The following is a 93,619-nucleotide window of genomic DNA, read 5'->3' on the forward strand; positions in this document are numbered from 1 at the left end:
GTGCCCAGGCATGCCGCCGGATCGGTTATCGTGGGGCCGGTACGTTCGAGTTCCTGTATGAAGATGGCGTTTTTGCGTTTATCGAAATGAATACCCGCGTGCAGGTCGAACATCCGATTACGGAGGAGACGACGGGTATCGATATCGTGGCGGCCCAGCTTCGCATCGCGCAGGGCGAAGCGCTGGCGATCCGGCAGGAAGATATCCAGCAGCGTGGCCACGCCATCGAATGCAGGCTGAATGCCGAGGACCCGTTCACCTTCATCCCGTCGCCCGGCACCATTACGCGCTGGGATCTGCCCGGTGGTCCCGGTGTGCGGGTCGATACGCATGTTGTCAGCGGCTATACGGTGCCGCCTTATTATGACTCGCTGATTGGCAAGGTCATAAGCCATGGTGGATCGCGTGACGAGGCTATTGCGCGGCTGCGGGTGGCGCTGGCGGAAATGCGGGTGGAAGGCGTATCGACCAATATCGCCCTGCATCAGGATCTGCTGGCCGATCCACATTTTCACGAAGGCGGGGTAGATATTCACTACCTTGAACGGTGGCTTGCGGAAAGGACGGCATCATGAGCAATCCGTCAGAACTGCTTCCTGACTTCAATACTCTCCCGGAACCCGAAGAAATCAGCCAGATTGCGACGTGGCTGTCCGAGGCCGGTCTGGAATCCCTGGAACTGTCCAATGATACGGGAACAAGGCTGCGTATCAGGGTAGCGCAGGCTGCCGCCGACACTGCTGAAATTTCATCCGTTCCTGCCTGCCCTGCCGAACCCATAGCAGGAGTGGGCACGGTCGCGGTCAGCGCACCGTATTTTGGCCACCTCTGTCTTGACCGTCCGATGGGTGACGGAGTCTTCGCCCCGGTGGGGAGCACGGTAAGGCAGGATGATGTTGTTGCCCTGCTGACACTGGATACCCTGCAGGTTCCCGTCAGGGCGCCCGTTGATGGCGAGGTTGTGGAAATTGTGGCCGCGCCCGGTGCATTGCTGGGCTATGGCACGGAAATCATGACAATCCGCCCCAGTTAAAGACAGACCGGTGCATGGCTTTCTCGCCCTGTGTCTGGAAGTAGATAAAGAAAAGCCGGGGCTGCCATGATGGTGGCCCCGGCTTTCTGTTTTCCTGATCGGTGTTTGGGCGACACCGATCAGGAAAATTGCTGGAATGAAAAGGAAGTTCTGTCGCTGCCCTTTTGAAAAAAGGCGGCGACAGGCTATTTTGAATGCCTTCTTACTTCAGACCCGATACGAACGCGGCGATCCGGCGGCAGCCTTCGCGCAGCGTTGCGGTATCTGTTGCATAGGAGATGCGGAAGAAGGGGCTCATGCCATATGCGGCGCCCTGAACCGACGCCACCTGCTGTTCTTCCAGCAGCGCCATGACGAAGTCGGTATCGTTACCGATATGGCGCCCTTCGGCGGAGGTCTTGCCGATGCATGCGCTGATGTCCGGATAGACGTAGAACGCACCCTGCGGGGTGTGGCACTGGATGCCCGGAATGGCGTTAAGCAGGCTGACAACAAGATCACGGCGTGCCTGATATTCTGCCGCACGCTCCTTGAGGAAATCCTGCGGACCTTCAAGGGCTGCGACGGCGGCCGCCTGCGCAATGGTGTTGATGCCGCTGGTGGATTGACCCTGCATGTTGTTCATGGCTGCGATCAGGTTGCGCGGCCCACCGCAGAAACCGACGCGCCAGCCGGTCATGGCATAGCTTTTGGAAACGCCGTTGACCGTCAGCACACGGTCCTTCAGGCGTGGTTCAACTTCGGCCAGCGTGCAGAACTGGAAGTCATCGTAGATGAGATGTTCGTAAATATCGTCCGTCAGGATCCAGACATGGGGGTGCTTGAGCAGAACGGCGGCAATTTCTTCCATGTCCTTGCGCGGGCAGCAGGCCCCGGTCGGGTTGCTGGGGAAGTTCAGCACCAGCCACTTGGTCCTGGGCGTGATGGCTGCATCCAGATCCGCTGCCGACAGCTTGAAGTTATTGGCGGCAAGGCAGGGTACCTGCACGATACTGGCCCCGCCCAGACGGGCGATATCGGCATAGCTGATCCAGTAAGGGGTGGGCAGCACCACCTCATCACCCGGATTGATGGTCGCCATCATCGCGTCATAAATGATCTGCTTCGCGCCATTGGCCACCAGAATTTCATCCAGTGCGTAATCAAGATGATTTTCGCGCTGGAATTTGCCCTGAACAGCCCGTTTCAGGGCTGGCTTGCCATCCTGCGGCGGGTATTTGGTATCGCCACCACGCGCCGCCGCAATGGCGGCGTCCACTACATGGGTCGGGGTCGGGAAATCCGGCTCCCCCGACGACAGGCTAACAATTTTCAGCCCCTCCGCCTTAAGGGCGGTGGCCTTGTCCGTCATGGCGGCAGAGGCCGAAATCCCTATTCCATTCAGTCGATCTGCAAAGCCGGGCATTAACCATCTCTCCAATCAGCATATGTAAGAAGGCAGGCGTGTATATTGGGACACACCGTAAATCGTTTCGACTGCCATTAGATACCGCCGAAAATTGTCTGGCCCCATATAACAATCCTATGGGGTCACGGTGCATCGGCCACCATAGGCTTCCGGGACGAAGGAGCGTGGCGCACAACCATGCCGATGGTGCCATTCCGTTACGTCAGCCAGTATCGTTCTGGCATTATTTTAGCCCCGGATAGACTGAAATGACCGATATGCTTCCTGATACGGCGAACCCTGCCGATCTTCCTTCCACAACGGAAGTGAAGACAGCGCCGGTCGGGGTAGAGGGCGCGCGTCCCGCCAGCCGCATTGAGCGCGACCTGCTTGGCGCAGCCGAGATCCCGGCCGGTGCGTTGTGGGGCATTCATACCATGCGCGCGCTGGAGAACTTTCCCATAAGCGGTACGCCCATCGGGACGTTTGGCGAACTGGTTCAGGGGCTGGTTACGGTCAAGCAGGCAGCAGCGCGCGCCAACCATACGCTGGGTTATCTGGATGCCGGGCGGGCAAACGCCATTGATGCCGCCTGCAACGCGATCCTGCGCGACACCCGTTACTGCGATCAGTTTGTGGTGGATGCCATGCAGGGTGGGGCAGGCACATCCACCAACATGAACGCCAACGAGGTGATAGCGAACGTAGCTCTTAGGTTGATGGGGGAAAAGCCGGGCACATACGCGCTCATTCACCCCAATGACCATGTGAACATGGCGCAGTCCACCAACGATGTGTATCCGAGCGCGCTCCGGTTGGGGATGCTGCTGGCAGTGGAGCCATTGCTGGCTTCACTCGCACGGCTGGAAAACGCTTTTGACGCTAAAGCGCAGGCTTTCAGTGAGATACTCAAGGTCGGGCGCACGCAGTTGCGCGATGCGGTTCCCATGACATTGGGGCAGGAATTCCATGCGTTCCGTACCACGATACAGACGGAAATCAGAAGCCTGAAGCAGCATGCCACTGCGTTTGAGCAGGTCAATCTGGGCGGCACAGCCATCGGAACGGGGCTGAACACTGATCCCCGTTACGCGCATGCCGTCATGGCGGAACTGCGCGGGCTGAGTGGACGACCAATGGTCAGTGCGCCGGACCTGATCGAGGCGACATCCGATGTCGGGGCTTTTGTCCTGTTTTCCGGTGTCTTGAAACGGCTGGCCCTGAAACTTTCCAAAATCGCCAGCGATCTGCGCCTGCTGTCCAGCGGGCCGCGGGCAGGACTGGGCGAAATTGTTTTGCCGCCGGTACAGGCGGGTTCTTCCATCATGCCGGGCAAGGTCAATCCGGTCATACCGGAGGCCGTCAATCAGGTAGCCTATCTTGTCGCCGGGCATGACCTGACCATCACCATGTGCGCGGATGGCGGGCAGCTGCAGCTTAATCCGTTTGAGCCGATGATCGGCTACTGCCTGTTTTCGTCCCTGAAAATCCTGCGTGCGGCTGTCGATACCCTGACGACACGGTGCGTCAGCGGGATTTCGGCAGATGGCAGCCGGTGTCAGTATCTGTCCGAACTGAATATCGGCATTATTACAGCCCTCGTCCCCGTGCTGGGATACGATACCTGCTCGGCAGTCGCCAGACGTGCCCTTGTCGAAAACCGGAAGGTTACGGACCTGATTATTGAGGAAAACCTGCTCTCTTCCGACAGACTGGCCGAACTCCTGCGGCCTGATGCGCTGACACGGCCCAACATCGGCAGGGAAGCAGGCTAGCCCATCATGTCGATGCCTGCGTGCCCGGCCAGTTCCGGGACGCAGCCATCGTTTTGGCCAGATCGATCAGCAGTTCCCGCACCGCGACCGATGCTTCCGTTTCAGGAATGATTTCGGGAATGCACAGCGATACATCTTCCTGTATGACGGGGTTGCGCAGCGGATAGATGCGGGACTTTTCGGGCACGACAATGCGGCTTGCGACCGACCATGGCAGGATGGTGCTGCCGATGCCTTCGACAATGGCGCCCTGCAGGGTAATCAGCGCCTCTATTTCCGCGACAATCCGCGGTTCAAGCTGCTTGCGCATGAAGGCCATATCGACGCTTTTGCGTACGAAGTTATGTTTGGGCGGCAGCAGCAGGGGGATGTCGGCAATATCGGCCAGTTGCACCGCGCCTGTTTCATCTTGCGGAAATTCCAGTGCCTGCGGTGCGAGGAGGAAGAACTCCTCCTTCATCAGGGGGGTGAAGACCACGCCCTTGATCGGTCCCGCACCGTGGATGACGGCCATGTCCAGGCGGCCCGTCATGATCAGTTCGCTGTATATATCATCAAAACTTTCGGTCAGATGCAGCGTAATGTTCGGCAGCCGTTCGCGCACCAGCCGCAGCAGTTCGACAGACAGTGTCGATCCTGCGCTGTAGGGGGACAGCCCGACCGATACCTTGCCCACAAGTGGCCCGGCGCCCTGACTGATTTCGACCATGGCGCGATCGAACTGCTTGGTTAGCGTCTGTGCATGACGGTAGAGTTCCGAGCCTGCTGTTGTCGGTGTAACACCGCTTTTGCTTCGGATGACCAGCTTCTGCTTGAAAACATTCTCAAGCGTTGCCAGTTGCTGGCTTAGCGCAGGCTGGGCGATGTTCAGCAGGTCCGCAGCGCGTGAAATGCTGCCCAGATCGATTATTTTCACAAAAGCCTGCAGTCGCCGTATATCCAACTGGAACTCCATTATACGTAAGTGGCTTTATCACATTGATAATAGGCATATTTATTCGATCAGTCAACGAACTGAACGGGGTATGTTTCTACGTTTCGAAAATTTAACATCATTCCCGGTGGTTAGTCGCCGCCCGGCACGGAGGGTAGATTTCCGGCAGATTCTTTCGATTCCAGAACGAAAAAATATATGAAATAAAAAAGACACACATTTTCAATTATATAGTCTTGTTCGAACAATTGCGCGGCGTATGGGAAGGCAAGATATTAATAATCCATATGACGCCAAATCATAACGGACACGCATCATATCCTTGCACATAGTCGTTACGGAACGTCCGGCGGTATTCAGGGGGGATGCAATGGTAGGCCTATCAAAACGGAAGTTATATTTGGTGGCTGGGGTGGCTTTGGGCACATTCGTACCAGCCATCGGCGAGGCCGCTACCGCACCTTCTGCTGCACCTGAAAAGCATTACAGGACGGATGCCAAAAAGAAGGTACAGCCGTCCCCGTCCCATACCGTCACGTCGTCGGTGCGCGCTTCGGCCAATCCGGAAATCATCCATGTCGGCGGCCATTCGACCAACTCCGTGTTCTCCCCCGGCACGGCGCGTCACAGCACGACGCAGGTGACGGTTGTAACGGGTGCGGAACTTCTGAAAACCGGTCAGAGCAATGTGCTGTCCGCGCTGGCGCAGGCCAATCCCGCCATCACAACCGCAGCCCTGCCCGGTGGTGGCGCAAGTTCCTTTGTGCAGACAATGCAGTTGCGTGGCCAGTCGCCTGATGACACCTTGATCCTGATCAACGGCCATCGCCGCCATATCGGGGCCAACTTCAATTCCAACTCCGGCACCAACTGGGGCAGTGAACCTGCCGACATCTCGCTTATCCCCATTACCGCGATCGACCATATCGAAGTCATTACGGAAGGGGCTTCGGCGCTGTATGGGCAGGATGCGATTGCGGGCGCCGTCAACATCGTGCTGAAGCGCGATACGCATGGTGGCAGCATCAATTTCAAAAACAGCGGCTATTACGCGGGCGACGGACAGGGGCTGGACGGTTCCGCCAACTACGCCATGGCGCTTGGGCACAAGGGCGGCTATCTGGATCTGGCAGCGCAGGTGACCCATCAGTTGCCGACGACGCGCGGCGGGGATTTCTACGGCACCCTGTTTAGTGATTCCCGTAACGAAACCGCAAACCGCAACGTCCAGCGCGGGCTGGGTATTCCCAAGTCCACGCTTGAGACCCTGAGTGAGAACATGTCCGTGCCGCTGGGCCACGGGTTCAGTGTCTACAGCACGTCCACCTTCTCGCACCGTCGTGCCAATGTGCCCGAAACCTATCGTAGCGCGGCCGATACGGATAGCTGGATCAATACATCCCTGTATCCGAATGGCGACCAGCCCTACATCACCATGGATCAGTACGACTTCGAGACGGACAATGGCATCCGCACCCGCAAGTTCGGTTTTGCGTGGGACGCCTATGTCACCTACGGCCGTGATGCGCAGCAGTATGGCACGAAGGATTCTGAAAACGTCTCGCTGCCGGGCAGCACCCAGACTTCCTTCTATGATGGTTCGTCCATTTCGTCGGAACTGACAACGGGTCTGCGCGGATCGCGTTCCTTCAGGACGGGCCTGCTACCCAGGGACATCAACCTGAAATTCGGCGCTGAATACCGTCACGATACATTCCAGATGACGCAGGGTGAAACCGCGTCATGGGAAGGGCTGGGCGCTACCGACCATCCGGGTAACGTGCCGATGGCCGTAACCAATCAGAACCGTGATGTGTACGAAGGTTTTGCCAATCTCGACTTCTACGTAACCAAGAAGTGGGAATGGACACTGGGCGGTCGTGTCGCCAGCTACAACAACCTGGCGACTGTTGAAACGGGATCGGTAGGCACGCGGTACAACTTCAACAAACGCTGGGCCATCCGGGCGAATATCAATACCGGTTACCGTCCGCCCACGCTTGGCGAAATGTCCTATTTCTATTCTGCGCCCTATCCGGGATATACGGTCGATCAGGTTCCGGCGAACAGTGCGATCGCCAAATATCTGGGTTCCGGTAACATGAAGGGCGAGTATTCCCGCAGCTACACGATCGGTGTCGATGCGACGCCGGTTGATGATTTCCATATCACGGGTAACCTGTATTACATCGCCATCAACGACCGGCTTGGCAGCACCCAGTCCTACAGTGTCAATACAAACGACACGACCCTGATGAACCTGCTGAAGGCCGCCAATCTGGAAAGCGCGACATCCCTTTCCTATTACGCCAACCTGTATAACACGCAGACATTCGGCGGCGACCTGAACGCCGATTATACGCTGCGCACAAGTCGCTATGGTAAATTCCGGTTCGCCATGGGGATCAACTTCTCGGATAACGAGATCCGGTCTGCCAAGAATAACCTGGTGAATGAATATACCAAGGAAATGGTACTGCATTCAGCGCCCAAGAACCGCGAACAGATCAGCGTTAACTGGCAGTACGGTAAATGGTCCGTATTCGCACAGGAAATGCGGTATGGTTCCATCATTTACATGGCCGCGCCGACCGGTCCGGGTGGGGTGCCGTTTGAACAGAACCCGGCCTTCATCACCAATCTGGAAGTTGACTACAAGGTCATGCCCAAATGGACCATCGGTGTTGGGGCAAATAATCTGGGCAATAAATACCCGACCCGTGTCTCCAGAACCATTTCCAACACCCAGCAGGGGCTGACCAAATATCCTTCCTATTCGCCTTACGGCTTCAGTGGCGGGATGTATTACGTCAAGACATCTCTGGATTTCTAAACAACATTCCCCTCCAGCCTTGCGATTGCATGCTTCCGGGCTGGAGGGCCAGAATGTCGGTATGACGCCGATAGACGGACAGGCCGCCTGTAGTCCCCGTAACCATTTTTCATGGTACGGGGATTTCGTATTTTATGGCCTGCCTGCGATATGGATGGCTTTGCACCCTTTCGATTATTTCGGTAAATATTCCCGATGCTGATAGGATAGACCGGCATGCTGAAATCAGTATCCGATGCCGGGGAACACGCCAGATCCGTTGTAGGGCAGTAAACGATATAAAAAATAGTCAGCCGTGATGACGGGAACCGTTTTCAGATACCGGAGACCGGGCCTGCGTGAGATAAAAAACATCCGGTGACTTTATTCTGATTACAGCGTAATACCCGTTTCAAAATCCAGAACCAGTGGATTTTTATACCGGTTATTGCCACCTGTGCTCCAGATATACTGGGCACCCGGCCTGATCAGGAGCCATGGGGTGGGACGCCATCCATAGTTCAGTTCAATCGCGGGTTCGCCGGATGGCTTGTACACATCGGTTACGCCAGTACCCTGTAGTTCCCGCACCCAGTTTGTCAGTTTCGGATTGACCCAGAGCATCTTCATGCCAAAGCTGACCGTGTCATTGGGACGGTTCCAGAACGTTCCCTTACGCGTTATGCCCGCGTCCACAAAATAGGGTGCAACGGATGTCCTTGGATCGCCCCATGTGAAGGAGGCAAAAAACGATGTCCCCCGTTTGGCGTCCTTTCTGTCACGTTCCAGCATCCGGTCAAACTGGAACCATCCGCCAAAACGGCCACGGACGTTGGCGACAGGGGCGGCAGCAAGATACTGGGATGCAATCCCGAAGGTTCCCAGATGGGAATACACATCCTTGACTTCCGACGTGTCCCAGTAACCACCAACCTTGACGTTGGTCTGAAGCGGGCCGGAATAATCATCCTTGCCGCCACGGTGCCATACCAGTTGGAACGGCAGGAAGGTTCCTGTCGCGCCGTGCAGGTTCATTTTCCAGCCATTATGGGTATTGGCGATTGTCGGATCGACCGAATAGACGCCGAACTGAATGGAATAATGATTGTTGCCCGCCGGGTAAAACTTGACCCATGCACCGGGATGGGCGGTGGGATAGTAGCTGTAGCCGGAGTTGAAAGCGATTGACTGGGGCATACCGCAGATTGCGTTGCTCTGGAACTGACAGTAGTTGTTCATGCCCCAGTAGATCGACCAGGTTTCAAAATCCGTTTCAGCATTGATTTCACCCACATTTGTGGCCACGTAGCGGTTCCATGGCATTTCCCATGCCAGCAGTGTCAGCCGCACGGTCGGTGAACCATAGATTTCCTGCGGGCTGTCTAGGGCCGGAAGCGTTGCCCCAAGGCCCTTGCCCGCGCGGGATGTGACCGTGAAATGGAACAGGCCGAGCTGGTATCCCGTCAGTTTCTTGAGGTTGAAATCGACATTGATCCCGACTTCATGGGCATACCGTACGTCCTTGGACTTGCCGCCCGTGGGGTTGCCGGCACTATCCTGAAAATAGTGTCCGGTAATGGTTATGCCCTTGTCATTCAGATGTGTGCGCCAGCCGGCCCAGTTACCGGTCATCGTGTCCTGTGTCAGCCAGTCATGGAAACTGGCAGGGAAAAAACTGTGTTCCGTCGTATCGGAAGGAAGGGTGACAATCGGTGTCGTGTCGTGGGGCACGACGGTGCGTACGGGGGCGGGCTGGATGGTTTTTGTCGGGTTGGGGGCGTAATTTTTACGGCGAGCATCCACCGAAACCGTTGCACTCGTTCCTGTTTCGGAAATATTGACCGGCGTGACCTGCGCATGGGCATTGTGGGGGCACCCGATAAATATTGATATGCCGGAGCAGATCAGTCCCGTTATTCCGACACACCGACCTGTAACAAAAATTCTGTTCAGGACAGTTTTTGCAGGGATGGGATTGTCAGTATTGGCCCATTCCTCCGTTCTTGGACAGACAGCCTTATGGCTGGGTCGCAGTTGTTCCGGGGGAAGGCACGTTTCCTGTATGAATTTTTGAAAAGGGGGACTGTCCCCGACAGTTTTGGGGAAACGGAATTTCCATTCGTTTTCCGGGTATATCTGGCGCATCTGGTATGCCATTTTTATCTCCACCATTATTGTTTTTCTGTGGGATAGGGATTTAGGCGAGACGGGAGATGCCGAAAGTTGCAAGGGCGGCGCATACAGTAGTGCGGCATTGATATGCCCCGCTACAGATGGCCTGCCCCGGAATTCAGTTACGGAAATTTTGTTATTTAATTAAGGGGTGGAACCTTTTTTAGTTCCTTCTATATTTAAAATGAAAACGGTTTTATTTTTAGCGGCGTCGATCGTATTTTATTTTGTCGATGCCTGCTACGTAAGTAATAACGGAGTGGTTTCTAAAGTGGTATAAGACCGTCAGGCATTGCCACGGATAAGATCCGCAGCGCGCTCCGCAATCATAACTGTCGGCGCATTTGTGTTGGACCCGATAAGGGAAGGCATGACCGAACTGTCACAGATACGGATGCCATCCAGACCATGAATGCGTAACTCCGGGTCAACAACGGACATGGTATCCCGTCCCATCTTGCACGTGCAGGTCGGGTGATATGATGTCCGCCCGTGCTGTCGTGCATAAGCCTGAAACGTCTCTGGCGTTTCAGTGTTTGCATCGAAGAAATTTATTTTCTGGATGTATTTACTTAGTGAATGCTGCCTGAATATATCAAGGCTGATCTTCACGCCTTCACATGAAATACGCAGGTCATCGGGATCGGCAAGGAAATTCGGGTCAACAACAGGCGCATCGGCAGGGTCGGATGATTGCAGTTTCACCGTGCCGCGTGATTTCGGGCGCAGCGTATAACTGTTCAGCGTAATGCCGGATGTGCCTTTGGATACGGAACTGACACCGGCCTCTGCCCCGGCGCCGGCAAGGAAATGGAATTGCAGGTCGGGGCAGGGAGCATTCCGGTCCGCATACCAGAAGGCACCAGCTTCAACCACGTTGGATGTTACCGGTCCGGAATTGAACATGGCATATTGTAGTCCCGCCCAGAACATCCAGTGCATTTGGTTGTATTTGTTGAAACTGTCGTGCCTTTTCAGTTCAGCGACAATATCAATGCCGAAATGATCCTGCAGATTCTGTCCCACCCCCGGCAGATCACGCACCACGCGGATATTGTGCTGCCGTAGATGTTCCCCCGGACCAATGCCAGACAGCATCAGCAGTTTGGGCGTGCCAATCGCGCCAGATGTGACGATGACTTCCTGATCCGCCTGCACAATATGCCTGTCACCCCGTACCGCATATTCCACGCCCGTCGCGCGGGAACCACTGAACACGATACGCAGGACCTGCGCGCCGGTAACGACATGCAGGTTGCTGCGCTTCAGGGCCGGGCGCAGATAACCCTGCGCGGTTGAACAGCGGCGGTTGTTGCGGATCGTCATCTGGTAGATACCGGCCCCTTCCTGTACGGGGCCGTTGAAATCGGGGTTGTAGGGTATTCCCATCTCCTGACAGCTCTGCACGAAAGCGCGGCTGACCGGGCTGGGTGTGGACAGGTTGGATACGCCAAGCGGGCCATCCGTACCGTGCCACGGACCGGCAAGCATCGTATTGCCTTCGGAACGCAGCAGGTATTTCTGGATATCCCGGAACCCCCAGCCTTCGGCACCTTCCTCGACCCAGCGGTCGTAATCGGAAGGGTGGCCACGGGTATAGACCTCGGCATTGATTGAAGACCCACCGCCCAGCACCTTGGCCTGAACATAGGGTATCTGGCGGTTGTTGGCGTGTTTCTGCGGTGTGGTCATCAGCCCCCATGTCAGCGGGCCGGTCGTCATTTTGGCAAAGCCGATCGGCATGTGGATGAGGGGATTGGTATCACGCTTTCCTGCTTCCAGAAGACATACACGCGCACTGGAATTTTCCGACAGGTGTGCCGCCAGAACACATCCGGCCGAACCGCCACCAATAATGATGTAATCAAAACCCTGGTTCATGATGCAATCCAGTGCGAACGGTCGCCAATTTCGATATGGACGGATTTGGCCTGTGTGTATTCCTCCACACCCAGAAGACCCGTTTCCCGGCCCCATCCTGACTGTTTGAAACCACCCGTCGGTGTTTCAGGGCCACCGGCCATGATGGTGTTGACCCAGAAACGCCCGGCCCGTACGCGCCGCGTTACACTCAGCGCCTGATCGATGTTCTTGGACCACACCGATGCGGCCAGTCCGTAGACCGTGTCATTCGCGATCGCTATGGCTTCTTCCAGCGTATCGAAATGGAAGGAAGACAGGACAGGCCCGAATATTTCTTCGCGCGCAATGGTCATGGAAGGGGTCACGCCCGAAAACAGCGTAGGTTCGATATAACGCCCATGCCCGCATTGCAGCGCCTCGCCGCCAACCAGTACCTTGGCGCCTTCGGATTTGCCCGCAGCGATGTATTTCAGGATGGTTTCGTTCTGGCCTGCCGTGGTGATGGCGCCCACCTGTGTTTGCGGGTCGAACGGGTCGCCAACACGGATCTTCTTCATCTTTTCGGCCAGAATTCGTTCAAACCTGTCAGCGACCGAGCGTTCCACGATCAGACGGCTGGAGGAAACGCAGCACTGCCCTGTATTGAAGCTTATGCCGAATGCCGCGCCATCCGCCGCATCTTCCAGATTGGCATCGGCGAACACGATGATGGGGTTTTTCCCACCCAGTTCAAGCCCGAGCTTCTTGAGGTTGCTGTCGGCTGAAGCATGCACGCATGAACGCCCCACGGCGGTCGAGCCGGTGAAGGATAGCATGTCCACGTCGGGATGTTCCGTCAGCGTCTGACCAATACTGCGCCCCGTACCGGTCACGACATTATAGACACCTGCGGGCAGGCCCGCATCGGCAAGAATATCCGCAAGGATCAACGTCGTCGCACTCGTAACCTCGGCAGGTTTGACTACCAGTGTGCAGCCGGATGCCAGAATGAACGGCACGCGTTCACACAGGATCAGGAAAGGGAAGTTCCACGGCGTGATGAGGCCAACGACGCCTACGGGTTCGCGCAGCACCATGCCAAACAGGCCATCGCCCAGATTGTTGAAGCTTTCGCCATGCAGAAGCCGCGCGGCACCGGCTGCGGTCTCGAAACAGGCGATGCAGTGATCAATTTCGCCACGGGCCTGACTGATGGGCTTGCCGTTTTCCAGCACTTCCCATGTGGCAATTTCCTCGCGGCGCTGGCGGATGCCTTCTGCCGCGCGCAAAAGTACTGCTGCGCGCGCACCACCGGGCAGGCCCGCCCAGCGGCGGTCTTCAAATGCCTGCCGGGCGGCTGCGACGGCATCGTTCACATCATCAGGTGTGCAGCGGGACGTACGCGTTACCGGCACATCATGACTGGGGGAATTGCGTTCAAACAGTTCCCGGCCCCTGCGCCATTCGCCATTGATAAAGAAACCGAATTCGCGCGGGGTTTTCGGTAACGCCACCCCGTGTGTCATCTCGTGCATTGACTGCCTCTCCGTGATTCTGACCCGCCGTTCGTCGTCATGGCGGATGGGTAACCGACCGCCTGAAAAGGACGTGCCTTTCAGCGGTTCTACGGATACCGAAACCTAAGGAACGAAATAAAAATACAGTCGTTTCATGAAATAAATCATGTAACAGTATGGGTAACGCGCTGCCGTTTCAGGTTCAGGCGGGAATTACGCTGTGACGTTAATACGTCCGGTCCCCATTTGCGGGACAGCCCCCTGAACAGTTCTGGACTTGCGCGGAACAGCAGGCAGGTTATGGAAATTACCCATTGGTCGATGTCCTGTATTTTTAATTTATGCCTGTCTGATTTTTTTACGACGGCACTTATTTTTGGAACGACATCACCCAGACGCACCATCTGGTTACGTATGTGATAGAGCGTCGTGCCCGCACGGTTAACTCATATTTCTGTGATATATGCAGGGACAAAGAAAAACAGGGGGCGTATCCGCCAGCGTGCATGCAGCAGACCGTTTCGAGACCGGGATACGAAGCTGCGGAAATCATGCGGTTTTGCAAAAGTCCTGTACTGTAAATGCACGCGTCCGTGACCATAATTCCTGAAAAATAAAAGAACATTGAAAATATCCGTCTTTCTTTGTCCTTGCTCTTCTCAAGTGGAAAATGTATGTAACCAGTTAGTTCATATAAGAGCAGGAATTGCCGGAATGTATCTGAACGAGACTCAGGAACAGGTGCGCGACACGGCCCGGGCCTTTGCGGATGAGGTCATCCGCCCCGTAGCCGAGACGCTGGACCGTGAAGAATGCTTCCCTTCTGAAATCTATGAAGAAATGGCGAAGGTTGGACTGTTCGGAATCGGCGTTCCGGAAGAACTGGGCGGCCCCGGATTCGATACGCTGACCTATGCCGTGGTGATGGAGGAACTGTCGCGTGGTTACGCCAGTGTCGCGGATCAGTGCGGACTGGTTGAACTTATTTCCACATTGCTGGTCCGCCACGGAACGGAAGTGCAGCAGGCCATGCTGCCTGAAGTCATCGGCATGCAGCGTAAGGTGGCGTACTGCATTACCGAAGCGGAAGCGGGCACCGATGTCTCCGGTATCCGTACAACGGCACAAAAGGACGGGGACGGCTGGGTCCTGAACGGGGGCAAGCTGTGGATTCATAACGCCCCGGTAGCCGATACCGGTTTTGTGCTGGCGCGGACGGATAAGGAAGCCGGAAATCGCGGCATGTCGATCTTCATTGTCGATCTGCATGACCGGGGGGTCGAGCGGGGACCGAAGGAGCACAAGATGGGGCAGCGGGCCAGTCAGGTCGGCGGCCTCAATTTTACCGATGTGCGCCTTGGCCCCGATGCCCTGCTAGGTCAGGCCGGGCGTGGTTTCCACATGATGATGAGCGTGCTGGACAAGGGGCGGGTAGGCATAGCCGCGCTGGCGGTCGGTATCGCGCAGGCGGGGCTGGAAGCCGCCGTGGATTATGCGGGCACGCGCAAACAGTTCGGCAGGCAGATATCCGAATTTCAGGGCGTGCAGTGGCTGCTGGCGGATATGGCGAAAGATATTGAAGCCGCGCGTCTGCTGGTGCATTCGGCCGCGGTCAAGATCGATCGGGGGCTTGATGCCACGCGTGCCTGCTCCATGGCCAAGTGTTTCGCGGGTGACATGGCGGTGGCGCGGACGGCCGATGCCGTGCAGGTATTTGGTGGTTCGGGCTACATTCGCGGCTTCGAGGTGGAACGCCTTTATCGTGATGCCAAGATCACGCAGATCTATGAAGGCACCAACCAGATCCAGCGTATGATCATTGCGCGTGAACTGCTGAAAAAAGGTGCCCGCGCATGAGACAGGTGGCGCTCGTAACCGGGTCCACGCGCGGAATCGGCCTTGCCGCGGCACAGGCGCTGGCGCAGGCTGGTTTTGCGGTGGCCATCAATGGCCCGGTGGAAGATGAGGAACTGCACGCGGCGATAGGGCATATGCAGGCGCTGGGCGCGCCGGTGATGGCGGCGGCATTTGACGTAAGTGATGTCAGCGCGCACGCAGCCAGTCTTGCATTGATAGAAGACCAGCTTGGACCACTGACCACGCTGGTCAACAATGCCGGTGTCGGCGTGCTGCAACGGGGTGATCTGCTTGATGTGACCGAAGCAAGCTGGGACCGTTGCGTGGGGATCAATGCCCGCGCACTGTTCTTTCTGTCGCAGGCTTTTGCGCGCCGCCTGCTGGCACGCCAACGCGATGCGGACCTGTTCCATTCCATTGTCAATGTCACATCGTCCAATGCCATGGCCGTTGCGGTGCAGCGATCGGAATACTGTGCATCAAAGGCCGCTGCGGCCATGGTGTCCAAGACGCTGGCGGTCCGGCTGGGTTCTGAAAACATTGCCGTCTATGACGTGCAGCCCGGCCTGATCGCGACCGATATGACTGCCCCGGTGATCGAGATGTATCGCCAGCGCGCGCGCGACGGCCTGACACTGTTTCCGCGCGTGGGTACGCCCGATGATATGGGCGCCATTATCGCGGCCCTGGCCAGTGGCAGGCTTCCCTACACGACCGGGCAGGTCATTTCGGCGGATGCCGGAATGCTTGTGCCCCGTTTTTGAGAACAGCCATGAAAATCGCACTCCCTGACGAGACCGGCCGGAAGGAGGATTACTTCCTGACCGGCAAACCGCTTCCCCATACTGTCCTGCCCCCCGATCCGGTACGCGTTGTCTATTCGGCAGCGCATGTGGTGGCTGATCCCTTTGCCGCCACTGACCCGTCGGGGCAGGCCGCGATAGACTGGGACAGGACGCTTGCTTTCCGCCACTACCTCGCCGGAATGGGACTAGGCATTGCGGAGGCGATGGATACCGCGCAGCGCGGCATGGGACTTGACTGGTCGCGTTCCCTCGAACTGATCCGCCGCACAAAGGCCGACCTGCCCGATGCGCTGGTGGGCAATGGCTGCGGTACCGACCAGCTTGATCCGCGCGATGTCACGTCCATCGATCAGGTGGAAGATGCCTATCTTGAACAGGCCGAAGCCATTCAGGCGGTCGGCGGGCGTATCATCCTTATGGCCAGCCGTGCCCTCGTGCAGGTTGCGAAAACGCCGCAGGACTATCAGCGGGTTTATCGCACCGTGCTGGCTGCATGCGATCAGCCCGTCATCCTGCACTGGCTGGGTGAAATGTTTGACCCTGCGCTGAAGGGATACTGGGGCGCTGATGACTTCACTACCGCGCTGGAAACGGTGCTGGCCATTATTGAGGAAAACAGGCCCCGCATAGACGGGATCAAGATATCCCTTCTGGACAAGGAAAAGGAAATCCTCCTGCGTCGCCGCCTGCCTGCGGGCGTGCGGATGTATACCGGCGATGATTTCAACTACCCCGAACTCATACAGGGGGATGCGCAGGGGTTCAGTCATGCCCTTCTGGGTATCTTTGACCCGCTGGCCGTTGCCGCCGCCCATGCCGTAAACAGGCTGGGGGAAGGGGACGTCACGGCGTTTCGTGCGATACTTGATCCCACCGTGCCGCTGGCCCGGATGATATTTCGGGCACCCACCCAGTATTACAAGACAGGCGTGGTTTTTCTTGCGTGGCTGAATGGCTTTCAGGAACATTTCATTATGCTCAACGGCGCGCAGGCCATGCGACCGCTGCCATATTTTTCCGGAATATTCCGGCTGGCGGATGGCTGCGGTCTGCTGCGTGAACCGGAACTGGCCATAAGCCGCATGAAAACCCTTCTGGCGCTTTACGGGGCATGACATGCGTGATTTCCAGCGCGATCACTCAGCCCTTGCCCTGAATACCGCAACACTGGGCCATAATGTCGCGGGGGGCGGGGCAGGCTGGTCGCCCGAACGAACTGTGGATGCCTGTGCCGCACGCGGCATCGGCGGCATCGTATTCTGGCGCAGGGAAATTGAGGGGCGGGCCGCAGCGGTGGGAGCCTACGCACGGGCTGCGGGCATCCGCGTGGTGGGGCTGTGCCGGGCACCGTTTCTGGTCGGTCCCCTTGCTTCGCAACAGCCGGAGGAGGTAGCCGACGATTTTCGCAGGGCGATAGACCAGACCGCCGAACTGGGGGCGGATGTGCTGACCATCGTGACCGGCGGCGTGCAGGTGGGCACGAAAGGCGTAACCCGCAGCCTGGAAACCGTGGCACGTTACGTGGCCGCCGCCGCTTCATACGCCGCCGGGGCTAATGTCCGGCTGGCGCTGGAGCCGCTGCATCCTGTCTATGGTGGCGACCGGTCCTGTCTTGTCACGACACGCGATGCGCTGGACATATGTGATCTTATCAATGCCGATAATGTGGGCGTTGCGATCGATATCTATCATGTCTGGTGGGATACCGACCTTGCGCGCCAGCTTGTGCGGGCGGGAGAACGTGTCTTCGGGTTTCATCTGTGTGACTGGCTGCCCCATACGACGGATGTTCTGCTGGATCGTGGCATGATGGGCGATGGTGTCGCCGATATCAGGGCGATCCGCGCCAGCGTTGAGGGGGCCGGGTATGACGGTCCGTGTGAAGTGGAAATCTTTTCGGCAAACAACTGGTGGAAGCGCGATCCGGCGGAGGTTCTCGACATAATGGTCGAACGCTTCCGCACGGTGTGCTGAACTTCAGAGGGAACCATGAAAATTCTCGTCCCTGTAAAGCGCGTGATTGATTACAACGTAAAGGTCCGTGTCAAAACGGACGGATCGGGTGTTGATCTGTCAAACGTGAAAATGTCCATCAACCCCTTTGACGAAATTGCGGTGGAAGAAGCGGTCCGGCTGAAGGAAAAGGGGATCGCATCCGAAATTGTCGTGGTCTCCATCGGTGTGCCACAGGCGAAGGACATACTGCGCACCGCACTGGCAATGGGGGCTGACCGGGCCATCCTGATTGATGCGACAGCGGATGTGAATCAGGATATCGAACCGCTTGCCGTGGCAAAGATACTTGCCACCATAGCCGAACAGGAACGTCCGGACCTGATTCTGGCGGGCAAGCAGGCCATTGATAACGACATGAATGCGACCGGGCAGATGCTTGCCGGGCTGCTGGGATGGGGGCAGGCGACTTTTGCATCCCGTATCGAGGTGACGGAAGGCGGTGCGCTTGTCACGCGTGAGGTGGATGGCGGGCTGCAGACCATCCGTGTCAGGTTGCCCGCAGTCGTAACGGCTGATCTGCGCCTGAACGAACCACGCTATGTTTCCTTGCCCAACATCATGAAAGCAAAGAAAAAACCTCTCGACGAGCGCACACTTGCAAGCCTTGGTATCGATATCACGCCCCGGCTCAGGGCAACACGCACGATGGAACCGCCCCAGCGGAATGCTGGCGCACGCGTGGCATCGGTCGATGAACTGATAGACAGGCTGAAAAACGAAGCGGGGGTCATCTGATGTCTGTTCTGCTGCTTGGCGAAGTCCATAATGGACATCTGGCGACCGACGCGGTTGCAAGGGCGCTGTCCGCGCTGGCGTCCCTTGATACGCGGGTTGATGTGCTGATTATGGCGGGGGATGGCGCAACCGCAGCGCAGGAAGCGTCCCGCCTGAATGGTGTTGCGCGCGTATTGGTGGCGCAGGATGACGCACTGGCCCATGGGCTGGCGGAACCTGCCGCAGCGCTTGTTGTCTCGCTTGCGCCCGGCTACACGCATATTGCTGCAGCCTCCACCGCGTTTTCCAAAAATATCCTGCCGCGTGTCGCCGCCCTGCTGGATGTGATGGTGATAACCGACGTTACAGCCATTCGGGATGCCGAAACATTCGATCGCCCCGTTTATGCAGGCAACGCCATACAGACCGTAACGTCCACCGATCCGATCAGGGTTCTGACCATAAGAACATCTGTCTTCCTGGCTGTGGGACAGGGTGAACCCGCGCCGGTTGAAACGGTCCCGCCCGTTGCCGACCCAGTGCTGTCATCATGGGTGGAAGACATGGCGGTGATTTCCGAACGGCCGGAACTGACGGCGGCCCGTGTGGTTGTGTCGGGCGGACGTGGTGTCGGATCGAAGGAGCATTTTGAAACCATTGTCAGGCTTGCCGACCGGATGGGCGCAGCCGTCGGTGCAAGCCGTGCAGCGGTGGATCTGGGCTACGCGCCCAATGACTGGCAGGTAGGGCAGACAGGCAAGGTTGTGGCGCCAGATCTCTATCTCGCGGTGGGAATCTCGGGCGCGATCCAGCACCTTGCAGGCATGAAGGATTCCCGGGTCATTGTCGCCATCAACAAGGATGCGGACGCACCCATATTCAGGATTGCCGATTACGCGCTGGTGGGTGACCTTTTTACGGTTGTGCCTGAACTGACGGCAAAGCTGTAGGACGGATTGCAAGCGGTATACTTGGAGGGAGGTAAAATATACGAAATAATTAAGAACATCTTGCCGCACGCATGAAACGTAAGCATGGGGTGCGGGGTTTATACAGGAATGACGGCCGTCCAGAAAAACAAGCCGCGCGGGAATGACGCGGCGCAAGAACAGGATGACAGGCTATGAACCCTGATGAAAAACGAAAATTCGGCAGAAGTAATATTGATGTAACCGCGTTTGCTTTCGGAACGGCGCCACTTGGCAATTTCATGCGGGAAGTCGATGAAGCCGTTGCCGGGGACATGATACAGCACGCATGGGATGCCGGTATCCGTTTCTACGATACGGCGCCCATGTATGGTCATGGGCTGGCGGAACTCCGGCTGGGGCAGGCATTGCGCTGGAAAAAGCGCGATGACTTCGTGGTGGCCTCCAAGGTCGGGCGCGTCCTGCATGCGGGGAGGCGCTCGGACATCGATTTTACACCCTGGGCCAACGCGGCACCCAACACCATGGAATTCGACTACAGTTATGACGGCACGATGCGTGCGTTTGAAGATTCGCTGCAACGTCTTGCGCTGGAACGGATCGATATCCTTTTCATCCACGACATTGACCGTTTCACTCACGGGGACAGCCAGCCCGAAATATTCAGGCAGGCCATGGATGGATGCTGGCGCGCGCTGGAACGGTTGCGCCGGGAAGGGGCTGTCAGTGCGATTGGCGTGGGGGTGAATGAATGGGAAGTCTGTTACGACGCCATCCGCCAGCATGATTTTGACTGCTGCCTTCTGGCCGGACGCTACACATTGCTGGAACAGGAGGCGCTGGATCAGTTCCTGCCCCTGTGTGAAAAGCAGGGTGTGGCGGTCGTGGTCGGCGGGGGCTTCAATTCCGGCATTCTGGCAACCGGCGCGGTCGCGGGGGCAAAGTATAATTATGCCCCGGCACCTGACGCCATCATGCAGCGTGTCGCGCGGATCGAGGCCGTCTGCCGCGAATATAATGTCCCGCTTCCAGCCGCCGCCCTGCAGTTTGTGGTGGCTCATCCCGCCATCCCGACATTCTGCGCGGGTACACGCAATGTCGCGCAACTGGAAGAAAACCTTAAATGGTTCCGTCACCCCATTCCCGCCGCGTTCTGGGGCGAACTGAAAAAACGCGGCCTGTTGCGCGATGATGCGCCTGTTCCGCAATACGGGCGCGACCTTGCCCCCAATTTTGCCTGACAGTTCCCGGCGGGTGCGCGGGCCCTTTCTGAAAACAGCAATCCCGGTTCGATAACAAGAACGTCGGAATGTCGTAAACATGCCGGAACATAACGGCATTACCCATAACAGGCGTCCCGGAGACAGATATGTCGTTCATCAAGGATTATATCGAGCAGCAGACGCTCAACCGCCGCAACCTGCTGCTGCTTTCGGCCTACGGCCTGTGTGGCGCGGCGGCGGCTACCGCACTCAGGCCGACCGGGGCACGCGCGGTTACCCCCAGCCCCAAGATTGCATGGAGTTACCGGGACCGGACAAATCCGTACTGGAATGCCATCGTTTCGGGTGGCGATGCCTTTGTCCGCAGTCTTGGCCTGCCGGAAAGTGCGTTGATCAACCTGATAAACGGGGGCTCCAGTGAAAAGTCGCTGGCGGATATCCAGTCGCTGCTTGCACGCTATGGCAGCAGTCTGGCACTTGCGGCGGACCCGAACGACATGCCCAACTGCCGCCCGGTAGTCGAGGCCGTAAGCAGGGCCGGTGCCTATGTTTCCACAATATGGAACAAGACCGATGACCTGCATCCATGGGATTTTGGCGATAATTATGTATCGCACATGACATGGTCCGATATCGGTCCATCGGAACAGACCGCGCGCGTGCTGTTCGATGCCATGGGGGGCAAGGGCGGGGTCGTGCATCTGGGTGGTATTGCATCCAACAATCCGGCGATCGAGCGTCTTGCGGGTTTCCGTAACGCCCTGAAGGCCTATCCCAATATCCAGCTTCTTGCCGTGCAGGCCGCCGACTGGGATACGCAGAAAGCCAATCAGGTCATGTCCGGCTTCCTCACCCGCTATGGCGATGCGATCAAGGGCGTGCATTGCGCCAGCGATACCATGGCCTATGGCGTGATCGAGGCGTTGCGGGCCGAAGGGATCGAGGACATGCCGGTCGTATCGTATGACGGCAACCCGCAGGCGGTCGAACTGGTGACCAAAGGGAAGATATTGGCCACGGTTTTCACCAATCCCTACTGGGCGGGGGGGATTACGGCGTCACTTGCCTATTACGCGGCCACCGGTGCCTTCAAACCCTCTGCCGAGCCGCATGAACATCGTGAATTCTATGGGCCGACCACGCTGGTCACCACAAAGGACGCACAGGACTTCAAGGCAAAATATATCGACACCAACCCCCAGTATGACTGGAAGAACTTCTGGTCCATGACCAGGGGGCAGATACAGTACGGCAAGACCATATGAACATGACCGGCTGTATCGGGGAATTACTGCCCGGTTACGGGGTTTTACCTTTCTGCTGAAAAAAAGAGGCTGGATCGATGAACAGGTTCCTGGCCATGGACAGACTCAGGAAATGGGTGCCGCTTCTCGTACTTGTGGGGTTATGCCTGTTTTTTACACTGGTTAATCCCAATTTCCTGTCGTTACGCAATTTTGCCCGTATTGCCATTTCTTCCTCTCCCGCACTGATGGTTGCGACAGGGGTGACCTTTGTCATCCTCATGGGCTCCATCGACCTGTCGATGGAGGGGACCATCGCCGTCTGCGCGGTGCTGTTCGCGCTGATCCTCAACGCACTTGGCGGGTCGGTTGCGGGATGGGGATGGGTGGCCATTCCCGGTGCGCTGCTTGTCGGGGCCGTGCTGGGGGCGATCAATGGCGCAGTGCACGTACAGCTCAGGATACCGTCATTCATGGCCAGCCTTTCGCTGGGTTTTGTGGGGATCGGGCTGTCACTGCTGATTACCGGCGGTGACCGTATACTGATTGACGATCCGGTGTTCCGTTCCCTGCTGACGGTGCGCGTGGGCGGCTTTCCGCTTATGGCCTATGCGGCGCTGGCCTGCCTGCTGGCGGCATGGTTCATTCAGGATAACACCACCACCGGTCGCAACTTCTACGCCGTGGGCGGGGGAGAGGATCTTGCGCGCGCATCGGGGCTGAATGTCGGGCGGTTGCGGATTATCGGTTTCGTGCTCGCGGGGGTGTTCTACGCGCTTGGCGCCATCTTCGCCGTGGCGCGGCTTGGTATTGCCGAGACCGAGACCGGACGCAACTTCATGTTCATGTCCATTACATCCGTCGTGGTGGGTGGAACCGCGTTGCGTGGTGGCGCGGGCGGTGTGTGGAATACGCTGGTGGGCGTGCTGATCGTGAATGTCATCGCCAATGGAATGGTGGTGATCGGTCTGGCTGATTACTTTCAGGATGGTGTTCTTGGACTGCTGGTTATTGCTGCGGTTTACCTGTCCACCGACCGGCGTTCCCTTTCATTTGTAAAGTAGGGTGCCATGTTCGAACTGCAGAATGTCGAAAAACGCTATATGGGCGTGCATGTGCTCAAGGGCGTGGATTTCCGCATTGAGGATGGGGAGATCATCGGCCTGGTGGGGGAAAACGGGGCGGGCAAGTCCACCCTGATGAAAGTGATATACGGCGCGGTCCAGCATGATGGCGGCACCGTCCTTGTTGACGGAAACGCCGTGCATTTCCGCAGCCCCCGCGATGCGATGAAAATGGGCGTGGGCATGGTGTATCAGGAACAGTCCCTGATTCCGAACCTGACGGTCATGGAAAACATCTTTCTGGGTTTTGAAAAACCCTTTGTCCGCTTTGGCGCGATCAACTGGAAAAAGATGGCCGCAGCGGCGCGCAGGCAACTGGCGAAGGTCAAGCTGGACATTGATCCCGCGACCATTACCGATCACCTGACTTTCGCGCAGCGCCAGCTTGTCGAACTGGCCAAGGTTCTTGCGCTGGAGGAGCGTGTGGAGGGCAAGCTGGTCATCCTGCTGGATGAACCGACATCCGTGCTGTCGCGTGAGGAGATCGACCTTCTTTTCACTGTAGTGCGGGCGCTGCGCAGGCGTGCGTCGTTCATATTCGTCTCACACAGGCTCGATGAAATCATTGCCCTTTCGGATCGCATCTACGTGCTGAAGGACGGCGTGGTGGTTGATGTCATGAGTGCAAGGGGGGCGGAGATTGGCGATATCCAGAAGAAAATGGTCGGGCGCGACATAAACAGCGAATATTACCGCGAGGACCGGCAGCGCCCGTATGACCCGGACAGGGTGCTGCTTGAACTGGACCATGTCACGATCACGGGGCGCGGGAACGATGTTTCCCTGAAGCTGCATGCGGGTGAAGTGCTGGCCCTTGTGGGTGTGGAAGGATCGGGGCGTGAGCCGATCCTGCGCACGATATTCGGCATGCAGAAGCCCGAAAAAGGCACGCTGCGCATCCGGGGCGAGCCGGTACATACGTTCAGCCCATCGCGCAGTGTCGCCCATGGAATAGGCTACATCCCGCGCGAGCGTAAGGTCGAGGGGATCGCGGGCGGCATGAACGTATATGAAAACATGACGCTGTCGCAGATGCGGAACTATTCCCGTGGCGGGGTCCTCGATATCGCGGCGGAGCGGGCGCTGGCGCGGGAGTGGATACATAAACTGTCCATCAAGGTGCCATCCGAACTGGCCGATTGCGGCAACCTGTCGGGCGGTAACCAGCAGAAAGTCGTGCTGGCGAAATGGCGCAGCGGTGGTTCGGAAATCATCATGCTCGACCATCCCACGCGGGGCCTCGATATCGGGGCGAAGGAAGATGTCTATGGAATGATCCGCGATATGTCAGCCGATGGCGTGGGGATCATTCTGGTTGCGGATACGCTGGAGGAGGCAATCGGCCTCAGTCACACCATCGCGGTCATCAAGGACGGAGAGATCAGGAAATGGTTCAACTGTCAGCCGGGCGCAAAGCCTTCACTCTACGACCTCATCCAGTACATGGTGTAAGCGGTGACCTGACGCTGACCGAAAGGATGCGGCGTCATTTCCCGTGGATCACGCTGGTCAGTCTGCTGGTACTGGTGGGGATGAAGGACATCACCTTCCTCAGCCCCGAAAACCTGGTCAGTCTGGCATCCGATGTCGTGCCGCTGCTCATCATGGCGGTGGGCATGACGCTGGTGATCCATATCGGCAGCATAGACCTGTCTTCCCAGTCCATCGCGAACATGGCGACGGTCCTGACAACGATCGCGCTGCCGTCCTGCGGGGTGGCGGCCGGTCTGCTGGTTATTGCCGTGGGGCTTGTATTCGGCGCGGTTTCCGGGGTGGTGACGACACGGCTGAAGGTGCCCTCCTTCATCTCGACACTGGCTGTGGGGGGGATTGCGCTGTCTGTCGGGCAGTACACATCTGGCCAGCAGGCGCTGCATATGGATACGGCCCAGCGCAGGCACGCATTCGGCTGGATGGTGGGCCAGACGGCGGGTATTCCGCATGAACTGGTGCTGGCGCTGCTGATCGTGGCGGTGGCATGGTTCATCCAGACCCGTATGGTGCCGGGCCGGACCTTCAAGGCCATCGGGGCGGGGGAGCCGGTCGTGGTGGCTTCGGGCATCAGGGTGGAACGCTACAAGATCCTTGCTTTCGCCCTGTCGGGCATGTTCGCAGCCATTGCGGGGCTGGTCTTTTCAGTCAGGCTGTCAGGTGGTTCGCCCACACTGGCCGAAGGGTTCCTGCTGCCCGCAATCGTTGCCGTTCTGGTGGGCGGCACGCCGCTGACCGGCGGCGTGGGCGGCGTGCTTAATACGCTGGTGGGAACCATGATTGTCGCGGTTGTGCGCGCCAGCATGCTTTATTTCAGTATTCCCGCGACGGGGCAGCAGATTTTCTTTGGTCTGGTCCTGATCATCGCCATCGCAACAACAATAGACCGTTCAAAAATGCGGATCGTCAAATAAGCGGCGAGGAGAATGATAATGGAGACCATGCAGGCAGCCGTGCTGGTAACCCCCGGACATTTCGAGGTACGCGATGTGCCCATACCCGAAACCGGACCGGATGATGTACTGGTGAAGGTGGATCGCTGCGGGATATGTGGGACTGATGTGTATATATTCCAGGGCCATTACGTAGCCGACAGGCTGCCGTTCATTCCGGGGCACGAGTTTACCGGAACGCTAGCCCGCATAGGCGGCCGCGTCAGCGGTCTGCACGTGGGGCAAAGGGTGGTGGCGGATATCAATATCGGCTGCGGTCACTGCTACTTCTGCCGCCGCAATGAAATCCTGAACTGCCCTGAAATGCGCCAGATCGGCATTCACCGTGATGGCGGGTTCGCGCAATATGTTTCGGTCCCCGGGCGGCAGATCATTCCCGCATCGGAGGACACCCCGGCGGAGGTGCTGGCCCTGACGGAACCCGTGGCCTGCGTGGTCCGGGCCGCGCGCAAGGCTGGTGTGGGTTTTGGGCAATCGGTTGTCGTGCTGGGGGCGGGACCTGTCGGCAACCTGCATATCCAGATGATGCGGCTTGTCGGCGCGGCCCCGGTCATTGCCGTTGAACTCTCCCCCGAACGCGCCCGGCTGGCTGCCCGCGCGGGAGCCGATGTGGTGATTACCGACCCGGAGCGGGTAGTCGATACCGTCAGGGCGCATACAGGCGGCCGCGGTGCGGACGTGGTGATAGAAAGCATCGGCCTGCCAGCCCTTTATGCCCGCGCGTTCGATCTGATCCGTCCCGGTGGGCATGTCGCGGCCTTTGGCATTACCGGTCCCGATGATACCATTGCGCTAGGGATACTCGACATGATCCTGAAGGAAACCTCGATCAAAGGTTCCGTTGCCGGCATGGGGCAGGACATGCACGATGCCCTGACCCTGTTGCAGCATGGTCGATTTATGGTTGAACCCTTTACGCAGGCGGTAGTCCCGCTGGAGCAGATCCAGTCCGCATTCGATACGCTGAAGGACAGGCCGGAGATACTGAAAGTCCAGATCGCGCCGCCAGTGTAACGGGGGATCAGCAGGCTGGAAACCAGACGACTGTTATCGGATGTCCGGCGGCAAAATCTCCATCTGTTCCGGTCTCATGATGATCTGGCATGATGCGGTGAACGGTTTCCGCATGGGTAAATGCCTTGTTACTTATGGTGCGAATGGGGTACAGGGGGCGCCGTCCGGTTGCATACCCGGTCGCCGCAATCGACCCACTGTCAGTTTAAGGGGATACCATGCCGAAAGTATCGAATGTAGCCAGACAGTCCGGGTTGCATGAAAAGAAGAATTCCGGCTCCCCCACACGGGCACCGCGCGCCAGGGATGCGGAGGCAACGCAGAAACGCATTCTGGCTGCCGCCAAGAAGGAATTCGCCATGAGTGGTCTGGCTGGCGCGCGGGTTGATATCATTGCCGAGCGGGCCGAAGCCAACAAACGCATGATCTACCATTACTTCGGCAGCAAGGAAGCCCTGTTTGAACGGGTGCTGGAAGATGCCTATGCCGATATATGCATTGCGGAACAGTCCCTGAAACTGGATCATCTGGACCCGAAGGAAGCACTTGAAACCCTTGTCCGCTTTACATGGAAATACTATCTGGAAAACCCGGAATTCCTGACGCTGGTGAATAATGAAAACCTGCAGAAGGCCGTACACCTTCAGGCATCGGAAGTGCTGCCGGTCATCAGTCGCAACCGGCTGGACATGGTCGAATCCCTGCTGGCGCGCGGGGTGAAGGCAGGTATATTCCGCCGTGGCATCGACGCCATGCAATTGAACATAACGATCGCGGCTGTCGGGTATTATTATATTACGAACCGATTTACGGGTTCCATTATTTTTGACTGTGATTTCATGGCGCCGGACCTGCTGCGCAAACGGCTGGAATTCAATATTGAAACGATTATCCGCACTGTATGCAAATAAACCGTCTGAAAAAACGGCATACTGGTTCACGCCGCCTGATTCGACAGGCGCGCACCACAGGTCCCCTGCTGTCAGGGGTTGTGCAGACAGGGCATGTAAACTTTCATAACGCGCTGTCCGTTTACGGCACGCGTCGCGCCGACAGGGCGCGTAGTCGGCTGGTGGCGATAGCACTTTAATACTGACTTCACATGCGCGTGGGACATCATCCTACCTTTGGGATTGCCCTTGATCGGGTCAAACCGAATATATAAATAACCAGATAGTTACATGTGGTAAAAGAGGTTCCGGTATGTCAAAAACAAAAAGCGCCGCGGACGTTGCCGCGTTGATCCGTGATGGCGCGATCGTCGCCGTAAATTCGTCAAGCGGCCTGTGCTGTCCCGATGCGGTTCTGGCCGCCATTGGCGAGCGGTTCCGTACCGAAGGCGCGCCACGCAACATCACCACAATCCACCCCATTGCCGCAGGCGATATGTTCGGCACGCGCGGCGTGGATCATCTGGCGCAGCCGGGGCTGATTTCCACCATTATCGGTGGATCCTATCCGTCCGGCCCGTCCTCGGCGGAACCACCGCTGATCCGCCAGATGCTGGGCCGTAATGAAATTGCGGCCTATAACGTGCCAAGCGGCATCATATTCGACATCCTGCGCGAAGGGGCGGCCATGCGGCCAGGCGTGCTGACAAAGGTGGGGTTGGATACCTTCGTTGATCCCGCGCAGGAAGGCTGCGCCATGAATGAGGCCGCACGGGACAGACCCCTTGTCAGCAAGGTGGAATTCCAGGGGGAGGAATGGCTGTATTTCCCCGCCATTCGGCCTGATGTGGCCATTATCCGCGCCAGCACGGCCGATGAGCGCGGCAACCTGACATTCGAGAATGAAGGGGCCTATCTTGGCGCGATGGAACTGGCGCTGGCGGCGCATAATAGTGGCGGCATCGTAATCGCGCAGGTGCGGCAGGTCGCGCAGGCGGGCACGCTTCGCCCCCATGATGTGCGCGTGCCCGGTATTCTGGTGGATTACGTTGTGGAAGCGCCCAACCAGTTGCAGACCACCGCCACCCCGTATGACCCCGCCATATCGGGTGAAGTATTCCGGCCACTGGACAGTTTTGCACTGCCCCCGTTCGATGCGGCCAAGGTGATCGCGCGCCGTGTCGCACGGGAACTGCAACCCGGATGGGCGGTGAATATCGGTTTTGGCATATCGGCCAACGTTCCGCGCATCCTGCTGGAAGAAGGACGCCATGGCGAGGTGACATGGGTGATCGAGCAGGGGGCGGTCGGTGGCATTCCGCTTCTTGATTTCAAATTCGGCTGCTCCTCCAATGCCGAAGCATTTGTCGCATCGCCGCACCAGTTCACCTATTTTCAGGCGGGCGGTTTTGACCTGTCGCTTCTGTCCTTTCTCCAGATTGATGGCAACGGATCGGTCAATGTGTCCCGACTGTCGGCGCGCCCGCATGTAACGGCGGGTTCGGGCGGGTTTGTCGATATTACTTCCCGCGCACGCAGGATCGTTTTTTCCGGGTATTTCAATGCCGGGGCCAAATTCGACATTGTGGATGGCAGGCTGGTGATTACGCGCGAAGGAAAAATTGCCAAAATCGTCAATCAGCTTGAACAGGTTTCCTTCTCCGGCCCGCGCGCCATCGCGCAGGGGCAGCAGGTGCTGTACGTAACGGAACGCTGCGTCATGCAACTGACCCCGGACGGGTTGATGGTAACGGAAATCGCGCCGGGCGTGGACCTGCAGACGCAGGTGCTCGATCAGGCGGAAGCGCCTCTGCTGGTTTCCCCGTCGCTCCGCGTGATGGATGCAGCGCTGTTCCAGCCCGATGGCAAAATCGCGCCGCAGGGTTCCCGCGTGGCGGCATAGGTTCACGCCTGCCTGTTCCGTCATATGTCACGCATATGGCGGGGCAGGGACGACCAAAAGATTGTTTGAAAATAAATCTTCACCAAAAACGTCCTTATGCTTTCCGGATATTTCCTGACAGACTTTGCAAACAGCCTTTAAGGAGAGTTGATCCCATGGCGGGTGAACGCGCGTTTCTGACGCGTCTTTTCAGGGCCGCAGTCGCGGCGGCAGATCCTGAAATTGTGCTGGGTCCGTTTCTTCCTCCGCGCCCCAAAGGGAAAACGGTTGTCGTGGGGGCGGGTAAGGGCGTAGCCCAGCTTGCCCATGCGCTGGAACGTTTATGGGATGGTCCCCTGTCTGGCGTTGTGGTGACACGGTATGGTTATGGCATCCCGTGCAGACGCATCCGTGTTGTCGAGGCCGGGCACCCGGTTCCCGATCAGGCGGGACTGGATGCGACGGGCCTGCTGTTTGCGGCTGTTCAGGGGCTGGAGGCGGACGATCTGGTGATCGCCCTTGTCTGCGGTGGCGGTTCGGCATTGCTGCCAGCCCCGGCGGCGGGATTGGGCCTGCAGGATGAAATTGCCCTTAACGAAATCCTGCTGGCCTCAGGTGCCCCGATTTCCGTCATGAACATGATCCGCAAGCAGGTTTCCCGCATCAAGGGGGGCAGGCTGGCGGCTGCGGCATGGCCTGCGCGGGTTGTCAGTCTTGTTGTATCCGATATCCCGGGGGACAATCCCGCACTGGTGGCATCAGGGCCAACAGTGCCGGATGCGGCGGGCGTGCAGGATGCGCTGGCCGCAGTCAGGCGCTACGGCATGACGCTCCCCCCTGCAATCATGCACTCTCTCAATACGGCAACAGTCGAAGCCCCCAGCCCGGACGACCCCCGCTTTCAGCGCAATACGGTGCATGTCATTGCCTCGGCCTCCCTGTCGCTGGAAGCTGCGGCACGGACTGCGGAGCGCGAGGGCATACCGGCTGCCATCCTGTCTGACTCCGTGGAAGGGGAGGCGCGTGACGTTGCACAGGTTCATGCAGCGATTGCCCGCGAAATCGTGCAGCGCAACCGGCCCTTTCCCCGCCCTGTCCTGCTTCTTTCCGGTGGGGAGACAACGGTCACCCTCAAAGGACATGGGAAGGGAGGACGAAACAGCGAATTTGCCCTGTCCCTTGCAATCGGCATCAGTGGCGTGGAAGGCATCCATGCGCTGGCAGCCGATACGGATGGCATTGACGGGAGCGAGGATAATGCCGGGGCTTTCGTCGATACGTTTACGGCCACCCGGCTTTATCAGCGCGGGATGGACCCGGCGTCCCTGTTACGACGCAATGACGCATGGACGGCTTTTTCCGCGTTGGGGGACCTGTTTGTAACCGGCCCGACAGGGACGAATGTAAATGACTTCCGGGCCATTCTGATTGCACGGCATCCGATGTGATGCCCTGCCGGGCGCCATGCTGTCGGCTTCCTTAAAGCTCAGGACCGACAGGGTGCGTGATCGGGGCGTTATGCAACGAACGCTGGCATCCGGCGTTAAACTGATGGTCCTAGGGCCTGCAAAGAGGTTCTGGAGCGGCCTGTTTGGCTATTTTTAATGATTGTTGTGTTTGATCGCGCGTCGTGCGGAACGGCAAATGTTGTCCGTTCTGCTGCGGCACAGGATCATCGACACAAGGAGTAGTGACATGGACAAGGATCGTATGGCAGGCATGGCAAAGCAGGCCAAGGGCGCCATCAAGGAAGCCGCAGGCAAGGTCCTCGGCGATACAAAAATGACTGCCGAAGGCAAGGGCGAAAAGGCCGCAGGCAAGGTCCAGAACGCCGTTGGCGGCGTGAAGGATAAAGTGAAGGAATAATACCGCTCGGGTCTGTTACGGGGCGACCGGGTATCACGGCTGCTGGCAGTCTGTATTCGGTCCACCCTGCAATAAAAGACAGAATAATAACAGGCTCGCAGTATAATCGGGTCCGTTTGTGAACGGTGTATCGTGCATGTCCTGTGCCGATCTGAAAAATCATAGGGCATGCACTCCTGTCCGTGGCATGACGGATATCCGGATACAGGATGACATCACCGTTTCCGCGATCCATGTTTCGGGCGACATGGTGCCTGTATAAATATCTTGCCCCACAGGATTGCCTGCCTTGTGCATAAGGTAGCAGGATCATCCCATCCGGTTTCCTGCAGAACAGGCAGACAGCGCACCGTGCTTGCAACAGCAGGGTGCTGAATACCCTTTCCAGATTCAGACATTCGTAACCGACCCAATGCAGCGATACGGCTCTGTCGCGCTTCTGACATGCGAGGTTTACGACCGGCTCCGATGCGAGGGTTGAGACCTAACGGAGTAAAGCGATGAGTACAATTCTTATCATCATTGTGGTGATTCTGCTGCTTGGTGGCGGTGGGGGGTATTATGCGCATGATCGCTATGGCGGTGCGGGACTTGGGGGTGTTCTCGGTCTCGTTGTCCTGATCCTGCTGCTGCTATGGCTGTTCGGGGGGCTTGGCGGTGTCAGCAGGGTATAGCCGGGCCGGGGCAGGGAACTGACGGATATATAAGAAATGGAAATGGTGCGTTTCCATGCTTGTTGTTCATGTCGGTTGGTTATCCCGGTATGCACGGATGACGGCAGGACTGTAGCCGGGAACGGATGGAAGAAATCATGAAAATCTTCCGTCCCGTTTTCTGTCTTCTGATTGCCAGTATATCCCGTTCCTTTCCGGAGAGTTTTTATGAAATATAACCCCCTGTTCCTGCCCCTCGCAGCGGTTGGTATCGCTCTTGCCTGCGTCCGGCCTGTTGCGGCGCAGGTCGTGACCAATCCGGCACAGGTGCAGTCCGGGCATTACGACGTTGAAGCCGCCCATACACAGGTCGGTTTTTCCGTTCTGCATTTCGGTTTTACCAATTATGGGGGCGTGTTTTCACAGGTTTCCGGCACACTTGACCTGAACGCCCACGCGCCTTCCGCATCGAAACTGTCGGTCACCATTCCCCTTGCATCAGTCCAGACCACCAGTTCCCGCCTTACGGAAGAACTGAAGGGCGATCAGTGGTTTGACGCGACCAAATTCCCGAACGCCACCTTTGTTTCCCGCAGTGTTCAGGTAACGGGAGCCAGTGACGCGACGGTAGAAGGGGATCTGACCCTGCATGGCGTGACGCGGCCCGAGACCCTGAAAATCCACTTCATCGGGGCGGGCGTGAATGCGATGGACAAGAAATATACGGCCGGTTTCGAGGCTACGGCGACAATAAAACGGAGCGATTTTGGCGTAAAAATGTACGTTCCGTATGTTAGCGACGAAGTGCGCCTGTTTATCAACGGTGCTTTTGAAAAGCAGGGCTGACACACTGCTGTTCCCGCATGCAGCATGCCGGCGGGAACAGATCAGGCGCAGGAACAAAAGGATCGGTCCATAAGACCCTTTTCGTAATCGCATGAAAGTTTTTGGTGAGGCTTTTTTAAAAAAGCTTTGGAAGACGCCGCCTTTTTGAAACAAGGCGGCACCCCAAAACTTTCCTGTTTTTTATTAAAGATTTCTTTTCAAACAATCTTTTACAGGCGGGGTAAGGCGATGCCATCCAGCACCGTCTGTACCAGCGTATCCATCCACTTTATATCAAGCGGGCCAACCGGCACCAGCATGCGGTAATAAATCGGACCGTATAACGCATCAAGCACCACTTCCGGGTCCAGATCCGGGCGCAGTTCGCCCTGTGTGATGGCGGCCTGCAATATGGTGCGGGCCTCGTCCCGGCGGGGACGGGCATATCCTTCCACAAATGCCGTAATGGTATGCGGGTCACGCTGTCCTTCGGCAAGGATGGCGGCCATAACGCGCCCCGTTGGCCCGGCATAGACCTCCGCCACGCGCAGTAACTGCCGGCGCAGGGCATCCAGCGCGCTGTCACCATCCTTTGGATAGCTGATCTTGGGTTCCGTCGCGGCAAGGAAACCCGCCATCGCCAGCGCGCCCTTGCTGGGCCACCAGCGGTAGATCGTACTCTTGCCGACACCGGCGCGGGCGGCCACGGCCTCCATCCCGAAACCGGCTATCCCGTTTTCTTCAAGCAGGGCGTTGGCAGCCTGCAGGATTGCCGCGCGCGCGGCACGGTCGCGCGGTCGGCCCGCGCGGGTATGGGAATGGTCAGTGCGCTCCAGAGCAGGGAGGGATGGGTCCATATTGCGCGTCTCCTTGAGCATTCACTGCCCGGCATGACGAAAATGAGCAAGTTATTTTACTATATGCGTCTCTGAATCCTGATTAAGTCCCTTTCACTTTATAATTGACAATGAACGACAGGTCTACTTACGATACAAGTAGTATCGAAATAGGAAAACTGTCATGTCCATGGCATTGACTCCGCAGCAGGTCGCGTTTTTCCGTACGCATGGATACCTTTCCCCGCTTCAGGCTTTTTCCCCCGATCAGGCCCGGCATTACCGTGCCCGCCTTGAAGCCTATGAACGCCAGACGGGCGAGGAAATGAACGCGCGCCTCAAGATCAAGGCGCATCTTGCCTTTCCCTGGCTGTGCGACATGGCGCGCAACCCCGCCATCGTGGCGGCGGTCCGGTCGCTGCTGGGGCCGGATGTGCTGCTGTTTGGTGCATCGTGTTTTGCCAAGAACGCACATGATCCGCGTTTTGTCTCATGGCATCAGGATTCGGCCTATTATGGTCTGGACCCGCATGAGGAAGTAACGGTCTGGGTCGCCCTGTCACGTGCTGACACACGCAGCGGCTGCCTGAAGGTGCTGCCCGGCAGCCATCTTGGTCCCGATCAGGTGCATGATGAAACGTACGACGCTGCCAATCTGCTTTCACGCGGGCAATCACTGCGCGATATTGACGAAGCGCAGGCCGTGGAAATGCCACTCGAACCCGGCCAGTTCTCTATCCATCATGAACGTACGGCCCATGGTTCAGGCCCGAACCTGTCGGATGACCGGCGTGTAGGGGTGGCATTTTTCTATATGCCCGCTCACGTCCGCTCTACCCTTGGCCGCCGTACGGCGATGCCGGTCTGTGGTAGTGACTCCTACGGGCATTGGGACCGTGACCCTGAACCGCGCACTGATCTTGATGCACAATCCATGGCGGCGCTGGAAATGGTATGGGGGAACTATCGCGATAAAGCGCGAACAGGTCAGGCAGCACAGGGTAGTCCTGCACCCTGACCGTTCACGGCGGGCTTTTTATGCAAGGGAACAACAGTTTCCCCGGTTGTAAAGCCCGCCCCCTACGGGATGGCCGCCTGCTCACGGCAGCAGATATAGCCCCGCATCGGGCGGCAGGGCCTGACCGGACATCAGGGCCATGACATATAACGCCACCAGCATAAGGGCTGCGGCAATAAGCATTGGCCAGTAAAGGGGCGAGTGGCGATGTGTGGACAGGGGAATCGGACGCATTGTGGCCTCCATTCACGTTCGCGGACATTGCGTTGACGTCATGCCCGCATGGTGCAGACATGGGTGGCCAGACGTGATGGACAATACGTTCCTGCTGCATGGGCGGTGGTACGGGTAATGTGGGGGACGCATGGCTGGGTGATCCGGTTTTACGCCGGTCAGGACAGAAAATTCATAGGAGGGCATCGACTCTCCCGAAAATGCGATAACATTTCGTTTAAGAAATAATATGCTTTATCATGAAGCCATGAACATCCGCATCTGAAGGGGGGCATGAGATAGGAAAAGTAGCCGTCAGTATGCTCTTGCCCCCGGCCGATGCGCTTCTCTGTACGTTTTTTAAAACTGAACGGAATTCATCATGCGCAGTAAGAAGCTTGTCCATATCGTAACCTGTCATGCGGCGGGGGAGGTGGGGGATGTGATTGTGGGTGGTGTCGCCCCGCCACCCGGCGATACGTTATGGGCACAGTCGCGCTTCATTGCGCAGGATGAGACGCTGCGTAACTTCGTGCTGAACGAACCACGCGGTGGTGTGTTCCGCCACGTCAACCTGCTGGTCCCGCCACGCGATCCCCGTGCGCAGATGGGCTGGATCATCATGGAACCCGCTGACACTCCCCCCATGTCTGGTTCGAATTCGATCTGCGTTTCCACCGTCCTGCTGGAAACGGGCATCATACCGATGGTCGAACCCGAAACCCGCATGGCGCTGGAGGCACCGGGCGGAGTGATCGATGTGACCGCGACCTGCCGTGATGGCCGGGCCGAACGGATAAGCGTGCGCAATGTCCCGTCTTTTGCCGCCCGTCTGGATATCCTTCTGGATGTGCCGGGACTGGGCACGCTGAAGGTCGATACCGCCTATGGTGGTGACAGCTTCGTCATTGTGGATGCGGCGGCGCTGGGGCTGGATCTGGGGCCGGATTCCGCGCGGACGCTCGCGGAACTGGGCATGCGCATTACCGCCGCCGCCAACCGGCAGTCTGGCTTTCATCATCCCGACAATCCCGACTGGACGCATATATCGTTCTGCCTGTTCACCACGCCGGTTGAACTGCGCGATGGTGTCCGCACCGCCCCGCATGTGGTGGCGATCCGGCCGGGCAAGATTGATCGCTCACCTACCGGCACTGCATGTTCCGCCCGGATGGCGGTGCTGCATGCGCGGGGTGAAATGACGGTGGGAGACCGCTACGTCGCGCGTTCGATCATCGGTTCGGAATTCGACTGCCATATCGACGCCACCGCACGCGTGGGCGATACCGATGCAATCATTCCCGTTATTTCAGGCAGCGCATGGATTACCGGCACGCAGCAGTTGATGCTGGACCCCACGGACCCGTATCCGGCAGGCTACCGGCTGAGCGATACATGGCCGGTCATGGCTCCGGATATGTAGCATCGGTATCCAGAACCTGCTTCGCCTGTCCCTGCACGGTAAAGGCGATCAGCCCACACAGCACGGCGGCAATGCCCGTCCACGCCATTGCGCCGGGCAGCGGCGCGCCCAGAAACAGGGTATCACCGGCCAGTGCAAAGAACATTTCACTGGCCTGCGTGGCGTCAACGGCTGCAATGCGCATCGGGTCGGATGACATGTTCCGTGCGTAGATGAATAATGTCATCCCACCGCATCCCGCCACCAGCGCGACCAGTGCGGTATCGAGTATCTGACCCGCGGTGGGTGGCGGCGGGGCGCTGCCCAGCACCACGGCGGCAAAGACCGGCAATGCCCCCAGCGTCAGTAGCAATACGCTTACTGCCGGGTCGGCCAGAATATCGCCCCCTGGCAGGTTCCGGTCATGGCGCGCATGACTGAGCATCTGGTTGCCCAGCGGGTAGGTAAAGGCGGCTATGATAACCGGCAGTATTCCCGCCACGACCTGCCCCATGCTGGCGCCATCCTGCACGCGCGTCGCATTGACGATCATGACGCCCGCAGCAATGACCGCAAGCGACATGACCCCGCGTAGCGGCACCCGCGCGCCAAACGCCAGCATGACGATGGGGCTGGCCAGAATGGTCAACTGCCATGTGGTTGAAAGCATCCACGCAGGCGTATGCGCCGCCGCGTAGCAGAAACAGGAATAGGTAACGCCATACCCGCTGCCGCCCGCCAGCAGCCACACGATGGGCCGCGCACGATAAAGGGCGAAGACACGGCTTACGAAGGCAGGGCCACGCCGCACCAGCAGCCATGCCGTCAGCAGGATGGCGGTATCAAGATAACGTAGCGCGGCACTCCATGCCCAGTGTCCACCCTCCATGCTCATGAGACGGTTGAGGATGAAGGTCAGCGAAAACAGGCCCCCCGCCGCAATCCCCAGCATCATGACCCGCACAAGGGAGGGCGCGGTGGGGGCAGGAGCACACGCGGAAGGGAGGGGAACGGCGGTAGCAGGCATGACGGCGCATGACTTTCGGGAAGGGGCCCGGACCGGGACGGGATGGCGCGGAATATTAGTCGCGCCACCCCGCATGGTCATTACGATATCGGTGCAATACACCCATGCACCCGTAACGTTATTGCAGCGCCAGGCAGGCTGTGTGCATCCGGGCGCAGCAGGCGGCCAGCACGTCCGTATCCACACCGAAGGCAATGCGCACATGTCCCGGTGCGCGAAAGGCTGAACCGGGCACCAGCGCCACGCGCGCGGCTTCCAGCATATAGGTTGCGAAATCGACATCGGTACGCAGCACCTGCCCCGATGGCGTGGTCCGGTTCAGGCAGCCGCTTACATCCGCGAAGACATAAAACGCCCCTTCCGGCAGCACGGCATCGAGACCGGGCGTGGTACGGACCATATCCATCACGATGGCGCGCCGCGTGCGCAGGATCGGCAGCCATTCATCCAGAAAGCCAACCCCGCCAGACAGTGCCGCACGGGCCGCATCCTGGCTTATGGAACTGGGGTTGGATGTGCTCTGGGACTGTAGCGTATCAAGTGCCGCGATCAGCCATGACGGCCCCCCGGCATAACCCAGCCGCCACCCGGTCATGGAAAAGCTCTTGGATACGCCGTTAATGGTCAGGATACGTGAGGCCAGTGCCGGACGCAGCGCCGCCGGGGTGGCGAATGTCGTATCAAAAACAATGGCTTCATAAATATCGTCGGCCATGATCATCACGTTGTCATGCGGGGCAATGACATCGCACAGCGCACCCAGTTCCGCCGCCGGATAGACCGCGCCGGTGGGGTTGTTGGGGGAATTGAGGATGACCCAGCGGGTGCGTGGCGTAATCGCCGCCGCCAGGTCTTCAGGCGTCAGTTTCCAGCCATTGCTGGCATGGCAGGGCACCAGAACCGGCGTACCGCCAGCAAGGCGGATCATGTCGGGATACGAGACCCAGCACGGCGTGGGGACAATCACCTCATCGCCCGCGTCCAGCGTGGCGAGGAAGGCATTGAATATGATCTGTTTCGCTCCGCAGGATGCGATGACTTCATTCTGTACGAAATCCAGCCCGTTGCGCTGGCGAAAATACGCCCGGATCGCATCCTTCAGCCCGGTGGTGCCCGCCACGGCGGTATATTTGGTCAGGCCCGCACGGATGGCGGCGATGCCTGCTTCGGCAATGGGGGCGGGGGTATCGAAATCCAGTTCACCTTCGCCCAGATTGTCAACCGTGACACCGGACGCCGCAAGGGTGCGTACCGTGTCGGAAATGGCGGCGGTGGGCGATGCGCCAATCATGCCCATGCGTGGGGCCAGCCTGCCGGAGGGTGCCATGGCGTGGATATTCCTTCCATATCGGGGGACGCGCCGCATCCTGATGCGCGGCGTGCTCCAATATTGTACAGAACATCACATAAAGATCAATCTTGCGGACGTTCCTTTCGGGCTCCGCGGGCCATGGCCTTTGCGGCCTCATAGGCGCGGCCAAGATGCTCCGCCATCATCGTGGATGCGTCCTCGTTACGGCCGTTGGAGAGTGCATCCATTATGCGCAGATGTTCACGGCACCAGTCGCGTACACGGCGGCGATTGACATAGCCCCCGAACTCCAGCAGCCGTCGCAGCCGGTTATGCTGTTGCATGGTCTGTACAATGAAGGCGTTATGCGTGAAGCGTGCGATCATTTCATGAAACTGCGCATCGGTATCGAATATCTGCACCGCGCTGACCCGCGATATGTCGGGGTGCGATTCAAGGTAGATATGCTGGATACGGCAGTGTTCCAGCGCCCCCGGATCGATACGGAAATGTTCGCCCATCATGCTGGCAGGTTCGAACATGCGGCGGAATTCGTAGCTGTTCTGTAAGGCCACGCCGGTATCCAGCGTGGGCAGGAAGGTCCAGCCGCGTCCCTGATTGCGCCTGAGCAGCCCGTCATCCACCAGCCGCAGCAGCGTGCGCTGCAGCAGGGCGCGGTCCACGTCATAGCGGCGGCTTATGCTGCTTTGCGTAAAGGATTCCGGCAGGTCGCCGTTAAGGCGTTCCTGCACGATCTCGGAATACAGGTCCTGTTCGGGGGTGGAAGGAACGGAAATGTCCACATGCTGGATCTCGCCCGCGTTGGCCCGCAGGAAATACCCCTGATTGCGACGCGCCTCGATAATGCCGCGTTCGGCCAGCAGCGCCAGCGCCGTGCGGATGGGCGAACGCGAGATGCCAAGCAGATCCGCAAGCTGCTGTTCGCGCAGGTGATGTCCCGGCTCAAAGCGGCCTTCGCGGATGATGTCGAGGATCTGGTTGGCCAGAAGATAACGTTTTTGGGTCGGGCGGCGGACCATGCGTGTCCTGATGAAATCGTGCTGATGGTGGGCGATCATACAAACTTCATCATCATATGTCGATCTGGCCATGGAATAATGCGAAATCGGAATGTTTCGTGCTTGACATGGAATGCGGAAGAATTTGTATTATTGAAACGTAACAGGACAATGTTGCCGCGCACCGTTCCGGTGGCGGTGTCCGCCGCACGACAGGGGCCGCATGATCCGCAACGCCATCCTTGCCGCGATATCCATACTGCCCCTGTGGCATGGCGCAGCGCGGGCGATGCCTACGCTGGCTACGCCGGGTGCATTGACTTCGGCCACGGCTGCGACCTTCACGCCTTTTGAATTCGTGCGTGACGGTCAGGTGACGGGATTTGATATAGACCTTGCCGCCGCCATGGCCGCGCGGCTGCACCTGCGCCCGGTAACGGTGAACATGCAGTTTGACGGGCTGATCCCGGCACTACAGGGCGGCCGTGTCGATTTCATCAATTCGGCCATGTATATCAGTACCGAACGTGCGCGGGCGGTCGATTTCGTGCCCTATCTTCAGGTTGCGAACGTGGTCATGGTCTCCGCCGCCCGGCCCGGTGGCATTACGGGCAATGATCTCAGCCTGTGTGGGCGGCAGGTCGCCGTTACCCTTGGCGGGATCGAGGATGACAACGCACGTGACGCCTCCGCCCGGTGTCGCGCGGCGGGACGGCCCGCGCTGGACGTGCTCAGTTTCCCCACGGGGCAGGATACGGCCATGAACCTGCGCGCCGGGCGGGTGGATGCGGCGTTCGATTCCGTTTACGGCGCGGTCACGCTCATGCACGACATGCCCGGTGTTTACGCCGTGGCGGGACGCCCTTTCGGCACGGATGCGTGGATCGGCTTTGCCGTGCGCAGGGGCGATACGGCCATGCGCGATATGCTGGCCGGTGCCCTGCACGCGGTGCGGGCGGATGGCACGTTCGATGCGCTGGTGCGCCGGTGGGACCTGCCGCCTGCGGAACAGGTCGATACCGCGGCACAGGGACAGGTGCGTCGTGGCGGCCTATGGCGGGGGCTGGCGGCGTGCTGGGGGTATTTCGCATCATGGCTGTTTTTTGAAGCAGCCCTCATGACATTGCTGGTTACCATCCTGTCGCTGGCGGCGGGCTGTGTGATCGGGCTGGGTGCCGCCCTTATGCAGTCGTCGCGCCTGCGCGTGGCGCAGGTAGTGGTGGCGCTGTATCTGTGGCTGTTCCGTGGCACGCCCGTGCTGTTGCAGATCGTGTTTGTCTATAACGTGCTGCCGGGTTTCGGCCTGCGGCTTTCGGCGCTGCTGTCCGCCGTGCTGGCGCTTTCGCTGAACGAAGGGGCCTACATGGCCGAAATCATCCGCGCCGGACTGCGCGCCATCCGGCCCGGACAGCGCACGGCAGGGCTGGCGCTGGGCCTGACACCCGTGGGGGTCATGCGGCATATCGTCGCCCCGCAGGCATTCCGTGTGATTGTGCCCATGCTGGGTAATCAGGCGATCGGTATGCTCAAGACCAGTGCGCTGGTGTCCGTGATTGCAGTGGAAGACCTGCTGCTGGTCGCCAATCAGGCTGCATCCGCCAGCTTCCGGTATCTTGAAGCCCTGTCCGCCGCAGGTCTGTATTATCTGGCGCTGACAACCCTGTTCATGCTGGGGCAGGCGGTCCTTGAACGCAGGCTGGACCCGGCGGTGCGGACTACGGGCGGCACGCTGCTGGCACGTCTTGGCCGGATGGTGGGGAGTGCTGGCGATGCCCGTTGAAACCCTAGCGTCCCCACAGACCCCGATCCTTGAAGTCAGCGGTATCTGCCGCAGGGTCGGTGATGCGGTGCTGCTTGATGACTGCGCCTTTACCCTGCCACGTGGGCAGACGGCGGTCCTGCTTGGCCCTTCGGGTGCGGGCAAGTCCACGCTGCTGCGCTGCATCAATCTGCTGGCCCCGGCCGATAGCGGGCGCATCCTGTTCGACGGGCGTGACATCATGGCGCCGGGCGTGGATGCGCCGGGCGTGCGACGCGACATTGGCATGGTGTTCCAGAATTTCGAGCTGTTCGATCATATGACCGTGCTGGAAAACATCATGCTGGCGCCGATGCGCGTGCGCGGCCTGTCGCGTAATCAGGCGCGCGATCTTGCCATGGCCATGCTGGAAAAGGTGCACCTGCCGCACCGGGCCGATGCCCTGCCATCCGGTCTGTCGGGTGGCCAGCAGCAGCGCGCCGCGATCGCGCGCGCGCTGGCGATGCAGCCGCGGCTGATGCTGTACGACGAACCGACTTCCGCGCTGGACCCGGAAATGACCGGCGAGGTGCTGACAGTCATGTCCGACCTTGCGGCGGAAGGCATGGCCAGCGTGGTCGTAACCCATGAAATGGGTTTTGCCCGCCGTGTCGCGGACCAGATCGTATTCATGCAGGCCGGACAGGTGGTGGAGGAAACACCCGGCGCCGACTTCTTTGCCGGACGGTGCAGCGTGCGGGCCCGGCGTTTTCTTGAACGGGTGATGGACTGATCCGTCCCGCCCCTTTCCTTCGTTACTGAATGATCTGGATGGAATACAGATGAAGCAGACCCCAGACTTGGACCGGATGAAGCGCGATCTTGCCGCGCTGATCGCCATGCCCAGCGAAAACCCGCCGGGGCATGAGGCGCAGGTGGCCGATTACGTTGCCGCCTGCTTGGAGCCGCTTGGTTTTGTCATCACGCGGGATGAATATGAGCCGGGTCGCGTCAATATCGAAGCCCGTCTGGACAACGGACCCGGCCCGGTATTCGCGCTCAATACCCATATGGATGTCGTCCCGGCGGGAACGGGCTGGCAGCATGATCCCTTCACCATGACGGAGGAGGGCGGGCGGCTGTATGGTCGCGGGTCAAGTGACTGCAAGGGCTCGCTGGTCTGCATGATGGAAGCGGGCCGCATGCTCGCGGCGGACAGGGCGGAATGGCGTGGCACGCTGCTGCTTGTATTCGTGGCGGATGAGGAAGTGGCGAGCGTGGGCGCGCGGCGTTATGTCACCACCGCCCCGCATATTGATTACGTTATCGTGGGCGAACCCACATCGAACACAACCTATGCCGCGCATAAGGGCAGCCTGCGCCCGCTGGTGCGCGTGCATGGCACACCGGCCCATTCCGGCACGCCAGATCTGGGGGATAACGCGATCTATCGCGCCGCCGCGCTGGTGAACATGGTTGCTGCCGAACATGCGGATGTTGTCCGTCATATCGACCATCCGCTGGTGGGGGCTGCAAGCCTTACGATCACGCGCGCAAGCGGTGGCCATGCGGATAATGTCGTGCCGCAGGGCTGCGACCTGCTGCTGGACCGCCGCATTGTTCCGGGCGAAGATGAAGAAGCCGTCAAGGCGCAGATTGCCAGCCTGCTGGCGCGCGCCAATGCACAGGCAGGCGTGCGGGCCGAAATTGTTGAATTCCGTCCCACGACCGGCGGTGCGGTTGAAACACCGGCGGACCATGTGATCGTGCAGCAGGGGCTTGCGGTCTGTCGTGCCAATGGTGTCGCGAAGCCCGGTCCCTTCGGTTTTCAGGGCGCGTGCGATCTGGTGCATTTCTGTAATGCCGGGGCGGCTGGCGTGGTGATCGGGCCGGGTGTGCTGAGTGTGGCGCACAAGGCCGATGAATACGTGCCCGAAGCCGACCTGCCGGTGGCGGCCTGCATTTACCGCGATATGGTTATCGCCCTGATGCCCGTCTGACTGTCATGCGGGTCACGCTGCATCGCGCCATGCTGACATATGCCGATCCGGCGGCGTCAGTGCATACCGCGTCCTCTGGTCCGGTGGCCGGGCTGGATACGTTATACCTGCTTGTGGATACGCCCCATGGTGCGCCCGTGGTGGGGGAGGTGCGGATAAACTGCGCCTATCTCAACGGCTATGAACCTGACACGATCATGCGCGCAGCAGTGGCCATGCTGCCCACGATCGACTGGGCGGCGGGTGCTGACGCACTGCTTGAAAGCGGGGTGGGGCAGGGGCAGATCGCGCCCGTGCGCATGCTGCTTGATACCCTGCTGCATGACTGGGCGGCAAAGGCGCGCGGCGTGCCGGTGGCCCGCATGCTAGCCTCCGCCATGCCGGGCAATGCGAATGGACCGGGAGGCGATGAAATCGCCCATGCGACAAACCAGACGCTGTTCCTCACTCCCATGGATGTCTTCCTTGCCCGTGCCGAAGCGTATGTAGCGCGCGGCTTTCGGGATCTGAAAGTGCGGCTGGGTGCTGATGCGGATGATGACATCACACGGATTGCCGCCCTGCGCGCGCGATTTGGCCGGAACGTGCATATCGCAGCCGATGCCAATGGCGTGTGGGGGGAAGACCATGCGCGCCGCATGCTGGACCGGCTGGCGACATATGACCTGTCCTATGTCGAACAGCCCGTGGCGCCGGGCGACTGGGCCATGCTGGACCGGGTCGCACGTACAAGTCCCGTTGCCATCATGCTGGATGAAAGCATGGCGTCACCAGCCGATGTGGAGCGGATCATCGATCTGCCCCGCACGGTCATGGCGCATCTGAAACTGCTGAAATTCGGTGGTGTCGCGCCGGTCATGGCGGCGGTGCGACGCTTACGGGCGGAGCATGTCGGGTTCATGACCGGACAGATGAACGAAGGGGGTATCGGCACGGCAGCGATGCTGCATGTCGCCGCCGCCACCGCACCGGACCATGCCGAACTCTATGGCGCGGATGGATTGTCCAATGATCGCGCAACGGGCGTGACCTATGGCGCGGGGATGGCCCGTGTATCGGCGCGGGCCGGATGGGGTGTGGATTTCAATCCCACGGGAACAACCCTTGTAACGGAGTACATGGTAGCATGAACGCAATCGCAGGCGTGGTGCAGGGGCAGGAAGCAACCTTCCCCCGCGCCGAATATGATGGTCGCGTCGCACGGACGCGTGCGGCGATGGAAAAGGCTGGCATCGACGTGATGGTCGTGACCGGGCCGGAAAACATCTATTACCTGACCGGTCAGCAGACACCGGGATATTATACGTTCCAGTGCCTTTTGCTGCCGGTGGACGGTGATCCGGTATTCATTATCCGGCAACTGGAATATTTTAACTTCATCGCCAATACCTACCAGTCAGATGCCCGCATCTATCAGGACGGGCAGAGCCCGATGAAGCTCCTGGCTGAGGTCATCCGTGAACGCGGCTACGCCACGCGGCGTATCGGCGTGGACAAGAATGGCTGGTTTCTCTCCCCTGCTGCGTACGAGGCCCTGTGCAGCCAGCTCGGCACGGTTCATGACGCAGCCGGTATTGTCGAAAGCCAGCGTGCCATCAAATCGCCGCTGGAGGTCGAAAAGATTGCCCGTGCCGCCACCTATGTCGATGCGGGCATGCGCGCGGGACTGGCCAGCGTGCGCGCCGGGGCGAGCGAGAACGACATGGTCGCGGCCATGATGGGATCGGCCATTGCCGCCGGGTCGGAATATGTTGGGATGGAGCCGCTTGTTTCCTCCGGTCCGCGCAGCGGGGTGCCTCACGGGACATGGCGGCGGCGGATGATGGTGGCGGGTGATCCCGCTTTTCTGGAAATGGCGGCGTGTCATGACCGCTATCACGCAGCCCTCATGCGTTCGGCATGGATCGGCACGCCGCTGCCCGAAGCGGTGGACATGATGAAGGTCTGTCAGGATGCGCTCGCCGCCTCCCTCGATGCGATCCGTCCCGGTGTCACCTGTCAGGAACCGCACCGGGTCTGTCAGCGCATTATCGATGCCGCCGGCTATACCGACAGTTTCCGCAAGCGGCTGGGCTACAGCATCGGGATTTCCTTCGCGCCCGACTGGGGCGAAGGCGCGATCCTGAGCCTGAATGAAGGTGAGACAACCGAACTGCGTCCCGGCATGACCTTCCACCTGCCGCCCGCGCTGCGGCTGTACGGGCGTTTTACCGTGGGCGTAAGCGAAAGCATTGTCGTGACCGAAACGGGCTGCCGCGTGCTGGGCACGATCGACCGCGCGTTGCACGCCGTCGCGGCATGATCGCGCCTTACCGCCCCTGGAACATAGAAGATACTGAAGAAAACATGAAAAATATTGATGAGAGCCGCGCCCGTCTGCACGGCATATTCAACATCACGGTAACACCCTTCGGCGCGGACGGGTCCATTGATCTGGCCGGGATCGCGCGCAGCATCGAACGTGTGCTGGGGCTGGGTTACGATGGTGTGCTGATCGGCGGCACCTATGGCGAATTTCCTGTCATGTCGCCGGATGAACGGGCGGGTCTGTTCCGGCACGTCATGGATGTTGTGGGCACGCGTGCGCCGGTCATGCTGTGCAGCGCGGATTCCGATCCGCGTGTCACGCGCGACCTGAGCATACTTGCCGGTGAACTGGGCGGCGTGCCGATGGTGATGGCGCCCTATGTGTCCGAAATCACCGATGCGCAGATACTCGCCTTTTTCCGCGAAATCGCGCCCCTGTCGCGCACCGGCACGATCATCTACAACGCGCCGGGCATCGGCATCACGCTTTCCCCCGCGCTGATCGAACAACTGGCGGAAGTCGAGGGGATTGTCGCACTGAAGCAGGGCGATCTGTCGGTCGGTGCGATTGACCGTATCGCCAATACGCTGTCGGGTCGGATCAGGCTGTTCTGTGCATCCGACCTCGCTTTCCACGGGCCGATGATGAACGGCTTCGATGGTATCAGCACAACCAATTCATGCGCGCTGCCTGAACTGGTTCTGGCAAGCTTCCGCGCGATACAGGAAGGGCGCGCGCATGAATCGCGCGACCTGCACAGGCTGTGGTACAGCTACCGTGCCCTGGCGCGCGGCATGGGGCAGCCGCAGACGGTCAAGGCCGCGATGGCGCTGCGCGGGTTCGATGGTGGTTCCGTGCGTCGTCCGCTGCTGGATCTGGATGCGGGGCAGAAAGCTGCCGTGGCGGAAGTGATGCGCACGATCGCGGCAGACCCGCGCGCGGGCTTTACGCTGGCTTGAACCCGGCGGCGGAGGGCAGGCGGACATGGCGCTGATTGTGGTGCGGCACGACACGGGACGACCGGGGCTGTATGGCGCGGCGGCGGGTATTGTTGCCGCGCAATGCGGCGCGCGGGTCATGCATGGGCCGGTAAGGCTGGATGAGGTCCGTGATCCTGATGCCTGCCAGCATGTGGGTACCGGCCCCGACCGCGTAGCCAGTGGCCTGCTGCATGCCGAAAGGCTGACGGGGCGGCAGGTGGATGCCATCGCGACCCCCGCGCAGATTGTTGCGGCGGCAGCCACGGACGATGTCGTGGTGCCGCTGGACGGACTGCTGGATGCGGGTACGGGCTTCGTCACCGATCTGTTGCGCCGTGGCGCAGCAGTCGGGCTGCGCAGGGTCAGCGCGTATCAGGATGGTGCCGTGCTGATGTGCCGGGATGATGGGGATGGCACCGTTGTCGCCCACGCGGTCCGCGATGGTTTTGGCAGGTTCCTGCCCGAAACGCATGATGCAGGGGGAGCGGAAGCCGGACGGGTCAGTGTAGTGCTGATCGGCAGGCCGGTCACGCATCACGAGGTCTATCCCGGTGCGCTGGCCGCATTGGGGGACGCGGCCGATGCGTTGGGGATCGGGGTGGATGTGACGTTTGTGGACCCGGCAGCCGCTGATGATGATCCCTGTTACGCAGCCCTGACGGATTTTGATGGCATGCTGCTGCCCGGTGGCGCGGCGGCTCCCGGTGCGCGCGGGCAGGTTCGGGCCGCCACCGTCGCGCTGGAAAGTGGCGTGCCCGTCATGGGCCAGTGTCTGGGCATGCAGACCATGGTAACCGCCTTTGCCCGGTCGCGCGCGGGGCTGCCCGATGCCACCATGGCGGAAATCGCGGGCGGGGCTGCGGGAGTACACAGTTTCATCCCCCATCCGCATTACCGTCTGGGCACGGGTAAACTTTCCCCGGTCCCGGATACGGTGCTGGGGGCAATGCTGGTGGATGGGGCGGCATGCGTTCGCAGCAACCACCGTTATGTCCTCAATACCCGGTTATTGCCGGGACTTGTCGCCGTCGGACTGCGGGTCGGGGCATGGAATGATGATGCGGACGTGGTCGAAGGGATCGAGGTTCCTTCACACCCCTTCTACATGGGCATGCAGGGCCATCCTGAACTGTCCTCCATCCCCGGCAGTCCCCATCCCTTATGTGTTGCATTCCTGCGCGCGGCCCTGACGCGGCGCGACGGGCGTGCGGAAGCGGAAAACAGGAAAGAACGGTAGAAATGGATCTGGGTATTTCAGGGCGTCTGGCCCTTGTCATGGGCTCCAGTCAGGGACTGGGACTGGCCAGCGCACAGGCGCTGGCGCGTGAGGGCGCACGGGTTATCCTGACCGGGCGGGACCCGGCCCGGCTGGAAGCGGCATGCGCCAGCATCCGTGATGAAGGCGGCGAGGCAGATGCCCGTGTGGTCGATTTTTCGGATGCCGTGCAGTGTGCGGCGCTGATGGACGGGCTGGATCAGGCTGGCGTGGATATTCTGGTCGTCAATGGCGGGGGGCCGCCGCCCGGTCCGATCGCCGATGTCGCCCCCGAAGTATGGCGTGCGCAGTTCGACAGCATGGTGGGCGTGCCGATGCGCATGGCGCAGGCGGTCCTGCCGGGCATGCGGGCGCGTGGCTGGGGGCGGATCATCAATATCGTCTCATCCGGTGTGGTACAGCCCATCCCCAATCTGGGGATTTCCAATACATTGCGCATGGCCGTGATCGGCTGGGCCAAGACACTGGCGGCGGAAGTGGCGGCACAGGGCATTACGGTCAATTCCGTGGTGCCGGGGCGTATCCATACCACCCGCGTTGACCAGCTTGACGCCGCCGCATCAAGGCGTACCGGTAAACCGGTCGAAGACATAGCAGCAGCCTCCCGCGCGACAATTCCCATGCAGCGTTATGGCCGACCGGAAGAATTTGCCGATGCCGTGGCCTTTCTGGCCAGCGCGCGGGCGTCGTACATGACCGGTGGAATGGTCCGTGTCGATGGCGGCATGATCCGCAGCACATAGAACAGCGCGCGGTTTTAAGACCGGTAAAGGCCGGGCCATGATACGCATGGCCCGGCTTTTTCGTCTGCGGGTCTTTTCAGGCTATCATGGCGGCCCGGATACCGGCGCGCATCGGGATCGGGCCAGCCGCGTTATGGCTGTTGATAAATAGCTGTGGAGAATGCCTGTCATGGCCCGCTGGTCCTATCCGCGCCCGTCACCGGGTGAAATCACGCCGCGTTCCGTATGGCTGGGACGACGGCAGATGCTTGCCGGTGCCGCCGTCACGGCAGCGGGATGGGGGGCAGGGCGTGCATCACACGCCTATGGGGCCGGGCTGCATACCCGTCCCGGCCCGTTTCAGGCGACGGAAAAGCCCACGCCGCTGACTGATGTGACGCATTACAACAATTTTTATGAATTCGGTCTGGATAAAAGCGATCCGGCAACCTATTCCGCCGCATTCCAGCCGCGTCCGTGGACACTTTCGGTAGAAGGTCTGGTCGCCCATCCCCGTGTATGGGATCTGGACCAGTTGATCGCCAGCATGCCGATGGAGGAACGTCTCTACCGCATGCGCTGTGTCGAGGCATGGTCCATGGTCATACCGTGGGACGGGTTCGTGTTGTCGGAACTGCTCCGGCAGGCGGAACCGCTGGGGAATGCCCGTTACGTGTCGTTTGAATCCGTTGTCAGGCCGGGCCAGATGCCCGGCCAGAGATCGGGGCTGGATTCATTGTCGTGGCCCTATGTCGAAGGATTGCGACTGGATGAGGCGATGAACCCGCTGACCATCCTTGCCGTGGGGCTGTATGGGGAAATGCTGCCAAACCAGAACGGTGCGCCCGTGCGGCTGGTCGTGCCATGGAAATACGGTTTCAAGGGGATCAAGTCGATTACCCGCATCCGTCTGGTGGCCGACATGCCCCCGACGACATGGAACCGGATGAGCCCGGATGAATACGGCTTCTACGCCAATGTTAACCCCGAAGTCGATCATCCACGCTGGAGCCAGTCATCGGAACGGGTGATCGGGGCAGGGGGATTTTTTGGCGGGGGACGCAAGAAAACCCTCATGTTCAACGGGTATGGCGAACAGGTGGCCAGTATGTATGCCGGTATGGACCTGCGGACCAGTTACTGACCATGCCGCGTATTATCCGATCGGGCCGTAATCATGTGATTGTACCCTGGCGGGGAGAGGTGTGGATTATCGCACTGCTCGGCCTGTTGCCTGCCGCCGTGTATTTCTGGTACGGTGCGCAGGATCGGCTTGGTCCGGACCCGGTCAATGTATTTGAACGCTGGCTTGGGTTGTGGGCGGTGCGGTTTCTTGTCCTGACCCTGCTTGTAACGCCGCTGCGTGTGCTTGCGGGTTACAGCCTGCTGCGTTACCGGCGCATGCTGGGGCTGCTGGTTTTTGCATATGCGTGCCTGCATGTGGGGACCTATGTCATACTGGACCAGCAGGGTAATCTGGGCGTGCTGGTGCAGGATATTACACACCGTCCCTTCCTTTTGCTCGGGTTTGTGGCCTTTGTTCTTCTGTCCCTGCTGGCGGCGACATCCACTAACTGGTCCATGCGCAGGCTGGGGCGACAGTGGGGCCGACTGCATCGCCTTGTGTATGGCGTCGCCCTGCTGGTGGCCGTGCATTTCCTTATGGCGTTCAAGACGTATAACGCCACCAGCGTTGGTTATGCGGCAATACTGGGGATGCTGGTTTTATGGCGGGTGCCGGATTTGTGGCGTAAGCGCATGCGCCGTGTCCCATGAGGGGAAGTAACCGGTTTATTGTGGATGAGCGGAATTGTCCGCTGTCTTTCAGGCCCGTTTTGCGCTGGGCGTGCCCGCAAGGTTGCGGATCTTGCGGTGCAGCGTCGAGCGGCTGATCCCCAGCATGCGCGCGGCCACGGCAACCTTGCCGCGCGCACAGGCCAGCGCCGTATCAATGGCCATGATCTGTGCTTCGCGCAGCGGGGCGGCCGTCACGGGGCCTGTCGCATTGTCCAGCAGGCACATGTGGATTTCCTGCGCGGTCGCTATGCCCATATGCTGGCGCGCGGCATGGGTGGCCCCCACGACCCGGCGGTCCTGATCCAGCGCCAGCATCGGCGTGGACGTAGCATCCGCCATGCCCAGCAGCATGATGGCATGGTTGCGGTAGACATCCATGAAACAGGCCTGTTCAATCTGGCGTGCAGCCTGTAGCAGGCTGCTGCTGACCAGTGCATTCATTGTGCTGTTTTCTGCCGTGACATGGAAAGTACTGGCATTGAGAGCACCCGCCAGACGACCGGATGCGTCATAAACGGGCATGGCGATACAGGTCAGCCCGTGCAGCCCGCTGCGCCAGTGCTGGTTACGATGCACGCTTGTGCCGCGCTGTTCCGCAAGGCAGGTGCCGATGCCGTTCGTTCCCACGCTGCGTTCGTTCCATATGGCGCCCGGCCACAGGTGCCACCGGCGGCAGCCGCGCTGGATCGAACGTTCCGCGCGATGCATCACGACCACGCCCGATGCGTTGGACAGCATGACGGTATAACCCCCCGGTTCCAGCAGACCGTGCAGGCGGTCCATTTCAGGTCCGGCGAAATGCAGCAGTCGCCCCACCTGCTGGCTGCACTGGCGCAGTTCCGCGCCGGACAGCACATCGGGCAGGGTGGGGGAAGCCGGGTCAAGACCGTAGTCGTGCTGACATCGCCGCCACGAAGCATCCAGCCCCGCATGCAGCGCGGCAGGAGCCGATGAAACGGGCGAGACGACGCGGGAACGGTTCAGCATGCGGTTTCTTTGCGCCAGAACGATATGGTTGAGGTGGCGGCTAAACACGCGGCGAGGTGTCGCGGTTTCGCGACACTTTGGACCATGCCCGTCACATGGGTGTGAAACGGGGGCGGGTATCCTTGCCCGTGCGTCGTGTCCGGGTGTGTGCTGGCGTCGTGCCCGCCCGCATGTGTGCGTTCCTGTCTGGCGGGTCCTGAAAAGAACAAGGGAAATACCCATGCAAATAGCGCGTGAAACGCTGCTGCGCTCCTACCGGGCCATGCGTACGATCCGCATGTTTGAAGAGCGCCTGCATGTAGAATTCGCAACCGGCGAAATTCCCGGCTTCGTACACCTGTATTGTGGTGAGGAAGCCTCCGCCGTGGGCGTGTGCGCCAATCTGACGGATAAGGACACCATCGCCAGCACCCATCGCGGCCATGGCCACTGCATAGCCAAGGGCGTGGAAGTCAGCGGCATGATGGCCGAAATCTATGGTCGCAGCACCGGCGTATGCCGGGGCAAGGGCGGGTCGATGCATATTGCCGACCTGACCTGCGGCATGCTGGGGGCAAACGGGATCGTGGGGGGTGGACCGCCGCTGATCTGCGGGGCCGCCCTGTCGCACAAGACCCTGCGCAATGGCGGGGTGGCGGTCGCATTTTATGGTGATGGCGCATCCAACGAAGGATCGACCCTCGAAAGCCTCAATCTGGCTACGGTGTGGAAACTGCCAGCCGTATTCGTGGTGGAAGACAATGGCTACGGGGAGGCGACGGGTGCTTCTTATGCCTGCGCGGGCACCCAGCAGGCGCGGGCGGCGGCCTTTGGCATGCCGTATATGGAGTGTGATGGTTCGGACTATTTTGCCGTCCATCAGGCCGCGGGGGAGGCCATCGCCCATGCGCGCGGCGGGAACGGGCCGGTCATGCTGCATGTCCACCTGGCCCGCTGGTATGGTCATTTTGAAGGCGATGCGATGACCTATCGCGCACCAGATGAAGTGGCCGAGGCCCGACGCGACCATGACTGCCTGAAACTGTTCCGCCAGCGCGTGACGGAGGCGGCCCTGTTCGAGGCCAGCGCACTTGATGAAATTGATACAGCCGTCGCTGACGAGATCGAGGCCGCCGTAAGGAAAGCCAAAAGCGATCCGCTGCCGCAGTCGCCCGACCTGCTGGCCGATGTGTACGTGCGGTACTGATCCGGTCCCTCCAGCTACGAAAGAAACACATAATGAGCAAAAAAAGCTTTCGTCAGGCCATTAACGAGGCCCTGCGGCAGGAAATGCGTCGTGACCCGACAGTGGTCCTGATGGGCGAGGACGTGGCCGGTGGCCGGGGCGGGTCCGCCGGCATAAAGGATGCGTGGGGCGGCGTGCTGGGCGTGACCAGGGGACTGCTGGAAGAGTTCGGCGACAGCCGCGTGCTCGACACCCCGATTACCGAGGCATCCTATATCGGTGCCGCCGCCGGGGCCGCCGTAACCGGCCTGCGCCCGGTGGCGGAACTGATGTTTGTCGATTTTGTCGGCTGCTGCCTTGACCAGATCATGAACCAGGCCGCCAAGTTCCGGTACATGTTTGGCGGCAAGGCGCGCACCCCGCTTGTCATCCGCGCCATGTACGGCGCGGGTTTCAATGCCGCCGCCCAGCACAGTCAGGCGCTGTACCCCCTCTTTACCCATATTCCGGGGCTGAAGGTGGTGATCCCGTCCTCCCCTTATGAGGCCAAGGGCCTGCTCATTTCAGCCATCCGGGACGATGATCCCGTCATCTTCCTTGAAAACAAGGTGATGTATGACGATGAGGAGGACGTGCCGGACGAGGCCTATACCATCCCGCTGGGCGAGGCGAACCTGACGCGCGAGGGAACCGATGTCACCATCGTCGCCTTTGGCCGCATGGTGGGCTACGCCAATCAGGCCGCTGACCGGCTGGAAAAAAAGGGCATAAGCTGTACGGTCATCGACCCGCGCACCACATCGCCGCTGGATGGTGAAACAATACTGGAATCAGTGGCGGAGACGGGGCGTCTGGTTATCGTCGATGAATCCAGCCCGCGCTGCAACATGGCGACCGATATTGCAGCCTTGGTGGCGGAAGAGGCATTCGATACCCTGCGCGCGCCCATCCGCCGCGTGGTACCGCCGCATACGCCGGTCCCCTTCGCCACCGTGCTGGAAACGCTGTACCTGCCCAGTGTGGAAAAGATCGAGGCGGCGGTGACCGCCACCATGAAACATCGTGTAGTGGAGAAAGTCTGACATGACGCAGGACATCACCCCCATTACCATGCCCAAATTCGGCCTTGCCATGACGGAGGGCAAGATTGCCGGATGGATGGTTTCCCCTGATGCGGACATAAAGACCGGCGATGAACTGGTTGATATCGAAACCAGCAAGATCACCAATACCTTCGAAAGCCCCGTGACCGGCAGGCTGCGGCGGCAGGTCGCCAGCAATGGCGAGATGCTGCCGGTTGGCGCGCTGATCGGTGTCGTGGCGGATGCGGCGGTAACGGACGCGGATATTGATGCGTTCATCACCCGTTTTCAGGCGGATTTTGCTGCGTCCTCGACCGATCAGGGCGCGGATGCGAAGACGGATGAACCCACCACGCTGACCGTGGGCGGCCATACCCTGCGCGTGCATGACCGGGGGGAGGGGGATGAAATACCCCTCCTGCTGATCCACGGTTTTGGCGGCGACCTGAAGAACTGGATGCTCAATCAGGCAGCACTGGCGCAGGGGCGGCGGGTCATCGCCTTCGACCTGCCGGGGCATGGTGGGTCATCAAAGGATGTGGGACCGGGCACGCTGGCCTTTTTTGCGGAGGTCACGGTCCAGTTGCTGGCCGAACTCGGGCTGACGCGCGTGCATGTGATGGGGCATTCCCTCGGCGGTGGCATTGCGCTGACACTGGCGCATGTCGCGCCGCAAAGCGTTGCCTCGCTTACCCTGATCGCACCCGCCGGTCTGGGGCCGCAGATCAACATGGATTTCATCACGGGCTTTATCGAGGCTGATCGTGTCCGCACCCTGCAGGACGTGCTGAAATACCTTGTGCATGACAAGACCCTGATCGGCCGCCGCATGGCGGATGATGTGCTGCGCTACAAGCGCCTTGATGGTGCGGAAGCAGCCCTGCGCAAGGTCTCGGCTGCCTGCTTCCCCAATGGCAGGCAGGGTGATGACCTGCGACCGGTTCTGGAGGCCACAAGGATTCCGGTAACGCTTGTATGGGGTCAGGAAGACGAAATCCTGCCTGTAGCCCAGTCGGAGGGACTGCCCGCCGGTATCGTGTGCCACATCCTGCCCGATATCGGGCATATGCCGCAGTTGGAAGCCGCCGATACACTTAACGGACTGGTCACGACGTGTATGAAGGATGCCAGTCTGGAAAAGACCGCATCGTAAGGGGCGGAAAGCCTTCATTACTTCAACCATACCAGATGAGGGGGAGGGGCATGGCCTCTCCCTTTTCTGTTGGGGCCATGTCTTTTTGCGTGTAGCGCGGAGACGTAAATCTTATGTGCCACCGTGGTCAGCAGACACTTATACCGGTTCCCGATGGAGCGTATTGGCCCTGATATATTAAGTCATGATTGGGCAATAAAATGTTTTTTACCGGATGGATAGTTTAACCCATCCCGCTGGGTGGCGTTGTTTTGTGCATGGAAGTCCTTTTACTGTCCCATCACCATGCGTTGCATATGGCTGTCGGGAAGAAATTTCCGGCGCTTCACCTCACTACAAGGTGCGCGCGCCGGACTTGCCATGCGTCAGGTCCTATGCCTTCACTGCTCGGCATAAAGACGCGGCAAAACAATAATAGCTACGCTGGCATGCCAGTTAAGGCACGGGAATAATAATGTTTGTCGGAATTGATCTGGGTACTTCTGCCCTGAAAGCTGTTCTGGTCGATGGCGACCAGCAGGTTAAAGGCAGCCATACGCATCCGTTACGTGTCTCCTCCCCCCATCCCGGCTGGAATGAACAGGCGCCGGAGGACTGGTGGACTGCCCTGCTGGCGGCAATGGATGCCCTTGCCGCCTCCTGTCCGCGCGAAATGGCGGCGGTAAAGGGTATTGGCCTGTCCGGTCAGCAGCATGGGGCCGTTCTGCTGGGGCGTGACGGTAATGTGCTGCGTCCGTGCATCCTGTGGAATGACGTGCGTGCGGCAGCGCAATGCGCCACGTTCGAACACCGGTTTGCGCAGTCCAGACAGGTCTGCGGAAACATGGCCATGCCCGGCTTTACAGCCCCCAAACTGATATGGGTGGCGCAGAACGAGCCCGATATCTTCGTCGCCACCCGGCACGTCCTGCTGCCCAAGGCATGGCTGCGTTACCGCATGACCGGCGAGATGATCGAGGACATGTCCGACGCATCGGGTTCCCTGTGGCTCGATGTCGGCAACCGCTGCTGGTCGGATGGGGCGCTGGTCGCGACCGATCTTACGCGCGACGCCATGCCCGCGCTGGTTGAAGGCACGGCGCGCGCAGGCGTGCTGGATGCCGGACTGGCGCGACGGTGGGGCATGACTACCCGCCCCGTTCTGGCGGGAAGTGCGGGGGACAATGCCGCCGGTGCGGTGGGACTGGGGGCTGTGCGTGCCGGTTCGTCCTTCCTGTCGCTGGGGACCTCCGGTGTGGCGTGGGTGACGACGGACCGTTTCCGTCCGCATCCGCAAGGCGGCATCCACGCTTTCTGCCATGCCGTGCCGGATATGTGGCATCAGATGGGCGTCACGCTTTCCGCCGCGTCCTCGCTGGCGTGGTGGGCGCGGACCACCGGCATGGGGGAAGCCGCGCTTCTGGCTGAACTGCCGGATCGGATTACCCGCCCGTCCCCCGTCATTTTCCTGCCCTATCTGTCCGGGGAACGTACGCCGCACAACGATGGCGACATTCGGGGTGTTTTTGCGGGTCTGTCCCATGGCACCACGCGCGCCGACATGACACAGGCTGTGCTGGAAGGGGTTGCGTTCTCGTTCCGGGATGTCGTGGACGTGCTGGCCGATGCCGGGTCGGTCCTGCACGAAGCCGATGTGATCGGCGGCGGCTCGGGCAGCAGGACATGGGTCTCCATTCTGGCCAGCGTGACCGGTCTGTCACTGCACCGGCTGGCGCATGGGGAACAGGGCGGCGCCTTTGGCGCGGCCCGTCTCGCGCGGATCGCCGTAATGGGCGAAGCGGTGGAGGCCGTATGCCTGCCACAGCAGCGCAAGGAAACCTTACATCCCGATGCCGAACTTGCGGGGGCGTATGCGAGCGCACTTGCGCGCTACCGTGCGCTCTATCCCTGCATCCGTTCGGCCATGACGGTCCGCACGGCCTGAACCGTCATATTGCTGGCAAGATGTCACGGTAGGGGAACGATGGAAACGCATCCTTCACCATCCATCGCCCGGCTAAACACTGGCATGGCCGCCCTGATCATGGAAAACCGTATGGGCAGGAATACGTAAACAGGTATGACATCATGAGAAAAGACTTCTTCCCCAAGGGTTTTCAGCGGCGGTTCCGGGTTGCCGCCATGCTGGCGCTTCTGGCCCCCGTGGGTGCTTACGCGGCGGACAGTGTGGACCATGGGGCGGCGCCATCGGGCAATATCACCGTTGTCGCGCGTTTTGCCGATATGCAGCCATCGGGCATCGCCACCCTGCCTGACGGGCGGATCGTGCTGTCCTTTCCACGTAGTGCGGCTGATCATAAGGGCCCGCGTCTGGGTGTGCTGCGTGATGGTAAGGCCGTCCCCTTTCCCGATGCGGCGGCGCAGGCGCATTTCGTCTCCCCCCTCGGCATGACAGTGGATGCGACAGGCCGGTTGTGGATTGTGGACGAAGGCACGGTGGCGGGGCAGAAACAGCCGCCCGCGCCCACGCTGATCGGGCTGGATGGCCGCACGGGGCAGATTGTGGCCACGATCCCGCTGGGTAGTGGTGCAACGCGGGCGGACAGCCATGTCAATGACGTGCGCGTGGACATGACGCATGGCCCGCAGGGCACGGCCTATGTCAGCGATACCTCGCTTATGGACCATCCCGCGATCATCGTAATCGATCTGGCGACCGGCTATGCGCGGCGCGTGCTGGAAAATGCCCCTTCGACCCGTGCCGAGACGGGTTTCGCCATGGAACTGGACGGACACATGATCCGCTACGATATGGCGCATCCGGCCATGGGACAGGGGGGTATCGACGGCGTGGCGTTGAGTGCGGATTCACGCACGCTGTACTGGCAGCCCCTGTCCAGCCGCAGGCTGTACAGTGCGCCCACCGCCATGCTGGCCGATCCGGCCGTATCCGCCACGCAACTGGAACATGCGGTGCGTGATGAAGGGGAAGATTCCGTGGTCGATGGCATGGCCACCGGGCCGGATAACAGCCTGTACCTGACGGATATCGAACGCCATGCGGTGCTGCGTCGCGCGGCGAATGGCGATCTGTCCGTTATCGCACACGACCCGCGCCTGATTGCGCCCGACGGGCTGACCATAAAGGACAATGCCCTGTGGCTGACCGTAGGCCAGTGGGGCCGACTGCCCGTATTCCACGATGGCCACGACATGCAGGAACGCCCGTGGCTGGTCGTGCGTATTCCCCTGAAACAGCCCGTATCGGCAAACTGAAAGAACATGGATTGATGGCGCAGGACAGGCAGACGGTTTCCGGTTCCGGTATTGTAAATCTGATCGCGGGCGTCGCGGCGACGGGTGGTCTGCTGTTCGGGTATGATACGGGCATCATCTCCGCCGCCCTGCTTCAGATCACGCCTGATTTCGCGCTGGGCACGCTGGGCCAGCAGGTCGTGACATCCGCCATCGTGGCGGGGGCGCTGGGGGGCTGTCTTGTCGCGGCCCCGCTGTCGGACCGGCTGGGGCGGCGCTACATGATCATGTTTGCGGCACTGGTGTTTATCGTGGGCACGCTGGTCGCCGCCCTGTCGCCGGGGGCGGTGGTTCTGGTCTGCGCGCGCTTCATCCTCGGGCTGGCGGTGGGCATGTGTTCGCAGATCGTGCCGGTCTATATTGCTGAAATCGCCCCGCGTGAAAAACGCGGCCAGATGGTGGTCCTGTTCCAGCTTGCCGTCGTATCCGGCATTCTGGCCTCCTTCATCGCGGGGTATCTGTGCCGCAACCAGTCATGGCGGCTCATGTTCGGCCTTGGCATCATACCGGCGGTAATCCTGTTTGTGGGCATGTCCGTCCTGCCGCGCAGTCCGCGCTGGCTTGCCATGAAGGGCAATCTGGAAAGCGCGTTCGAGGTCCTGCAACGCCTGCGGCGCGACCCGCAGGCCGCGCGCCGGGAACTCGATACCATCATCGCCATGCATGATGAGCAGGCCCCGTGGTCAGCCCTTGCGCAGCCATGGGTGCGGCCTGCGGTGGTGGCATCGGTGGGGGTGGCGCTGTTCTGCCAGATCAGCGGCATCAATGCCGTGCTGTATTACGCGCCCACCATTTTCGCGGGTGTGGGCTTTGGCCAGAATACGGCGCTGCTCACGTCCATCGCCATTGGCGTCGCCATGGTCGTCTCCACTGCCTTTGGTAGCTGGGCGGTGGATGCGTGGGGGCGGCGCAGGCTGCTGCTACGGCTTATACCGGGGGCTGTCATCTCGCTCATGGTGCTGGGGACGATGTTTGCCATCGGCTCCACGCAGGGCATCAATACCTGGATTACGGCGGCGGCGGTCGTGTGCTACGCCATATTCAATGTCGGTAGCCTGTCAGTGGCCATCTGGCTTGTCGGCGCGGAGGTCTATCCCCTGTCGTGCCGCAGCAAGGGGATGAGCCTTGTGGCCGCGACGCACTGGACGGCGGACCTGCTCATTTCCCTTACCACGCTGTCACTGGTGCAGGCGCTGGGGGCGGCGGGCACGTTCTGGATGTATGCCGCCATCAATCTGGCCGCCTTCGTATTCGTCCTGCGCTACGTGCCCGAAACGCGCGGCCATTCGCTCGAGCAGATCGAGACCGCGCTGAAGGGCGGCACCTTTTACGATCTGCCCGACAGTGGCGGCTCTGCCGCACCTGTGGAGGCATAGGGCGACAGGCGCGTTTACCGCGCCTGCCGCGCTGGTTACATTACGGCTGCCGCCCGGTATCGGGCCGCCCGAGGGAGATATAGTCAAAGCCAGCTTCCCTGATGGCCTGCGGGTCCCAGATATTGCGCAGGTCTGCAATCTTGCGGCCCTTCATCCGGTTTTTCAGCTTGTAGGGGGAAAGGGAGCGGAATTCGTTCCATTCCGTCAGCACGACCACGATATCGGCCCCCTCCGCCACTTCCACCGCATCGCTGCAATAGGTAACGGATTGCGGCAGGACCGTACGGGCCGTCTGCATGCCTGCGGGATCGAACGCGCGGATATGGGCGCCCGCCCGGTCAAGCTGGTCGAGGATGGTGATGGATGCGGCTTCGCGCATGTCATCCGTTTCCGGCTTGAAGGTCAGTCCCAGCACGCCGATCGTAAGGCCGCTGACATCTCCCCCGGCAAAGGCGATGATCCGCTGCGCCATGGCCTGCATGCGCGCCTCATTCACGGCCACGGTCGTCTCGATCAGCCGCACGGGGGAGCCTGCATTGCGCCCGATGGCAGTTAGCGCGCGCGTATCCTTGGGGAAGCATGAGCCGCCAAAGCCGGGGCTGGGATGCAGGAATTTCTTGCCGATGCGCCCGTCCAGCCCGATGGAACGCGCAACGTCGATGACATCCGCGCCAACCTTCTCGCACAGGTCAGCGATTTCGTTGATGAAGGTGATCTTCATCGCAAGGAAGGAATTGGCCGAATATTTGATCAGTTCCGCCGTTTCCAGCCCGGTAAACACCATGGGCGTTTCCAGCAGGTAAAGCGGGCGGTAAAGCTTGCGCAGGATGTCCTGCGCGCGTTGCGTGCCACCGGGCTTGGACTGATCGGTGCCGATAATGACGCGATCGGGGCGCATGAAATCAGCAATCGCGTTCCCTTCGCGCAGGAATTCGGGATTGGATGCGACATCAAAATCCAGATCGGGGCGTGTCGCGCGGACTATGCGCGCAATCTCGCGCCCTGTGCCCACCGGCACGGTCGATTTGGTGACAATGACCGTATAGCCCTCCGCCACGCGGGCAATCTGTTCCACCGCGGCATAGACGTAACTGGTGTCGGCCTGCCCGTCCCCCCGGCGTGAAGGGGTGCCTACGGCCAGGAACACCGCATCCGCGCCCCTTATGGCGGCGGCCATGTCATCGCCAAAGGTCAGGCGTCCCGCCGTGACGTTTTCCGCGACAAGACGGTCAAGGCCGGGTTCGTAGATTGGAATACGCCCTTCGCGCAGGGCGGACAGGCGATCGGGGTTGGTTTCAACAATGGCGACATCCGTGCCGAATTCGGCGAAACACGTACCGGAGACCAGTCCAACATAGCCCCCACCGATCATAGCAATTCGCAACTGGACCTCCATCGTTCCGCCCGGAACCCGTTGCCCCGAACTGGATCGCATCTAGCAATTTCAAAGCAGTCTGAAGGAAACAAAAAGTAATAGGGAAACGGGGGCTGCCGGCCCCGCAGGTGTCACGCCAGTACGACACTGGCCAGCAATCAGGAAAAAAATGTGTCCGGGCGCGTTATTCGAGGCAAAGAAATTTCTCCTGCTTGCGTTGCGCAATATGAATGTCCGGCATGATCGGTTCCGTCTCCTTTCCGAAGCGTCGGACATGGACAGCATGAAGCACGCAGGACGGAGTAACGATCAATGACATTTATGACCGCAGCGGATGTAACCGTACCCCCACCCGAACACAACAGCCGGACCATTACCCCCGTCATCCTGTCGGGCGGGACAGGCACGCGGCTCTGGCCCGTCTCCCGCGCCAGTCACCCCAAGCAGTTCTGGGCGCTGGCATCCAGACAGACCATGATTGGTGAAACGCTGCAACGCGCCACGGGCGATGCCTTCGTTGCCCCCATTGTGGTCTGCAATCAGGCGCACCGCTTTCTGGTGGCGGAACAGTTGCGTGAAAACGGGTGCGAGGACGGGCGCATCATCCTTGAACCCGTCGCCCGCAATACCGCCGCCGCCGTTGCGGCAGCAGCCCTGCTGGCGGGGGAAAGTGATCCCGATACCCTTTTGTGGATCATGGCCGCCGATGCCGCCTTCCGTTATCCTGACCGCCTGCCTGCCATTTTGGAAAAGGCCGCCAGTGTCGCGCGGGAAGGCTACATCGTAACCTTCGGCATGAAGCCCGATGTGCCGGAAACGGGTTATGGCTATATCCGCACCGGGGCGCCGCTTCATCCCGACAGGGTGGAAGACGGCGTGTTTCACGTCGCACGCTTTACTGAAAAGCCTGACCGGCTGCGGGCGACGGAAATGCTGCATGAAGGGGGGTATTTGTGGAATTCAGGCATGTTCCTAGCCCCTGCATCGGTCATGCTGTCCGAACTGGAAAAACATGCGCCACAGGTGCTCGATGCCGTGCGCGGCGCGCTGGCCAATAGCGAACGCGATCTGACATTCAGGCGTCTGGAGACGGCATCCTTCCTGCAATGCCCCAATGTCAGCATTGATTACGCAGTCATGGAACATACGGACCGGGCCGTTGTCATACCTGCCGATCTGGGGTGGTCCGATGTCGGTAACTGGAATGCCCTGTGGGAACTTGGGGACAAGGATGCGCAGGGAAATGTCACGGTGGGCGATGTGGTTCTGGAACAGTCCCACAACTGCTATGTGCGCAGCGAAGGCAGGTTGACGGCCGTGGCGGGGCTTACGGATGTCGTGCTGGTCGTGACGACGGATGCGGTTCTGGCGATTCATCGTGATTATGCACAGGATGTATCGGCCCTTGTCGCCCGGCTTAAAATCGCAAATCGGGCCGAAGCGGAAATTCACAACCGCTGCTACCGCCCATGGGGATTTTATGAGGGGCTGATTCAGGGCGAACGGTTTCAGGTCAAGCGGATCGTGGTGCATCCGGGGCAGAAGCTCTCGCTCCAGAAGCATTTCCACCGTGCGGAGCACTGGGTTGTGGTCAGTGGCACCGCCATCGTCACACGCAATGATGAAAAACTGATGTTGCAGGAAAACGAGAGCGTGTACCTGCCACTGGGCTGCATACACAGGCTGGAAAATCCCGGTCGCATCCCCCTTGCATTGATCGAGGTTCAGTCCGGTCCCTATCTGGGGGAAGATGATATCGTGCGGTTCGAGGATACTTACGGTCGCCAGTAAAAACAGTTGTGCGGTGGTAGTGTGACGGAATGTTGCTGGTGACGGATAGGGAATTATTATCTCGTTTACGTCCCCGCGCATGGATCATGCGGTCCTGTCCATGTTTTGGGACAGGGCTCTGTCAGAACCGGTCCCACGCCGCATGATTGCGTGATGCCGGTGCCGGTCGGGCTGTGTGATCGGGCAGGACAGACTGACCTGTCCAGTTGCGGCACTGTTTCGTCCTGTCATGCCCGGATGGGGAAAACCGTTATGGGCGGGGAAAATTTCCCGCCCATAACGGGCAGGCTTTAGCCGATTGCCATCAGGGTGGCGTTGCCGCCTGCCGCAGCCGTGTTGGTGCTGGTGCTGTGTTCCTCGATCAGGAACTCCCGGTGCAGGATGTCCGGGTCAATCAGGAAGGTGGACGCTATCATGCCACTCCCCTTGGCCAGCGTTTCGGTTACGTGGCGGAATAGCGCATCATCCTGCACTGACATCACAACCGGGCAGGCCAGTTCCTGAAGGTCGCTGACCTTGCGGATATGCGGCGCCAGTTCCGGGGGCAGTTCCGCCAGCCAAGCGGTTGCTTCGGCAGGCCCATATACAAACGCCGTATTGCCGCATGAAAGGGCGAGCGAAGCCAGCAGCACCAGATGCTCACGCACATCGCCCACGCACAGCACATGGCCACGTGGCCTGAAGCTGTAGACGTTTTCCTCGCCTACCGGGCCGGGCATGGTCATATGTGCGCCGGGGAGCGGTTTTTTAGCCATTTCCGCAACGCGATGGCCAATATGGCTGTACCCGTTACCCATCAGCCATGCATGCCAGCGTTCCATGATGGCGGGCGTTGTTCCTCCGCTCATGCACGACAGGCCATCGCGCAGCGGGAACGCGGCCAGCAGGCGGCGCAGGATCAGCGGTCCCCCGGCCTTGGGCCCTGTGCCTGACAGGCCCCGCCCGCCGAAGGGCTGCACGCCAACGACCGCACCGATCGTATTGCGGTTGACATACAGGTTGCCTACATCCAGCCGGCGCGCGACCTGCCGCACGGTAGTTTCGATACGGGTATGCACGCCACCCGTCAGGCCATATCCCAGCCCGTTGATCGCATCGATGACGGTATCGAGTTCCTGACTGCGATAACGCAGCACATGCAGAACCGGACCAAAAACCTCCGCCCCCAGATCGGAAATGGAATCAATTTCAATCAGGGTTGGCGCAACAAAGCTGCCATGGGCACAGGCATCGGGCAGCGGCAGGGAATAGACGGGCGCGCCCCGGTCTTTCAGCCGCTGGATATGGGTCTGGATGCCCTGCGCGGCTTCAGTGGTAATGACGGGGCCGATATCGGTCGCCAGTCGTGCGGTGTTGCCAAGGCTGAGTTCACGCATCGCCCCACGCAGCATGCGCAGCAGGTGATCGGCACATTCATGCTGCACGCACAGGATGCGCAGTGCCGAACAGCGCTGCCCCGCGCTGTCAAAGGCGGAGGCGATGACATCCACCACCACCTGTTCCGCCAGTGCGGAGGAATCGACGATCATCGCGTTCTGGCCACCGGTTTCGGCAACCAGCGGTACAGGCTGTCCTGTATGGCCACGGCGGCTGACAAGCTGGCGGTTGATGGACTGCGCCACCGTAGTTGAACCGGTAAACATGACACCCGCCACCTGTGCGGCCTGCACCAGTGCCGCACCGACATCTCCCGCACCGGGCAGCAGTTGCAGCGCGTCAGCAGGCACCCCGGCTTCGTGCAGGATGGCAACGGCCTGTGCCGCGACCAGTGGCGTTTCCTCCGCCGGTTTGGCGATTACGCTGTTACCGGCGGCCAGTGCCGCCGCAACCTGACCCGTAAAGATGGCCAGCGGGAAGTTCCATGGGCTGATACACGCCACCGGCCCTAGCGGGATATGGGTGGCATTATCGAAGTCCGCACGGATCTGCGCGGCGTAATAGCGCAGGAAGTCCACGGCCTCGCGGATTTCGGCAAGGGCGTTGGGAAAGGACTTGCCCGCTTCACGCACGATCAGGCCCAGCAGCGCGTCCTGCCGCCCTTCCATAAGGTCGGCGGCACGTTCCAGCTTTTCGGCGCGGCTGGCGGGCGGCTGCGCGGCCCATGTCGCGGCCCCCCTGAGCGCATCTTCCATAACGCCGGGAATGACCGTGGCATCCGCCGGTGTCCACTGGCCGACACGCTCGCGCCGGTCGGCGGGATTGGTGACATCGTGCGGCGTGCCCGGTGTGACGGGGGTGGCCAGCATCGGGGCGGCTGTCCATTCGGCGGGGGAGGCGTCAAGCCCGCGGCCCAGGGCCGCCAGCGCATTTTCGTCCGTCAGGTCCAGACCGGCGGAGTTGCGGCGTTCGGGCGCGAACATATCCGGCGGCGCGGCAATGGCGGGGTTGGGGCCGCCATAGGGCACGTAACTGCGGGCAATGGTCATCGGGTCGGCAACCAGTTGTGAGACGGGTATGTTTTCATCTCCGATCTGGTTGACGAAGGACGAGTTCGCGCCGTTTTCCAGCAGGCGGCGCACAAGGTAGGCCAGCAATGTCTCATGCGTGCCGACCGGAGCGTAGATGCGCGTGGGACGGTTCAGCTTCTGCGGGCCGACAACTTCCTTGTAAAGCGGTTCGCCCATGCCGTGCAGGCACTGGAATTCATACGATCCGGTTTGGAAGTCCTCGCCCGCCAGCGTGTAAATGGTGGCAAGGGAGCGGGCATTATGGGTGGCGAACTGCGGGAAGATGGCGTCACGCGCGCCCAGCAGTTTGCGCGCGCAGGCAATGTAGCTGATATCGGTGTGAACCTTGCGCGTATAGACCGGGAAATCAGGCATCCCGTCTATCTGGGCTTTCTTTATTTCACTGTCCCAGTAAGCGCCCTTGACCAGTCGCACCATGATGCGGTGTCCGGTGCGTCGGGCCAGATCGATAATGAAATCCAGAACGAAGGGCGCGCGCCGACCATAGGCCTGCACGACAAAGCCGATGCCGTTCCAGTCCTTCAGCGCGGGCTCAAGGCACAGGGCTTCGAGCAGATCGAGCGAGATTTCCAGCCGCTCGCTTTCCTCCGCATCGATATTCAGGCCGATATCGTAGTGGCGTGCCAGAACCGTCAGTTCAACAACGACGGGCAGCAGTTCGGCCATGACACGGTCACGCTGCGCGCGGCTGTAACGGGGGTGCAGGGCCGACAGCTTGATGGAAATGCCGGGACGTTCATAGACGTCAGCGCCGCGCGCGCGCCTGCCGATGGCGTGGATGGCGGTGATGTAATCCTGCCGGTAGCGTTCGGCATCATGCGCGGTCAGCGCGGCTTCACCCAGCATGTCGTACGAATAGCGGAAGCCCTGTTCTTCCAGCTTTTCGCTGTTCTTCAGGGCGGATTCGATGGTTTCGCCCACCACGAACTGTTCGCCCATAAGGCGCATGGCCACATCCACCGCCTTGCGGATCAGCGGACCGGAACTGCGTGCCACCAGTTTGCGCAGCGTCTCGCTCAGCCCCGCATTTTCCCGTGCGCCGGGGCTGGTCAGGCGACCGGTCACCAGCAGTCCCCATGCGGCGGCATTGGTGAAAAGGGGGCGGTCGCGGGAAATATGGGCCAGCCAGTCACCCGTGCCGATCTTGTCGCGGATCAGGGCATCGCGCGTAGCATTGTCCGGAATACGCAGCAGGGCTTCGGCCAGACACATGAGGGCCACACCCTCGGCGGAGGAAAGGGAGAACTCCTGCACCAGCGCCTCGACCCCGCCGGGATTGCGGTTACGGCGCAGTCCCTCCGTCAGCGTGGTGGCGAGATTGGTCGTGCGCAGGGCTTCGGCGTCGCTCAGTGTCGCGGCAGGGGTCAGGGCATTGATGCACTCGATCTCCGACCGGCGGGTCGCCTCGGTTATCTGTTGGCGTAACGGTGACGGGGCGGCGATTTTTCCAGCAAAATCTTTGAAAAGCAGCATGAGGGTACTTCCACCAGGAAACAGCGTTCCGGAGACAGTGCCTCAACAGGATATAATTTGTCTAGGATAATATACGATTCTGTTTCGCCCGCCGTTTAGTCCCATAAATCGCGTAGAGTCGACGGTCTTTCGGGGCGTTTCTAGCCCTCCCTGCGCTCCCGGATCACGCGCACGGAAATGGCAGCAGCATCAAGGATATGCTGACGGGTCAGGCGGGCAACTTCCTCCGCATCGCGCTTGCGGCAGGCCTGCATGATGGCTTCATGCTCGATATCCGTCAGGTCCTTGCGGCCTTCCAGTTCAAGATGGCTGCGGATGTAGCGGGTCAGGCGCACATGCAGGTCATCAATCATTTCCAGCAGGCGCGGACGCTGCGCCGCAGCATAGATCGCATTGTGAAAGGCGCGGTTCAGGTCGCCCAGCCCGTGCTGGGTCGGGTTGGCGTTCGTGCCGTTTACAAAGGCTTCGTAAGCATCCTCGATCCGCGCCAGATCGACGCGCGACATGCGACCTACGGCATGGCGGGCGGCCATTTCTTCCAGCGAGGCACGGATTTCGGAATATTCAATGATATCGTCTTCCGTCATGCCCGTGACCATGGCGCCCCGGTTGGGCATGAACGTGACCAGCCCTTCGGCTTCCAGCCGTTTCAGCGCCTCGCGCACGGGGATGATGCTGGTCCCGAACCCTTCAGCCAGTTCTGATTGCGGCAGCGCCAGACCCGCCGGTAGCGTGCCGCCCAGAATGGCGTTGCGCAGTGCGGTTCCTACGGTTGTGGATGCGGCCCCCCGTTTACGACCGGTTTCAGTTTCAAAGATGGAAGAGGGCAGCATGCGCATTTTTCCTTTCGCGCGGGTTTGTATCAACACGTCCCTGTCAGGAAAAACATGGACCCGAAAGTGACGGGTTCATGTGGTCGATGGCGCGGCGTGTAATAGACTGTCCACCTGTTGTTTGAATAGTCATCTCTGGATTATATAAGAAAGTAGAGATATTATATAGAATGCAGCGAAAAGCGTCAAAAGGATTTGCCGCAGCCGTATGTCGGTAACCGCTTCACCAGAAGGGAATGATGACCCTGTTGAAGAAAGGCCGCATGACCGAACTGTGCGCTGTCACTCTGGCATGATGGACCGGAAAACAGGTGGCGGCTTGCTTTGGTACCGCCCGATCCGACAGAACTTCTCAGGTAATGTCGGATCGGATGGAACGGCCCGGTGTCAGGGGGGCTTGCGCCAGTTTATTATCTGTCTGCATCAGCGCCGGTCTGCGGACTGCTGGCACTTGTTCCGTGCTCGTCGGCATCGAGACCGTCATATGCGATAAAAGCAGCGTCAGGCACGACAGGAGCTTCCGGCCATGTACCAGACCACGACAGGTTGGTGGTTGTAATGGCTGTCATGGCGAAGCTCCCGTTATTTTCTGAGTTTCTCTTTACCCAACAAAGAAAAAACGAAATCCGTAAACGAAGACATTAACCGCTGGGCGATACTTTAAGTAAGAAGCAGGCCAATATCACGACCGGCGGGATAGGGGCTGACACAGCATCACAACTCCGTGTTCAGGGGAGGGGAGAAGGACCAGCCTCTCGCACCGCGTACGGAAATATCCTTATATTTTAAGGATATTCATTCAGGAGAACATCATGGGACGCGTCTCGGGAAAAGTAGCGCTTGTTACAGGGGCCGCACTTGGTATTGGCAAGGCCACGGCCCTGCTGCTGGCACGTGAAGGTGCGAAGGTCGTTATCGCTGACCTTAAGGAAGAAGAAGGGCACGCCGCCGTGGCCGAGGTCGAGGCCGCCGGGGGGGAGGCCCTGTTCGTTTCCCTGAATGTCACGCAGGAGGAGGACTGGAAGAAAGCCATCGAAGCCATTACCGCAAAGTTCGGCGGTCTGGATATCGCGGTCAATAATGCCGGTATCCTGTATAATGGTTCGGTCGAGGAAACCAGTCTGGCCGACTGGCGGCGCGTGCAGTCGGTCAATCTGGACGGCGTGTTTCTGGGGACCCGTTACGCGGTGGAAGCCATGAAGCCGCGTGGTGCCGGTTCCATCATCAACCTTTCCTCCATCGAGGGGCTGATCGGTGATCCGACCCTTGCCGCCTATAACGCCAGCAAGGGCGGCGTGCGGCTGTTTACCAAATCGGCGGCGCTGCACTGCGCGCGCGCGGGTTACAAGATCCGCGTCAATTCCATCCATCCCGGCTATATCTGGACACCAATGGTGCAGGGCTTCACGTCGGCCACGCCCGATCAGGTGGCAGCCCGGCAGAAACTGATCGACCTGCATCCGCTGGGTCATCTGGGCGAACCGGATGATATTGCCTATGGCATCCTGTTCCTTGCATCCGATGAATCCAAGTTCATGACGGGTAGTGAACTGGTCATCGATGGCGGCTATACGGCGCAGTAAACCCTGTTCATGCCAGACCCCGGTTTGCCGTTCCGTCTGGCGTTCGGCAGTGACGTTCCCGGTGTGACTGCTCCTTTCATTGCAATGAAAAGGGGCAGCCTGCGGCATACCAATATCCGGCGCCAAACGGTGTACGGGACCAAATTGTCTGACCAGGAGTCCCTTCGGCCACTACACCCTGTCGGAGCAGTGACCGGGAACATAAAATGTGAAGAAGGCAGGACGATCAGCGCGTCATTGCCTTGAAATTGCGGGTCTGTTCGGTCAGGGCGGTTTCAACCGGCAGGCGCTCCATGCTCGATGCCCCGTAGAAGCCATGACAGTCGGGGCAGGCTGACAATACTTTCTGCGCATCCGCGGGCATGGCGATCGGGCCGCCGTGACAAAGGATGATGATATCGGAGCGCACGCCACGCGCGGCGTCCGTAATCGCGTTGATCCGTTCGATCGAATCTTCCAGCGTGAAGGCCGTTTCTGCCCCGATCGCGCCTCCCGTGGTCAGGCCCATATGGGCAACCAGCACATCCGCGCCTGCTTTTGCCATGTCCACCGCCTGCGCCGGATCGAAAACGTAAGGCGTGGTCAGCATGTCCTTGCGGTTGGCGCGGGCGACGACATCGACTTCAAGGCTGTAACTCATTCCGGTTTCTTCAAGGTTCTTGCGGAAATTGCCGTCAATCAGCCCCACGGTCGGAAAGTTCTGGATGCCCGAAAAGCCCACCCGCTTCACATCGTCCAGAAACACGTCAAAATCCACGAATGGATCGGTGCCGTTTACGCCTGCAAGTACCGGGGTATGTGGCACGACCGGCAATACCTCACGCGCCATTTCCATAACGATCTGGTTGGCGTTGCCATAGGCCAGGATACCCGCCAGCGAACCGCGTCCCGCCATACGGTAGCGACCGGAATTGTAGATGACGATCAGGTCGATGCCACCTGCGGCCTCGCATTTGGCGGAAAGTCCGGTCCCGGCACCGCCGCCGACAATGGGCTGGCGTGCGGCAATCATGGCACGGAATTTCTTCAGGATTTCACTACGGGGAATGCTGGGCATTATCTGGGTTCTCCTTGAATATGTCTGAAAAAGCATGCGCCAGCGTGTCGGCAAAGGCCGGGTCGTTGATCGCATGGGGAAGACGGATCAGCCTGCGCCGTGGGGTCTGGTGCACGGTGCGCTCCAGTGCGGCATAAAAAGCCTCATCGGCTTCTGGGTCGTAAAAGGGCGCGCCGGGACGGTCGAGTATGGAAAACCCGCCTTCGGGGTAGAAAAAGCGGACCTCCCCCATGCACTGGTTCAGTTGCTGGCCGATCATCCGGCCCATTGCGGCGCATTCGTCCGCATTTGTGCGCATAAGGGTGATCTGGGGATTATGTTCGACAAATATGCGTCCACGGTAACATTCGGGCACTGTGGCCCGTGCACCGAAATTGATCATGTCCAGCCCGCCACAACTGCCGATATAGGGCCGCTTCGTACGGATGACCGCGCCAAGTCGGTCCGTATCGCACGGAAAAATACCACCGGCGACCAGATCGCAGTATTCGGTCAGGGTTACATCCACAAAACCACGGATCATCCCTTCATCCGCCAGCCGTTCCATGGCACGACCACCCGTGCCCGTGGCGTGAAAGACCAGACAGTCAAACTGCGGCGACAATTGATGCACGATCCGGTCAACGCAGGGTGTGGTCACGCCAAACATGGTCAGCCCGATGGCTGGGCGGGGATCTGGCTGTGGCACGCACTTCATGCGCACCATCCCGGCCATGGCATGCGCGGCATTGCACAGGATGATGCGTGACAGGCGGTTCAGCCCCTCCATATCCGTTACGGAATACAGCATCGCAATATCCGTCCCGCCCACATAGGGCGCGGTATTTCCTGATGCGATGGTCGAGACGATCAGTTTGGGCAGGCCAAGCGGGAGTGCCTGCATGGCAGGCGCAACCAGCGCCGTACCACCGGACCCGCCAATCGCGATTACCCCCAGCATATCCGTGCGCGCCCCAAGGTAGAGGCGCAGCGCCTCCGCCATGGCCCCGATGGAACGCCCGCGATCGCCGGTAAAAACGGCTTTCTGCCCACCGGGATGAAAGCCTGCAACGCTCCGGGCGCTGACATCAGCAGGGGCAGCGTGCTCGCGTGTGCTGATATCGACAATGCGGGGTGTCACGTCACTTTCGCGCAGAAGCCGTGCGATATAGTCCAGTTCGGCATGCTTGGTATCGCAGGTGCCAAGGATATAGACGCAGCCGGAATCCATATCACGCATCCGTACGGCGTGCGCTTATCTGGGCCAGCACGATCGCCACGCCGCCCGTGGCGCACAGCCCGCCCAGCAGGAAGACAATGTCATACCCGAACCGGTCTGCCAGCAGTCCCGCCAGCGGTCCCGTCGCGCCATAGGCCAGATCCTGAAACGCGGAAAAGCCGCCCAGTGCCGCGCCACGCATATGGGGGGCAACCCGATGCACGACCTCCACCCCAAGGGAGGGAAAGACCATGGAACATCCCGCGCCCGTCAGCACTGCGCCAGAAAAGGCAATAAGGGGGGTAGGCGCGTACCATAGCAGATACTGCCCCGCCGCTTCGACCATAAGCGAGAACAGGGCCACCTTCAGACCGCCAATCCGGTCCGGCAGATGCCCGCAGGCGAAGCGCCCGGCAACAAAAGCCAGCCCGAAACAGGTCAGCCCGAACCCGGCATAGGGCCAGTGCGCATGAATGAAACGCAGCGGCAGGAAGGCCCCCAGTGCTGCGAACCCGACCCCCTGAAGGGCGACGGCGATGCCCTGCCAGCGGATCGTGCCCAGAATACGCCAGAACGGTGGCCGCGCGCCCGCATGGGGAACGCAGGCCGGAACATCCTGCACCAGTCCCAGACCAATCAGCGGCAGTGCCGCCGAAAGCACCATAAGCGCACCGATGCCCCAGTGTTCGTACACGACCAGCCCGATCGGTCCCCCCACCGCGAAGGCGCCATACATGGCTGCCCCCGTCCATGCCAGCACGCGGCCCGCGCGCTGCTGGCCCATAAGCCCGATCCCCCAGCCCAGCATGCCCACGATGGTCAGGCTTTCACCAATCCCGAGCAGCAGGCGGCCGGCCAGCAGGATGATGTAACGTGCTGCTTCAGGCAGGACTGTCAGACCGGAAAGCGCGCAGATCAGGCTGGCCGCGACATAAAGGGCAAGCCCCGTGCGCATGCATGGGCGGCCACCCTTCGTATCCGCAAGGACACCGGCATGATTGCGGCTGAGGATGGTGGAAAAGAACGCAATCCCCACGGCCAGTCCCGCCAGCCCGTTGCCGTAACCCGGCCAGTGCAGGATCGATACGGGTATGGCCGCCAGCGGGAGCGCCACGGCCATGTAGGAAAGGAACAGCGCTACCGCAAGCCGCCCCAGAAGGCGCAGGGGGGCGGGATCAGATTTCACGGGTGATGCGCACATGCGGCGGCTCGGACAATGCGGTTTCGAATACCTGCGCCATGGCGCGGAAATGGGGCGTGGTTTCGTGTGCCGCCAGGGCTTCGGGACTGTGCCAGCGTTCCACGAACACGAAGATGTTCGGGTTACTGACATCGCGGTGGCACTGGTAGGACAGGTTGGCCTGTTCGTGCCGCGATGCGGCAACGCAGTGCTGGATGGCGTCCAGAGCCGCTTTTTCGTGTTCGGGACGGATATGGAAGGTGGCAATAACCGTAATGGGCTGCTCGGTCATGAGTATCCTCGGGCTGAAATCCCTGTCTGCGGGCAGCATAGGATGCTGTGACACTTTCCTTCCACGAAGAAAGTGTCACGTGACACTATTCTCCCATTCCGGTCCGCAGGCGATGCACGCGGCGTAGCGCCTCGGTCAGGTCGGGCAGAGCGGTGGGGCCAAGGCACAGACGTATCCCGGCGTTATCCACCCCTTCCGGGTTCGCCATGAAGGGGTGTAGCGATGTTACGCGCACATCCTCCCGCGCAGCCATGGCTTCCAGTTCTTCGCTGCGTTTCCTGCACAACGGCATCCATATATGAAAGGCGTCATAAGCTGGTGGGACGACAGAAGGCCCCATGATGCGTAGTGCAATATCACGACGCCGCTGCGCTTCCCCCCGCAGGGACTGGCGTACGGAAACTGCCGTGCCGTCCTGCATCCATTGCGCCATCATGGCGTAGGAAAGCGGTGCGATCATGAGCGATGAATTCAGCAGGGCCGCACGCGCCGCACTCAAAAATGCCGCAGGCGGAACCAGCGTGCCGATACGCAGGCCCGGACTAAGCGTCTTGGACAGGCTGTTGACGTAAAAAACCCGTTCGGGTGCCAGTGTCACAAGCGGTGGCAGGTCGGGATCGTTTGCGCAGTCATAGACATCATCTTCGATAATCAGGGCGTCATACCTGCGGCACAGGGAAACGATGGCCAGCCTGCGCGCCCGGTCCATGGTGGCCGTGGTCGGGTTGTGCATGGTGGGGGTGACATATACGAGACACCGGCCGGGGGCATGACGGTGCAATGCGCGTTCAAGCCCATCGGGCAGCAGGCCCTGCCGGTCCATTGGCAGGCCGTGGGGGGTAAGTCCACCCTGACGGATCAGGGTCAGCATGCCGGGATAGGTCAGTTCCTCGGTCAGGATTGCGGTTGATGCCGGTCGTGTCGCCGCCAGTGCGACGCCCAGCGCCTGCTGCGCGCCACTGGCCAGTAACAGGCGCTCAGGCGACAGGTCCATGCCCAGTTCCGCCAGCCAGTGGCTCATGATGCGGCGGTGTTCGATATGACCGGCGACGGGTGGATAGACATTGAACAGGGCCGGATCGACCGTTCGCGCCAGACGGGAAAGCGTGCGGGTCAGTGCTTTGTCACTGAACATGGGTGGCGGCATATTGGCCGACAGGTCCAGCACCCGCCCCGTGCCGCCGGGGCGGGAGGCGACGAATGTGCCCCGCCCGCGTATGCTGCGCACCAGTCCACGCCGTTCCAGCATGGCATAGGCGCGCGTGACGCTGCCAATACCGATGCCCAGCCGCCATGCCAGATCGCGGTGCGCGGGCAGGCGGTCCCCCGCATCCAGCTTTTCCGCCAGTATGTCACCGGCCAGCGCATCGGCCAGTCGTTCAGCCGGGGGCGTATCACCTGCGGGAAGATGCGCATGCCAGGGGGAGCGCAGGCGCATGGTCGTTCTGCCTGTCCTGTTACGGGTCTGCCTGCCATAGCAGGTCATGCGGTGGGGCGGAATATGCGGTTCATGGCTACCGGTTCCGGCTGATCCTGTTACGATTTCATTACGGATGCGCAGCGCGCGACAGGAAAGCGGGGTAGGGAACTTGGCCCAACAACATAAGGCAGCGGGCGGCAGGATTCAGGGTATGAGACCGCTGGTCATCATGGCTGGCCTGTTTTTCATTATCGGGTTCGTGACATGGCTGAACGGCCCGCTGATTACATTCGTGCAGGTCGCCTTTGGCCTCGGGCCGGTCGGGGCCTTTCTTGTGCCGATGTGCTTTTACCTGTCCTACCTGTTCTGCGCCGCTCCCGCCATGGGGCTGGCGCGGCGGATCGGGCTGCGTAACGGGATTGCCATGGCACTGGGGGGCATGGCGGCAGGCACGCTTGTATTTGGCGAATGCGTGGGGCGGCGATGGTATCCCGGCGCATTGGGTGGCCTGTCCATTCTGGGGGCGGGGCTGACGCTCCTGCAGGTCACGGTCAATCCCTACGTCGCCCTGCTGGGTACCGCAGGGCAGGCAGCGCGCCGTATTGCGATCATGGGGATTGCCAATAAGGCATCCGGAATTATCGCACCTGTATTATTTTCCATTCTGGTTATGCGTGATATTCGCGGGGTTGCAGACCGTCTGCATGATGCGGGCAGCGCGCAGGCGCGTGAGACGGTTCTGGCGGCCTTTGCCCATGCGGTGGTGGTTCCCTATCGCTGCATGGCGGTTGTGCTGCTGGTTGTGGCTTTTGGCTTACGTCATGTCGGGCTGCCTGATATCCGTCTGCGCGATGCGGCAGCCGCTTCCCTGCCCCGAAGGGAGGGACCTGCCCCACGTATGGGCGCGCTGGCGTGGGCCGGGATCGTGGTGGTGTTCGTCTATGTGGGCGTTGAGGTCCTGGCGGGTGACGGGGTTGGTCTTTATGGCAGCCATGTCGGGCTATCGCTGGGGCAGACCCGTTTCCTGACCTCCATCACATTGGCGGGCATGTTGTGTGGTTATCTGCTGGGTACGGTTCTTGTGCCTGCCATGTGCAGCCAGCTTGCCTATCTGGCGCTGTCTGCCGTGCTTGGCATGGTGCTTTGCCTCGGGGTGGCGTTCCTGCATGGCGTATGGTCGGTCGCGTGCGTGACGCTGCTGGGGCTGGCCAATGCCATGATGATGCCGATCCTGTTTCCCCTTGTCCTGCATCTGGCGGGGCACAGGCAGTCTCAGGCCACGATGCTGCTGGTCATGGCGTTCTGTGGCGGCGGGGTCATGCCGCAGGTTTTTGCTTTCCTGATCGGAATTGTCGGGCTGAAGCCTGCCTTTGCCGGGCTTGTCATGGGCTCTTATGGTGTTGTCCTGCTCTATGCGCTGCTGCTGCGGCGACGTGTCCAGGGCGAAACGTCGGGTTCGGATTTGGGGGTGCCGTCATAATCAGGCACCATGCTGTCCCTGCCGTTTTGGAAAACATGCGTCATGTTCCCTCTCCGTCATTTCAGGTCTGGTTTTTTCCTGCTGTCCATGGGGATGATGGGCATGGCGGGGTACGCGTGCGCCGCACCGGCCCTTATGCCGCAGCCGGTTTCATGGCAGATCGAACCCGGCAACATCCCGCTTGTGGGTGGCGTGCGGATTGAATGGCAGGGCGTTCGTTCCGCCATGCTGGATCGTGCGGCGGAACGTTTTGCCCGGCGTCTGGCGGTGCTGTCCGCCCGTGATGCCGTGGCGGGGCAGCAGGCGGGGCTTACGGTACGCATCCAGTGTCAGGCCGATGATCCGGGGCTGCTGTCCGTCCATATGAAAGAACATTACCATCTACGGACTGGTTCCGACGGCGCGACGCTGGTGGCCGATGGCCCTGCTGGCGTGCTGCGTGGGCTGAGTACCCTGCTGCAACTGGTGGAACGGCAGGAGGCAGGTCCGGTACTCGATGCCGCCGTGATTGATGACAGTCCACGTTTCGCATGGCGCGGCATTCTTGTGGATGTTAGCCGCCATTTCATGTCGGTTACAGCGCTGGAGCGGCAACTGGACATGATGGAACTGACCAGACTGAATGTCCTGCACCTCCATCTTTCGGATGGACAGGGCTTCCGCGTGGAAAGCATGCTCTATCCACGCCTGCAGCAGGTGGCGTCCCATGGGGAATATTACACCCGCCAGCAGGTACGCGACCTTGTTTCCTACGCGGCGGACCGGGGCATCCGCATCGTGCCGGAATTCGATACGCCGGGGCACAGTTACGCGCTGGTGCAGGCCTATCCCGAATATGCGGCCCAGCCGATAACGACCCCTATGGACCCCAAACGGGTTGTCCGCGCGGCCATCGATCCGTCCAATCCGCAGACCTATGTTTTCCTCTCCCGGCTGTATCATGAAATGGTCGGCCTGTTTCCCGATGCCTATTTTCATGTGGGCGGTGATGAGGTGCGTCCCGATGAGTGGACGGGCAACCCGCGTATCAGCGCCTTCATGAAACAGCATGGTTATGCCAGTACCGCTGCCCTGCAGGCGGCCTTTACCGCGCGGGTGCAGTCAATGCTGGCCCGGGACGGCAGGATCATGATGGGGTGGGATGAACTGATCGACGCCCCCGTGCCCGCCAGCATCGTGATCGAGCCGTGGCGCGGATCACGCTACACCGCTGCGGCAACGGCGACCGGGCATCCGGTCGTGGTGTCAGCGGGGTATTATCTGGACCTGCTGCTGCCTGCGGTGGAGCATTACCGTGTTGATCCGCTCGACCCGCAGGGAAACGGCCTGCCGCCCGATCAGGTGGCGCAGGCCCATGCCCCGTTTCTGGATGCCTTCACGCTTGATCCCGCCGCCCGCATGACACCGGCGCAGGATAGTCTGGTCATGGGGGCGGAAGCCCCGTTATGGACGGAAATCGTGACGGAGGAGATGCTCGATACCCGCCTGTGGCCCCGTTGTGCCGCGCTGGCGGAGCGGTTCTGGTCGCCCGCCACGGTGCGCGATGAAAACAGCCTTGCCATCCGCCTGCCCATCGTGCAGTCGGAACTGGAGATACTGGGTAACCATGCCGCGACCGATAGCCACCGCATGATGCTGCGTCTGGCGCCCGATGATGCGACACCCCTGGCCGTTCTGCTGTCCGTGACCAGCCCGGTGCGCAATTATGCCCATAATCACGTATTCGGCCCCAGCCGTATTACACCAACGCCAGTTCGCCCGCCGCAGGACAGGGCCGCCGATATTGCCGCCCCGGACAGTTTTGCCGCCGCCGCTTTTGAACGTGACGTGCGCGCTTATGTCGCGGGCCAGCATGATCTGGCCGCCAGCCTGCGGGTCCGGCTGGAAAACTGGCGCGGGAATGACATCCGCCTGCAGCGTCTGGCCCGGACCGATCCTGCCCTGCGGGAAGTCCTGCCTGCATCCGCCCTGCTGGCGCAACTGGCGCAGGCCGGGCTTGATGCGCTGGATGGCGGGAGGGATGGCTGGCAGGCAGGGGCCACAGACGCCCTTGAAAAGGCCTGGACCCAGTCCGATGCCTCGGCGTCCATACTGAAGGTGCGCGCCAGCGCGCAGCCGCTTGGTGATCTGGTGCAGGATATTGCGCCAGCCATCGCGCTGCTTGTTCAGACTGCGGTGCAGGCACATGAAATTAGGGCAGGCTAAATCTGTTTTTCAGAAGCGGTGGAGGTAGTCGTGGGGGCCACAATAATTGGTGCATGGGCAACAGCGGCATGAAGGCACCTGCGGTTAACCGGCATCCAGCGCGATGGCAGCAGCGGTTGCCACATCCCGGCGCAGGGAAATGACATTGCCGTGCCCATCGGGGTGGACGCGGTTGGTCAGGATCAGCACGTAGCTGTCACTTTGCGGATCTATCCATAACGACGTGCCGGTAAAGCCGGTATGACCGAAAGACCCTACGGGAAAGCGGTCGCCTCGCGCGCTGGAATAATGGGTGTCGATATCCCATCCCAGCCCCCGCAGGTCGCTTTTTCCAGCCGGTTGCTGCGGCGTGGTCATGAGCAGTACGGTATCATGTCGCAGGGGAAAGAACGTGCCATCACGTCCGGCGCGACAGTCGAGCAGTGCCTGCGCATAGCGGCACATATCATCGGCATTGGAAAAAAGCCCCGCATGGCCCGCAACCCCACCCATGCGGCGGGTAGTCGGGTCATGCACGACCCCACGGAGCATCTGGCCACTTTCATCCACCTGCGTCGGGGCGATGCGCGACCGGAGGCTGGCATCGGGCAGGAAGCAGGAATGGGCTAGACCCATCGGACGCAGGATATGCCCGGTGGCATAAGCTGCCAGTGACTGGCCGGTAAGTTTTTCGACCATAAAGCCAAGGGTCAGGTAATTGATGTCGCTGTAGACGAATTTCTGCCCGGCGGGCTGGTTGGGGCGGGTGTTCATGGTGCGGCTGTAGGCCTGTGCGCGCCCCTGCCAGCGTTCGGTCAGGTCAAGGTCCGGCGGCAGGCCGGAATAATGGGTCAGGAGATGGCGGACGGTAATGTCCTGTTTACCCTGTGCCGCGAATTCCGGCAGGTAGGTGCTGACCGGTGTATCCAGACCGATCTGCCCCTTTTCCCATAACTGCATGATACAGGGCGCGGTAATGAGCGCCTTGGTCAATGATGCCATATCGAACACCGTGTCCCATGTCATGGGTTCGGGCCCCGGACTTATGGCGCGCTGGCCATACACGGCCTTATGGACAATACGACCGGCATGACCGATGGCGCAGACGACGCCCGGCGTTTCGTGGCTGCTGACTGCGTGGCGCAGGCGATCGTCCACTGCTGTCATGTCCATCGTTCGGGCCGGTGCCCTGCGCGGCAGGCATGTGGACAGGACCAGTCCCATGCCGACACCCATTGCCATGCGCCGGCTGGGGGAATGGACAGGGCAGTGGGACATGATCCAGATCCTTGCGGGAAAACCGATGCGCGAATGCGGGACAGGATAGCGTCGGCATGCCAATCCGCACCATCCGGAATCTCCATCCATTTCATGCGGGCGTGAAGGGAGCAGGATGGGACGCATCCCGGCCTGACCCGGACCGGATGCTCAGGTTTAATGGTCACGCTGGATGGGTGGGACTGGTTTTTATGGCGGTAAATCAGGGCTGTCTCATGGCCATCCGTCAGTCAGGCAGGCTTTCACGCCGACCCGCGCATGCAATGCTCGCACTAGCAGGCTGGTGGCCGTCGTTGTGCGTGATACCGCCAGATACGGGTATGATGGACGGAAGGGGAAAGATCAGTCCATCGCCGCTTCAAGCAGGGAAAACTGTGCGGGCGCGTAAACGGTAATGCCATGACGTTGCAGCAACGCGGTCGTCACGCCCTGTCCCGCATGGCGCGTGCCGCTAAACTGGCCATCGTAGATAAAGCTGCTGCCACAGGACGGGCTGCCATCCATCAGCAGGGCGAGCGCGCAGTTGTGCCGCCGTGCCATCTCCAGCGCCTTATGGGCTCCCTCAACAAACTGCGCGGATACGTCGCGGCCCGTTATTTCATAAACGTGATCACGTCCGTCGAGTACCGCAATGCCATCCCCGCCGCAGGCGATTTCGGCGGCGGGTCTGGGAATGGGCATTCCGGCTGCCGTTTCGGGGCAGAAAGCGATCACCCGCCCTTCGGCCTGCCAGCGCGCCAGACTTGCATGCTCCAGCAGCCGTGCCGCGCCATCGTATCTTACGGGCTGACCGGACAGGCAGCCGCTGATCAGCAGGTTTGGTTTCATGGCGCGAGTTTTACATATCACTTGGCGTGGTGAAACCGGACAAATGATACAGGCGGGGAATCGCCAGGAGCAGGCAGGAGAGTGCCGCATAATGATGCAGAACATTCACTGACTACAATTTCCGGGGGTATTTTATGGGGTAAAATGTCGAGGAAAATATTTTGTTTTCAGCGACTTGAAGGGGCGCTGGAGGTCTGGGCGGGAATCGAACCCACATTCGCGGATTTGCAGTCCGCTGCATCACCATTCTGCCACCAGACCTCGGCGACACGGGGGCTATATCTGCCGAAATGTGCTTCAGGTCAAGCCGTTGTGTGCAGCCTTGCCGTTGTTTCTATGCAAAACCGGCGCATAAATAGGAAAAAGCCGGAAAAAAAAATCTGCCCGTCCGGTCGGGCTGCCGATCCTGACCGCGTTCGGCACCGTGTTTCAAGGAACCGTTATGGACAAGACAGACCCCGATTACGCGCCTCTTGATTTTGCCGCGGCCCGACAGCGGATGGTGGATGCCCAGATCCGTCCGGCACAGGTCAGCAATCCGGACGTGGTCGCCGCCATGCGTGCCCTGCCGCGCGAACAGGCCGTGCCGGACGCATTGCGGGCCTTTGCCTATGCCGATCGCTGCCTGCCGCTGGGGGATGAACGCTACCTGACCGAGCCCCGCGTAACCGGACGCATGTTGCAGGTGTGTGAAATACGCCATGGGGAGTGCGTTCTGGTCGTGGGGGCAGGAACGGGGTATCTGGCCGCGCTTCTGTCCACCATGGGGCAGGGGCTGGATGTCACGGCGCTCGAATCCGACCGGACGCTGGCGGATATCGGCAGAGCGCTGTGCTTTACCTGGGCGCCTGATGTGCACTGGCATGAGGGACCGCTGGTCAGGGGAATGGCGGAAAACGCACCGTATGACCTGATCGTGATTGATGGTGCGGTCCGGCATGTGCCCCCGGCCCTGCTGGAGCAACTGGCGGAGGGGGGGCGGGTCATTGCCCCCATCTGCCCGGATTCGGGTGTCACCACGGTCAGCCGCATTGTCCGCACCCCGCAGGGGAGTGCTGCACAGCCCCTGTTCGATGCCGCCGTGCCGCTGTTGCCTGAACTCGAACCTGCTCCCGCTTTTGTGTTCTGACCGGCGGCGCGGTTAACGCATGCGCAACATCCTGCCGCTAGAGACGATGTGCGGGCGTCTGGCCCCGTATCGTATCAGCCGGGGCAGGAGGGCGCATGCGGGGAAACTGGGCCATCAGTGCGGGCAGTGCCGCTGTCCTGTGTTGCGGCACGGCGCTGGGGCGTGAACCCCAGCCCGGAACCGGCGCGACGGAGATACCGCACACGCTGAAGGATGCGCTGGCGGCAGCATATCTGACCAACCCCGTCCTGCGGCAGGAACGCGCCACGCTGCGCGCAACGGATGAACAGGTACCGCAGGCGCTGGGCGGATGGCGGCCCACCATCACCGGCACCGCCAACATGTCCTATTATTCCGGTGTGATGCGGCTTGCGGGCACATCGGCTGAAAATGGTTATGCACGGCAATATGACAGTCCGGGTTATGCTGGCGGCGTCAGCATTTCCCAGCCGCTGTATACCGGGGGCAAGACCACCGCCACCACGCACAAGGCGCGCCATGCGGTCAGGGCCGAACGTGCGCGCCTGATCGCCGCCGAACAGCAGGTGCTGGCCGATGTGGTCAGTGCCTACGTCAATGTGGTGGAAGACCAGCAGATACTCAGTATCGACATCAATAACGAGCAGGTCTACGCCACCCAGCTTCATGATACCGAACTGCGCGCCCGTGGGGGGGAGTTCACCCATACCGATGTGGCGCAGGCGCAGGGCGCGCTTGCCAATGCCCGGGCGATACGGCAACTGGCAGAAGGTACGTTGCAGGCGGATCGTGCCACTTTCCGGCAGGTCGTAGGCTGTGATGCAGCCGCGGACCTGACCCCGCCACAACCGCTGGTCCTGCCCATCCATGCCGAGCAGGACGCCATGACACAGGCCGTGCAGAACAATCCGCAGGTGATTGCGGCCCTGTTTGACGAAGCCGCCAAAAAAGATGCGGTGGGCGTGGCCTTTTCGGCCCTTATGCCCAATGTCAGCGCGCAGGCCGCGTATATGCATGCCATCAATCAGGATGAAGGCCGGTCGCTGGCCAATGACAAATATGCCATGGTCAGCGCCGCCATGCCCCTTTATCAGGGTGGGGGCGAGTATGCCGCCGTTCGCATGGCCCGGCAGCAGGCGGCGGAAGCAGCACGGGCCGTGGATGTCAGCCGCCGCGCGGCGGTCCAGCTTGCGGCGGCAAGCTGGCAGCGCATGCAGGCCAACCGCGCGGCGATAGAAAGCAACCGCGATGCCGTGGCCGCCGACAGTGTCGCCCTGCACGGCATGCAGCGACAGGTCATTGTCGGCACGACATCGACGCTGGCCGTGCTCCAGCAGCAGGAAACCGTGCTTCAGGCCCAGATCGCGCTGGTGCGCAGCGTCGGCAATCTTGTCATCTCATCCTACCAGACTACGGCGGCCATAGGCAGGCTGACCGCGCGCGACCTGAACCTTGACGTGCCGCTATATGATGAAGGTGCCTACTACCGCGCGGTCCATGACCGGCTGTGGGGGATCAGTGATTATGCAACCGGCCAGCCGGGGCGCTGATCCTCTGCCGGTCTGAAAGGGTGGCGTGGAAAGGCGGCTTCCCGCGCATGTTACCCCTGCGAGTGATCCATAAATGTCAAAACGATTGCACGGGTGGCGTTCCTTTCCCGTGGGTTTGGGGTATATCTGCCCTTGGCCGGGCGCGGTGTCCTGCCTTGCGTCTGATTATGGTGGATCTGGTTTTTCGTGATGCTTGACAAGTCGTTCTCCCCCGCTGGGACAGAAACTTCCCTCTATGCCCTGTGGGAGGCCAGCGGTGCCTTCGGCGCACAGCCGACCAGCCCGGCATCGCCCTACACCATCATGATCCCGCCACCCAACGTTACGGGCACGCTGCATATCGGTCACGCCCTGACCATGACGCTGCAGGATACGCTCATCCGCTGGCGCCGCATGCAGGGGCGCGACGTGCTGTGGCAGCCCGGCACCGATCACGCGGGTATCGCCACCCAGCTTGTGGTTGAACGGATGCTGCAGAAAGAAGGCACATCGCGGCAGGAAATGGGACGCGATGCCTTTGTCGAGCGCGTGTGGGACTGGAAGGCGCAGTCCGGCGGCGGCATCACCACGCAGTTACGCCGCCTTGGCGGTTCGCTGGACTGGGAGCGTGAACGCTTCACCATGGATGAGGGGCTGTCCAGCGCGGTGAAGGAAGTGTTCGTCACCCTGTACCGTGAGGGGCTGATCTATCGCGACCGGCGTCTGGTCAACTGGGACCCGGCCTTCCGTTCCGCCATCTCCGATCTGGAAGTCGACAACCGCGAAACACGCGGCAGCCTGTGGTATATCCGCTACCCCGTGGAGGGGCAGCCGGGCCGCACCATTACCGTCGCCACTACCCGTCCCGAAACCATGCTGGGTGACATGGCCGTGGCCGTCCATCCGGAGGACGAGCGCTTTGCCGACCTGATCGGCAGCAACGTCATCCTGCCGCTGACGGGGCGGCGTATTCCCATCGTGGCGGATGAACATTCCGATCCGACCAAGGGCAGCGGCGCGGTCAAGATCACGCCTGCCCATGACTTCAACGATTTCGAGGTCGGTCGCCGCCACGGGCTGGACATGCCTAGCATCCTTGATGAAGAAGCGTGCATCACACTGGCCGAAATCGGGGATGAACTGCGCGCGGAAGATGGTCTGGCTGACCCTGCATTCGTACGCACCCTTGCCGGCCTGCCGCGTGATGAGGCGCGCAAGGTCATGGTGGCCGAACTGGAACGGCTGGAATGGCTGGAAAAGATCGAGCCGCACACCAATCAGGTTCCCCATGCCGAACGCAGCGGTGTGGTGGTCGAACCGCGCCTGACCACGCAGTGGTACTGTGATGCCAGAACCCTTGCCGGTCCCGCGGTTGAAGCGGTTGAAAGCGGCAAGATCGAATTCGTGCCACGCCAGTGGGAAAACACCTTTTACGCATGGATGCGTGACATCCAGCCCTGGTGCATCAGCCGCCAGTTGTGGTGGGGCCACCGCATCCCCGCATGGTACGGGCCGGACGGACATGTATTCGTCGCCCATGACGAAGCCGAAGCGGCAACGCAGGCCCGTGCCCATTACGGTCAGGATACCGACCTTACGCGTGATGACGATGTGCTGGACACGTGGTTTTCCTCCGCGCTGTGGCCGTTCTCGACCCTTGGCTGGCCGGAACAGACGCCGGAACTGGCGCGCTATTACCCGACCGACGTGCTTGTAACCGGGTTTGACATCATCTTCTTCTGGGTTGCGCGGATGATGATGATGGGCCTGCATTTCATGAAGGACGTTCCCTTCCGCAAGGTCTTCATCCACGGTCTGGTGCGTGATGAGCGTGGGCAGAAGATGTCCAAGTCCAAGGGTAACGGCATTGACCCGCTGGAACTGATCGACACCTATGGCGCGGATGCCATGCGCTTTTGCATCTGCTCGCTGACCGGTCTTGGCCGCGATGTGAAACTGGGACGCAAGCGGGTGGAGGAATACCGTTCCTTCATGACCAAGATCTGGAATGCGGCGCGTTTTTGCGAAATGAATGGCGTCGCTCCGGTCGAAGGGTTCAGCCCCGCCAGCGTGCAGTCCCCGCTGGGCCGGTGGATACTGGCGGAACTGGCGCAGGCCACGGACGATGCGACAAAGGCGCTGGAATCCTTCCGCTTCGATGAATATGCCGGTGTCTGCTACCGCTTCGTCTGGAACTGCTTCTGTGACTGGTTCCTTGAACTGGCCAAGCCGGTCCTCGCTGCGGGGGACACCGCCGAAGCGATTGAAACCCGCGCCGTGGCCGCCCACGTTCTGGGCACCATCCTGCGCCTGTTGCAGCCGGTCACGCCGTTCATGACCGACCGGCTGTGGCAGCATTTCGGTTTCGGGGCGGAAGGCTCGCTCATTACCGCGCCGTGGCCCCGGCCGGAGCATCTGGATGGAGCGCAGCAGGCACGCGATGAGGTGGAATGGCTGATCCGCTTCATTACCGCCATCCGTACCGTACGGTCGGAAATGAACGTGCCGCCGTCACGTCTGGCGCCGGTTCTGCTGCGTGATGCCGCACCGGTCACGGTAGAACGGACCGGTAAATGGGCGGAAGCGATCGGCCGGATGGCCCGCGTGTCCGAAGTGCTGCCACTGGAAGGCGAAATGCCGCAGGGGGCCGCGCAGCTTGTGGTTGATGAAGCAACGCTCGTCATTCCGCTTGCCGGGATTATCGACCTGTCGCAGGAACGGCAGCGGCTGGAAAAGGAATGCGCCAAGGTGGATGGCGAGATCGTCAAGGTCGAACGCAAGCTGGGCAATGCCGACTTCGTCGCCCGCGCCAAGCCCGAAGTCGTGGCTGAAAACCGCGAACGGCTTGAAACGTTCCAGGCCGAACGCCTGCGCCTTCAGGCGGCGCTGGCCCGCATCGCCTGATCCACGACATAAGGCCCGGATGAAAAGGGAAGCACGATGACCGCTCTCGCATTGGAAACACTGGTGATAGGTGGGGGCTGCTTCTGGTGTGTGGAAGCGCCGCTCAAGGAATTGCGCGGCGTGCATGCCATCGAACCGGGTTATGCCGGTGGTGAAACGCCCGATCCCACATATGAACAGGTCTGCACGGGGCGCACCGGCCATGCGGAGGTCGTGCGTGTGACCTTTGATCCCACCGAAATTTCCTGTGCTGATCTGCTGCGTATTTTCTTTGTCATGCACGACCCCACCACGCTGAACCGGCAGGGCAACGATGTGGGTACGCAATATCGTTCCGCCATTTACTGGCAGGGCGCGGAGCAGGAAAAGACAGCTTTCGCCGTTCGCGACGAGATGGACAAATCAGGCGTCTGGTCCAACCCGATTGTGACCGAGATCGCGCCGCTGGCCCATTTCTGGCCTGCGGAGGACTACCATCGTGATTACTTCGCGCGTAATCCGGGCAATCCCTTCTGTAGCGCGGTCATCCCGCCCAAAATCGCCAAGATGCGCCGCCTGTTCCGGGATCGGCTGGTGACAGCCGCCAGCTAGGTATCCCGCACGGATCGGCGCCCCAGTTTGCGCTACGCACACAGGAAAAGGCCCATGCCGTTCTTTATGGGGCGACCAGAGGGCGGTAATTCCCCATTATCCTCGCACCGGTTTTCCCTGACCTGATACCTGTTCCCCATACCGGGCACAGGTAAGTCTGGCTGTTGCCGTTTCACGATTGCGGGATCGGCTGCCGTCCGTGCATAGGGTCCAGCGGATACGTGATGGCTGCGATGCCGTCACTCGGCCTCATCATCAAGGAAAAGCTGGTCGGCTTCTTCGTCAAAATCGAACAGTTCCGCATAACGCGCCCAGCCGATCAGTGTCTGCAATGTCTGGCGGGCATAGGGAGGCGACATGCTGTCTTCCAGTTCATCGCGGAAGCGTTCGGCGCTGGCGCGATGGTTGGGGCGTTCGTCCAGAACGGCGCGGATGGTCCGCACCATGGGGATGTTGTGCAGCATGTTGTGCCACAGGATATGCTTGCGGATGTCATGCTCGCTCTGGACAAAACGCATGCCTTCGGGCGTGAGCAGGATGTCCCCGTCCTCCAGTTCCGCAAAACCCAGCAGTTGCAGGGATTCACCCAGCGGGAAAAGATCATCCAGTTCCAGCTGCAGCCGGCTGGCCAGCAGGGGCAGGTCGGCGCGGCCATGCAGCGGGTCCGCAGCCAGCGTTTCCATCATGCCGACAAGCGTATTCATGGGCAGTTGGGGCAGGGGGACGGCATCGGCTGAAATCTGGACGCGTTTCAGGTCCGGGTCCGTCATGTCGGCTTCCGACACCACGGGCGCGCGACGGGTCATGAGCGCGTAGATACGGTCGACAAACTGGCGGAAGGCCAGATCTTCACGGTTACGTGGATGTTCAAAAGGCACCTGCAGTTCATGCGCCACCCGCCCCGGATTGGAGGAGAATATGAGGATACGGTCGCACATCAGCACCGCTTCCTCGATATTATGGGTCACGAGCAGGATCGACTGGATGGGCAGCTTTTTTTCGGCCCACAGTTCCACCAGATCCGTACGCAGGTTTTCCGCCGTAAGCACATCCAGCGCGGAAAACGGTTCATCCATTAGCAGCAGGTCCGGCTTGACCACCAGCGCGCGGGCAAGCCCCACGCGCTGGCGCATGCCACCGGACAGTTCCTTCGGGTAAGCGTTTTCATACCCGCCCAGACCGATCAGGCTGATGGCGTCTTCCGCCAGTTTCAGGCGCTCGGCCGGGGGAACGCCCTGTGCTTCCAGCCCCAGTTCAACATTTTTCTGCACTGTCAGCCAGGGGAACAGCGCAAAGGACTGGAACACCATGGAAATGCCATCCGCGGGGCCGGTCAGCCTGCTGCCTTTCCAGATCACTTCGCCTGCCGTAGGTGGCAGCAGGCCCGCGATGATGCGCAGAAGGGTCGATTTGCCCGAACCTGAACGCCCCAGTAGCCCCACGATTTCGCCACTGCGTATGCTCAGGTTGACCCCGTCCAGAACCACAAGATCCGCCGAGCTTTCCTTGTGGTAAGCCTGTCGGCAGTCGATGATCCGGACAAGCTCCGTCCCTGTCGTCTGCCTGTTGGGGGCGGGGGGCTGCTGCATCATGTACTCTCAGTCAAAAGTGAAATGCCGGGCGGCATAATTGGATAACGGACGCCACAGGGCGCGATTGAGCAGCAGCACGAAGGCGGCCATCACCACCATGCCCAGTCCAACCTGATCGGTCGCGCCCGCGACTGTCGCATGGGCGATATAGGCCCCAAGCCCCTGCGCGCTGAGCGTGGTGTCGCCCCAGCTTGCAACCTCGGTCGCGATTGCTGCATTCCATGCGCCGCCTGAAGCCGTCAGCGCCCCGGTTATGAAAAAAGGCGTCAGGCCCGGCAGCATCACGCGCCACCACCACAGCCAGCCCTTTACGTGGAAGTTCCGCGCCGCTTCCAGCAGGTCACCGGGATAGGATGACGCGCCTGCCACGACATTGAACAGGATATACCACTGCGTGCCCAGCAGCATGAGGGGCGTCAGCCAGATATTGCTGTTGAGATGCCAGTGCACGATCCCGACCACCACCAGCGGGAAGAACAGGTTGGCGGGGAAAGCCGCCATGAACTGCGCGGCCATCTGTGCCCTGCGGGCGCGGTGGGGGGACAGTCCCAGCCAGATTCCAAGTGGCACCCAGATCAGGGACGCAATGAAAACCGTAATCGCAACCCGCAGCAGCGTGAACCCGCCCAGCGTGATGACATGTGCGATCTGGCGCAGGGTGTAATGTGCGCTGCCGTAGACCCAGGTTTTGTCCCCTACCGTAATGGCAAACACGATCAGTGCCGCAATCCATGCCACGTCCACAACGCGGGAGGGAATGATCGGGCGTACCGGGGCGGAAGGCCGGCGGCCAAGCGCCAGCCAGCCGATGCGTGTCGCGATGTCGCCCGTGCGCAGGCAGATCTGGCGCAGCAGGTGGGTGCGGCGCAGCAGGCTCAGCACCCATGGATCGGGGGCGCTGACAGTGGCGCCATCGTCGGTCTGGAAGCGGGCGGACCATGCCACCAGCGGACGGAACAGCAACTGGTCATAGGCAAGGATTACGGCCAGCATCGCCACGATGGCGTAGAAAATGGCCCAGATATTGCGCTGTTCGATCGCCACGCCGACATAGGAACCGATGCCGGGCAGGGCGATGTCCGTGTTGCCGACGGTGATCGTTTCGGAATAGACGACCATGAACCATCCGCCTGACATGGAAATCATGGTGTTCCATACAAGCGAAGGAATGGCGAAGGGCACTTCCAGCCGCCAGAAGCGCTGCCACGGGGTCAGGCCAAAGCAGCGCGCCGCTTCTTCCAGATCAGGGGGCACGGTACGCAGCGCCTGATACATGGCAAAGGCCATGTTCCATGCCTGACTGGTAAAGATGGTGAAGATGGCGGCCAGTTCCGCCCCCATCATCCGGCCCGGAAACAGGCCAAGGAAAAAGACGACGGTAAAGGTAAGGAAGCCAAGGATAGGAACCGATTGCAGGATATCCAGCAGCGGGATCAGCACCTGTCCCGCGCGCCTGCTCTTGGCTGCCCACACCGCGTAGGTAAACGTAAAGACCAGCGATGCGCCAAGGGCTGCGAACATGCGCAGCGTCGTCCGCACTGCGTAGGCAGGCAGCCACAGGGGGCTGAGATGGATGGTCCCGGCCTCACTGGGTGGAATGGGCACCAGCATGTGCCGCCCTGCCGTGGCAATGACAACGGCCGCGGCCATGATCGCCAGCAGGCCGAGCAGGTCCGCGATATTGGGGCGGACGCGCAGGTTCCCTGATAGCCCGGTTTCCGTCACCCTGCCGTGCCCGTACTGCCAAATCCGCCCGCGCCGCGCTGCGTCTCCTCCAGTTCCGAATATTCGACCCATTCGCCGCGCACGACGGGGGCCAGTACCGCCTGTGCAATGCGCATGCCGCGTTCGACCACGAAATGCTCGCTGCCGGTGTTGAGGATGATGACGCCGATTTCGCCCCGGTAATCCTCATCAATCGTGCCGGGGGCATTGGGCAGGGTAATGCCATGCTTCAGCGCCAGACCGGAACGCGGGCGGATCTGGAGTTCGTATCCACGCGGCAATGCCACGCACAGGCCCGTGGGGATCAGCGCGCGTGCGCCCGCCCAGACCGTTACCGGATCGATCACGGCGGCCAGCAGGTCCATGCCAGCCGCGCCATCGGTCGCGTAGGCAGGCAGCGGCAGGTCCCGCGCATGGGCAAGGCGGCGGACGCGGATGGGCTGGATGGAAAAACTCATGGCAGGGGTCCGTCAGGTAATTTCAGTCTCAGGTTGTGTATGCATGAATGTGGCGATTCGCGCGACCAGCCTGCGGGCGACCTGTGTCTTGTCCAGCCGGGGCCAGTGTTCGGCCCCGCTGGCGTCGATCAGTGTCACCTCGTTTTCCGTCCCGCCCATGATGCCGGTGGCCGGACTGACATCATTGGCGACGATCCAGTCACATCCCTTGCGCAGGCGCTTGGCGGTGGCGTGCGCGATGACATGTTCGGTTTCCGCCGCGAAACCGATGACCAGACGCGGACGCGCGGATGCAGACCGGCTGAGCGTGGCCAGAATATCGGGATTGGGGCTGAGGCGGAGTTCGGGCGGCCTGCCGTCATCCGTTTTCTTGATTTTCTGCGTGGCGGCGGCAATGTGCCAGTCCGCCACGGCGGCGGCGCATACGGCAATGTCGCATGGCAGGGCGCTGGTGCAGGCCGCAAGCATTTCCCGTGCCGTCTCGATGCGTATTACATGCATGCCGGGCGGGTCGGGCAGGGTGGTCGGCCCGCTGACCAGTGTGACATCGGCGCCCGCTTCCGCCAGCAGGCGCGCAATGGCATAGCCCTGCGTGCCCGATGAACGGTTGGCGAGGTAGCGCACCGGGTCAACCGGTTCATGCGTGGGGCCTGCCGTGACAAGCGCCCTGCGGCCTGCCAGCGGGCGTTCCCCATCCAGCCTGTGCATGATGGCGGCAAGGATGGCGTCAGGCTCCGCCAGTCGTCCCGGCCCGGTTTCATTGCAGGCCATGCGTCCTGTGTCAGGCCCAACGAATTCCACGCCGCGCGCCCGCAGCGTGGCGGTATTGGCCTGCGTGGCGGGGTGTTCCCACATCCGCACATTCATCGCCGGTGCCACCAGAACGGGTGTGTCGGTGGCCAGAAGGACGGTGGTGGCCAGATCGTCGGCCTGTCCCGTGGCCATGCGGGCAAGCATGTTGGCGGTGGCGGGGCAGACCACGATCAGGTCACTGGCGCGGGACAGGGCGATATGTCCCATCTCGCTCTCATCGGTCAGGGAGAACAGGTCGGTGAAGACACGTTCCCCGCTCAGGGCCTGCAGCGCCATGGGGGTGACGAATCGCGCGCCCGCTTCCGTCAGGACCGTGCGGACGCGTATGCCCTGTTCACCCAGCCTGCGGATCAGGTCCAGCGCCTTGTAGGCGGCGATTCCCCCGCATACGATCAGCAGGACAGACCGATCCGCCCGCCCCGTCATCAGATGCGCCAGCCGGAATGGATGGCCGCGATTCCACCGGAAAGGTTCTGGTAGCTTACGCGTTCCAGCCCCGCTTCGCGCATCATGTCCGCCAGCGTTTCCTGATCGGGAAACATGCGGATGCTTTCGGCCAGATACTGGTAGCTTTCACGGTCGCCCGCAATGGCCGCCCCCATGCGGGGCAGGACATGGAAGGACCATGCGTCGTAAACCGGCGCGAAGGCCGCCACCTGCACGCGGGAGAATTCAAGGCACAGGAACCGCCCGCCCGGTCGCAGGATGCGCCGTGCCTCGCGCAGGACCTGCAGCTTGTCCGTGCAGTTGCGCAGGCCAAAGGCGATGGACACGCGGTCAACCGAGTTGTCGGCCAGCGGAATCGCTTCCGCATCGACGGCAAGGAAGTTGAGGCCCGAAACCAGCCCACGGTCCAGCGCCCGGTTACGGCCAACGGTCAGCATGCTTACATTGATGTCGGACAGGATGGCGGGACCGCCGCCACCGCGCAGCCAGCCGAACGAGATATCGCCCGTGCCCCCGGCCAGGTCGAGCAGGGACAGATCGGGGTGGGGGGCGAGTTCGTTGACGAAAATCCGCTTCCACGCGCGATGGATGCCCAGCGACATCACGTCGTTCATGATGTCGTATTTGGAGGCAACGCTGTCAAAGACATCGCGGACGAGGGATTTCTTCTGCCGCAATGGCACATCGCGGAAGCCGAAATCGGTGGTATCCGCGTGGCGGTCATCGGGACGGCCTGCGGAAGGGGAGGGATGGTATGGCTGGCTATTGTCGGTCATGATGCACAGGTATAACCCCAGATGAGGCCATGCCGGAACTCCCTGAAGTCGAAACTGTGATGCGCGGGATGCGAGTGCATCTTGAAGGTCACACAATTTCCCACGCCAGCACGCACCATACCGGCCTGCGATGGCCATTTCCGCCCGGCCTGGCCAAAGCACTGTCGGGACGGCGGGTGGATGGATTCGCCCGGCGTGGCAAATATATTCTCATAACGTTGTCGGGCGGCATGGTTGCGCTGCTGCATCTGGGCATGTCGGGGCGCATCGTGCTGTCGCGCCCGGATGCGGATGAACCCGTGGCCCCGCCCGCCCGGCATGAACATCTGGTTATCGAAACACGCGAGGGCGCGCGTTGCGGGCTTGTCGATCCGCGCCGGTTCGGCATGGTCGATCTGGTCGCGGCGGACAAGGTGGAAACCCATCGTCTGCTGGCTGGCATGGGGCCGGAACCGCTGGGCAACCGCTTTGATGGCGCATGGCTTGCGCAGAAGGGCAGGGGGCGGCGCAGCAGCATCAAGGCCCTGCTGCTGGATCAGCGCGTCGTGGCGGGGTTGGGTAATATATATGTATCCGAAGCCCTGTTCCGGGCGCGCATCCATCCCGCACGCGCGGCAGGGGATGTAAGTGAGGCGGAATATGCCACCCTCGTCACCCAGATACGCATCGTGCTGGAAGAAGCGATCGCCGCTGGCGGGTCAAGCCTGCGTGATTATGTGCAACCGGACGGGGAACTGGGTTATTTTCAGCATGCTTGGCGCGTCTATGGGCGTGAGGGGACGGGATGCCCGGAGTGTCCCGGTCCGCCGGGGTGTGACGGTGTGGTGCGGATCACCCAGTCCGGGCGGTCCACCTTCTTCTGTCCGCGCCTGCAGGCTGATGAAAACGATTTTGGTAAAGACTTGTCTTGACGAATGCCGTCAGGGTGGACTAGATCGCCAGCCTGATATGGGATGTCCGCAACGATCGGGTGGCGGACCGCCGTAACCTGATTTATGCAGATGAACTGAGAGCAATGGCCAATACAGCTTCCGCGCGTAAGCGCATCCGTCAGAACGAACGTCGCAACGCCCGCAACACGGCCCGCCTTTCGCGCGTGCGCACCTTCGTCAAGAAGGTCGAAGTGGCGATCGCTTCGGGCAAGAAGGACGACGCCGCTGTTGCCCTGCGCGCAGCCCAGCCGGAACTGCAGCGTGCGGTCGGCAAGGGTGTGCTGCATGCCAACACCGTTGCCCGCCGTATTTCCCGCCTGTCCGCCCGCATCAAGTCCCTTGCTGCGGCGTAAAATACGACCGGTTTCTTTCATCTGAAAGAATCACGGAAGTAATGAAGAAGGTCGTATATCGCCATTAGTGGTGATAGCGGCCTTTTTTGTTTTTCATATCGTCCCGCTGTGATCGGGTTTTGACGAATCCGGGGCAGATTCCCGTTGCTTCGTCCGATTCCCTGCTCTAGTTTACGCGGATAATTTCAACGTCATCGGTAATCTTGGCCAGCAGGTCAGGGTGGTGGGTCGTATCCTGTGCGACTGGCCGCCTTGCGCGGGATTGACGGCGTTGCAGACTGTATGAATGAGCGGGGGTACGGGCGGCAGGTGCTGGCTGCGCGTGCCCTATGTAGCCGGGAGCGGAT

Annotated in this window: 76 protein-coding genes and 1 tRNA gene (1 of these 77 running past the window's edge); 50 read left to right on the plus strand and 27 right to left on the minus strand. The window is 60.5% G+C overall.

What is annotated here, in order from left to right; genetic code table 11:
* On the plus strand, positions 1-575 hold the 3' portion of the coding sequence (gene accC, locus KSAC_RS13890) for an acetyl-CoA carboxylase biotin carboxylase subunit (protein ID WP_132305896.1). Its footprint begins 793 nt before the window's first position; only the last 575 of its 1,368 coding nucleotides appear in the window; its start codon lies beyond the left edge, outside the window; its stop codon occupies positions 573-575.
* A complete protein-coding gene (locus KSAC_RS13895) occupies positions 572-1,033 on the plus strand; it encodes an acetyl-CoA carboxylase biotin carboxyl carrier protein (RefSeq protein WP_132305898.1) in 462 nt (153 codons plus the stop codon). Before accC ends, KSAC_RS13895 begins: the two co-directional genes overlap by 4 nt.
* Positions 1,034-1,235: 202 nt before the next feature.
* Here the strand turns inward: KSAC_RS13895 and KSAC_RS13900 are convergent, their stop codons facing one another.
* Complete coding sequence (locus KSAC_RS13900; RefSeq protein ID WP_110547168.1) at positions 1,236-2,438, minus strand: pyridoxal phosphate-dependent aminotransferase; 1,203 nt, start codon at positions 2,436-2,438, stop codon at positions 1,236-1,238.
* A 260-nt stretch (positions 2,439-2,698) separates the two neighbouring features.
* Between KSAC_RS13900 and KSAC_RS13905 the strand changes: the two genes are divergently transcribed.
* Positions 2,699-4,195, plus strand: a complete 1,497-nt coding sequence (locus KSAC_RS13905) for an aspartate ammonia-lyase (RefSeq protein WP_132306309.1) — start codon at positions 2,699-2,701, stop codon at positions 4,193-4,195.
* A gap of 4 nt (positions 4,196-4,199) precedes the next feature.
* Here KSAC_RS13905 and KSAC_RS13910 read toward each other — a convergent pair whose 3' ends face one another.
* Positions 4,200-5,138: a LysR substrate-binding domain-containing protein gene (locus KSAC_RS13910; RefSeq protein WP_165927331.1), complete on the minus strand. Its 939-nt coding sequence runs from the start codon at positions 5,136-5,138 to the stop codon at positions 4,200-4,202.
* A gap of 394 nt (positions 5,139-5,532) precedes the next feature.
* Here KSAC_RS13910 and KSAC_RS13915 point away from each other — a divergent pair, with 394 nt between their 5' ends.
* Positions 5,533-7,962, plus strand: a complete 2,430-nt coding sequence (locus KSAC_RS13915) for a TonB-dependent receptor plug domain-containing protein (RefSeq protein WP_132305902.1) — start codon at positions 5,533-5,535, stop codon at positions 7,960-7,962.
* 372 nt (positions 7,963-8,334) lie between these two features.
* Here the strand turns inward: KSAC_RS13915 and KSAC_RS13920 are convergent, their stop codons facing one another.
* The 3 genes from KSAC_RS13920 to KSAC_RS13930 form a co-directional block, all read right to left on the minus strand.
* Positions 8,335-9,744 carry a carbohydrate porin gene (locus KSAC_RS13920; protein WP_243705233.1) on the minus strand — a complete coding sequence of 470 codons (1,410 nt, stop codon included), beginning with the start codon at positions 9,742-9,744 and terminating at the stop codon, positions 8,335-8,337.
* A gap of 654 nt (positions 9,745-10,398) precedes the next feature.
* Positions 10,399-11,994, minus strand: coding sequence for a GMC family oxidoreductase (locus KSAC_RS13925; protein ID WP_132305904.1), 1,596 nt, complete (start codon positions 11,992-11,994; stop codon positions 10,399-10,401).
* Positions 11,991-13,490 carry an aldehyde dehydrogenase family protein gene (locus KSAC_RS13930; protein ID WP_132305906.1) on the minus strand — a complete coding sequence of 500 codons (1,500 nt, stop codon included), beginning with the start codon at positions 13,488-13,490 and terminating at the stop codon, positions 11,991-11,993. Before KSAC_RS13930 ends, KSAC_RS13925 begins: the two co-directional genes overlap by 4 nt.
* A 696-nt stretch (positions 13,491-14,186) precedes the next feature.
* Between KSAC_RS13930 and KSAC_RS13935 the strand changes: the two genes are divergently transcribed.
* From KSAC_RS13935 to KSAC_RS14020, 18 genes are all read left to right on the plus strand, one after another.
* Positions 14,187-15,329 carry an acyl-CoA dehydrogenase family protein gene (locus KSAC_RS13935; protein WP_132305908.1) on the plus strand — a complete coding sequence of 381 codons (1,143 nt, stop codon included), beginning with the start codon at positions 14,187-14,189 and terminating at the stop codon, positions 15,327-15,329.
* On the plus strand, positions 15,326-16,093 hold the full coding sequence (locus KSAC_RS13940; protein WP_102324394.1) for a 3-ketoacyl-ACP reductase: 768 nt from the start codon (positions 15,326-15,328) through the stop codon (positions 16,091-16,093). Before KSAC_RS13935 ends, KSAC_RS13940 begins: the two co-directional genes overlap by 4 nt.
* An 8-nt stretch (positions 16,094-16,101) precedes the next feature.
* Positions 16,102-17,250, plus strand: a complete 1,149-nt coding sequence (locus KSAC_RS13945; protein WP_132305910.1) for a dihydrodipicolinate synthase family protein — start codon at positions 16,102-16,104, stop codon at positions 17,248-17,250.
* A 1-nt stretch (position 17,251) separates the two neighbouring features.
* Positions 17,252-18,109: a sugar phosphate isomerase/epimerase family protein gene (locus KSAC_RS13950; RefSeq protein WP_132305912.1), complete on the plus strand. Its 858-nt coding sequence runs from the start codon at positions 17,252-17,254 to the stop codon at positions 18,107-18,109.
* Between the two features lie 15 nt (positions 18,110-18,124).
* The gene (locus KSAC_RS13955; RefSeq protein ID WP_132305914.1) at positions 18,125-18,886 is read left to right on the plus strand and encodes an electron transfer flavoprotein subunit beta/FixA family protein; all 762 of its coding nucleotides are present in this window, start codon (positions 18,125-18,127) and stop codon (positions 18,884-18,886) included.
* The gene (locus KSAC_RS13960; protein ID WP_132305916.1) at positions 18,886-19,815 is read left to right on the plus strand and encodes an FAD-binding protein; all 930 of its coding nucleotides are present in this window, start codon (positions 18,886-18,888) and stop codon (positions 19,813-19,815) included. The genes KSAC_RS13955 and KSAC_RS13960 overlap by 1 nt, the downstream gene beginning before the upstream one ends.
* Before the next feature lie 173 nt (positions 19,816-19,988).
* Positions 19,989-21,035 (plus strand): aldo/keto reductase, encoded by a 1,047-nt coding sequence (locus tag KSAC_RS13965; RefSeq protein ID WP_102324389.1) that lies wholly within the window; start codon positions 19,989-19,991, stop codon positions 21,033-21,035.
* 128 nt (positions 21,036-21,163) lie between these two features.
* Entirely contained in the window at positions 21,164-22,282 is a 1,119-nt protein-coding gene (locus KSAC_RS13970; RefSeq protein WP_132305918.1) for a sugar ABC transporter substrate-binding protein, read from the plus strand.
* Positions 22,283-22,398: 116 nt separating this feature from the next.
* Positions 22,399-23,325, plus strand: coding sequence for an ABC transporter permease (locus KSAC_RS13975; protein WP_207918704.1), 927 nt, complete (start codon positions 22,399-22,401; stop codon positions 23,323-23,325).
* A gap of 6 nt (positions 23,326-23,331) precedes the next feature.
* Positions 23,332-24,837 carry a sugar ABC transporter ATP-binding protein gene (locus KSAC_RS13980; protein WP_110547180.1) on the plus strand — a complete coding sequence of 502 codons (1,506 nt, stop codon included), beginning with the start codon at positions 23,332-23,334 and terminating at the stop codon, positions 24,835-24,837.
* Between the two features lie 26 nt (positions 24,838-24,863).
* Positions 24,864-25,790 (plus strand): ABC transporter permease, encoded by a 927-nt coding sequence (locus tag KSAC_RS13985; protein WP_207918705.1) that lies wholly within the window; start codon positions 24,864-24,866, stop codon positions 25,788-25,790.
* An 18-nt stretch (positions 25,791-25,808) separates the two neighbouring features.
* Complete coding sequence (locus KSAC_RS13990; RefSeq protein ID WP_132305924.1) at positions 25,809-26,843, plus strand: zinc-dependent alcohol dehydrogenase; 1,035 nt, start codon at positions 25,809-25,811, stop codon at positions 26,841-26,843.
* Positions 26,844-27,061: 218 nt separating this feature from the next.
* Positions 27,062-27,754, plus strand: a complete 693-nt coding sequence (locus tag KSAC_RS13995) for a TetR/AcrR family transcriptional regulator (protein ID WP_102324384.1) — start codon at positions 27,062-27,064, stop codon at positions 27,752-27,754.
* A 292-nt stretch (positions 27,755-28,046) separates the two neighbouring features.
* Positions 28,047-29,636 carry an acyl CoA:acetate/3-ketoacid CoA transferase gene (locus KSAC_RS14000; protein WP_110547182.1) on the plus strand — a complete coding sequence of 530 codons (1,590 nt, stop codon included), beginning with the start codon at positions 28,047-28,049 and terminating at the stop codon, positions 29,634-29,636.
* Between the two features lie 155 nt (positions 29,637-29,791).
* Positions 29,792-31,063, plus strand: coding sequence for a glycerate kinase type-2 family protein (locus tag KSAC_RS14005; RefSeq protein WP_132305926.1), 1,272 nt, complete (start codon positions 29,792-29,794; stop codon positions 31,061-31,063).
* Positions 31,064-31,232: 169 nt separating this feature from the next.
* Positions 31,233-31,481, plus strand: a complete 249-nt coding sequence (locus KSAC_RS14010; protein WP_341812700.1) for a CsbD family protein — start codon at positions 31,233-31,235, stop codon at positions 31,479-31,481.
* Positions 31,482-31,981: 500 nt separating this feature from the next.
* Positions 31,982-32,155: a DUF3309 family protein gene (locus KSAC_RS14015; protein WP_110547184.1), complete on the plus strand. Its 174-nt coding sequence runs from the start codon at positions 31,982-31,984 to the stop codon at positions 32,153-32,155.
* Positions 32,156-32,362: 207 nt separating this feature from the next.
* Positions 32,363-32,980, plus strand: a complete 618-nt coding sequence (locus KSAC_RS14020; protein ID WP_132305928.1) for a YceI family protein — start codon at positions 32,363-32,365, stop codon at positions 32,978-32,980.
* Positions 32,981-33,189: 209 nt separating this feature from the next.
* Here the strand turns inward: KSAC_RS14020 and KSAC_RS14025 are convergent, their stop codons facing one another.
* Positions 33,190-33,816 carry a TetR/AcrR family transcriptional regulator gene (locus KSAC_RS14025; RefSeq protein ID WP_102324800.1) on the minus strand — a complete coding sequence of 209 codons (627 nt, stop codon included), beginning with the start codon at positions 33,814-33,816 and terminating at the stop codon, positions 33,190-33,192.
* Between the two features lie 163 nt (positions 33,817-33,979).
* Between KSAC_RS14025 and KSAC_RS14030 the strand changes: the two genes are divergently transcribed.
* Complete coding sequence (locus tag KSAC_RS14030; RefSeq protein WP_132305930.1) at positions 33,980-34,813, plus strand: phytanoyl-CoA dioxygenase family protein; 834 nt, start codon at positions 33,980-33,982, stop codon at positions 34,811-34,813.
* 81 nt (positions 34,814-34,894) lie between these two features.
* Here the strand turns inward: KSAC_RS14030 and KSAC_RS17350 are convergent, their stop codons facing one another.
* The gene (locus KSAC_RS17350; RefSeq protein WP_162900380.1) at positions 34,895-35,047 is read right to left on the minus strand and encodes a hypothetical protein; all 153 of its coding nucleotides are present in this window, start codon (positions 35,045-35,047) and stop codon (positions 34,895-34,897) included.
* 361 nt (positions 35,048-35,408) lie between these two features.
* Here KSAC_RS17350 and KSAC_RS14035 point away from each other — a divergent pair, with 361 nt between their 5' ends.
* Positions 35,409-36,449, plus strand: a complete 1,041-nt coding sequence (locus tag KSAC_RS14035) for a trans-3-hydroxy-L-proline dehydratase (RefSeq protein WP_132305932.1) — start codon at positions 35,409-35,411, stop codon at positions 36,447-36,449.
* Here the strand turns inward: KSAC_RS14035 and KSAC_RS14040 are convergent.
* From KSAC_RS14040 to KSAC_RS14050, 3 genes are all read right to left on the minus strand, one after another.
* A complete protein-coding gene (locus KSAC_RS14040) occupies positions 36,430-37,455 on the minus strand; it encodes a multidrug resistance efflux transporter family protein (protein WP_132305934.1) in 1,026 nt (341 codons plus the stop codon). The two genes, KSAC_RS14035 and KSAC_RS14040, sit on opposite strands and share 20 nt — an antisense overlap.
* 118 nt (positions 37,456-37,573) lie before the next feature.
* Complete coding sequence (locus KSAC_RS14045; protein ID WP_132305936.1) at positions 37,574-38,782, minus strand: pyridoxal phosphate-dependent aminotransferase; 1,209 nt, start codon at positions 38,780-38,782, stop codon at positions 37,574-37,576.
* An 86-nt stretch (positions 38,783-38,868) separates the two neighbouring features.
* On the minus strand, positions 38,869-39,825 hold the full coding sequence (locus KSAC_RS14050) for a GntR family transcriptional regulator (protein ID WP_207918706.1): 957 nt from the start codon (positions 39,823-39,825) through the stop codon (positions 38,869-38,871).
* Between the two features lie 163 nt (positions 39,826-39,988).
* Here KSAC_RS14050 and KSAC_RS17445 point away from each other — a divergent pair, with 163 nt between their 5' ends.
* The 10 genes from KSAC_RS17445 to msrQ all read left to right on the plus strand — a co-directional run bounded on the left by KSAC_RS17445 (position 39,989) and on the right by msrQ (position 50,565).
* On the plus strand, positions 39,989-41,545 hold the full coding sequence (locus KSAC_RS17445) for an ABC transporter permease subunit (RefSeq protein ID WP_132305938.1): 1,557 nt from the start codon (positions 39,989-39,991) through the stop codon (positions 41,543-41,545).
* On the plus strand, positions 41,535-42,296 hold the full coding sequence (locus KSAC_RS14060; RefSeq protein ID WP_102324797.1) for an amino acid ABC transporter ATP-binding protein: 762 nt from the start codon (positions 41,535-41,537) through the stop codon (positions 42,294-42,296). Before KSAC_RS17445 ends, KSAC_RS14060 begins: the two co-directional genes overlap by 11 nt.
* A 49-nt stretch (positions 42,297-42,345) precedes the next feature.
* Positions 42,346-43,503 carry a M20 family metallopeptidase gene (locus KSAC_RS14065; RefSeq protein ID WP_132305940.1) on the plus strand — a complete coding sequence of 386 codons (1,158 nt, stop codon included), beginning with the start codon at positions 42,346-42,348 and terminating at the stop codon, positions 43,501-43,503.
* 5 nt (positions 43,504-43,508) lie between these two features.
* Entirely contained in the window at positions 43,509-44,633 is a 1,125-nt protein-coding gene (locus tag KSAC_RS14070) for a mandelate racemase/muconate lactonizing enzyme family protein (protein ID WP_132305942.1), read from the plus strand.
* Positions 44,630-45,805, plus strand: coding sequence for a M24 family metallopeptidase (locus KSAC_RS14075; protein ID WP_132305944.1), 1,176 nt, complete (start codon positions 44,630-44,632; stop codon positions 45,803-45,805). Before KSAC_RS14070 ends, KSAC_RS14075 begins: the two co-directional genes overlap by 4 nt.
* A gap of 44 nt (positions 45,806-45,849) precedes the next feature.
* On the plus strand, positions 45,850-46,770 hold the full coding sequence (locus KSAC_RS14080; RefSeq protein ID WP_102324370.1) for a dihydrodipicolinate synthase family protein: 921 nt from the start codon (positions 45,850-45,852) through the stop codon (positions 46,768-46,770).
* 25 nt (positions 46,771-46,795) lie between these two features.
* Positions 46,796-48,028: a glutamine amidotransferase-related protein gene (locus tag KSAC_RS14085; RefSeq protein WP_132305946.1), complete on the plus strand. Its 1,233-nt coding sequence runs from the start codon at positions 46,796-46,798 to the stop codon at positions 48,026-48,028.
* Positions 48,029-48,030: 2 nt separating this feature from the next.
* Positions 48,031-48,810 carry an SDR family oxidoreductase gene (locus KSAC_RS14090; protein WP_110547195.1) on the plus strand — a complete coding sequence of 260 codons (780 nt, stop codon included), beginning with the start codon at positions 48,031-48,033 and terminating at the stop codon, positions 48,808-48,810.
* A 169-nt stretch (positions 48,811-48,979) separates the two neighbouring features.
* A complete protein-coding gene (msrP, locus tag KSAC_RS14095; protein ID WP_132305948.1) occupies positions 48,980-49,933 on the plus strand; it encodes a protein-methionine-sulfoxide reductase catalytic subunit MsrP in 954 nt (317 codons plus the stop codon).
* A gap of 2 nt (positions 49,934-49,935) precedes the next feature.
* Positions 49,936-50,565 carry a protein-methionine-sulfoxide reductase heme-binding subunit MsrQ gene (msrQ, locus tag KSAC_RS14100; RefSeq protein ID WP_132305950.1) on the plus strand — a complete coding sequence of 210 codons (630 nt, stop codon included), beginning with the start codon at positions 49,936-49,938 and terminating at the stop codon, positions 50,563-50,565.
* 48 nt (positions 50,566-50,613) lie between these two features.
* Here msrQ and KSAC_RS14105 read toward each other — a convergent pair whose 3' ends face one another.
* Positions 50,614-51,573, minus strand: a complete 960-nt coding sequence (locus tag KSAC_RS14105) for a helix-turn-helix domain-containing protein (protein WP_118962317.1) — start codon at positions 51,571-51,573, stop codon at positions 50,614-50,616.
* A gap of 220 nt (positions 51,574-51,793) precedes the next feature.
* On the opposite strand from KSAC_RS14105, the gene KSAC_RS14110 reads away from it, so the two are divergent.
* The 6 genes from KSAC_RS14110 to KSAC_RS14135 all read left to right on the plus strand — a co-directional run bounded on the left by KSAC_RS14110 (position 51,794) and on the right by KSAC_RS14135 (position 59,604).
* Entirely contained in the window at positions 51,794-52,759 is a 966-nt protein-coding gene (locus tag KSAC_RS14110) for a thiamine pyrophosphate-dependent dehydrogenase E1 component subunit alpha (RefSeq protein ID WP_132305952.1), read from the plus strand.
* A gap of 32 nt (positions 52,760-52,791) precedes the next feature.
* Positions 52,792-53,820, plus strand: coding sequence for an alpha-ketoacid dehydrogenase subunit beta (locus tag KSAC_RS14115; protein WP_102324363.1), 1,029 nt, complete (start codon positions 52,792-52,794; stop codon positions 53,818-53,820).
* A 1-nt stretch (position 53,821) separates the two neighbouring features.
* The gene (locus KSAC_RS14120) at positions 53,822-54,973 is read left to right on the plus strand and encodes an acetoin dehydrogenase dihydrolipoyllysine-residue acetyltransferase subunit (protein WP_132305954.1); all 1,152 of its coding nucleotides are present in this window, start codon (positions 53,822-53,824) and stop codon (positions 54,971-54,973) included.
* Between the two features lie 454 nt (positions 54,974-55,427).
* On the plus strand, positions 55,428-56,897 hold the full coding sequence (xylB, locus tag KSAC_RS14125; protein WP_132305956.1) for a xylulokinase: 1,470 nt from the start codon (positions 55,428-55,430) through the stop codon (positions 56,895-56,897).
* A 143-nt stretch (positions 56,898-57,040) separates the two neighbouring features.
* On the plus strand, positions 57,041-58,189 hold the full coding sequence (locus KSAC_RS14130; RefSeq protein WP_102324360.1) for an L-dopachrome tautomerase-related protein: 1,149 nt from the start codon (positions 57,041-57,043) through the stop codon (positions 58,187-58,189).
* A 14-nt stretch (positions 58,190-58,203) separates the two neighbouring features.
* Entirely contained in the window at positions 58,204-59,604 is a 1,401-nt protein-coding gene (locus KSAC_RS14135; RefSeq protein ID WP_132306313.1) for a sugar porter family MFS transporter, read from the plus strand.
* A 40-nt stretch (positions 59,605-59,644) separates the two neighbouring features.
* On the opposite strand, the gene KSAC_RS14140 is transcribed toward KSAC_RS14135, so the two are convergent.
* Positions 59,645-60,976, minus strand: coding sequence for a UDP-glucose dehydrogenase family protein (locus tag KSAC_RS14140; protein WP_132306315.1), 1,332 nt, complete (start codon positions 60,974-60,976; stop codon positions 59,645-59,647).
* 315 nt (positions 60,977-61,291) lie between these two features.
* Here KSAC_RS14140 and KSAC_RS14145 point away from each other — a divergent pair, with 315 nt between their 5' ends.
* On the plus strand, positions 61,292-62,770 hold the full coding sequence (locus KSAC_RS14145) for a mannose-1-phosphate guanylyltransferase/mannose-6-phosphate isomerase (protein WP_132305958.1): 1,479 nt from the start codon (positions 61,292-61,294) through the stop codon (positions 62,768-62,770).
* A gap of 290 nt (positions 62,771-63,060) precedes the next feature.
* On the opposite strand, the gene putA is transcribed toward KSAC_RS14145, so the two are convergent.
* A complete protein-coding gene (gene putA / locus KSAC_RS14150) occupies positions 63,061-66,711 on the minus strand; it encodes a bifunctional proline dehydrogenase/L-glutamate gamma-semialdehyde dehydrogenase PutA (RefSeq protein WP_132305960.1) in 3,651 nt (1,216 codons plus the stop codon).
* 140 nt (positions 66,712-66,851) lie between these two features.
* Positions 66,852-67,544, minus strand: coding sequence for a GntR family transcriptional regulator (locus KSAC_RS14155; RefSeq protein WP_102324796.1), 693 nt, complete (start codon positions 67,542-67,544; stop codon positions 66,852-66,854).
* 812 nt (positions 67,545-68,356) lie between these two features.
* Between KSAC_RS14155 and KSAC_RS14160 the strand changes: the two genes are divergently transcribed.
* Complete coding sequence (locus KSAC_RS14160) at positions 68,357-69,127, plus strand: glucose 1-dehydrogenase (RefSeq protein WP_132305962.1); 771 nt, start codon at positions 68,357-68,359, stop codon at positions 69,125-69,127.
* Positions 69,128-69,353: 226 nt separating this feature from the next.
* Here the strand turns inward: KSAC_RS14160 and KSAC_RS14165 are convergent, their stop codons facing one another.
* The 5 genes from KSAC_RS14165 to KSAC_RS14185 all read right to left on the minus strand — a co-directional run bounded on the left by KSAC_RS14165 (position 69,354) and on the right by KSAC_RS14185 (position 74,292).
* Positions 69,354-70,184 carry a phosphoenolpyruvate hydrolase family protein gene (locus tag KSAC_RS14165; RefSeq protein WP_132305964.1) on the minus strand — a complete coding sequence of 277 codons (831 nt, stop codon included), beginning with the start codon at positions 70,182-70,184 and terminating at the stop codon, positions 69,354-69,356.
* On the minus strand, positions 70,165-71,394 hold the full coding sequence (locus KSAC_RS14170) for a Tm-1-like ATP-binding domain-containing protein (protein ID WP_207918845.1): 1,230 nt from the start codon (positions 71,392-71,394) through the stop codon (positions 70,165-70,167). Before KSAC_RS14170 ends, KSAC_RS14165 begins: the two co-directional genes overlap by 20 nt.
* A gap of 1 nt (position 71,395) precedes the next feature.
* Positions 71,396-72,583 carry an arabinose transporter gene (locus KSAC_RS14175; RefSeq protein ID WP_132305968.1) on the minus strand — a complete coding sequence of 396 codons (1,188 nt, stop codon included), beginning with the start codon at positions 72,581-72,583 and terminating at the stop codon, positions 71,396-71,398.
* Complete coding sequence (locus tag KSAC_RS14180) at positions 72,558-72,854, minus strand: putative quinol monooxygenase (protein ID WP_132305970.1); 297 nt, start codon at positions 72,852-72,854, stop codon at positions 72,558-72,560. The genes KSAC_RS14175 and KSAC_RS14180 overlap by 26 nt, the downstream gene beginning before the upstream one ends.
* Before the next feature lie 85 nt (positions 72,855-72,939).
* Positions 72,940-74,292 (minus strand): aminotransferase-like domain-containing protein, encoded by a 1,353-nt coding sequence (locus KSAC_RS14185; RefSeq protein WP_132305972.1) that lies wholly within the window; start codon positions 74,290-74,292, stop codon positions 72,940-72,942.
* A 193-nt stretch (positions 74,293-74,485) separates the two neighbouring features.
* Between KSAC_RS14185 and gluP the strand changes: the two genes are divergently transcribed.
* Complete coding sequence (gene gluP / locus KSAC_RS14190) at positions 74,486-75,754, plus strand: glucose/galactose MFS transporter (protein WP_132305974.1); 1,269 nt, start codon at positions 74,486-74,488, stop codon at positions 75,752-75,754.
* A gap of 42 nt (positions 75,755-75,796) precedes the next feature.
* The gene (locus KSAC_RS14195; RefSeq protein ID WP_132305976.1) at positions 75,797-77,959 is read left to right on the plus strand and encodes a beta-N-acetylhexosaminidase; all 2,163 of its coding nucleotides are present in this window, start codon (positions 75,797-75,799) and stop codon (positions 77,957-77,959) included.
* Positions 77,960-78,043: 84 nt separating this feature from the next.
* Here the strand turns inward: KSAC_RS14195 and KSAC_RS14200 are convergent, their stop codons facing one another.
* The 3 genes from KSAC_RS14200 to KSAC_RS14210 all read right to left on the minus strand — a co-directional run bounded on the left by KSAC_RS14200 (position 78,044) and on the right by KSAC_RS14210 (position 80,305).
* Positions 78,044-79,162 (minus strand): serine hydrolase domain-containing protein, encoded by a 1,119-nt coding sequence (locus KSAC_RS14200; protein ID WP_243705383.1) that lies wholly within the window; start codon positions 79,160-79,162, stop codon positions 78,044-78,046.
* A 396-nt stretch (positions 79,163-79,558) separates the two neighbouring features.
* Complete coding sequence (locus tag KSAC_RS14205; protein WP_132305978.1) at positions 79,559-80,044, minus strand: DUF523 domain-containing protein; 486 nt, start codon at positions 80,042-80,044, stop codon at positions 79,559-79,561.
* Between the two features lie 187 nt (positions 80,045-80,231).
* Positions 80,232-80,305 (minus strand) — tRNA-Cys (locus KSAC_RS14210).
* A gap of 181 nt (positions 80,306-80,486) precedes the next feature.
* Here KSAC_RS14210 and KSAC_RS14215 point away from each other — a divergent pair.
* From KSAC_RS14215 to msrA, 4 genes are all read left to right on the plus strand, one after another.
* Positions 80,487-81,173, plus strand: a complete 687-nt coding sequence (locus tag KSAC_RS14215; protein WP_132305980.1) for a protein-L-isoaspartate O-methyltransferase family protein — start codon at positions 80,487-80,489, stop codon at positions 81,171-81,173.
* Between the two features lie 95 nt (positions 81,174-81,268).
* Entirely contained in the window at positions 81,269-82,702 is a 1,434-nt protein-coding gene (locus tag KSAC_RS14220) for a TolC family outer membrane protein (RefSeq protein ID WP_102324347.1), read from the plus strand.
* A gap of 189 nt (positions 82,703-82,891) precedes the next feature.
* Positions 82,892-85,585 carry a valine--tRNA ligase gene (locus KSAC_RS14225; RefSeq protein WP_132306319.1) on the plus strand — a complete coding sequence of 898 codons (2,694 nt, stop codon included), beginning with the start codon at positions 82,892-82,894 and terminating at the stop codon, positions 85,583-85,585.
* Positions 85,586-85,621: 36 nt separating this feature from the next.
* A complete protein-coding gene (msrA, locus tag KSAC_RS14230) occupies positions 85,622-86,176 on the plus strand; it encodes a peptide-methionine (S)-S-oxide reductase MsrA (RefSeq protein WP_102324345.1) in 555 nt (184 codons plus the stop codon).
* Positions 86,177-86,415: 239 nt separating this feature from the next.
* Here msrA and KSAC_RS14235 read toward each other — a convergent pair whose 3' ends face one another.
* Genes KSAC_RS14235 through KSAC_RS14255 form a run of 5 tightly spaced genes read right to left on the minus strand, consistent with a single transcriptional unit; the run spans position 86,416 to position 91,987 of the window.
* Complete coding sequence (locus KSAC_RS14235; protein WP_102324344.1) at positions 86,416-87,768, minus strand: ABC transporter ATP-binding protein; 1,353 nt, start codon at positions 87,766-87,768, stop codon at positions 86,416-86,418.
* Positions 87,769-87,774: 6 nt separating this feature from the next.
* On the minus strand, positions 87,775-89,493 hold the full coding sequence (locus tag KSAC_RS14240; protein ID WP_132305982.1) for an ABC transporter permease: 1,719 nt from the start codon (positions 89,491-89,493) through the stop codon (positions 87,775-87,777).
* Positions 89,490-89,951 (minus strand): dUTP diphosphatase, encoded by a 462-nt coding sequence (gene dut, locus KSAC_RS14245; RefSeq protein WP_102324342.1) that lies wholly within the window; start codon positions 89,949-89,951, stop codon positions 89,490-89,492. Before dut ends, KSAC_RS14240 begins: the two co-directional genes overlap by 4 nt.
* A 12-nt stretch (positions 89,952-89,963) precedes the next feature.
* Positions 89,964-91,190: a bifunctional phosphopantothenoylcysteine decarboxylase/phosphopantothenate--cysteine ligase CoaBC gene (gene coaBC, locus KSAC_RS14250; RefSeq protein WP_132305984.1), complete on the minus strand. Its 1,227-nt coding sequence runs from the start codon at positions 91,188-91,190 to the stop codon at positions 89,964-89,966.
* Positions 91,190-91,987, minus strand: a complete 798-nt coding sequence (locus KSAC_RS14255) for a class I SAM-dependent methyltransferase (protein ID WP_102324340.1) — start codon at positions 91,985-91,987, stop codon at positions 91,190-91,192. The genes coaBC and KSAC_RS14255 overlap by 1 nt, the downstream gene beginning before the upstream one ends.
* A gap of 29 nt (positions 91,988-92,016) precedes the next feature.
* Here KSAC_RS14255 and mutM point away from each other — a divergent pair, with 29 nt between their 5' ends.
* Positions 92,017-92,898 (plus strand): bifunctional DNA-formamidopyrimidine glycosylase/DNA-(apurinic or apyrimidinic site) lyase, encoded by an 882-nt coding sequence (gene mutM, locus KSAC_RS14260; RefSeq protein ID WP_118962300.1) that lies wholly within the window; start codon positions 92,017-92,019, stop codon positions 92,896-92,898.
* A 104-nt stretch (positions 92,899-93,002) separates the two neighbouring features.
* Positions 93,003-93,272 (plus strand): 30S ribosomal protein S20, encoded by a 270-nt coding sequence (gene rpsT, locus KSAC_RS14265; RefSeq protein WP_102324338.1) that lies wholly within the window; start codon positions 93,003-93,005, stop codon positions 93,270-93,272.
* Positions 93,273-93,619 lie beyond the last annotated feature (347 nt).

The sequence above is a fragment of the Komagataeibacter saccharivorans genome (genome assembly GCF_004348195.1).
GTDB classification, from domain to species: domain Bacteria; phylum Pseudomonadota; class Alphaproteobacteria; order Acetobacterales; family Acetobacteraceae; genus Komagataeibacter; species Komagataeibacter saccharivorans.

Excerpts from the sequence above, each read along its gene's own strand:
- KSAC_RS13895 (WP_132305898.1), top strand. The coding sequence starts at position 572 with ATGAGCAATCCGTCAGAACTGCTTCCTGACTTCAATACTCTCCCGGAA.
- KSAC_RS13900 (WP_110547168.1), bottom strand. The coding sequence starts at position 2,438 with ATGCCCGGCTTTGCAGATCGACTGAATGGAATAGGGATTTCGGCCTCT.
- KSAC_RS13905 (WP_132306309.1), top strand. The coding sequence starts at position 2,699 with ATGCTTCCTGATACGGCGAACCCTGCCGATCTTCCTTCCACAACGGAA.
- KSAC_RS13925 (WP_132305904.1), bottom strand. The coding sequence starts at position 11,994 with ATGAACCAGGGTTTTGATTACATCATTATTGGTGGCGGTTCGGCCGGA.
- KSAC_RS13930 (WP_132305906.1), bottom strand. The coding sequence starts at position 13,490 with ATGCACGAGATGACACACGGGGTGGCGTTACCGAAAACCCCGCGCGAA.
- KSAC_RS13935 (WP_132305908.1), top strand. The coding sequence starts at position 14,187 with ATGTATCTGAACGAGACTCAGGAACAGGTGCGCGACACGGCCCGGGCC.
- KSAC_RS13940 (WP_102324394.1), top strand. The coding sequence starts at position 15,326 with ATGAGACAGGTGGCGCTCGTAACCGGGTCCACGCGCGGAATCGGCCTT.
- KSAC_RS13945 (WP_132305910.1), top strand. The coding sequence starts at position 16,102 with ATGAAAATCGCACTCCCTGACGAGACCGGCCGGAAGGAGGATTACTTC.
- KSAC_RS13950 (WP_132305912.1), top strand. The coding sequence starts at position 17,252 with ATGCGTGATTTCCAGCGCGATCACTCAGCCCTTGCCCTGAATACCGCA.
- KSAC_RS13955 (WP_132305914.1), top strand. The coding sequence starts at position 18,125 with ATGAAAATTCTCGTCCCTGTAAAGCGCGTGATTGATTACAACGTAAAG.
- KSAC_RS13960 (WP_132305916.1), top strand. The coding sequence starts at position 18,886 with ATGTCTGTTCTGCTGCTTGGCGAAGTCCATAATGGACATCTGGCGACC.
- KSAC_RS13965 (WP_102324389.1), top strand. The coding sequence starts at position 19,989 with ATGAACCCTGATGAAAAACGAAAATTCGGCAGAAGTAATATTGATGTA.
- KSAC_RS13970 (WP_132305918.1), top strand. The coding sequence starts at position 21,164 with ATGTCGTTCATCAAGGATTATATCGAGCAGCAGACGCTCAACCGCCGC.
- KSAC_RS13980 (WP_110547180.1), top strand. The coding sequence starts at position 23,332 with ATGTTCGAACTGCAGAATGTCGAAAAACGCTATATGGGCGTGCATGTG.
- KSAC_RS13985 (WP_207918705.1), top strand. The coding sequence starts at position 24,864 with ATGCGGCGTCATTTCCCGTGGATCACGCTGGTCAGTCTGCTGGTACTG.
- KSAC_RS13990 (WP_132305924.1), top strand. The coding sequence starts at position 25,809 with ATGGAGACCATGCAGGCAGCCGTGCTGGTAACCCCCGGACATTTCGAG.
- KSAC_RS13995 (WP_102324384.1), top strand. The coding sequence starts at position 27,062 with ATGCCGAAAGTATCGAATGTAGCCAGACAGTCCGGGTTGCATGAAAAG.
- KSAC_RS14000 (WP_110547182.1), top strand. The coding sequence starts at position 28,047 with ATGTCAAAAACAAAAAGCGCCGCGGACGTTGCCGCGTTGATCCGTGAT.
- KSAC_RS14005 (WP_132305926.1), top strand. The coding sequence starts at position 29,792 with ATGGCGGGTGAACGCGCGTTTCTGACGCGTCTTTTCAGGGCCGCAGTC.
- KSAC_RS14015 (WP_110547184.1), top strand. The coding sequence starts at position 31,982 with ATGAGTACAATTCTTATCATCATTGTGGTGATTCTGCTGCTTGGTGGC.
- KSAC_RS14020 (WP_132305928.1), top strand. The coding sequence starts at position 32,363 with ATGAAATATAACCCCCTGTTCCTGCCCCTCGCAGCGGTTGGTATCGCT.
- KSAC_RS14025 (WP_102324800.1), bottom strand. The coding sequence starts at position 33,816 with ATGGACCCATCCCTCCCTGCTCTGGAGCGCACTGACCATTCCCATACC.
- KSAC_RS14030 (WP_132305930.1), top strand. The coding sequence starts at position 33,980 with ATGTCCATGGCATTGACTCCGCAGCAGGTCGCGTTTTTCCGTACGCAT.
- KSAC_RS17350 (WP_162900380.1), bottom strand. The coding sequence starts at position 35,047 with ATGCGTCCGATTCCCCTGTCCACACATCGCCACTCGCCCCTTTACTGG.
- KSAC_RS14035 (WP_132305932.1), top strand. The coding sequence starts at position 35,409 with ATGCGCAGTAAGAAGCTTGTCCATATCGTAACCTGTCATGCGGCGGGG.
- KSAC_RS14040 (WP_132305934.1), bottom strand. The coding sequence starts at position 37,455 with ATGCCTGCTACCGCCGTTCCCCTCCCTTCCGCGTGTGCTCCTGCCCCC.
- KSAC_RS14045 (WP_132305936.1), bottom strand. The coding sequence starts at position 38,782 with ATGGCACCCTCCGGCAGGCTGGCCCCACGCATGGGCATGATTGGCGCA.
- KSAC_RS14050 (WP_207918706.1), bottom strand. The coding sequence starts at position 39,825 with ATGATCGCCCACCATCAGCACGATTTCATCAGGACACGCATGGTCCGC.
- KSAC_RS17445 (WP_132305938.1), top strand. The coding sequence starts at position 39,989 with ATGATCCGCAACGCCATCCTTGCCGCGATATCCATACTGCCCCTGTGG.
- KSAC_RS14060 (WP_102324797.1), top strand. The coding sequence starts at position 41,535 with ATGCCCGTTGAAACCCTAGCGTCCCCACAGACCCCGATCCTTGAAGTC.
- KSAC_RS14065 (WP_132305940.1), top strand. The coding sequence starts at position 42,346 with ATGAAGCAGACCCCAGACTTGGACCGGATGAAGCGCGATCTTGCCGCG.
- KSAC_RS14070 (WP_132305942.1), top strand. The coding sequence starts at position 43,509 with ATGCGGGTCACGCTGCATCGCGCCATGCTGACATATGCCGATCCGGCG.
- KSAC_RS14075 (WP_132305944.1), top strand. The coding sequence starts at position 44,630 with ATGAACGCAATCGCAGGCGTGGTGCAGGGGCAGGAAGCAACCTTCCCC.
- KSAC_RS14080 (WP_102324370.1), top strand. The coding sequence starts at position 45,850 with ATGAAAAATATTGATGAGAGCCGCGCCCGTCTGCACGGCATATTCAAC.
- KSAC_RS14085 (WP_132305946.1), top strand. The coding sequence starts at position 46,796 with ATGGCGCTGATTGTGGTGCGGCACGACACGGGACGACCGGGGCTGTAT.
- KSAC_RS14090 (WP_110547195.1), top strand. The coding sequence starts at position 48,031 with ATGGATCTGGGTATTTCAGGGCGTCTGGCCCTTGTCATGGGCTCCAGT.
- msrP (WP_132305948.1), top strand. The coding sequence starts at position 48,980 with ATGGCCCGCTGGTCCTATCCGCGCCCGTCACCGGGTGAAATCACGCCG.
- msrQ (WP_132305950.1), top strand. The coding sequence starts at position 49,936 with ATGCCGCGTATTATCCGATCGGGCCGTAATCATGTGATTGTACCCTGG.
- KSAC_RS14105 (WP_118962317.1), bottom strand. The coding sequence starts at position 51,573 with ATGCTGAACCGTTCCCGCGTCGTCTCGCCCGTTTCATCGGCTCCTGCC.
- KSAC_RS14110 (WP_132305952.1), top strand. The coding sequence starts at position 51,794 with ATGCAAATAGCGCGTGAAACGCTGCTGCGCTCCTACCGGGCCATGCGT.
- KSAC_RS14115 (WP_102324363.1), top strand. The coding sequence starts at position 52,792 with ATGAGCAAAAAAAGCTTTCGTCAGGCCATTAACGAGGCCCTGCGGCAG.
- KSAC_RS14120 (WP_132305954.1), top strand. The coding sequence starts at position 53,822 with ATGACGCAGGACATCACCCCCATTACCATGCCCAAATTCGGCCTTGCC.
- xylB (WP_132305956.1), top strand. The coding sequence starts at position 55,428 with ATGTTTGTCGGAATTGATCTGGGTACTTCTGCCCTGAAAGCTGTTCTG.
- KSAC_RS14130 (WP_102324360.1), top strand. The coding sequence starts at position 57,041 with ATGAGAAAAGACTTCTTCCCCAAGGGTTTTCAGCGGCGGTTCCGGGTT.
- KSAC_RS14135 (WP_132306313.1), top strand. The coding sequence starts at position 58,204 with ATGGCGCAGGACAGGCAGACGGTTTCCGGTTCCGGTATTGTAAATCTG.
- KSAC_RS14140 (WP_132306315.1), bottom strand. The coding sequence starts at position 60,976 with ATGATCGGTGGGGGCTATGTTGGACTGGTCTCCGGTACGTGTTTCGCC.
- KSAC_RS14145 (WP_132305958.1), top strand. The coding sequence starts at position 61,292 with ATGACATTTATGACCGCAGCGGATGTAACCGTACCCCCACCCGAACAC.
- putA (WP_132305960.1), bottom strand. The coding sequence starts at position 66,711 with ATGCTGCTTTTCAAAGATTTTGCTGGAAAAATCGCCGCCCCGTCACCG.
- KSAC_RS14155 (WP_102324796.1), bottom strand. The coding sequence starts at position 67,544 with ATGCTGCCCTCTTCCATCTTTGAAACTGAAACCGGTCGTAAACGGGGG.
- KSAC_RS14160 (WP_132305962.1), top strand. The coding sequence starts at position 68,357 with ATGGGACGCGTCTCGGGAAAAGTAGCGCTTGTTACAGGGGCCGCACTT.
- KSAC_RS14165 (WP_132305964.1), bottom strand. The coding sequence starts at position 70,184 with ATGCCCAGCATTCCCCGTAGTGAAATCCTGAAGAAATTCCGTGCCATG.
- KSAC_RS14170 (WP_207918845.1), bottom strand. The coding sequence starts at position 71,394 with ATGGATTCCGGCTGCGTCTATATCCTTGGCACCTGCGATACCAAGCAT.
- KSAC_RS14175 (WP_132305968.1), bottom strand. The coding sequence starts at position 72,583 with ATGTGCGCATCACCCGTGAAATCTGATCCCGCCCCCCTGCGCCTTCTG.
- KSAC_RS14180 (WP_132305970.1), bottom strand. The coding sequence starts at position 72,854 with ATGACCGAGCAGCCCATTACGGTTATTGCCACCTTCCATATCCGTCCC.
- KSAC_RS14185 (WP_132305972.1), bottom strand. The coding sequence starts at position 74,292 with ATGCGCCTGCGCTCCCCCTGGCATGCGCATCTTCCCGCAGGTGATACG.
- gluP (WP_132305974.1), top strand. The coding sequence starts at position 74,486 with ATGAGACCGCTGGTCATCATGGCTGGCCTGTTTTTCATTATCGGGTTC.
- KSAC_RS14195 (WP_132305976.1), top strand. The coding sequence starts at position 75,797 with ATGTTCCCTCTCCGTCATTTCAGGTCTGGTTTTTTCCTGCTGTCCATG.
- KSAC_RS14200 (WP_243705383.1), bottom strand. The coding sequence starts at position 79,162 with ATGGGACTGGTCCTGTCCACATGCCTGCCGCGCAGGGCACCGGCCCGA.
- KSAC_RS14205 (WP_132305978.1), bottom strand. The coding sequence starts at position 80,044 with ATGAAACCAAACCTGCTGATCAGCGGCTGCCTGTCCGGTCAGCCCGTA.
- KSAC_RS14215 (WP_132305980.1), top strand. The coding sequence starts at position 80,487 with ATGGACAAGACAGACCCCGATTACGCGCCTCTTGATTTTGCCGCGGCC.
- KSAC_RS14220 (WP_102324347.1), top strand. The coding sequence starts at position 81,269 with ATGCGGGGAAACTGGGCCATCAGTGCGGGCAGTGCCGCTGTCCTGTGT.
- KSAC_RS14225 (WP_132306319.1), top strand. The coding sequence starts at position 82,892 with ATGCTTGACAAGTCGTTCTCCCCCGCTGGGACAGAAACTTCCCTCTAT.
- msrA (WP_102324345.1), top strand. The coding sequence starts at position 85,622 with ATGACCGCTCTCGCATTGGAAACACTGGTGATAGGTGGGGGCTGCTTC.
- KSAC_RS14235 (WP_102324344.1), bottom strand. The coding sequence starts at position 87,768 with ATGATGCAGCAGCCCCCCGCCCCCAACAGGCAGACGACAGGGACGGAG.
- dut (WP_102324342.1), bottom strand. The coding sequence starts at position 89,951 with ATGAGTTTTTCCATCCAGCCCATCCGCGTCCGCCGCCTTGCCCATGCG.
- coaBC (WP_132305984.1), bottom strand. The coding sequence starts at position 91,190 with ATGACGGGGCGGGCGGATCGGTCTGTCCTGCTGATCGTATGCGGGGGA.
- KSAC_RS14255 (WP_102324340.1), bottom strand. The coding sequence starts at position 91,987 with ATGACCGACAATAGCCAGCCATACCATCCCTCCCCTTCCGCAGGCCGT.
- mutM (WP_118962300.1), top strand. The coding sequence starts at position 92,017 with ATGCCGGAACTCCCTGAAGTCGAAACTGTGATGCGCGGGATGCGAGTG.
- rpsT (WP_102324338.1), top strand. The coding sequence starts at position 93,003 with ATGGCCAATACAGCTTCCGCGCGTAAGCGCATCCGTCAGAACGAACGT.